The sequence below is a fragment of the Helicobacter rappini genome, assembly GCF_900198625.1.
GTDB classification, from domain to species: Bacteria; Campylobacterota; Campylobacteria; order Campylobacterales; family Helicobacteraceae; genus Helicobacter_A; species Helicobacter_A rappini.
Window position 1 is genome coordinate 17,251 of record NZ_FZPK01000018.1, and the last position, 87,694, is coordinate 104,944.

75 protein-coding genes and 1 other RNA gene are annotated in these 87,694 nt (G+C 35.4%); 45 read left to right on the forward strand and 31 right to left on the reverse strand.

Annotated features, from left to right (window positions below; genetic code table 11):
- From C6H17_RS04670 to C6H17_RS04710, 9 genes are all read right to left on the reverse strand, one after another.
- On the reverse strand, nucleotides 1-520 hold a 520-nt coding region (locus C6H17_RS04670; protein ID WP_199768859.1), incomplete at its 3' end, for a toxin-antitoxin system YwqK family antitoxin.
- A gap of 117 nt (nucleotides 521-637) precedes the next feature.
- On the reverse strand, nucleotides 638-1,651 hold the full coding sequence (locus C6H17_RS04675) for a toxin-antitoxin system YwqK family antitoxin (RefSeq protein ID WP_020995492.1): 1,014 nt from the start codon (nucleotides 1,649-1,651) through the stop codon (nucleotides 638-640).
- A gap of 115 nt (nucleotides 1,652-1,766) precedes the next feature.
- Nucleotides 1,767-2,279 carry a toxin-antitoxin system YwqK family antitoxin gene (locus C6H17_RS04680; RefSeq protein WP_020995491.1) on the reverse strand — a complete coding sequence of 171 codons (513 nt, stop codon included), beginning with the start codon at nucleotides 2,277-2,279 and terminating at the stop codon, nucleotides 1,767-1,769.
- Nucleotides 2,280-2,395: 116 nt separating this feature from the next.
- Nucleotides 2,396-3,274, reverse strand: a complete 879-nt coding sequence (locus C6H17_RS04685; protein WP_005217042.1) for a toxin-antitoxin system YwqK family antitoxin — start codon at nucleotides 3,272-3,274, stop codon at nucleotides 2,396-2,398.
- Between the two features lie 214 nt (nucleotides 3,275-3,488).
- Nucleotides 3,489-4,418 (reverse strand): tRNA (adenosine(37)-N6)-dimethylallyltransferase MiaA, encoded by a 930-nt coding sequence (gene miaA, locus C6H17_RS04690; protein ID WP_005217041.1) that lies wholly within the window; start codon nucleotides 4,416-4,418, stop codon nucleotides 3,489-3,491.
- A 50-nt stretch (nucleotides 4,419-4,468) separates the two neighbouring features.
- Nucleotides 4,469-4,843: a hypothetical protein gene (locus tag C6H17_RS04695; protein ID WP_005217040.1), complete on the reverse strand. Its 375-nt coding sequence runs from the start codon at nucleotides 4,841-4,843 to the stop codon at nucleotides 4,469-4,471.
- A 37-nt stretch (nucleotides 4,844-4,880) separates the two neighbouring features.
- The gene (locus tag C6H17_RS04700; RefSeq protein WP_005217039.1) at nucleotides 4,881-5,738 is read right to left on the reverse strand and encodes a sulfite exporter TauE/SafE family protein; all 858 of its coding nucleotides are present in this window, start codon (nucleotides 5,736-5,738) and stop codon (nucleotides 4,881-4,883) included.
- A 556-nt stretch (nucleotides 5,739-6,294) separates the two neighbouring features.
- Nucleotides 6,295-6,759: an acetolactate synthase small subunit gene (gene ilvN, locus C6H17_RS04705; RefSeq protein WP_004088408.1), complete on the reverse strand. Its 465-nt coding sequence runs from the start codon at nucleotides 6,757-6,759 to the stop codon at nucleotides 6,295-6,297.
- An 11-nt stretch (nucleotides 6,760-6,770) separates the two neighbouring features.
- Nucleotides 6,771-8,507: an acetolactate synthase large subunit gene (locus C6H17_RS04710; RefSeq protein ID WP_020995489.1), complete on the reverse strand. Its 1,737-nt coding sequence runs from the start codon at nucleotides 8,505-8,507 to the stop codon at nucleotides 6,771-6,773.
- Nucleotides 8,508-8,808: 301 nt separating this feature from the next.
- On the opposite strand from C6H17_RS04710, the gene C6H17_RS04715 reads away from it, so the two are divergent.
- Together C6H17_RS04715 and C6H17_RS04720 are read left to right on the forward strand one after the other, a co-directional pair.
- The gene (locus C6H17_RS04715; RefSeq protein WP_005217037.1) at nucleotides 8,809-10,311 is read left to right on the forward strand and encodes a TrkA C-terminal domain-containing protein; all 1,503 of its coding nucleotides are present in this window, start codon (nucleotides 8,809-8,811) and stop codon (nucleotides 10,309-10,311) included.
- A gap of 1 nt (nucleotide 10,312) precedes the next feature.
- Nucleotides 10,313-10,870 (forward strand): anthranilate synthase component II, encoded by a 558-nt coding sequence (locus C6H17_RS04720; RefSeq protein WP_020995488.1) that lies wholly within the window; start codon nucleotides 10,313-10,315, stop codon nucleotides 10,868-10,870.
- Between the two features lie 282 nt (nucleotides 10,871-11,152).
- Here C6H17_RS04720 and C6H17_RS04725 read toward each other — a convergent pair whose 3' ends face one another.
- The 4 genes from C6H17_RS04725 to C6H17_RS04740 all read right to left on the reverse strand — a co-directional run bounded on the left by C6H17_RS04725 (nucleotide 11,153) and on the right by C6H17_RS04740 (nucleotide 14,148).
- A complete protein-coding gene (locus tag C6H17_RS04725; RefSeq protein ID WP_005217034.1) occupies nucleotides 11,153-11,722 on the reverse strand; it encodes a hypothetical protein in 570 nt (189 codons plus the stop codon).
- Nucleotides 11,723-12,278: 556 nt separating this feature from the next.
- Nucleotides 12,279-12,863: a hypothetical protein gene (locus tag C6H17_RS04730; protein WP_004088416.1), complete on the reverse strand. Its 585-nt coding sequence runs from the start codon at nucleotides 12,861-12,863 to the stop codon at nucleotides 12,279-12,281.
- A 30-nt stretch (nucleotides 12,864-12,893) separates the two neighbouring features.
- The gene (locus C6H17_RS04735) at nucleotides 12,894-13,493 is read right to left on the reverse strand and encodes a hypothetical protein (RefSeq protein WP_004088417.1); all 600 of its coding nucleotides are present in this window, start codon (nucleotides 13,491-13,493) and stop codon (nucleotides 12,894-12,896) included.
- A gap of 91 nt (nucleotides 13,494-13,584) precedes the next feature.
- Nucleotides 13,585-14,148, reverse strand: coding sequence for a hypothetical protein (locus C6H17_RS04740; protein WP_004088419.1), 564 nt, complete (start codon nucleotides 14,146-14,148; stop codon nucleotides 13,585-13,587).
- A 433-nt stretch (nucleotides 14,149-14,581) separates the two neighbouring features.
- Here C6H17_RS04740 and hemB point away from each other — a divergent pair, with 433 nt between their 5' ends.
- From hemB to C6H17_RS04755, 5 genes are all read left to right on the forward strand, one after another.
- Nucleotides 14,582-15,562 (forward strand): porphobilinogen synthase, encoded by a 981-nt coding sequence (gene hemB / locus C6H17_RS04745; protein ID WP_005217032.1) that lies wholly within the window; start codon nucleotides 14,582-14,584, stop codon nucleotides 15,560-15,562.
- Between the two features lie 291 nt (nucleotides 15,563-15,853).
- Nucleotides 15,854-15,994, forward strand: a complete 141-nt coding sequence (locus C6H17_RS12140) for a hypothetical protein (RefSeq protein ID WP_155243498.1) — start codon at nucleotides 15,854-15,856, stop codon at nucleotides 15,992-15,994.
- The gene (locus tag C6H17_RS12455) at nucleotides 15,978-16,133 is read left to right on the forward strand and encodes a hypothetical protein (protein ID WP_020995487.1); all 156 of its coding nucleotides are present in this window, start codon (nucleotides 15,978-15,980) and stop codon (nucleotides 16,131-16,133) included. Before C6H17_RS12140 ends, C6H17_RS12455 begins: the two co-directional genes overlap by 17 nt.
- 192 nt (nucleotides 16,134-16,325) lie before the next feature.
- Nucleotides 16,326-17,687, forward strand: coding sequence for a class II 3-deoxy-7-phosphoheptulonate synthase (locus tag C6H17_RS04750; RefSeq protein WP_005217030.1), 1,362 nt, complete (start codon nucleotides 16,326-16,328; stop codon nucleotides 17,685-17,687).
- A 238-nt stretch (nucleotides 17,688-17,925) separates the two neighbouring features.
- A complete protein-coding gene (locus tag C6H17_RS04755) occupies nucleotides 17,926-19,185 on the forward strand; it encodes a DUF2972 domain-containing protein (RefSeq protein WP_158655004.1) in 1,260 nt (419 codons plus the stop codon).
- A gap of 313 nt (nucleotides 19,186-19,498) precedes the next feature.
- Here C6H17_RS04755 and coaBC read toward each other — a convergent pair whose 3' ends face one another.
- From coaBC to C6H17_RS04785, 6 genes are all read right to left on the reverse strand, one after another.
- A complete protein-coding gene (gene coaBC / locus C6H17_RS04760; protein ID WP_005217010.1) occupies nucleotides 19,499-20,758 on the reverse strand; it encodes a bifunctional phosphopantothenoylcysteine decarboxylase/phosphopantothenate--cysteine ligase CoaBC in 1,260 nt (419 codons plus the stop codon).
- Nucleotides 20,759-21,254: 496 nt separating this feature from the next.
- Nucleotides 21,255-22,727, reverse strand: coding sequence for a phospholipase D-like domain-containing protein (locus C6H17_RS12860; RefSeq protein WP_020995483.1), 1,473 nt, complete (start codon nucleotides 22,725-22,727; stop codon nucleotides 21,255-21,257).
- An 8-nt stretch (nucleotides 22,728-22,735) separates the two neighbouring features.
- Nucleotides 22,736-24,367, reverse strand: coding sequence for a DEAD/DEAH box helicase (locus C6H17_RS04770; RefSeq protein ID WP_005217007.1), 1,632 nt, complete (start codon nucleotides 24,365-24,367; stop codon nucleotides 22,736-22,738).
- Nucleotides 24,360-24,830: a hypothetical protein gene (locus C6H17_RS04775; RefSeq protein ID WP_005217005.1), complete on the reverse strand. Its 471-nt coding sequence runs from the start codon at nucleotides 24,828-24,830 to the stop codon at nucleotides 24,360-24,362. The genes C6H17_RS04770 and C6H17_RS04775 overlap by 8 nt, the downstream gene beginning before the upstream one ends.
- 76 nt (nucleotides 24,831-24,906) lie before the next feature.
- Complete coding sequence (locus C6H17_RS04780; protein WP_104731363.1) at nucleotides 24,907-25,116, reverse strand: hypothetical protein; 210 nt, start codon at nucleotides 25,114-25,116, stop codon at nucleotides 24,907-24,909.
- A 32-nt stretch (nucleotides 25,117-25,148) separates the two neighbouring features.
- Complete coding sequence (locus C6H17_RS04785; protein WP_020995482.1) at nucleotides 25,149-26,138, reverse strand: protein kinase domain-containing protein; 990 nt, start codon at nucleotides 26,136-26,138, stop codon at nucleotides 25,149-25,151.
- A 223-nt stretch (nucleotides 26,139-26,361) separates the two neighbouring features.
- On the opposite strand from C6H17_RS04785, the gene C6H17_RS04790 reads away from it, so the two are divergent.
- From C6H17_RS04790 to C6H17_RS04805, 4 genes are all read left to right on the forward strand, one after another.
- A complete protein-coding gene (locus C6H17_RS04790) occupies nucleotides 26,362-27,594 on the forward strand; it encodes an ABC transporter permease (protein ID WP_005216990.1) in 1,233 nt (410 codons plus the stop codon).
- 83 nt (nucleotides 27,595-27,677) lie between these two features.
- Nucleotides 27,678-29,108 carry a hypothetical protein gene (locus C6H17_RS04795; RefSeq protein WP_005216989.1) on the forward strand — a complete coding sequence of 477 codons (1,431 nt, stop codon included), beginning with the start codon at nucleotides 27,678-27,680 and terminating at the stop codon, nucleotides 29,106-29,108.
- Nucleotides 29,109-29,656: 548 nt separating this feature from the next.
- Complete coding sequence (locus tag C6H17_RS04800) at nucleotides 29,657-29,995, forward strand: TM2 domain-containing protein (RefSeq protein ID WP_005216988.1); 339 nt, start codon at nucleotides 29,657-29,659, stop codon at nucleotides 29,993-29,995.
- A 53-nt stretch (nucleotides 29,996-30,048) separates the two neighbouring features.
- Nucleotides 30,049-30,366, forward strand: coding sequence for a hypothetical protein (locus tag C6H17_RS04805; RefSeq protein ID WP_005216987.1), 318 nt, complete (start codon nucleotides 30,049-30,051; stop codon nucleotides 30,364-30,366).
- Between the two features lie 384 nt (nucleotides 30,367-30,750).
- On the opposite strand, the gene hypD is transcribed toward C6H17_RS04805, so the two are convergent.
- From hypD to C6H17_RS04825, 3 genes are all read right to left on the reverse strand, one after another.
- Nucleotides 30,751-31,857 carry a hydrogenase formation protein HypD gene (gene hypD, locus C6H17_RS04810; protein WP_005216986.1) on the reverse strand — a complete coding sequence of 369 codons (1,107 nt, stop codon included), beginning with the start codon at nucleotides 31,855-31,857 and terminating at the stop codon, nucleotides 30,751-30,753.
- A gap of 313 nt (nucleotides 31,858-32,170) precedes the next feature.
- Nucleotides 32,171-33,028, reverse strand: a complete 858-nt coding sequence (locus C6H17_RS04820; RefSeq protein ID WP_004088446.1) for an HDOD domain-containing protein — start codon at nucleotides 33,026-33,028, stop codon at nucleotides 32,171-32,173.
- A 325-nt stretch (nucleotides 33,029-33,353) separates the two neighbouring features.
- Entirely contained in the window at nucleotides 33,354-34,904 is a 1,551-nt protein-coding gene (locus C6H17_RS04825; protein ID WP_004088448.1) for a flagellin A, read from the reverse strand.
- A 395-nt stretch (nucleotides 34,905-35,299) separates the two neighbouring features.
- Between C6H17_RS04825 and C6H17_RS04830 the strand changes: the two genes are divergently transcribed.
- The 10 genes from C6H17_RS04830 to C6H17_RS04875 all read left to right on the forward strand — a co-directional run bounded on the left by C6H17_RS04830 (nucleotide 35,300) and on the right by C6H17_RS04875 (nucleotide 48,196).
- Nucleotides 35,300-36,142 carry a metal ABC transporter permease gene (locus tag C6H17_RS04830; protein ID WP_020995481.1) on the forward strand — a complete coding sequence of 281 codons (843 nt, stop codon included), beginning with the start codon at nucleotides 35,300-35,302 and terminating at the stop codon, nucleotides 36,140-36,142.
- A 2-nt stretch (nucleotides 36,143-36,144) separates the two neighbouring features.
- Nucleotides 36,145-36,390, forward strand: coding sequence for a hypothetical protein (locus C6H17_RS04835; RefSeq protein ID WP_004088451.1), 246 nt, complete (start codon nucleotides 36,145-36,147; stop codon nucleotides 36,388-36,390).
- Between the two features lie 155 nt (nucleotides 36,391-36,545).
- Entirely contained in the window at nucleotides 36,546-38,498 is a 1,953-nt protein-coding gene (locus C6H17_RS04840) for an acetate--CoA ligase family protein (protein ID WP_005216980.1), read from the forward strand.
- Between the two features lie 237 nt (nucleotides 38,499-38,735).
- On the forward strand, nucleotides 38,736-39,590 hold the full coding sequence (gene rsmI, locus C6H17_RS04845) for a 16S rRNA (cytidine(1402)-2'-O)-methyltransferase (protein ID WP_020995480.1): 855 nt from the start codon (nucleotides 38,736-38,738) through the stop codon (nucleotides 39,588-39,590).
- 107 nt (nucleotides 39,591-39,697) lie between these two features.
- On the forward strand, nucleotides 39,698-40,852 hold the full coding sequence (locus C6H17_RS04850) for a hypothetical protein (protein ID WP_005216977.1): 1,155 nt from the start codon (nucleotides 39,698-39,700) through the stop codon (nucleotides 40,850-40,852).
- Nucleotides 40,853-41,001: 149 nt separating this feature from the next.
- Nucleotides 41,002-41,991 (forward strand): UDP-3-O-(3-hydroxymyristoyl)glucosamine N-acyltransferase, encoded by a 990-nt coding sequence (gene lpxD / locus C6H17_RS04855; RefSeq protein ID WP_005216976.1) that lies wholly within the window; start codon nucleotides 41,002-41,004, stop codon nucleotides 41,989-41,991.
- 242 nt (nucleotides 41,992-42,233) lie between these two features.
- On the forward strand, nucleotides 42,234-44,555 hold the full coding sequence (locus C6H17_RS04860) for a metallophosphoesterase (protein ID WP_005216975.1): 2,322 nt from the start codon (nucleotides 42,234-42,236) through the stop codon (nucleotides 44,553-44,555).
- Nucleotides 44,556-44,576: 21 nt separating this feature from the next.
- Nucleotides 44,577-46,046, forward strand: a complete 1,470-nt coding sequence (locus tag C6H17_RS04865) for a chorismate-binding protein (RefSeq protein WP_005216974.1) — start codon at nucleotides 44,577-44,579, stop codon at nucleotides 46,044-46,046.
- Between the two features lie 150 nt (nucleotides 46,047-46,196).
- Entirely contained in the window at nucleotides 46,197-47,531 is a 1,335-nt protein-coding gene (gene miaB, locus C6H17_RS04870) for a tRNA (N6-isopentenyl adenosine(37)-C2)-methylthiotransferase MiaB (RefSeq protein ID WP_005216973.1), read from the forward strand.
- A gap of 8 nt (nucleotides 47,532-47,539) precedes the next feature.
- The gene (locus C6H17_RS04875; RefSeq protein ID WP_005216971.1) at nucleotides 47,540-48,196 is read left to right on the forward strand and encodes a lysophospholipid acyltransferase family protein; all 657 of its coding nucleotides are present in this window, start codon (nucleotides 47,540-47,542) and stop codon (nucleotides 48,194-48,196) included.
- Nucleotides 48,197-48,359: 163 nt separating this feature from the next.
- On the opposite strand, the gene C6H17_RS04880 is transcribed toward C6H17_RS04875, so the two are convergent.
- A complete protein-coding gene (locus tag C6H17_RS04880) occupies nucleotides 48,360-49,037 on the reverse strand; it encodes a suppressor of fused domain protein (protein WP_005216970.1) in 678 nt (225 codons plus the stop codon).
- 298 nt (nucleotides 49,038-49,335) lie between these two features.
- On the opposite strand from C6H17_RS04880, the gene C6H17_RS04885 reads away from it, so the two are divergent.
- The 12 genes from C6H17_RS04885 to rplQ all read left to right on the forward strand — a co-directional run bounded on the left by C6H17_RS04885 (nucleotide 49,336) and on the right by rplQ (nucleotide 60,257).
- Nucleotides 49,336-52,032 (forward strand): ATP-dependent Clp protease ATP-binding subunit, encoded by a 2,697-nt coding sequence (locus C6H17_RS04885; RefSeq protein WP_005216968.1) that lies wholly within the window; start codon nucleotides 49,336-49,338, stop codon nucleotides 52,030-52,032.
- 314 nt (nucleotides 52,033-52,346) lie between these two features.
- Complete coding sequence (gene tolB / locus C6H17_RS04890) at nucleotides 52,347-53,633, forward strand: Tol-Pal system protein TolB (RefSeq protein WP_005216965.1); 1,287 nt, start codon at nucleotides 52,347-52,349, stop codon at nucleotides 53,631-53,633.
- A gap of 58 nt (nucleotides 53,634-53,691) precedes the next feature.
- The gene (locus C6H17_RS04895) at nucleotides 53,692-54,393 is read left to right on the forward strand and encodes an OmpA family protein (RefSeq protein WP_020995479.1); all 702 of its coding nucleotides are present in this window, start codon (nucleotides 53,692-53,694) and stop codon (nucleotides 54,391-54,393) included.
- Between the two features lie 31 nt (nucleotides 54,394-54,424).
- On the forward strand, nucleotides 54,425-55,357 hold the full coding sequence (locus tag C6H17_RS04900) for a tetratricopeptide repeat protein (RefSeq protein ID WP_004088481.1): 933 nt from the start codon (nucleotides 54,425-54,427) through the stop codon (nucleotides 55,355-55,357).
- A gap of 10 nt (nucleotides 55,358-55,367) precedes the next feature.
- Nucleotides 55,368-55,910 carry an FKBP-type peptidyl-prolyl cis-trans isomerase gene (locus C6H17_RS04905; protein ID WP_005216961.1) on the forward strand — a complete coding sequence of 181 codons (543 nt, stop codon included), beginning with the start codon at nucleotides 55,368-55,370 and terminating at the stop codon, nucleotides 55,908-55,910.
- A gap of 69 nt (nucleotides 55,911-55,979) precedes the next feature.
- Nucleotides 55,980-57,140 carry an MFS transporter gene (locus C6H17_RS04910; protein ID WP_005216960.1) on the forward strand — a complete coding sequence of 387 codons (1,161 nt, stop codon included), beginning with the start codon at nucleotides 55,980-55,982 and terminating at the stop codon, nucleotides 57,138-57,140.
- 197 nt (nucleotides 57,141-57,337) lie between these two features.
- Nucleotides 57,338-57,451: a 50S ribosomal protein L36 gene (gene rpmJ, locus C6H17_RS04915; protein ID WP_005216958.1), complete on the forward strand. Its 114-nt coding sequence runs from the start codon at nucleotides 57,338-57,340 to the stop codon at nucleotides 57,449-57,451.
- A gap of 3 nt (nucleotides 57,452-57,454) precedes the next feature.
- The gene (gene rpsM, locus C6H17_RS04920) at nucleotides 57,455-57,817 is read left to right on the forward strand and encodes a 30S ribosomal protein S13 (protein WP_005216956.1); all 363 of its coding nucleotides are present in this window, start codon (nucleotides 57,455-57,457) and stop codon (nucleotides 57,815-57,817) included.
- Between the two features lie 10 nt (nucleotides 57,818-57,827).
- A complete protein-coding gene (gene rpsK / locus C6H17_RS04925; protein WP_004088492.1) occupies nucleotides 57,828-58,223 on the forward strand; it encodes a 30S ribosomal protein S11 in 396 nt (131 codons plus the stop codon).
- 11 nt (nucleotides 58,224-58,234) lie between these two features.
- Nucleotides 58,235-58,861 (forward strand): 30S ribosomal protein S4, encoded by a 627-nt coding sequence (rpsD, locus tag C6H17_RS04930; protein ID WP_004088493.1) that lies wholly within the window; start codon nucleotides 58,235-58,237, stop codon nucleotides 58,859-58,861.
- Nucleotides 58,862-58,879: 18 nt separating this feature from the next.
- Nucleotides 58,880-59,893 (forward strand): DNA-directed RNA polymerase subunit alpha, encoded by a 1,014-nt coding sequence (locus C6H17_RS04935; protein WP_005216953.1) that lies wholly within the window; start codon nucleotides 58,880-58,882, stop codon nucleotides 59,891-59,893.
- A gap of 10 nt (nucleotides 59,894-59,903) precedes the next feature.
- Nucleotides 59,904-60,257 (forward strand): 50S ribosomal protein L17, encoded by a 354-nt coding sequence (gene rplQ / locus C6H17_RS04940; RefSeq protein ID WP_004088500.1) that lies wholly within the window; start codon nucleotides 59,904-59,906, stop codon nucleotides 60,255-60,257.
- Between the two features lie 899 nt (nucleotides 60,258-61,156).
- Here the strand turns inward: rplQ and C6H17_RS04945 are convergent.
- Nucleotides 61,157-61,771 carry an outer membrane beta-barrel protein gene (locus C6H17_RS04945; protein ID WP_005216949.1) on the reverse strand — a complete coding sequence of 205 codons (615 nt, stop codon included), beginning with the start codon at nucleotides 61,769-61,771 and terminating at the stop codon, nucleotides 61,157-61,159.
- A 268-nt stretch (nucleotides 61,772-62,039) separates the two neighbouring features.
- On the opposite strand from C6H17_RS04945, the gene C6H17_RS04950 reads away from it, so the two are divergent.
- The 12 genes from C6H17_RS04950 to prfB all read left to right on the forward strand — a co-directional run bounded on the left by C6H17_RS04950 (nucleotide 62,040) and on the right by prfB (nucleotide 77,030).
- Nucleotides 62,040-62,681 carry an NAD(P)H-dependent oxidoreductase gene (locus tag C6H17_RS04950; RefSeq protein ID WP_005216946.1) on the forward strand — a complete coding sequence of 214 codons (642 nt, stop codon included), beginning with the start codon at nucleotides 62,040-62,042 and terminating at the stop codon, nucleotides 62,679-62,681.
- A 9-nt stretch (nucleotides 62,682-62,690) separates the two neighbouring features.
- Nucleotides 62,691-65,048 carry a ribonucleoside-diphosphate reductase subunit alpha gene (locus C6H17_RS04955; protein ID WP_005216944.1) on the forward strand — a complete coding sequence of 786 codons (2,358 nt, stop codon included), beginning with the start codon at nucleotides 62,691-62,693 and terminating at the stop codon, nucleotides 65,046-65,048.
- Nucleotides 65,030-67,354 (forward strand): RNB domain-containing ribonuclease, encoded by a 2,325-nt coding sequence (locus C6H17_RS04960; RefSeq protein WP_148374285.1) that lies wholly within the window; start codon nucleotides 65,030-65,032, stop codon nucleotides 67,352-67,354. The genes C6H17_RS04955 and C6H17_RS04960 overlap by 19 nt, the downstream gene beginning before the upstream one ends.
- A gap of 16 nt (nucleotides 67,355-67,370) precedes the next feature.
- Entirely contained in the window at nucleotides 67,371-67,955 is a 585-nt protein-coding gene (locus C6H17_RS04965) for a DUF502 domain-containing protein (protein ID WP_005216937.1), read from the forward strand.
- A gap of 20 nt (nucleotides 67,956-67,975) precedes the next feature.
- Nucleotides 67,976-68,485, forward strand: coding sequence for a hypothetical protein (locus C6H17_RS04970; protein WP_005216935.1), 510 nt, complete (start codon nucleotides 67,976-67,978; stop codon nucleotides 68,483-68,485).
- Between the two features lie 114 nt (nucleotides 68,486-68,599).
- Nucleotides 68,600-70,261, forward strand: coding sequence for an SLC13 family permease (locus C6H17_RS04975; protein WP_020995477.1), 1,662 nt, complete (start codon nucleotides 68,600-68,602; stop codon nucleotides 70,259-70,261).
- Between the two features lie 25 nt (nucleotides 70,262-70,286).
- Nucleotides 70,287-71,126 (forward strand): RluA family pseudouridine synthase, encoded by an 840-nt coding sequence (locus tag C6H17_RS04980; RefSeq protein ID WP_005216931.1) that lies wholly within the window; start codon nucleotides 70,287-70,289, stop codon nucleotides 71,124-71,126.
- A gap of 442 nt (nucleotides 71,127-71,568) precedes the next feature.
- Nucleotides 71,569-72,678, forward strand: a complete 1,110-nt coding sequence (gene ald, locus C6H17_RS04985; RefSeq protein ID WP_005216929.1) for an alanine dehydrogenase — start codon at nucleotides 71,569-71,571, stop codon at nucleotides 72,676-72,678.
- A 49-nt stretch (nucleotides 72,679-72,727) separates the two neighbouring features.
- Nucleotides 72,728-72,825: signal recognition particle sRNA small type (ffs, locus tag C6H17_RS04990), an RNA gene on the forward strand.
- 80 nt (nucleotides 72,826-72,905) lie between these two features.
- Nucleotides 72,906-73,676 carry an MnmC family methyltransferase gene (locus C6H17_RS04995; protein WP_005216928.1) on the forward strand — a complete coding sequence of 257 codons (771 nt, stop codon included), beginning with the start codon at nucleotides 72,906-72,908 and terminating at the stop codon, nucleotides 73,674-73,676.
- Nucleotides 73,677-73,692: 16 nt separating this feature from the next.
- Nucleotides 73,693-74,289 (forward strand): hypothetical protein, encoded by a 597-nt coding sequence (locus C6H17_RS05000; protein ID WP_005216926.1) that lies wholly within the window; start codon nucleotides 73,693-73,695, stop codon nucleotides 74,287-74,289.
- A 1,637-nt stretch (nucleotides 74,290-75,926) separates the two neighbouring features.
- Nucleotides 75,927-77,030, forward strand: a complete 1,104-nt coding sequence (gene prfB / locus C6H17_RS05010) for a peptide chain release factor 2 (RefSeq protein WP_005216922.1) — start codon at nucleotides 75,927-75,929, stop codon at nucleotides 77,028-77,030.
- A 799-nt stretch (nucleotides 77,031-77,829) separates the two neighbouring features.
- Here the strand turns inward: prfB and C6H17_RS05015 are convergent.
- From C6H17_RS05015 to C6H17_RS12460, 7 genes are all read right to left on the reverse strand, one after another.
- Nucleotides 77,830-79,422, reverse strand: a complete 1,593-nt coding sequence (locus C6H17_RS05015) for a phosphonoacetaldehyde reductase (protein ID WP_005216918.1) — start codon at nucleotides 79,420-79,422, stop codon at nucleotides 77,830-77,832.
- The gene (locus C6H17_RS05020) at nucleotides 79,412-81,367 is read right to left on the reverse strand and encodes a thiamine pyrophosphate-dependent enzyme (protein ID WP_020995475.1); all 1,956 of its coding nucleotides are present in this window, start codon (nucleotides 81,365-81,367) and stop codon (nucleotides 79,412-79,414) included. The genes C6H17_RS05015 and C6H17_RS05020 overlap by 11 nt, the downstream gene beginning before the upstream one ends.
- Nucleotides 81,368-81,380: 13 nt before the next feature.
- Entirely contained in the window at nucleotides 81,381-82,163 is a 783-nt protein-coding gene (locus C6H17_RS05025) for a TylF/MycF/NovP-related O-methyltransferase (RefSeq protein WP_005216913.1), read from the reverse strand.
- Nucleotides 82,066-82,419, reverse strand: a complete 354-nt coding sequence (locus C6H17_RS12865; protein WP_005216911.1) for a hypothetical protein — start codon at nucleotides 82,417-82,419, stop codon at nucleotides 82,066-82,068. The genes C6H17_RS05025 and C6H17_RS12865 overlap by 98 nt, the downstream gene beginning before the upstream one ends.
- 411 nt (nucleotides 82,420-82,830) lie before the next feature.
- Nucleotides 82,831-84,171, reverse strand: coding sequence for a phosphoenolpyruvate mutase (aepX, locus tag C6H17_RS05035; protein WP_020995474.1), 1,341 nt, complete (start codon nucleotides 84,169-84,171; stop codon nucleotides 82,831-82,833).
- Nucleotides 84,172-84,213: 42 nt separating this feature from the next.
- A complete protein-coding gene (locus tag C6H17_RS05040) occupies nucleotides 84,214-85,089 on the reverse strand; it encodes a class I SAM-dependent methyltransferase (RefSeq protein ID WP_104731364.1) in 876 nt (291 codons plus the stop codon).
- Between the two features lie 46 nt (nucleotides 85,090-85,135).
- On the reverse strand, nucleotides 85,136-87,694 hold a 2,559-nt coding region (locus C6H17_RS12460; RefSeq protein ID WP_199768860.1), incomplete at its 5' end, for a YidC/Oxa1 family membrane protein insertase.

The window sequence follows — 87,694 nt, forward strand, 5'->3', positions numbered from 1 at the left end:
CATTTTTATATGGTGTTTCAATCTTTAGCTTCCCATTCTCAAAATACACTTTTGCTATGCCTTCTGCTTTGTCATTTTTATATGGTGTTTCTATCCAAAGTTTCCCACTCTCATAATACCACTTTCCTATACCTTCTCTTTCACCATTTTTATATGGTATTTCTACCTGAAGATTCCCATTTTCATAATACTCTTTTTCTATGCATTCTCTTTTGTCATTTTTATATGGTGTTTCTGTCGCAAGATTCCCATTTTCATAATATTGTTTTGCTATACCTTCTCTTTTGTCATTCTTATATGGTATTTCACCTGCTAGATTCCCATTCCAACGATACCACTTTGTCATACCTTCTTTTTTACCATTTTTATATGGTGTTTCTCTCTCTAGCTTCCCATTTTCATAATACTCTTTTACTACACAACCGCTTATTTTGTCTGCTTCGGTTTTGCATTCTTTTAGTGTCTCTGCATGTAAAATAGAAAATGAGAGAAAACCTATAAGCACACTTTTTAAAAACATAACTGCCCTTTTAAATTGAAATAATAGATTCTGTATTTTACAAAAACTATTTTAGATTAAAACCATAAAGATTCTAAGATGAGAATCTAGGAAGTGTTAAGACTTTAAAATCATAAATTATTTAGAATCATTGCTAAGGCATATTTTTTGTAAATAGTTAATTGCTTTTTCAATGTCGTTCATATTAATCTCGTCTATTTCTTTGTCTGTTAAGACTTTATCATTAAAGCATTTGCCGCTTGTAATCCTGCCATTCTCGGCTTTAACTAAGGCTAGTAGTTTTCCATCTTCTGTGTAGTATTTTAAATCTCCATGTAGTTCATCGTTTTTATATGATACTTCAATTACAAGATTCCCATTGTCATAATACCGCCTTGCTATGCCCTCTATTTTGTCATTTTTAAATGGTATTTCTATATTAAGATTCCCATTCTCATAATATTGCTTTGCTATGCCTTCTATTTTGTCATTTTTAAATGGTATTTCTATATTAAGATTCCCATTCTCATAATATTGCTTTGCTATGCCTTCTATTTTGTCATTTTTATATGGTGTTTCTCTCCAAAGATTCCCATTCTTATAATACACTTTGGCTATGCCTTCTATTTTTCCATTTTTGTATGGTGTTTCTACTCCTAGATTCCCATTCTCATAATACGACTTTTCTATACCTTCTCTTTTGCCATTTTTATATGGTGTTTCACTTGCTAACTTCCCTTTCTCATAATACTCTTTTGCTATGCCATCTACTTTGCCATTTTTATATGGTATTTCTTCTTTTAGATTCCCATTTTGATAATACCACTTTTCTATACCTTCTGTTTCACCATTTTTATATGGTATTTCTTTCCAAAGATTCCCACTCTCATTATACCATTTTACTATACCTTCTCTTTTGCCATTTTTATATGGTATTTCACTCCAAAGATTCCCACTCTCATAATACCCTTTTGCTATGCCTTCTCTTTTGTCATTCTTATATGGTGTTTCAAACTCTAGATTCCCATTCTTATAATATTCTCTTTCTGCACAGCCACTCATTTTGTCTGTTTCATTTTTGCATTCTTTTAGTGTATCTGCATGTAAGATAGCAAGTGAAAGAAAACCTATAAACACACTTTTTAGTAACATAATTGTCCTTTTAAATAAGATAAAGATTCTGTATTTTACAAAAACTATTTTAGATTAAAGCCTAAAAGATTCTAAGATTAGAATCTAGTAAGTGTTAAGACTTTAAAATTATAAATTATTTAGAATCACTCTCTTCAAGGCATATTTCTTGTAGATATTTATATGCTTTTTCATAGCTAGCCTTGTTCATCTCTGCTAAATCTTTATTTGTTAGGGCTTTATCATTAAAGCATTTACCACTTATAAACTTATCATTCTCGGCTTTAATTAAGGCTAGTAGTTTTCCATCTTTTGTGTAGTATTTTACATCGCCATGTGTTTCGCCATTTTTATATGGTGTTTCCTTTATAAGATTCCCATTCTCATTATACCACTTTTCTATACCCTCGAATTTACCATTTTTATATGGTGTTTCAATCTCTAGATTCCCATTCTTATAATACCATTTTTCTATGCCTTCTATTTCACCATTTTTATATGGTATTTCATTCCAAAGTTTCATATTTGAATCATATTTTTTTTCTATGCAACCGCTTATTTTATCCGCTTCGGTTTTACATTCTTTTAGTATAGGTGTATCTACACTATGAAATGAGAGAAAACCTATAAACACGCTTTTTAGTAACATATTTGTCCTTTAAAATTAAGATAAAGATTCTGTATTTTACAAAAACTCTTTGAGATTAAAGCCATAAAGATTCTAAGATTAGAATCTAGGAAGTGTTAAGGGCTTTAAATTATAAGTTATTTAGAATCACTTTTAAGGCATATTTCTTGTAGATAGTTAATAACATCGTCAAAAAGGTAGGCGATTTCAAAATCTTTTAAATTTCTTAATTCTTTGTCTGTTAAGACTTTATTATTAAAGCATTTGCCGCTTATAAACTTATTCTCGGCTTTAACTAAGGCTAGTGGTTTTCCATTTTCTGTGTAGTATTTTACATCGCCATGTGTTTTACCATTTTTATATGGTATTTCTTCTTTTAGATTCCCATTTTCATAATACCACTTTAACATGCCTTCTTTTTCGCCATTTTTATATGGCATTTCAGATCTAAGATTCCCATTCTCATTATACCATTTTACTATGCCTTCTTTTTCGCCATTTTTATATGGTGTTTCACTCTTTAGATTCCCATTCTCATAATACCATTTTTCTATACCTTCTATTTTGCCATTTTTATATGGTCTTTCTACATTAAGATTCCCATTCTCATTATACAATCTTTCTACACCTTCTTTTTCATCATTTTTATATGGTGTTTTCCTTATAAGATTCCCACTCTCATTATACCACTTTTCTACACCTTCTTTTTTGCCATTTTTGTATGGAGTTTCTGTATCAAGATTCCCATTCTCATAATACCATTTTTCTATACCTTCTATTTTGCCATTTTTATATGGTCTTTCTACATTAAGATTCCCATTCTCATTATACCATTTTTCTATACCTTCTATTTTGCCATTTTTGTATGGTGTTTCCCAATAAATTTTCCCATTTGAATGATATTCTCTTTCTACACAACCGCTTATTTTATCCGCTTCGGTTTTGCATTCTTTTAGTGTATCTGCATGTAAGATAGAAAATGAAAACAAAGCTATAAACGCATTTTTTAAAAACATAACTGCCCCTTTTAAATTGAAATAATAGATTCTGTATTTTACAAAAACTCTTTTAGATTAAAGTCATAAAGATTCTAAGATGAGAATCTAGCCTTGTTGAAATCGCTATAAATTACGATAAAGACATTTTATCTTTTCAATGGCTTAATATAGATTCTAAGACTTGATATATAAATTTAAGTCCTTATAAAACAATTAAGTTTTCATACAAAAATCAATCAATAGGCTTTATCTTTTCTAACATAGTATCTGCTATTGCTTGGATATTAAAGGGATAGTGAATCTGTGTTATATTGCTAAATTGAGTGCGATTAAAAGTAGTTTGCCTTTTTGCAAGTTGCCTTGTATGCAGGGTGATTAGACTTTTTAACTCGCATTCTTTCATCTCATTTCGTAATAGCATAAGGCATTCTCTCAAACCTATGGATTTAAAGGGCTGGATTGTCTTGCCATAAGATTCTAAAAGACTTTTTGCTTCGTTTAGAATGCCGCTTTCAATCATATTTTGCGTTCGTATCTCTATGTTTTTATGTAATATATCTTTTGGCACGATAAGGCTATAAATGTCTATTGGTATAGGAAATGGCACTGGTGGATTTTGTATGAAAAATTGAGTTGGCGGCATATTTGTTTGAAAGAAAATCTCTAATGCCTTTGTGATTCTATAAGTATCATGGCTATTAATCTTTGCAGCATAGGTAGAATCAATGCTTTTTAGGAAGCTATATTGTGTGCTTAAGGGCTGATTAGTTAGGGCTAGAAACTCTGCCTTTTTCATATTGCTTTTAAATGTATCAAGTGGGCTTAAGCCTTGTATGATTGCCTTGAGATAAAAGCTACTGCCGCCGACTATTAAGAGATTTTTTCTCTCTTTTTTGCATTGCTCTATACTCTCGCATAAAAGCGATTGAAAGAGGCTTGCTGATACATGCTCTTTGGGGGATAGGACATTGATGGCAAAGTGCTTGACCAATGAGAGTTCATCGCTTGTAGGTTTGGCTGATGCGATGTCAATCTCTTTATAAATGCAGAGTGAATCTAGTGAAAATATATAGGCATTTAATAGTGGGGCAAGCTTTAAAGACAAGGCACTTTTACCACTGCAAGTAGCCCCCAAAATAGCAAATATTCTTGGATAATCCATAATAAACCTTTAGTAATATAGAAAACTATAAGATAAAATCGCTAATATTTCTATGCTTTAGAATCTTTAGCACATAAAATCGGGGCAAGGATTGTGATAATCTCTTGTAATAATTCCTTAGAATCAATATCAATTATATACCATTCCTTTGCACCCGGATATGGTTTTGCTTTTTGAGAGTGGGCTAAAAGAGATTCTAGAATCTTGTATTGCTTTACAAATACACACTCATCACAAAGCAGGAAAAGTGCTTTGGGCTTTTGCATAGTTTTAGAATCTTGTATATACACGCAGTATTCCCCAAACATTTTTCTCGCACTAAAAGTGTAAGATTTTGCTCCGCCCTTAGAATCTTCGCTTAAACTAGCCATATACTCGCATAAACGCTCCAGCACATAGTCTTTATACTCTTTTGAAGTCGCCATATTTGCCCCTTAATTTTGCTGTTTAGATTCTAAGCGATTATTGATCTTGTGTATATGCTTTACTCATATCATGGTGGTTATGTGTATTTTCATAATTTTTAGTTTCATCATTGTGATTTTCATGATGATGGTGTGAATGGCTATGAGAATCTATATTTGGCATTTGTGTGTCATTATGCTTTTCATGCGACATGCTGTCGTGGCTTTCATGGTGCATAGGATTATGCCCTTGCAGTAGTTGCACGCCTTTATAGACATTACTAAATGCAAAATAGCTCATAATGATAAATGCAACATACAAAAACACACGCCGCATTGTAGAATGGAAAAGTTGTTGGCTAAAAAAGCCCACAAGAAATAAGGGCAAAAAAGTCCCAAGAGAAAAGATAAACATACTAAGCATAGCATGCCATACACTTAGAGAATCTGCGGCTTTAATAGCAAACATATACACAAGATGGCAGGGCAGTAAGCCATTTAAGATTCCAATGATAAAGAAGCCCGCGATACTTTTTGAATGCAGGGCATTGTGAAAAGCCTTTTTATACCATGCGTAATTGCCACTAGGTGTTACATTCCCAAGCATTTTAGGATAGAAAGTAATAATAAGGGCGGTGATAAATAGCAAAATCCCAAGCACAATAAAAATAATCGCCTTTGCAGTTTGACTGAATCCAAAGCTTTTTCCAATAAACACAAAGCACAAGCCAATCAGCATATAACTACACATTCGCCCAAAGAAATAGAGTATATTTGCAAGGGCTTGTAGTATCTTTGAGCTATCAAATTGCCGCATATTTAGCCCCACGACAATCCCACCACACATGCCGACACAATGAGAAAGAGAGGCAAAAAAAGCCGCACTAAGCAATAAAAGATAATCATGAAAATTCATTTATTTCCTTTTGCAACATGGATTCTAAAGCTAGATTTAAAAGTTAGATTCTAAAAATTACTTGACATTATAGCAAAATTCCATTTTGCCTTTAGAAATAGCTTGTTTGTTGGGTTTAATCTAATAAGCACAACTCGGATAATCACAAAGGGTTAAGATATGGGGTAAGAAACGTATATGTAAATTTAACTCATAAGCAATGTGGTGAGACAACCTATCCAAAGTAAAGGAGTTGAAAACTGCTAAAGGTTAGAACTTACATACTAAAAGCCAAAGGTTCTTGTAAAAGGTGTAATATAGGTTGCCTCACTACATTGCTTTTAGAATCTTTTATGATAAATAAATTTGTATCACATAATACTAAATTTAAGCTTGAAACCTCGCCGTCGGCATTATATCAAAAAAAAAAAAACAAATCAAGGGAAAACTACAAATTGTAACATATTGTTTAATGTTTTCAGCAACTACAAATGTCATGTTTTTCTTAAAAATCAATATCACTTCAAAACTGAAACCTTTTTATAGCGTTACATATCAAAAACACAACAAACAAAATCTATCTCTCAATCGCAAGCACGCCGCTACGCACGATTTCTTTTGGCATGAAGTTATGCAGTGAAGTGATAATGTCTTTAATCATTTGTGTTTCACCACTTACGCTAAAGACAATGTTTTTTTCATTCCAGCTTACAATCTTGCCACCAGAAGCATTGATTAAGGCACTGATTGCACCGATTTTTTCATTATTTTCAAATTTAATTAAGGCAATTTCTTGTGTAACAATATCGCTATGCTCTACGACATTTAGCACGGGGATAAGCTTGTGTAGTTGCTTTATGATTTGTTCTAACACTTTTTCATCGCCACGCGTTGTGATGGTTATCCTTGAGAGATTATTATCTGTTAAAGGGGCAACGGTAAGACTATCAATGTTATAGCCTCTACCTGCAAATAATCCTGAAATGCGCGCTAAAACACTATGTTCATTCACAACGGTGATACAGATAATTCGCTTTTGCATATTTTTCCTTATTATTCTAATATCATTTTATAGAGTGGATTCCCACCCGGGACCATTGGCAATACAATCTCATCTTTATCAACGCATACATTAATGAGACTAACTTTTGGGCTTTCAATCGCTTCTTTTAAAGCTTTCCTAAAAGATTCTTTATCACTTGCTTCTAAGCCCAATGCTCCAAAACTCTCGGCTAATAGCTTAAAGTTTGGCTGCGTGAGTTTAACATGGGATAATCTCTTTTCATAGAAAAATTCCTGCCATTGCTTTACCATACCTAGATAGCCATTATTGAGTATGATATTTATGGTTTTAATATTAGATTCTATACAAGTCATAAGCTCTTGTATATTCATTAATATCCCGCCATCGCCGCTAAAGTTTATCGCATATTTTTGCTTACTCTCACTTTCTTTATTCTCTTTTTGCATTTCTTGCAGGGCGATTGAGACACCCATAGTCGCTGGCATACCAAAGCCCATAGTCCCTAATCCACCACTTGTGATAAATTGTCGCTTTGCGCTAAAGGGATAGAATTGTGCTGCCCACATTTGATGCTGTCCAACATCAGTGATAATAACCGCGTTTTCGCCTAGAATCTTTCCAGTCTCTTCTATAACCCATTGTGGTTTTAATAAGTCTGTATCGCAATCTTTATACGATAGCGGGTGAGAATTGCTCCATTTTTTAAGCTTTGTAAGCCATACACTTCTTGCTTCAAGCACTTCTTTTGTCGGTGCTTTATCTTGTAGTTCTTTAATGAGTTCTTGCAAAACTAGATTTAAATCACCTACAATAGGATAATTTACATTAATGATTTTTCCTATTGAGCTGGGGTCAATATCAATATGTGCTATCTTTGCAAACTTTGCAAATTCACTCACTTTTCCCGTTACTCTATCATCAAACCTTGCACCTAAACTAATGAGTAAATCGCATTCACTTGTAGCCATATTTGCCGCATAAGTGCCATGCATGCCAAGCATACCTAAGAAGTTAGAATCTCCCTGTGCTACGCCCCTTGCCATAAGCGTTTCCACACTTGGAATCTGTGTTATTTCAAGTAGCTTTTTTACTAAATCATAGCTATTTGCAATAACCGCACCACCGCCGATATAAAAGAGTGGATTATGAGATTCTAAGATAGCATTTGCGAGTTTTTTTATCTGCTTTGCATTGCCCTTTGTTGTTGGCTTGTAACTTGCTAGAGAAATGCTATTTGGATAGTGAAACTCCCCTATTTGTGCGCTAATATCCTTTGGTAAGTCAATGAGAACGGGTCCGGGTCTGCCACTTCTTGCGATATAAAAGGCTTCTTTTAAGATTCTTGGTAACTCTTCAATGCTTTTTACAAGATAGTTATGCTTCGTGCATGGGCGAGAGATCCCTACTGCATCAATCTCTTGAAACGCATCTGTGCCAATTTGAGTAAGAGGGACTTGTCCGCTAATAACAACTAGCGGGATAGAATCTGTAAAAGCGGTAGCAATGCCTGTAACCGCATTTGTAAAGCCCGGTCCAGAAGTAATGATTGCCACGCCAACCTTACCAGAAGCCCTAGCATATCCATCGGCTGCATGGACTGCTGCTTGTTCGTGCCTTGTTAAAATATGTCGAAAATAATCTTGCTTATAAATCTCATCATAGACATTAAGGACAGCCCCGCCCGGATAGCCAAAAATCACAGACACACCCTCTAAATGTAGTGCTTCAATAAGCATTCTTGAGCCATTCATTTGCTGCTTTGCCATATCATTCCTTTAAGTAATACCACATAATACTGCCTAAACAAAAAGCTATATTATATACAACTTTTTGCCAAGCTTGTCAAGTATTTTTTACTTATTTATTTGTTTTATATGCAAATGATAAAGTTTTTTGATGATTGTTTATACCACACAGCAAACACTCTCAAACTTGTTTTAGTTTGTTTTATGTTATAATTGCTAATCTTTATGGCTTAGAATCCGTATTCTATGGGTTTTGTATATATGCTTTGTTTTAGCGATTTTTATTTATGCTAAGATTGAGATTTTAAGAAAAGGCAGAATGATGAGATATGTGCTTATTGTAGCTGATGGAGATATTGCATTAAATTTTGTGCATAAAGTGCTAGATGATTACTCAAGCAATAACTTCTATATTGTTTTATATAGAGATTCTCGCTTTTTGCCAAAGAAATATCCAAATACTTTTAGATTCCATGAATGCGATTATACTTCCACTTTTCGTCTTGAATCTTGCCTAGATAACGATGATATTAGTGATATTTTCATTGTCCTGCAAGATGAAAAAGAGGGTGATGTCGTATATGAATATTTACGCAAAAACTACAAAAAAAGCCGCATTGTGCGTAGCATACATGCCCCTGAAATCTCTTATGAAACTACAAAAAAAAGTGATGGGAATCTAGTGATTGTAGCAGAGACAAATGCAGTGGCTTCAAGGCTATTGCTTCGTATGCCAAATGTGCCTGTTATCCCGCGTGGTTTTGGGTTAGAGCAAGGTGAGATTATGGAGATTGGCGTGCCAAGTGGAAGCATTTATGCACATAGGCAAATCGATACGATAGAGCAATCTGGTTGGTGCATTGTTGGAATCTATCGTCAAAATAGATTTATTCTTGCCACACATGATGCAGTGATTTTCCCCGGAGATATTTTACTTGTAGCAGGTGAGCCACAAAAAACACGCATGATATATAACCAAATCAAAGCGGATATAGGGCAGTTTCCAGCACCATTTGGACGCGATATATGTCTTATACTTGATATGCGTTTGCAGCCAAAAGAGACAATGCTACATGACTGCAAAGAAGCGATTTATCTACACAGACACTTAAAGAGCGCAAAACTTACTATTAAGGTTTTACACGCAACAGATTTTGAAACTATAAAAGCACTTGAAGAATTAAAAAGTGAAGATATCGCCGTAGTTATTGATTATGAGAACTTAGACTTTATACAAACTTTAGAAAATAAGATAAGTGAAAAAGTAGGCTTTATCATCGTAAGTCAAGAAATCTTTGCTAAAAGGGCGTATCGCAGGGCTTTATGGGAGAGTAGATTGCCTGTTTTAAAGATAGGTATGTATTCCTTGCGACCAGATAACTATGATCACACACTATCAAAACAGCAACTTTATACACAAAAGAAAATGCTATATCCACCAAATGTTACAGCAAGTTTGCTTGTGAGTTCAGGTGATGGATATAGAGATTCTAATATCGCAACGCTTATATTTGATATTAGCAAACAACTTTGCCTTGATGTAGCGGTGTATGATTTTGAGCCAGATGGACATTTTAATAATAAGATTGATGAAGAGTTTGAGAATCTTTCCAGAATCTTTGAGAGAAAATACACTATACAGCATAATAATATAGACAATCCTATCTTTCATATACAAGGTTTAAATAAGCCGATTTTACATTTCATTCCATTTCGCATGTCTATAACTAGATCAAGATTTGCAGCATATATACGAACGCAGTTTGAATCTATCGCATGTATGGATAATACAAATCCGCAACTTTTCATTCCTGTGAGTGAATAGAATGCGAGTGATTTTAATTGATAATTACGACTCTTTTACGCATAATGTCGTGTATTTATTGCGTGAGATTGGAGTAGAAGTTAGCATTTTACGCAATGATTCTTCCTTGCAAACTCTAAAAGATTCTAATTTTGATGCTTTAGTTATCGCACCCGGTCCTAGCCACCCTTTGCAATCTGGAATCTGCTTAGAAGCGATTAAATATTTTGCTCCATTTAAAAAGATTCTAGGCATTTGCTTGGGACATCAGTGTATCGCACATGTTTTTGGTGGCGAAGTGGTCTCTATGCAAACACCACAGCATGGTAAAATCTCGCATGTAACTTTCAGCAATCACCCGCTTTTTCATGGTATAAAAACACCGCTAAAAGTTGGTCGTTATCATTCATTGCATGTCAGCAAACTTGGTAAATGCAGGGCATTGGCATGGAGTGAAGATAATGTAGTCATGGCATTACAAGCAGAAAGCTATCAAACTTATGGGATACAATTCCACCCAGAATCTATTTTGCAAGACCAAGGCAAAAAGCTACTAGCAAATTTTTTTGAGTTGTGTTAATTGTGGCTAGATAGTGGTAGTGTGATTGTCAGGGTTTGCAATTGTTGTGTAAATAAGAAGTGGTGAAAAATACACACATTGCTAAAGCAAAATCACTTGCATAGAATCTCAATGAAATATTGATATGTTTAAATGCGTTGGATTGTATTAGACTCTAAAAATGGGGGGGGGGGGNNTAATAGTAAAAAATGGGGGGGGGGGGGGTAAAGGTAGAAAGGTTTTTGTAATTTTAAAATATGTTGTGTTATTGTTAGAATATGATGATTGAATGGAAATATAGTATTATTGCTTATTGCTGTATGGTTTATCGGCGATATTATAAGTTGTTGGGGTGCTTTGTAGATTCTGTGTTTGTAAGCTTTTTATGTGTTTGTGTTTAAGTTTTATTATGTCGCGAATATCTTCAAAAATAGCATGTAGCACTGGATCTGTTGCGTGATTAATGAAATTTCCCTCTGCATATTCGCACAAATCTGTGGAATCTATATAGTGAATTTGATATGCATCAAGCAGATTTTTTGGAACATAAGCTTTAACTTTTGTATAAGATTCTAAAGACAAAGTTTGTTTTAAAATTGTATTGTTTTGGATAGTTTTTAATAGTGTTTTTGCATGAAATTTATTAAATTCCATGCATGCAGGATAATTATTAAAAGTGAAAAGCAGCTCTTCTTTGTCTCGTCTTGAGGGCATGATAGCAATAATATACTGACGCATTTGTGGTATAATGAAGTTTTTCAACAAATGCAAATTATATGAGTTTTGCAAAAATAGTAGCGCGTTTGGGGCAATACACTTTTCTTTAACTTTATTTGCATTTTGTGTCAGCAATATATCTTTAAAGGTTTTCATAATGCGTATTATAACACATTTTTTTTCTGTATTTTTACTTTGTAGTGCAGTGTTTTTCTTGCATGCTTGTGGATATAAGAGCGATCCATTTTGGAATGAGGCTGAAAAGCAGGATCTATTGTTACCTTAATTGAAATTGGGTGCTTTTGGTCATCGAGAATTTGTCCATTTATCATGAAAACTATAGGGCTTGTTTGCACACTCTCTTATGAAAGTTTCTTAGCATTGCAATGTCATTTTTACTTTTTTCTCGATTATATATTACAAATGCTCTAAATATTACTACGACACAACAATTTTTAATCATCTGTGAATCTACACATAACAACATATAGAAAGCAGACTGCTGTTTATCAAAACAAAATTTAAATACAACAGATTAAAACAAAACAAATAAAATACAAAAAAACTAAAATAAAAAAGTAGTATATGAAAGATTTTAAGTGAAATAAAACACCTCAAAACAACATGTTACAAATCAAAGCCCTAGATTTTCGAGAAAATCTAGGATGGCAATGCGAATCAACAAGTCGTTAAAGAGGCAATAGCATGGGGATTATCTTGTGCCACACTCAAATACATTAGCATGGATTCTGTAAGTGAGAATTTTGCCATTTTGAGGAATTTTTTCCCAAGCTGTACAATCTTTCTCTTCGTATTTACCATCACTTACTCTCATTTCACAAGTCATAGCTTCTTTTGTCAATTTAAGTAAAATTCTGCTGTCTTCATTTACCAATTCAGAAGCGTGATTTCTTAAATCATTTGTTGCACCTTCTCTAATATCTTCGAAAGAAGGTGGAACTTTACCATCAGAGCTATCTTTACCTTCAACCTCACCAAGCAACTTACAAGTATAAGGAATGCTATACGCTACAGCAATCCCTCTTGCTTCCTCATTTAATCTCTTAGGCTCATACGCTGGAAGTTGAGGAACCTTAACATAAGGTGCAACTTTTGTTACAGTAATCTCTCTTGCAGCATTCACTGTAACTTCAACCTCTTTGCTATAATTCACCTTACCTTTTGAACCGCTGTAATTTCCACCTTTCTGCTTTGGTTGAGAAGAACAAGCAACCAAAAGAGAAACAGCACCTACTGCCAAACCTACTTTAGCAAAACTATTAACTAATTTCAACATTTTTCCACCTTATAAAAATAAAATCAAAGATTATCTTGCACCGCAATCAAAAACATTAGCATGGATTCTGTAGTATAGAATCTTACCATTACTTGGTATCTGTGTCCATGTTGTGCAGTCTTTTTCATCAAATTGATCGCCCTCATTGCGAAGTTCGCAAGTCATAGCCTCTTTAACTGGGGTAAGCACTATTCTATCTCTTGAATCTACAAGATCCATAGTGCCGTTTCTCAAGTCATTCAAAGCACCTTCCCTGATTTGCTCGAAAGAGGGAGCAGCTTTACCATCAGAGCTATCAATGCCTTCAGCCTCACCCAACAACTTACAATTCAAAGGAACGCCATTTACAACAGCTATACCTTTTGCATCATCAATAAGTGGTTTTGGCGTATATTGTGGCAATCTAGGCAACTTATAGTATGCATCACTTGAGCTTTTTGTAATCGTAAGCTCTCTAGCAACATCGATATTTTCGTTTCTTTCTTTCAACGACTTTGAATCTGTTGTTTGAGTAGAATAAGACTGTGCATCACTATCTGCCTCGACACTAACAACTTCATCTGCCAGAGCAACACAAGAAACAACACTTGTAGCAATCAAACCAGCTTTTAGCAAATCTTTAACCAACATATTAACCCTTTATATTTAAATTTTCAATTACTCTACCGAACATAGACTCCCACACTCACTGGGAATCTACGCAACCAAACACAAGCAATACTTACTTCTCGCCACACTCAAATACATTAGCATGGATTCTGTAAGATAGAATCTGCCCATTGTCCGGTAGTTTATTCCAAAGAGTGCAATCTTCTTCTTGATACTTATCTTTCTTTGTTCTCATCTGGCAAATCATAGCTTCTTTAGTAACAGAAAGCATTAATCTTTGACCACCTCTTACAAGATCAGCAGCCTGATTTCTCAAATCATTAGTTGCACCCTCTCTGATTTGCTCAAAAGTTGGTCCAGCTTTACCGCTTGCTTCATCTTTACCTTCAACCTCACCCAATACCTTACAATTGTAAGGAACACTATACGCAACAGCTATACCTCTTGCATTCTCATTAAGAGTTTTTGGCTCGTATGGAGGATGCTGAGGATCAATAGCATAACCTACTGCCTTATAAACAGCAAACTGACGAGCATTAGGCTCAAGTTCTTGAGAAGCATACTTAGCATTTTTGCTTTTCTTTGGCTCTCCAGAGCAAGCCGCCAACATTAAAACAGAACCTGCCACTAAACCAACTTTTACAGAATGGTTCAAGACTTGTTTGTAATTCAACATTTTTACACCTTTTTAGTAAAATTAAAAACATGATAAGCATGACTAGCACACAGCACAATGTTTTTTATCCCGTTATGCTATCAAAAAAAATAAAAAAAATCAAGTAAAAGCTATAAAAAATATGTAGAATAGCTGAAATTTACAACCGATTAACACAAAAATGCTTTAAACATAAAATAATTAATCTAAAGTCATCGGCTTTAATCTTAATGTTATCTAGGATTATCTTGGATAATAAAGTCAATTTCTCTCGTAATATTGCGGAAACAATAATAATGTAACAAAACTGCGCTAAAAAAATCTAAATCTCACATAAACATAAATTAAAACAAATTCCAAAACACAATCCCTCCCAACCCCTTTATTAAAAACATAAAATTATTATGTATAATGCAAAGATTTAGTGAAAATACAAGAAACAAAAGGATAAAAAGTGTTTCAAAGAAAAAGGCGATTGCGTTTAAATAGTGTTATGCGAAATCTTGTGCGTGAAAATGCCTTGAGTGTCAATGATTTTATCTATCCCCTATTTATAGTAGAAGGCAAAGGTATTAAAAATGAGATAGATTCTATGCCCGGTGTGTTTCAAATGAGTTTAGATAATATCCTAAAAGAATGTGAAACTTTACAGAATCTAGGCATTTATGCTATCTTATTATTTGGTGTGCCACCGCAGCATAAAAAAGATTCTAGCGGCTCTTACACATGGGATAAGCATGGCATTATCCCGCAAAGCGTCCAAGAGATAAAAAAGCATTTTCCACAAATGTATGTTATCGCTGATGTGTGCTTTTGTGAATATACAGAACATGGGCATTGTGGTATCTTAGATTCTAAAATACAATCTGTTGATAATGATGCTACTCTTTTGAATCTTGCTAAGCAAAGCGTGGTATTAGCGCAAAGTGGAGTGGATATGCTTGCCCCAAGTGCTATGATGGATGGGCAAATTCTAACCATGCGTAATGCCCTAGATTCTAATGATTTTGTGAATCTCCCCATTATGAGTTACTCTACAAAATTTGCTAGTGCATATTATGGTCCTTTTAGAGAAGTCGCACAAAGTAGCCCTAGCTTTGGCGATAGAAAGAGTTATCAAGAAGATAGTGCAAATGCTAGAGAAGCTATCCTTGAAAGTCTAAATGATGAGAGTGAAGGGGCTGATATACTCATGGTAAAACCTGCCTTAGCCTACCTTGATATAGTAAAATCAATACGAGAAAAAAGCCTACTGCCACTTGCTGTATATAATGTGAGTGGTGAATACGCTCTGCTTAAAGCTGGAGAAAAGCTTGGCATTATCGATTATGAAAAAGTTATGCTTGAAACCTTACTTAGCTTTAAAAGAGCAGGGGCTGATATTATCATCACCTATCATGCAAAAGAAGCAGCTAAGATTCTAAAAGGCAATTAAGCAAAATATAATGAAACTATATGATTTACAATATTAAAATATTGTATATTTTTACTAAAAAATATTACTTTTTAAAGAATATGCAAATAAAAATATTATAGAATCTTGCTTTGTAAAGTGAAGCGGAAAAAACGAAAGAAGCTTAAGAAAAATCTTAAGCTATTGAAAGAAGTTTTAAAAGTCGTATCACTTATAACAGGTATAGCCTACATGCTAAGACTATTATTAGGATACTAAAGAAAAAGCCCCTTAGGAGAGGGGCAAGGGAATTATAACATAAAGGGGCTTAATATGGATTTTCTATTTTGGTGTATGGGTGTATTTATATGTTGTCAGTTATTTTTTAATTGCTGTAACGACAGAGAAATCAAGGCATTAAAAGATAGAATCAACAAGCTAGAAAAAGGAGCTAACAATGTGGAAGCTACTTGAGAATATAGGCTTGGGTTTGTTTGTGAATGCCTTGTATTCTATAATGAATCTAAATTTTGAAACAGCACCTTTTATAGTGCTAGTGCTAAGTGTGATACTTATGAGTATGTCAATTTATAGTCAAAGGAAAAATAAATGAGTGCATGGGATATAACAGCGATTATAACCGCAATTATTACGGCTATGGCAGGGATAAAGTTAGTAATTGACTTGAGAAAGGAGAAATAAATGAGCAATAACATGATACAACAACGCAAAAATGCAGTTATGGTTTTGCTTGAGAATAAACAGATACAAGAGCGATTATGTGTTTTATGAAGAAAGGAATACAATGTCTATAACAACAACTACATGGAATAAAAGCAGTTGGAGAGATTTCCCAATCAAGCAGCACCCAATCTACACAGATAAGAGTGCTATAGAATCTGTAGAGAAAGAGCTATCAGGCTTACCACCATTAGTATTTGCTAAAGAAGCAGATAGTTTGAAAGAAAAGTTTGCAAAGGCTAGTCGCGGCGAAGCATTTGTATTGCAAGGGGGCGATTGTGCGGAGAGTTTCTCACAATTTAATGCAAATAATATTAGAGATATGTTTAAGATTATTTTGCAAATGAGTGTGATTCTAACCTTTGCTTCAGGCTGTCCAATAGTGAAAGTCGGTCGTCTAGCAGGGCAGTTTGCAAAGCCTAGAAGTAGCGATACAGAAACAATTAATGGCATAAGCTATCCTAGCTATCGTGGTGATTTAATCAATTCTCAAGAGCTTGATAAAAGAGAGCCAGATCCCACAAGGCTATTAAAGGGCTATCATCAAAGTGCTAGCACACTCAATCTTTTGCGTGCATTTTCACAAGGTGGATTTGCGAATTTAGAGCAAGTGCATTTATGGAATCTTAGCTTTGTTGAGAATAATAACTTTGGTAAAAAATACGCCGAATTAGCAAGCGATATAGCAAAATCCCTGCGTTTTATGAAAGCATGTGGCATTGATACAAATAACACTCGACAGCTTAAAGAAGTATCCTTTTACACTTCACATGAAGCCCTTGTATTGCATTATGAAGAGGCGCTAACAAGGCAAGATTCACTAAGTGGCAATTGGTATGACTGCTCTGCACACATGCTATGGATAGGGGAGAGGACACGCGATATTGACCACGCACATTTAGAGTTTTTGCGTGGTGTTAAAAATCCACTTGGGGTAAAAATAGGACCAAATGCTACAAAAGATGATATTCTAAAAATCTGCGATATTTTAAATCCACATAATGAAGCAGGACGACTGAATCTTATCGTGCGTATGGGAGCGGATAAAATCGGGGATAAATTCCCAAAATTGCTTAAAGAAGTATGCAGTGAGGGGCGTAATATCTTATGGAGTTGCGATCCAATGCATGGTAATACAAAAGTAGCAAGTAGCGGTTATAAAACCCGTGCATTTGAAGATATTGTGAGTGAGATTGAGCAGTTTTTTGCCATACATGCAGCACAAGGCAGCATTGCAGGTGGTGTGCATCTTGAGATGACTGGAGCTGATGTAACAGAATGTGTAGGTGGCATACAAGCTATTGCCGAAGACAAACTACATACAAACTACCACACACAATGCGATCCACGACTAAACGCCACACAAGCCCTAGAGCTAAGCTTTATGTTAGCACAAATACTTTCTCAACGCGGAGCTAAGATATGAGAAATACATCATGCAAAAACATAAGAATTGCGATAAAAAATTATGTAAATAAAGCACTGAATGTGAAATTAATCATTCCATTACACGCAGATTTGCGCAATGATTCAAGTGGGGGGGGGGGGGGCAAACCATCATTATTTTGCCACATTTGTGTGTCCCAAAGGTGCATGCTAAAAATTTTGCTTTAAAAATAAGCAGAAATATTATACGAAGATTCTGTAAAATTATTGCTTTTCGTTTGAGTTTTCATACATATAAAAAGCAAATTGCAGAATGGATTAATTCCGATGAATTTAGAGAATCTTATATAAATAAACATCACCCATACCCACCATTACTGAATCCAAAAACACTAGATTACAAACAGATTCCAGCTCAACTCGCATGGCAGCTAAATATTCCACTACAAGAAGATTATAGATTTATATTCCTATCTTTGCATGGTTGCGGTGGACATGCCATGCAAACATTTTTTCGACAATGTGATATAGCCATAAATACAAGGTTTAATACCGATAAAGATGACTATATGATACTCTATGATTATCTAAACAGCAACGACAAGCATAATTATATTGCGATATGGATACGCGGATATGATTTTGAAAACGATAAGTTCTACCATCTTCTTACAAAAAAAGTCCCAATTTTATGTGTCGTAAGAGATCCTATCTCGCTTTTAAAACCATTTATCAATCATTTGGGAAAAAATGGATACTCTGGAATTTCACCCATTACGCTGGATATGCCCTATCATGAAATTATACTGCCACCTGATTATATGTTTTTTCAATCAAGTAAAGATATGAGTGTAGCAAAGCTTAATGAAGTGTTATCTTATGTCGATAAGCGCGAGTATTTCTTAGCACAAAAAATACATCTTTTAGAAAAAAACATAGAATCTTTTCACTACATACCATTCAAAGATATTGGCATTGAGCATGGATTTGAGACATTTTGTGCTCTCGCAGAAAAGTTTGACTTCAAACCACCAAAAGATAAAACACCATTTCAAACAAAACTCAATGGAAGCAATAGTTGTTGGCTTTTTCCTGTTTGCGTAATATGTAGTAGAACACCGCATATTGAATTACACATTATTTTACACACTGACATGAGACTAAAAGATTCTCACTACAAAGATATTACAGCTATGATATTAGACAAAGAACCAACACTGGACTATAAAATCGCCATACTTATAAAGCAAGATGAATTGCAACTACTACAAAATGATAATACCCTTTTACAACACGCGTCTAACTACATAAAAGGCTATATGATATATCTGCAAGAATTAGAGAAGAGAGAAAAAGCAAGGCACATAAAAGAATATGATATGCTAGAATATTTTAAAAACAATAAAGAAGCATGTATGTATTTTCAAAGTATCTTAGAAAGAGAATACGCACATTTAAAAGAGCATCGCCCCGATATTATTGCAACATGGCAATACTATAACGAGTTTATGAAAATCTGTGAATGCCATAAAGAATGAAAGTGAAACTATATGGAGTTTATGCGACATAGGAATGCTAAACTATTTTGCATATCTGCCTTGTAAAAACACTGCAAACTTTAGAATCTAAAGATTACTTTCTTTTTAGCACAAAATTTCTATTTTAGAATTAGCGTATTAAGTTATAGGCATAAATAAAAAACATAAATTCTGTCAGACAGCCACACCTTAGAACTTTCTTTTAAATATGATTGCAAAATAGCAGCCATCAAAGTTTTTATTGTATATTACATACTCAATTGAGACAATTTGCAATCCTGCTTGACACCAAAATTTATCTATAAGCCTTATCTCAAACCCCAAGTGTTTGCAAATACGCACAAATCCCAAAGCTTACTTCAAGTTTTGTGCCTTGTATATATTTTTCAGAATCTTTTGTGATGAGATAGAGTTCATTGTGAGTAGCTCCAAAACTCATATTAGATTCACTGATAATATTAAGGCACATCATAGAGCATTGTTTTTTAATAAGTGCATTTTTTGCGTTAATCTTCGCATTTTCTTTGTCGCATTCTGCTTTAAAGCCAATCTTTATAAGATTATTCGCCTTTAGTGTCGCTAAAATATCTTTATTTTCATGCAACTCTAGAGTCATTGTATCGCCTAAATCTTTCTTTTTTAGCTTACCCTCTCTTTTATGTGGGATATAATCGCTTATTGCTGCTGCCATGAAGAGATAGATTTTCTCATTCTTTATAGAATCTATTGTATGTTTAAGTGCGTTTTCATAATCTTTTGAGCTTTTTACTTGTATGTGTTTAATGCTTGGCGGTAAGATTATGGGCGATTTCGAGCTAATGAAAATGACTTTCGCACCTAAATAATAGAGCGCTAAAGCAAGATTGCTTGCCTGCATACCGCTTGAATGATTGCTAATACATCGCACAGAATCAATCTCTTCAATACTGCCACCACCTGTAACAATGGCGTATTTATCCTGCCAGTATGGATTGTTAAAAATAGCTTTCTTTAAGGCAAAAAGCATAGTTTCAGTATCCGCCATCGCCCCATTGCCTATATCACCACATGCTAGCATACCTAAGGCTGGGTTAATAATCTCATAGCCGCTATTTTTTAGAATCTCTATGTTGTTCTGCGTAATGGGATTTTCTAGCATGAGAGTATTTGCACTTGGGGCGAGAAGCTTTGGGATATTTGGCAGGGCAAGGGCGGTTGATAGGTAGATATTGTCAGCAATGCCATTTGCGAGTTTATTGAGACTATTTGCAGTGAGTGGTGCAAAAAGGGCAATATCAGCCCATTTCGCATAGCCAATGTGATTTTGCGGTGGGTTGGAATCTTTTTGCATATTAGATTCTAAAGTGTTTGGATCCGTGTAAGGCATACTAGCCCAGCATTCATTACTATCATGAAGCAAGGGCGTATTGCTTAGCGTCTCAAAGCTTAGAGGCGTGATGAATTTCAATGCACTTTGCGTAGCGACAACGCGGACTAATGCCCCATCTTTACGCAAAGATCTAATTAGCATTAAAATCTTATAAATCGCAATAGAGCCACTCACAAATATGAGAATCTTTTTATCTTTTAACATATTTTTCCTTTATGTGCTTATGTGCGATTATACTTAATAATGGGGGAAAATGCAACTATGAGATTTTTGGGTGAAATATGCTGAGTATTTTGAGTTGTGTTTGATGTGTATAAACCTACTGCCCTCTAGGGTCATAACTCTGCTTTGTTGTTGAATTTGTGGCAAAAGCACATTTAAAGTCAAGTAAAACTAACAGGGATATATCAAGCAATTAGGGTATATATACATAAGATAAGCAATTTGTAAGAACTTTTGCCTGCAACAAGTATTAAGTATTTAATACTTGTTACTTTATTTTGCCCTTTTGTCTTTTCACCGCATTCCGCATAATCTCTATGTCCTTGAAGCCCATAAGTCCCAAGTTCAATCCATGTATTGCGATACCTTACAATAATATATTGTATTTTATTGTCTTTAAAATTGGATAATATATGAAATCTCTTTAATTAAGTATAAATAAACTTAGATATTGGTATTTCTTGCACATTTAGCTATACTATTTTTTAAACTTTACTATCTCTTTTTGTATAGAATCTTTATTTTTTACCACACTTGAAGTCTCGCCTCTTATATCGCCATCTTTATCAGCTAATCCCCCAAAACTTAGCCAGTTAAAACTCCCTATAATCATAAATTCATCATCACATATCAAAATTTTTGAGTGATTATCATCTGTGTTTGCTTTAAAGTTTGGATAAGATTTATCCCATTTGTCAAAAAGCATTTTAGATTCTGGATCAATAGGAGCTTTCTCAAATCTATTGCGTGGTTTTAGTCCATATTTGATAGAAACTTTTATGCCTTTTTGCAGTGCAGACTCTATGTGCTTTTCATATTCTTTTACTACATTGTGTCGCACCCAAGGGCTATGGATATAGACTGCTTGTTTTGCCATTTCAAGCGCGTAGAGTAAATAGTCTTTATGCTGTGTTGTCTCTATGGTTGCTCCCTCGCTTAGATCAAGCTCTAAATTGACTTGCTTTTGTATTACTTCTGCTGTGAGATTACTAAATTTCTCTATATTTTCTTTAAAAGCTTTATTTTCATTTGCTTTAAATTTACTTGTATCAATAAGTGTGGCAAAAAGCTTTGTGGCTGTTCTATCTATCTCATATTTTTCATTAATCACTAGGATTTTTTCTCCCTCTGCGGCATTTTTATAAAAAAGGCAAAAATAACTAGTAAAAAACTTTTTTGGTTCTTTTACCTCATCAATCGCTACAATGTCATATTCTGTTTTAGACACCTTGGATTCTGCATTTGCATTTTGACCTTTTTCTTCCCTATCATCTAGCTCATCGAGTGCCTCTCGTAAGACTTGCTTTAAAGTTAGATTATCTTTGAACTCATTATGCAGCTCTTGTGTCCTTGGGCGTTTTTGTGAATCTGGCTTTAACTCTATGGCTTCTTTATCTACCCTGTCTTCTAAATGTATATCCTTAGCTCTTTGTGCGACTGCTACAACATCGCCAAAGATTGCATCAATTTGCACATACGCACTTGCTTGCTCTATCACTCTTTCTTTGCGTTTTTGTAGCAGTTCTTTTCCATTTTTACTAAGCTTTAAAACACCGCTACGATTTTCCACATAGCCCTTAATCTCTAAATCACTCAAAATACTATGAAAAATCTCGCCATCAAGCTGTGTAATATCCTTTAGTGTGGCAATATTGCTTTTATCCTGCATTTTCTCTAGCTCACTAATGATATGTAAAATCTCTGCTAAAATTGGGTGAAGCTCTAGCATTTTTGCTACGCGATAATGTATCTGCGCTTTATAGTAGGGGTAATACACACGCCTTGCGTCATAGAATATAAAGTTTGTGTCTTCTTCATCTTCTTTTTTTACAGCAAGTTCGTTATCTAAAGATTCTTTATTATCAATATGGTATCTTGCGTATTTATGCGTGAGTAGCTCTAAGTCTCTATCTAGTTTTTGTGGATTATTTGTATTTCTTTTCTTTGCCATAGTTGCCCCTATTGTTTAGAATCTGTAAGTCCTATCACTTGATATTTTTCTGTGCTATCAAACTCTTTGATAATCGCACTAAATGGATTTTCCCCTTCACTTACACTAGCTGTGCGTAGATATTCTTTATCACCAATGATAAGTAAAAGTTTTTTGGCTCTGGAGAGTGAGACATTGAGCCGTTTTCTATCAGCGATAAAGCCTATTTCGCTTCCTTGTCTTTTTTTCTGTGTTTGTTGCGTATTTTTTGCTTTAGAGCTTCGCACACAATCATAGATAATCATATCTCTATCACTTCCTTGGAAGCTATCTACTGTGCCTATATCTATGCTAACATTTGCTTTTTTATACTCTTCTTGTATATTTTTTAGCTTCCTTTCTAGCAATTTACTTTGGTCTTTATAGGGTGTGATAATGCCTATATCTTTGATCGTTACACTTTCTAGAATCTGATCTTTTAAACTTTTTAATGTGTGATAGATAATACTTGCATTACAACGATTGATTTTCCCTGTGCCTTGTTGTGAGTCTTGCTTATCACTTCGTTTGCCTGTATCAAGCCACACTGCATTTGTTTTAAAAGCTCTTAAATTATGTGCTTTTGCAGCACTTATTTTAGGCTTTGTTTGTAAACTGCCTTTATAGAACGCGTTACTATATAAATCACAAATGCTTTTATGCGCCCTGTAATTATAGGTGAGTGTATGTTTGAAATTTTCCAAATATGCATAATCCTTGCTTTTAGATTCTATGCGTTCAAAAAATCGTTCAAAAAGCGAAGTAGTTACATCTTTTTTATCTGCCCTAAACTCATCACTGCCTTTTTTAGAATCTGCATTGAGCTTTTCTATCACATCGTCATCTACCACAGGGGCTAGCTGCTTATGATCGCCTACAAGGATAATGTGCTTTGCTTTAATGCAAGGCACAAGCAGCTCGCTTAATGTCGCCCTACCTGCTTCATCAACGATAGCTACATCAAATACCACATCTCTAAAGCTCTTCCACGATGAAATCCCTAATAATGTCCCAAAAAATAGACGGATATCTTTAGTAAAAAGTCTAAAGGTTTCATTATCTCTTTTGCCTTTTGTTTTTGTGGTATCCGCATTTGCCATTTTGCTACTTAGTGTTTCAAGCGTTTTTAAAAAGCCTTGTTGTAGCTCTTGCAGCCTAGATTCTATCATAGGGTTAGAATCTGTGATTGTGTTGTGCTTGATACGCTCTCTATTTTCTTTTAGAATCTTATCTAGCACTTTGTCTGGCGTATATTGCTTGGCGATTTCGCTCATTTTTCTTTCATCATTACCTATGCGAAATATTTTATCTTCCCCATTTGGATTAGCTTCACTCACACATATTTTTTCTAGCACATTATCCACAGCTTGGTTGCTTTGAGAGGTGATAAGGATTTTATAATGTTTATGGAATCTTTGATATTGTTTTACTATCTCAGTTATGGTAGTAGTTTTCCCTGTGCCGGGTGGTCCTTGTATGAGTAATATCTCACATTCACGCTCTAGGCTTAGAGCTTTTCTCACAGCTTCTTGCTGATTTTCATCTAAACTTCCATTAAAATAGTTATCTATCTCTCTTTGCTCATTTTCTTTTAGCTCTGTTGGGTCATTGATTTTACGCAAAAGATTTGGGATTTGCGTGTTGCCTTTTTTTTAGCTCTTCTAATGCTGTATTTTGCTTATTCCATATTATCTCTCTTACTTGATAATCACACGAGACAGCCCATTCTTTTGTTTTTAGCTCTTTTTCTTTAGATTCGGCAAATAAGACATCATATTCTTCTTTCAACTTAATGGTGATTTGTTTAGTTTTGGGCTCATACTTTTTGACTACACCCTTGAAACTATCATCTTGTCTTAAGGAATTAAGATTATCTTTCTCTTGGATTATCACATCTTCGTTAGGTTTAAATGGTGGTGTAAAGTTTTGGATAGATTCTTTAGAATCTTTAGGGCTAGATTCTATCTCATTTTCTTGCCTATCTTTAGGCTCAGTCAAGGTGAATATCAGCTCATCTGCTCCCCTTTTGATCTCTGTAAGCTTTGCACAATGTGTCTTTTTCTTAGAATCTATATCTTTTTTCATTGCTTCCAGCAGTCTCTCTTCACTTCTAATCGCTTTTACATCAATTCTTTTTTGCTCTATCTCTAGTTTATTAAGTTTAAAAGCGATAGTCTAGCTCGTTTTTAAGTTTTATAACGCTTGAAGTATCTTTGTCTTTTGCTTCCCATCCCTTTGTTGTAAAGACAAAATTATGTCGCAGTTCTAAGCCCTCAGTAGCGATTTTCTCTATCCATGTCGGTTCATTTTCACGCACCTGCCACACCCATAGGTAGCTATCCGTATTTTTTACTGCAGAGCAGATAAACACCAAATCATTGATAGCGATTTCTAGTTTAGATTCTAGCTCGCCGCTTTTTTTATTTTTTTCTTCAAATTGTCGTATATATGCGGTGTAGCCTGTAATTCTCTCTTGGTATGTTTCATTATAGAATCTGGCTCATCAACATCTAAATTATTATTTTCCGCATACATCTCAAGTGTTTTGTCTCTTCTGCATCGCAATTCATAGGTATTCTTTGGCACTGCTTTATCATAGAGTCTTAGAATCTCTCTGTGTAAATCACTTTCTTTGCGTGAATCACTTAGAGAAATTCTATCTTCTGGCTCAACACAACAGCACTTTTTCACAAGTAGCAATATCTCATTTTCAATATCTGTAAGCTCATAGTCTTCTAGCACTTCTTGCAATGTCTTTTCTAAATCTTTTGGTGAGCTATAGGAATTTAGATTATCACAATCTTCAAAGCTATCAAGCAAAAGCTTTAGCATACAAAGCCCAAAGGCATAAATATCACTTTTTATACTTGGAGTAGAATCTATAAACCCCATCTGCTCTGGCGCGTAGAATCTAAGCCCACCCACCTTTTGTGTAAAATCTTTGTAATAATAACTCTTACCAAAATCAAGCAAAAAGACTTGATAGTTTTCTTCATTGCTTGTATCAATTAAGATATTACTAGGATTGATATTGCCGTGATATAAGCCTTGTGTATCAATGTATTGCAAAGCTCCGCACAGCTGCAGATAGCACTCAAAGAGATGTTTATAATCTTCTTCATCATAATCAACCATAAAAGTATCACTAAGATTCTCTAAATCAAAGCGTTCTTTTATAAGATAAAAATGCCTAGCATCTTCTTCTACTTGAATGGTTGAGAGATTCTTATGGCTAAGATGATTAAGCCTACTTGCTATAAAAGAAAAGCTCTCATTATTTTCATCTCGTTTTATTTGCGTGATCTCAAACTCTTTATCCACATATTGTGCTTTATATTTGTCTTTATCTAGTGTTTCTATAATCTCGTATTTACCTAGAATCTTTTTTGTCAATGTAATACCCCAAATACAAATTTAAATATTATTCAAAACCGAAATTATATCATTTTTTACAGATGACACAGAGTATTAACCTTTCATTTCCGCAAGATTCTATCCAGTTATTTTTATTTATGTCTTATCGTTAAAACCCCCGCACTCACACTCAGTTATTTAGAAACCTAAAATGATTTTGTTATAATACTTAAAATTTTATGGCTTCACAAAAAGGGATTCTATGCAAAATACACGCCTTATAACATTTATATTGCGACATTATCTTAAGTTTGATAAAACGCAGCCTTTTATATCAATCACTGCGATTTTAGCTTTTCTTGGTGTGGGTGTGGGCGTTATGGTGCTTTTGGTAACGATGAGTATTATGAATGGCATGATAAAAGAGTTTGAACACAAGCTTTTTATAATGAATTATCCAATTACTATTTTTGCAACTTCTAATAGAGGGCTATCAAAAGAGCTTTTAGAGTATCTAGAAGAAAAGTTTCCAAAATTAAAATTTAGCCCATATATGCAAACACAAGCAGTAATCCGCATGAATGCAGAAATCTATCCACTCGTCGTGTATGCAATCGATCTAGAGAGAGAGAAAAATGTCAATAAGGTCTTATATGAAAGTCGCACAAAAGAGTTTAGCAATACCTTTAATCTCATTATGGGTGAGACATTTTACTACTCACTTGGGCTAAATAAAGATGAAAAAGTTACACTCATATTTACAGAGCTTGCCCCAACAGGCATAGCCCTTACCCCAAAGATGAAAAAATTTGGCATTGATGGCACTTTTACAAGTGGTCTGCGAAACTATGATAACTCTATCGTTTATACGACTTTTGAGGCATTACAAGCATTGCGTGGTGTGGGAAATGGGGCTTATGAGGGATTTCATATCTTTTCTAATGAGCCTATGAAAGATATAGAATCTATCCGCCTTGCTATAGAATCTTATATGAAAGAGAGTGGTAATATCGTGCATGCAGAAGCACAAGGCTGGTGGGAGCAAAATGGCAATTTCTTTGCGGCTATGGAGTTGGAGAAAAAGGCTTTGTTTTTAGTGCTTATGCTAATTATTCTTATGGCGAGTTTAAATATTATTAGCTCATTGCTTATGGTTGTGATGAATAGGCGAAAAGAGATTGCCCTGCTGATTAGTCTTGGGGCAAGTAAGAAGCATGTAAAGCAGATATTTTTCCGCTTAGGTGCGGTGATTGGCGGGAGTGGCATTGTATTTGGCGTAATTGGGGCATTTATTGTCATGTGGATTCTAAAAACTTTTGATATTATCTCAATCCCTGCTGATGTGTATGGTGTATCAAAACTGCCTATTGAGTTACTTTGGAGTGATTTATTATGGACTATCATTGGAGCATGTGTTATTGTGTGCTTATCGTCATATTATCCTGCTAAAAAAGCAAGCAAAATAGATGTATTGCAAGTCTTGCGTAATGAGTAGAATTTTAGATTATTGTGTTTGAAAATACATGTTTTTAGATATAATATAAAGTTTTATGTTTTGTCATAACTTAAGGAGCAATAATGCTAGAAGGGCAAATTATAAGTTTAGATCCTGCAAATAAAGAGGGTAAAGTAGAGCAAACACTCAATAAACGCGTTTATCCATTTACCTTTGATGTGTGGCAGGGCGAAGAAGAAGAGTTAGCAACAAACATTGAGGTTGAGTTTGTGGTAGAAAATCGCGTTGTCGTAAAAATGCAGTTAAAGATTTCATTAGAAGATGAAGAGGCAATACCTGTTACGAAATCTCCAGAAGATTGCATTAACGAATATTTTGCAAGAGAAAAGAATATCTTAAGTCATCATCATGATTTTATTGAGGGCAATAAAGAGCTTGACTTTATGCGTATGAAACGCTTTTTATTTACCGCCTATAATGATTTGTGTGATTTAGATTCTATGCTTGAAAACAAAGAGTTAAAAGCGGTTAAGCACGAAGTTGCATCACTATATAGAGACTTTGAAGAGTATAATAAAAAGACGCAATATCCACTGCCCTATGCTTTTGAGAGAATCTTTTTGGTGCGACAAGTCTCTTACACTCATTTAGAGCAATATATCGAAGATGTGAAAATAGGCATGGCAGGTGCAAAGGCAGAATCTGAACCACTTGGCAGAAGACTTGAAGAAGAAGAGCGGACTTTAAGGCTTATGCCTGATAAAAAAAGCAAGGAATACTTAGAGTTTGAAAAAGAAGTGAAAGTTTTACGCAGAAGATTTGTAGATTTGATAGATTATATCGCCAAACAAAAAGATATTATCGCAAGAGAGAGTGCGAGATTGCAAGTCTTTAAAGAAAAGCATTTTCAAACCTTTGCCGATGTATTTGCACCCATGACCGCTGAAATAAAGGGGCGTTTTATAAAGCTACTTAATACAAAAGGCTATGAGCTAGATAAGGCGATGTGGGCGCGTGCAAAGACAAATCAGTATGTAAAGAAATTTTTCCGCGATGCAGACATTCATGGTGGATATAACTCAAAGACTTACTTACGCTATTTTCTCAAAGGGCTTGATAAAAATAAGGTCGTATCTGCAAAGACAAAAGAGCTTTTTGGCTTACTTAAAGACTTAGAAAAGCTTAGCATGCAAAATGTCATGGTGATACAAGAAAACGACACAAAGTCATTTAAATCCCAACAGCTTATTGAACGCGTAGATTCTGGACTTAAGGTAACAGTTGAGCATAATCCTTTTGATGCACTTGCAAAGCTAGGGGCAAAACCACAAGATATAGTTGTGCTTGATTATAAAAACATGGGATTACTAGCCTTTGATTTCATACGAGAATATAAAGCAACGCCAAATGCGAAGAACCCTGTGTTTATCGTAGTTACACCCACACCACTTGAATATGATGTAATGGAGGAAGGCAGAGCAATCGGCGTAGAATATTATGTATTAGCAAATGACGCTGAAGGCTTCTCTGACGCTATACGAATGGTTATTTAATCATTAGTTCTCAAAGATGCGATTAATTCAAGATTCTGTGAAATTTGAGAATCTCGCATGTCTTATTTAAAGCAGAATTACAAACATAAAGCTATATTGTATCTGCATGCTGAATCTTGTAGGTTGTGGTATTTGGGATTTTGAGAATCATTAGCATTCAAGGATTATATTTATTATACTTTCTGTGAATTTACTTTTAATCATGATAGACTAAGATTCTATGGGCAACATGTAAAATGCAACAGATATATCTATATAGATTCTAGAAAAGATGTTTCATTTCTAGCTACATTGCAACACAAAGTAGAATCTGTATTTTTAAGATTTTATGTTGTCTATTTGGTATCAAGCTTTACACTCCATTGCTTGAGAATTTCTACACAGCATATTTACTTCATATTTTTGCATTCTTAGCAACTCTATTTCATAAAATTTTTCATATTTTTATTATGTTTTATAATAATTGTAAATAAATGTTTAATAATGCTTGACTCGTTTTTTTTTTTTTGTAAAATCAACTTTCAATTTAGTTTAAGTAAGGAGAAACAATGGATCAAGGTCAGCTTATGGCACTTACTGCTACATGGGCTAATCTCTTGCCTGAAGGCACACTTGTTGGTGTGCAAGAAAGGCTAAAGAAATTGCCTGAAGACAAGTTAAGTATGCTTACAACAATTCAATTAAAAAATCCGACTACAGGGCTAATACTAGGTCTCATAAGTGTAGATAGATTCTATAAAGGTGACATAGGTTTGGGTATAGCAAAGATATGCACTTTTTGCGGATTTGGTATTTGGTGGCTTGTCGATTTATTTCTTGTGCCAAAAGGCATTAAAGTAGATAATCTCAATAAGCTCAATATGATGCTTATGCAGCTTGGCGTGTAGCTTTTGTTAGGTTTTTTGTTTAATTTTAATTTTTTAGTTTGAAAGGATATAGTATGAAATTGTATAAAATTGCGAGTTTATGTGTAGCAGGATTTTTTATCGTTGGTTGTGGCAGTGGTATGCCGACTTGTAAAGGTGATGATACTACGAGAGTTTTGGAAAAGATTTTTAAACAACAATTTGGAGACAGTGTTAAAGTGAGTTTTGATGGCTTTGCAACAAATGAGACGAATGAAGCAAAAAAACAAGTTACATGTCAGGTTATGGCAAAAGTAACACATACAGCAACAGGTCGAAGCGAAGAAGATACGATACATTACACAGCAAGGCATACAGATGATGGACAGATATATGTTGAAATAACACATTAATTCAACTAAAAGACTTAAATTTCACAGCATAAGTCTCTCTTCTTCCCTTCCTTCTTGCATATCGCGGCAATATTTGCCGTGATATTATTCTTTCCATATAATAGATTTGGTCGTATTTAAATGCTATTACAAAGTTGTTGTATTGTGTTATGTGATTTGATACAAGTTTTCTATTTTGAAATCATTATGTATTGCCATATTGCTTGAATCTATTCGCAAAGATTCTATAAAACTTGATTATAACGATTCCTATTATAAAGTTTTTAGCGTAAAGATTCTAATCAAGGATTTTATTATATAAGCTTTGCTATCTAAATAGATTCTATCGTATAAGAATCTATTCAATAAAGACCTTTAATATACAAAGATTCTAATACATTAGAATCACTGCAACACACCATATTTATAATACGCCGCACAAGCACCCTCACTGCTTACCATGCAGCTTCCCATAGGCTTTGTTGGCGTGCAAGATTTACCAAAAACTTTGCAATCTTTTGGCATAGCAAGTCCTTTTAGAATCTCACCGCAAAGGCAATGCTTTGACTCTTTAACCTCTACCTCTTCGAGATTAAAATGAATCTCTGCGTCAAACTTTTGATATTCCTTTTTTAACCTTAAACTTGAGTTGGGGATAGCCCCTAGCCCCCTCCATACAAAGCTTGGGGCGACTTCAAAATAAGCATTTGTCATCTCTTGTGCCTTAAGATTTCCCTCCATGCTTACAGCACGAGAATATTGCATAAAGACTTCATGCTTTCCTGCGAGTTTTTGCTCTACAATATGCAAAATACTCTCAAGCATATCCACTGGCTCAAAACCGCTTACAACGATTGGAATCTTATAATCATTTGCGAGTGGCACATAGATTTTAGAACCGCTTATAACACTCACATGAGATGGGGCGATAAGGGCATTTACCTTTGCTCTTTTATCATCAAGGATAGCACGCACGGGTGGAGGCACTAAAACATGGTTAATATGCAAGAAGAGATTCTCTAATCCCATGTTGATAGCACGATTAAGTAACGCTGCAGTCATTGGCGTTGTCGTTTCAAAACCTATGGCAAAATACACGATTTTTTTGCTTGGATTCTCTTTTGCAATTGCTAGGCAATCAAATGGGGAATATACAAACCTTACATCAGCACCCCTTGCACGCGCATCAGCTAAAGAGCCAGAAGCCCCCGGCACTTTAATCATATCACCAAGTGTGAGTAAGATGACATCAGGCATCATGGCGAGTGTGTAGGCTTGTGAAATGCGTGATTTTGGCATGATACACACAGGGCAGCCCGGCCCATGTATGAAAGAAATGTTTGTAGAATCTAAAAGGCTTTTTAAGCCATATTTCATAAGTGTATGTGTATGTCCGCCACAAACTTCCATTATATAAAGCTTTTCTTGCAGGTTTTGTGAAATCTTATTAATTTTACTGCTTAATGCTTGTATATGTTTTGTATCTCTATAAGGATTAATAAAATCTTGCATAATAAACCTTGTAAATAGGAATAGAATTAGATTCTATATTAGATACTTCGGCTAACGCCTCAGTATGACAATTTGTTATGGATCTAGACTCTTGTCATATTGAGTACGCAAACACGAAATATCTTTTCTAGATTCTATATTAGAATCTTGTTTAGACTCTTTTATCATTTCCAAGTCTTTAGATGTTTCGCTACGCTCAACATGACAAATATTAGAATCTAGACTCTATAAATTGCACCCTAAACCCCGCAACCCACCCAAATCTGGTTAGGAATATAGAATCTTATGCGGTAAAACCGCTAAAAAGTGGGGATTAATACACGGCGACACTTAAATTGATTTTTGCTTCATGTGGTAGTTTACTTTTAAAATTATCAAGGTCAAATTTAATACCTTGTGATGCTGCCTCTTGTATTAAAGCGACTGCTTCATGCACATTATATGGGCTACCACCTTGATATGGCTCAAAGATTCTGTTTGCAATAGCAAGTGCATAAGAGTTTTTCTTCACATGATCGGAAGCTGCATGTGGTGCGGTAATATAGGCAAGACTTTCAATCAAATCTTCATCAAATTTCCAATGATTGAAAAGAAAACCCGAAAATGATAAATGATCTGTGCCAAAAAATTCATTTTCTACAAATGAAATATTTTGATAATTATTTTGTTTGATGAGTTCTAAAAACTCTTTATCCTTTTTTTGTTGTATAAGCATACTTGAAAATAGAATCATGCCAAGACGCAAAAGCATAACGCAGGGGACAAGCTCTTGTGCTAACTTCTTATCTTCATCGCCTAGCCATTCGGTAACAAAATTTGCCTCTTCGCTAGAATTGCGTAAAAATGTCTGTGTATCCAAACCATAAGGGGCGACATTAATCGTTAGCTTACCTTTTAATGAATTAGCAATAGCAATATTTTTTATATTTGTTACACCTAAAAGTGCAACTACTTGATTGATTGTAGAGATTTCGCGTGAGAATCCATAATAAGGGGAGTTTGCCAAACGCAATAAATCAGCAGTCAAAAAAGGGTCTTGTGAAATGATATTAACCACTTCTTGCACACGCACATCAGAGCCAGACTTGTCGATATAGTTACGCAATTTCACCACGGTTTCTGGCAATGGCGGCAAGTTTTCGATAGTCTTGCTTAGTAGTTCATTCATCATGATAAGTTCCTTATGATTCTAAAATCCCATAAACTTTTAGCCTAATATTATAGCATAATTTATTTATATCAAAGTGTTTAGACCTATTTTTTTAGAAAATTCATTTTTCCCAAATCGCATAGCATAAGCATTCGTATTTTAGGTGTTTTTAACAATCTTATGTTGTATAGCTTGTAGTATTTTTTGAGTAAATGATGGTTTTTAGCGGGATAAAAATGTTACTTCGTTTCCATATTTGTGGGTATAGCATTACCCTTTTAAAAAGGGTAACTTATAAGGAGACAAAGTAAAAGTTAAGCAGGCTTAAGCCAAGCCCTAATAGCTACTATTGAAGTAAGCGGATAACATGTTGTTGCACAGCGTTTGCTTGACTCATCGCATAGCTACCAGATTGAGCTAAGATATTAAGCTTATTAAAGTTTGCAGATTCTTGAGCGAAATCCACTTCTCTAATTTGACTTTCAGCCGCTTTAACATTTACTTGTGTTACAGAAATGTTATTCACGGTTGAAATCATTTGCCCTTGAACAGAACCTAAATCTGCACGGATTCTATCTAGAATCTTAGTCGCAGATTCAGCAATATCCATAACAACCATCGCACCTCTTAAAGTCATAACACCAGCACCAAGGGCTGCACCACCACTCGCAACAACAGAGTTAAAGTTTGCACCAGCTGCTGATTTAACATCTTTGTTAAACTCACCCATAGTATCACGCAAATTCACAACCGTTTTAGCAACTTGTTGGTTATCAAAGCCAATCGCCTTATAAAGTCCTTTTGCATCAGCAGCAGACATTACCACAATATCCCTTGCATCAAGTCGTGTCAAAGACAATCGTCCATAGTTTTCAGAACCCTTACCTTCAAGCTTTTGACCGCCATTCATAGAAGTAACTGAAAGTGGTGGGACTTTACCATCTTGCCCTTTTTCATTCGCACCCATAGAGATTTTAATACCACGACCATCAACACTTCGCAAGTTTAGTCGCCCTCTCTCATCTGTGTAGGCTTCAACACCTGTTTGGTTTGTTACCGCGTTGAATGCTTGCACCAAACGACCATCAGAGTCACCAGCTTTAATGTCATTAATATCACCAATTGTGATACCATTAATGATAACCTTTGACATTGTTCCTGATTTTACCATAGCATCAGAAGTTGAGATAACATTTGCTACCGCTCTAATACCTGTTTTATCAGAGTTTTTATTGATAACTTCAGCTAACACGCCAATACCTGTGCCAACGCTTGTAGAGATTTTAACAGATTGTAATGACACATCATTCACACCATCTACATTTTTAAATGTAAGCTTAACTGTGTTTGCTGCTGTGATTAACCCACCTGTCGCAACTCTTACTTGCCCGATTTTATCACTTGTTGTTGCACCAATTGAAGCCTTAATAGATTCATTTGAATAAGCACCAACCTGAAACTCTTTGTTTGTAAAAGCACCAGATAGCAACTTCTGACCATTGAAAGAAGTAGTATTTCCAATCATATCAAGACCTTGAATAAGTCTTGTAATATCTGATTGAATTGCTCTTCTTGATTCAGTAGTTTGTCCATCTTGTGCTGCTTGTGTAGCTTTCACTTTCACAGTGTCAAGAATTTTAAGCTGCTCGTCCATCGCTTTATCAGCAATTTGGATAATCCCCATAGCATCATTTGTGTTGCTAATCGCTTGTCCCAATGCACTTGCTTGACTTCGCAAACTATCTGCGATAATCATACCAGAAGCATCATCTGCTGCCTTGTTGATTCTCAAACCTGAACTTAACTTTTCCAAAGAATCTTTCAAACCTCTTTGGGTAACAACTGTATTAACATGTGCGTTTAACGCGTTTATGTTAGTATTTACTTGAAAAGCCATCTTATGCTCCTTAAATGTTAGATGTCTTTAGGTCTTTCTTGTCTTGTTGCAAACTAAATCGGCATTTTTTATTTTTTTGTTGAGTGTTTTTTAAAAATTGCATGTTTGACTTACGCATAATCCAGGATTTAGCCCATCAATAGCGAGTTTTATGGCATATAAAAAAGCATTTACTTGTTTGGTTCAAAATAATGCAGTTATGTTTTTAAAAGTGTGTTGATGAGTTTTATCCTTTCATGCTTGGACTTTAAACATTTGCTTAAGAAGTCTTCTGTGGGGGGGGGGGGGGTAAGTGTATAAGTCATTGTAGCCTCTAGATTCTAAAATAAATCTTTGCGGATAAAAATTCGCTTTAAAAGATTATAATACGCACATCTTACAAAATATAGGACATTATGCTAACAACTTTAGAATCTTTTCTGCAAGCCATTATGCAATATAGCTTTTTGCAAAACGCCTTACTTGCTATTGTGCTTATTAGCGTAATTGCTGGGATAATTGGCTCTTTGCTTGTGTCAAATCGCATTGTATTTGTTGGTGGCGGTGTCGCTCATTGTGCGTATGGTGGGATTGGCATTGCGTTATTTTGCGGTTTTTCTGTGTTGCTTGGGGCAAGTATCAGTGCGATTATTGTGGCATTTAGCCTTGCGTTTGTGCAGAAGAAATGGGATACACATATTGATACTTTTAATGCGATATTGTGGGCGCTTGGCATGTCTGTGGGCGTGGTGTTTATGAATCTTAGTCCAAACGCAAATGCCGATATGGAATCTTATCTCTTTGGCTCACTTATTAGTGTGGATATAGAATCTTTGTTGCTTATGGGCGTGTTTGATGTGATTTTGCTGCTTTTTGTTGGTATGTATTATAAAGAGATTCTAAGCGTGAGTTATGATTCTGTGTTTTGTCAGTTGCGTGGGCTTCATACAAATATCTTTACACAAAGCATTTTTGTATTTATTGCCATTGGGATCATTCTTAGTATGCAAATATCGGGTTTAATCCTTGTATTAGCCATGCTTTCTATCCCTGCGTATATGGGAAATATTTTTGCAAAAACGCTCAAAACTCAAATGCTTTTTGCTGGAATCTTTGCGTTATTGTTTATGGTTATTGGCTTATTTCTTGCTTATGCTTATAATATTATGCCCGGTGCAGCTATCACTTTTGTTGGCACGATTTGCATTATTTTGGTGCATTTATGTAGATGGTTTTTGGGATATTTACAAAAAGGATAGATATGGATTCTGATATAAAGGCATTGCTAGAGCAAGTAAAGAGTTTGCAAAATGAGCTAGACGCACAGAAAAAGACTACAAAAAATGCATTGAAACTTAGCATAGGCGTTGGCATACTCTGCTTTTTCTTTGTTGCGCTAAATCTTAGCATACTCTTCACTATTGCAGGTGGTGTGGCAGGAAATGAACGCAAAGTGCAATCATTACAAACACAAATAGAGAAAATGCAAAATATTGGCGAAAAATAATTTTTGATATATCACATTCATATTTACAAGCTCTGTATAACAAATTGAGTAAAAAAGAAAAACAAAATCATAAATTACATAAGAATATCATATAACACTGCTGCTTTATGTTTATTCTGCATTACAATTAGCTTTATTCTACAAAAGGAGCAGATATGCAAAATCATACATTAAGCGAAAGTGAGCTTTATAGCTTTTTAGGTAAATATGGGATAAAAACACCAGCATGTAAAAGCGTGGGTTTGAGTGAAAAAATCACATTTGATGCTTTCCCAGCTGTTATAAAGATACAATCGCCAAAGGTAGTGCATAAAAGCGATGTAGGTGGTGTGATACTCAACCTTACAAGTAACGATGAGCTAGAGAAAGCAAGGGAACAAATCATTGCAAATCTTAAAAAGCACAATATTGAGCTTGATAGTAATGATGGCTTTATCATCACGCAAATGGTATTTGGCGAGGAGCTTTATATTGGAAGTGTGGAAGATTCTACCTTTGGGAATGTTATCTTATTTGGCAAGGGTGGGATCTATCTTGAGCTTTATAAAGATGTGTGCTATATAGAATCTAATGCGAGAGAAGATGAGATTAAAAGGGCTTTAGCTACGACAAAAATAGCAAAGCTTTTTGATGGTTTTAGAGGCTTTGACTATAAGATTGAATGGGTGATTAATCTTGTTAAGAGTGTGCAAAAAATGTTGCAAGAAAATGAGATAAAAGAGCTTGATATAAATCCCTTAAAGCTTACAAAAGATGGCTTAGTTGCAGTCGATGCTAGAATCTTAAAAGGCAAACTAGAATATAGCGAAATACAAAGAGAAAAAAAGAGACCAGACTTCTTAAAGAATGAGCGAGTAGTGATTGTTGGGGCAAGCACGGAAAAGGGCAAAACGGGCTACACGATAGCTAAAAACGCACAAAGCTTTAAAGGTGAGTTACTTTATGTCAATGCAAAAGGTGGGGAGCTTTTTGGTAAGAAATTATATAAAAGTGTGAGTGAGATTGAGGGCGATATTGATACTGCTGTGATTGTGATTGGTGCGAAATTTGTTATCCCTACAATCCATGAGTTAGTCAAAAAAGGGCTAAAAAATCTCATTATTATTACCGCAGGATTCAAAGAAAGCGGACATGATGCAGAAGAAGAAGAGATTGGTAGACTAGCAGCAACGCATAACTTCAATGTCATTGGTCCAAATTGTCTTGGATTCTATGCGAATGAAGAGAAGCTAAATATCACCTTTGGAACAGGCATGGTGCATGATGGAAGTCATGCGTTTGTATCACAGAGTGGTGCGGTTTTAGCAAGTCTCATGGATAGGGCAGCAGAGCTTGGACTTGGATTCTCACATTTGATTAGTGTTGGGAATGCGGTGGATTTAAGAAGTGCTGAAATCATTCCTATGCTAAATAATGCGAAAAGTTGTGAAAGCATTGCATTGTATTTAGAGGGTGTGGCACGCGGTAAATCCTTGTGTGAGAGCATTAGAAATTGCAATAAGCCGATATATCTTTTCAAAGCCGCAAAGTCTGAAGCCGCAAAAAAAGCCGCATTTTCACACACAGGCAATCTTAGTGGCAATTATGCTATGTTTAATGGAATCATGCAAAGCTTGGGTGTAAAAGTTGTCAATACTCTAGATTCACTACTTTTTGCACCATTATTTAAAGATGTGAAAAATATTGCAGTAATCACAAATGCAGGAGGTCCGGGAACCGTTTTAACAGATGCAATAGCTGCAAGAAAAAAGGAATTATATGAGCTTAATGATGCACAAAAAAGTGAGCTAGATTCTGTCCTGCCACCAATGTGGTCGCATAATAATCCAATCGATGTAATAGGCGATGCCCTGCCTGATAGATATGAGAGTGCCTTAAAGATTGTAGATACTTTTCCAAATCTTGATTTAATCTATATGCTTATCACACCGCAAGATATGACTGATGCACTAGGCACGGTTAAGATTCTAAAGCAATATACATTCAAGCATAAAGTTGTGCCAATTTTACTTGGTGGCGAAAATGTAAAAGAAGCGAGGGAGTATTGCTTGAAAGAGGGAATTTTATACTTTACAAGTATCGCGCAAGCATGTGAATTTTTAGGATAGATTCTGTGCCGTATCATCTATTTTAACTTTAGGCGATATAGCTTTGTTGTCATTCTTTATAGAATCTTGTATGATTTTGCAAAAACACCAAATACAAGATTCTGAAATAGAATACATTGCAAAAAAGCCGCTATAAGTCTTACATTACATTACTACAAAAATAATCGCTAAATCTTAAAGTTTAATGATAATAATTAGAGTTTGCAAATTAAATATTTGTGTCTAAAAAGGATCGTTATGCTATTTTTTGTGCCTACGCCAATAGGGAATCTACTTGATATATCATTACATACGCTTATGGTTTTTAATAAATGCAAAGTCATCTTATGTGAAGACACACGCGTAACAAAGAAATTACTCACTCTATTATTACGCAATGATTTTATACAGCAAAATTATCCAAATATAAATCCACAAGAAAAGCACTTCATAAGCTTTCATAGTCATAATCAAGATGAGTTTTTAAGGAATGCTAATAAAGATTTTTTCACACAAGATATTGCCTTTTGCACAGATGCGGGTATGCCAAATATTAGCGATCCGGGGGCATTACTACTTCGGTATGTGCGAGAGAATAATATAGAATATGAAGTGGTGCTTGGCGGGGGTGCATTTAGTCATGCGTTTGTGTGTAGTGGATTAGAGGGGGCATTCTACTTTGGTGGCTTTTTAGCCCATAAGCAACAAGAGCGACAAAAGCATTTAAAATCCTTACTTGAATATCACAATACAATACATATAATCCTTTATGAAAGCCCCAAAAGACTTAGAGAATCTTTAAGTGATATAGCCTTATTTATGCCAGATTCTACACTTTTTGTATATAAAGAACTCACAAAGTTATATGAGAGAGAAATCATAGGCAGCCCACAAGAAATACTTGCTAAATTGCCAAATAATATTAAGGGGGAATACTGCATAATTATCCAAAAAGATTCTAAAAACTCTTTAAAAGATTCTAAAGAAAAGATTCTAAGGTTAAGTAAAGATGATATTTTAGCCCTTGATATACCACCAAAACAAAAAGCAAAGCTACTCGCACAAGTGAGTGAAAAAAGCATAAAAGAATGGTATGCAATATTAACACAATAGCAAACACAAGAGAAAAAGCAATGAAGTTTTGGCTTTTTATGATAAATTAAGTTGAATTTTTATACAATTTAAGATAGTATTCTACAATCTTGTAAAAAAGGAAAAGTATGTTGAAGTTTAAAGGTTTTAAAAGCGGTTTAAAAGGTAAAAATACTGATAGTCGCACTCTTGTAAATGGCGGTATGAAAGCTATGGTGTGTGCTTTTACACTGGGTGGGTTATTAGCTTCGTCTGCGTATGCTGGTGGTAAAGCTGATGATTATATGAGAGTGTCTATCTCAAGCATGTTCGATCATGCCAATAAGTTTGAGTGTGAAGGTGGCGATAGGACTGCGATATGTAAGACTGACCGCTATGAGATTGGTAATACAAATGGCTTTGTATTGCGTGATTATAGATACACGCTTGATTATAAAGATTCACGCGTGATTGAGAGAGTAAGCGGAAAGATTGAAGCACCTAGTAATTATGACTTAAAGCCATTTGTGCCAAAGTCTTTTCAATGCTCTGATTTCACTCAAATCCACAATGATAAAAAGCAAGTGAATGAACAGCTTGTTTGCACGATAGATAGCGACTCATATAAACTCAATATTCGCTTGAGAGCAAAAGCTGATTCATCTCTATTTGCTAATGTAGATTCTATGTCTTTATTGCAAAAAAGCACAGCGTTTTGGGATAAAATGTTAAGAGAAGTAGCAAACACAAAAGATAAAAAGCAACTAGCTGAAAGGATGGATAGTTTTAAAGATATATTAAGCAGTATTGATGTGAATCTTTATGGTGTAGATATTGCTATCACAAAGCCACAATTACCACAGAAAATCTATGAGCATATTTTTGCTGATATGATTGATGATTCTAGTGAAGCTTCAGATTATGCAAATAAAAGATATAATCAACTCGCACATACACTTTATAACTCTGGTGTAGGTTATATATATGGCAATGCGATGGGCTATGTGTGGGGCAATGACGCGATTGATGAACGCACAAAAGAAAGTCTCAACAAACTTTTTGTAACGCTAAGAGATTCTGCTATGCTTGATTCTAATATCAAAACCGTGTATATCACACTGACAAATCGCACAAATAAAGGCTTTAATCTAGGTCGTGCTTATGATAAAATTACACAAGATACAAATAGATTTTATAAATTAGATAAAGAACAAGCAGGGCAAACTCTCAATCTATTTAATGGCGATGTGTTTAATAGATATAGAATCGAAGTTGGAGCTGCCCGCTTTAAGCAACATAACTAAAAGTAGTTACCCATTACAAAGTAACCTATCTTTTGTAAATAGGGCATGGATTAAACGCCATGCTTTAGTGATCTTTATTAAACTTTTATAGATATTTAAAACTAAGCATAATCTCCACACGACAATATAGACATAATTAAGGGAATCTTATGACACTAAGTGAAGCAATTAATAAGGCTTTTGGTAGCAATGCGGTATTGAAAAATGAAATTACAAATGATTTTATACTAGAAGGGTTAGCCCCATTAGAATCTGCTACTAAAAATCAAGTAAGTTATATACAACAAGACCAATACATTCAGGGCTTACAAGATTCTAAGGCTGGAGCGGTGCTAATTAGAGAATCTATAAAAGACAAAGTGCCAAACCATATACAGCCTCTTATCGTTGATAACCCACATTTAGCATTTGCCCTGCTTTCACAGCTTTTTGCAAAAGGCGATTTTATAGCAAGACCGCATGCAGATTCTAAAATCGACACAAGTGCATCTATCGCAGCAAATGTCGTGCTAGGTAAAAATGTAACTATCGGGGCAAATACCATGATTATGCCCGGCGTTGTGATCGCTGATAATGTGAGTATTGGGGCAAATTGCAAGATTTATCCAAATGTTGTAATTTATCGTGAAAGTGTGATAGGTGATAGAGTGCTTATCCATGCTAATAGTGTCATTGGTAGCGATGGCTTTGGATACGCGCAAAATGCACTTGGCGAACACACAAAGATCGAGCATAATGGACGCACAATTATTGAAGATGATGTAGAAATCGGTGCAAATAATGTAATAGATCGAGCTGTTTTTGGTGAAACTCGCGTTAAAAAAGGTAGTAAAGTTGGACATAGTTGCGTTATCGCACATAATTCTATTGTGGGAGAACATTCATTGCTTGTAGCACAAGTAGGCTTGGCAGGATCTACTACAACAGGACGAAATGTTGTGCTAGGCGGGCAAGTTGGCACAGGCGGACATGTGCATATCGGGGACTTCGTGCAAGTTGCAGGCAGAGGAGCGGTATCCAAAAACTTACCACCCAAAAGCAAATGGGGCGGTCATCCTATTATGCAGCTTGATGAATGGATGAAGTTTTATGTAAGTCTTAGACGCATGCTAAAAGAGAATAATCGGGCTGAAAAGTAACATTAATTCCATATCCTTGCAGTTTAACATGAGATTGATTTGAACTTCGACCAGACAGACACTTTATATATGCTGTATTCTCTGCTACTTGGGGGTGGGTGCAGAATACATAAAATATAGATTTCTCATATTCATAAGCAAGATAAGACACTTGGTATAAGAATTCAGAATCTCCCCTTAAAAATTCGTTATAATTGCTTATTATTTTTTTGTTTCATGGTAAAGAAAAAGGATATAAAATAATGCGGTATTTACTTGTAACACGCGGTATGCCTTTATGTGGGAAAACTACATGGATACAGCAATATAATTTAGAATCTTATGTATTGAATCCAAAGCATTTTCAGCGACTCTTACACGCACCTATGCTTGATGATTCTGGCAAATTTACACAGCCAAAGCAAAATGATAAGCTTGCGTATCAAATGCTTTTTACAGCCTTGCAGTCAAGAATGGAACGGGGTGAGTTTATCATTATAGAAGATTTGCATATATTAAAATCATACTGGAGTAACTACAAAGAAATGGCAAAGCATTATGCCTATGAAGTGCTTATAGTAGATTTTAGTCATGTGTCTTTTGAGATGATTTGTGAGAGAAACAGCACACAAAAAGACCCTTATACAAAAGAAGAGTTACAAACTCTCTATGAAACTATGAATAATGAAGAGATTCCCATTAAATGTAAGATTATAGCCCCAGATGAGATTAAAGCAATGCTAGATACAGAGTCTTATAATCTCAATGGCTACAAGATAGTCCATCACATAGGCGATATACATGGCTCATATCATGTATTGAAGCAATATCTAAAAGATATGAAAAATGATGAGTTTTATATCTTTCTTGGGGATTATATTGACAGGGGATTCCAAAATTATGAAGTGCTAGAGTTTTTAATGCAGATTATGGATAGAAAAAATGTATGTTTGCTTGAGGGTAATCATGAGAAATGGCTATGGGAGTGGGCAAATAATAGAGAGGTTGAGTCAAAAGAGTTTCGCTTTAGCACGCAGATAGAGTTAGAGCAAAAAGGCTTAGATAAAAATGATGCAAAAAAGTTGTATCTCAAATTAAAGCCCTATCTTTTCTACAAATTCCATGATAAAAGGGTGATTTGCACACATGGTGGAATCTCAAATATGCCAAAGCATTTAGTCCTGCTTAGTGCAGCACAAAGCATACATGGCGTAGGCTCATATCTTAATGCAAGCAGCATTTCACAGGCATTTGCATACAATACACCAGAGAATTTCTATCAAGTATTTGGACATCGTAATAAAACGGGGCTGCCTATACAGCTAAATGATAAAAACTTTATTCTAGAATCTCAAGTTGAGTTTGGGGGCTATTTACGCATATTGCAGTTAAATCAGCATGGCTTCACAGATAAAAGCTTGAAAAATACCATTTTTATCCCAAAAGAAGAGAAAGAAGCACAAAGAAAGCTGCAAAAATTTTTCGATCATCTTTTACATAACAAGCGATTTATATTGAAAGAAAACAGGGATTTTATCGGTGTAGAATATCCCTCAATCAAGCGACCAAAGGATTTAGTCGAGCTTATACACGCATTTTACCCCTGCATTATTGATACAAAAAAGTGGCAGTTTGTAGCAAGAGGATCTCATCTAAGCCAAGATAAAAACCCTTATTTTCAAGCAAATAAAGAGAGTGTCTTAGAGCATGTAAGATTTCCTTTACATATCACACAAAAGCTTTTTAGTAAGCAGTTTATCATCTCTTTTTACAACAATAACTTTTATATGTTTAAAGATTCTATAATGGAATCTAAATTGCCAAAATTCTTACGAGATAAAGATAAACAAAAAAAGCTTATAGAATATTTTAGGAATAAATCACATTCCATGCTTTTTGCTCAAACAAATAGAAATGAGATTTATCTGCTTAATATATTCCCCAATCTCACTCAAGCGACAGCCATGCCACAAAGCGAGAGAGAGAAAATCGCAGAAATACTTCATATAAAATCGCAAAAACTTCTCTTTACAATCAATAATAAAGAAGAATTTAAAACCTTTATAAAAGCGATCAATAGCTTTAATATGCGTATCGCTTCAAGCAAAACACTTCAAGTAAATAAAATAGATTCTAATGTGATTGATAAAAATAATGATTCTACAAATACAGCACAAGATAGCACAAACGCTACTTCAATAAACACAGAATCTGACTCTTTAGAATCCATGCCTTTAGAGCTACATATCTTAGAATCTAGTGCTTTAAACATACGCCCTAATGTATCTTTTAGTGGCTTTTATGTGGTTGATACTGAAGGCAACTATTTTACAATACAGACTTTATATAAGCATGAAATGCAGGTTTGCTTGGAGCTTGTTAAAGTGTGGCGTATGCGTGATGAGATTGCCCCTTTATCATGGGTGAATAGCCCATTTCGCCTTGCTTTTATGCGATGGTTTAGTGTCTTTGCTACGCAAAATGATTGGAAAAATATGTCAATATCATGGATACAAAATGCGTTTATACACGATTTAGTTAGCAATGAAAATGCTACACAGATTCTATATGATTTTACGATTTAATAGCTTTAAATAGGTAGATTTATGTTTGTTTTTGGAGATTATATCTACACAGATTCTAAACGCATTTTGCAAGCTTTTAGCTATGATGAGGTTATAGCATGTTTGCGTATCATGCAAAATCATACAAAAAGAAAAAAGAAGGGCTATTTTGTCGGCTATTTAACTTATGAATGCGGATTACTTTTACAAGATTCCTATTATGGTATGAAAGATGGTAAAAATCTAGATTCTAAACAACTTGAGCGAAGTGCGGGATTTAAGGCACAAACAATAGAGAATCAGGCAATAGAGAATCTAGATTCTAAAACTTGTCATACTGAGACTTTAGTCGAAGTATCTAAAGTTTTAGAATCTAAAAAAGATTTTTCAACTTTTGCAGCAACTCACACTTGCAAGAATATAGATTCTAAAAAATCCGCACCCCAATGCCCTACACCCGCCCAAGTAAAAGGAAATACAGAATCTAATCCCAGCACAAATAAAACAAATAACATAAAAGAACCACTTCTCTACTTTGAGCTTTTTTTAAAACGAAAGAAATTTAAACCAATCCAAAAAAAATATCAAAAAAATAAACTCTTTAATATAGTAAAACCCCTTGATAAAAAGCGATATAAACTCGACTTTTCACGCATTAAAGAGAATATAGAACAAGGGCATACTTATCAAGTCAATTACACACAAGAGATTCTATTATCCCCGCTATTAAAAAAGGATTCTTTTACTTACTTTAAGATTCTATCCAGTCGGCAAAACACACCCTATAAAGCCTATATCTCAAATAAACATGTAGAGATTTTATCCTTATCCCCAGAACTCTTTTTTCATTATAAAAATCACACTATCACAACACAACCTATGAAAGGCACAATAAAGCGTGCATTTATAGAGAAAAACAAAATAAAAAACGAAGTAAAGCCAAATCTAAAACTCTACAAGCAATATAAAAAGATTCCAAAAATAAAGGGCATTGATAGGGTAAGGGATTTTTCTAACCTTAAAACACTGCATTATGATTCTAAAAATCGCAGCGAAAATGTTATGATTGTAGATCTATTGCGAAATGATTTAAGTCGCATAGGACTGCAAGGAAGTGTGCGTGTCAAAGAACTATTTGCTATCCGCACCTATCCTACGCTACATCAAATGGTATCAACAATACAAGCAAAACTGCCAAAACACTATGGAATCATTGAGATTTTAAAAGCACTATTTCCATGCGGGTCTATCACAGGTGCGCCAAAATACAAAACCACGCATATAATCAGCGAGTTAGAACAGCGAAAAAGGGGGGTGTATTGCGGTACTATTGGTGTGATTAGCAAAAAAGAGTGCATTATGAGTGTGCCTATCCGCACACTTTATAAGCCCAAACAAGAAACATATTATCACTATGGTGTCGGTAGTGGAGTTGTATGGGAATCTTTGGCAGAAGAAGAATTTAGTGAATTGCAGTTAAAATGTAGGTTTTTGAGCGACATTAATTTTTAATCATTAGATTCTAAAACATAAAATCTACTTCATGTTTAAAATCACAAACAAAACTCCCATTAAGCTTTTAATAACACAAAGATTCTATAATTCTCTCGAACTTTATAAACAATTCATATAAATCTAACATAACCATAAGGAAATAATCTCATGCAGACAAAGACTAGCAATCCAAAGCTTTATATAGAAACATTGGGCTGTGCGATGAATGTGCGTGATAGTGAGCATATTATTGCAGAGTTGCAAGATAAAGAGGGGTATAGCTTGACTGCGAATATACAAGAAGCAGATCTTATACTCATTAATACTTGCTCTGTTAGAGAGAAGCCAGAACAAAAGCTATTTAGTGAAATAGGGCAATTTGCAAAGCATAAAAAAGATGGGGCAAAGATTGGCGTGTGTGGCTGCACGGCAAGTGCTATGGGACATGAGATTATCAAAAAATCGCCACATGTAGATTTTGTCTTAGGGGCTAGAAATATCTCTAAAATCACAAGCGTTATACACAAGCCAAAAGCAGTAGAGATTGATACAAGCTATGATGATAGCACTTATGTATTTTCAGATTCTAAGCAGAGTGGATTTAAGGCATTGCTAAATATATCCATTGGTTGTGATAAAAAATGTGCGTATTGCATTGTGCCTTTTACGCGTGGTAAAGAGATCTCTATCCCCTTTGATTTACTTTATCAAGAAGCAAATAAATTAGTTAAAAATGGTGTCAAAGAGATTCTATTATTGGGACAAAATGTAAATAATTATGGTGTGAGATTTAGCACACCGCATGAAAAGATTGATTTCACTACGCTTTTAAGAGAATTAAGCAAAATAGATGGCTTAGAGCGTATCCGCTTTACAAGTCCGCATCCTTTGCATATGAATGATTCTTTTTTAGACGAGTTTGCCTCTAATCCAAAGATTTGTAAAAGCATACATATCCCCCTGCAAAGCGGCTCAAATAAGATTCTAAAATCAATGAAGCGAGGCTATACACAGGAATGGTATCTAGACCGCATTGCATACTTAAAAAAGCAAAGCCCAAATGTAGGCATTAGCACGGATATTATCGTGGGCTTTCCGGGTGAAAATGATGATGATTTTAAAGAGACAATGAGCGTTTTAGAATCTGTGCGTTTTGATACAATGTATAGCTTTATTTACTCGCCGCGTCCAAATACTCTGTCGCATTCATGGGGAGATAAGGATAGCGTGCCAAAGGAAGTAGCAAAAGAGAGATTAGCGATACTGCAGCAAAGACACAGAGAGATTTTGCAGGAAAATAGCCAAAAAGAGCTAGGAAAGATTCATAAAGTGCTAATAGATTCTAATAAAAAATCACTGAGTGAGACTTTTAGTGAGGGCAGAAGCGATACAAATAGATTGATTAGAATTGAGAATGAATTCATCGATATGGGTGCTATTGTGGATATAGAGATTACAAAAGTTGTAGGTAGCACGCTTTTTGGTAAAAGCATAGAAAAGTGAGTATTTGAATGTCTTTTTTTGATAGATTCCTTACGCGAGAGCGACAGCAGAAGCTAAAACGCAGATACATACATAAAGTTATGCTATTTATCTCAAAAACTATCAATATAACATGCCCTAAAAGATTTCATATCACTGATTATGTAAGGGATCATAACTTTATTGCGTGCTTATGGCATGGCAATTTCTTAATGATGCCCTATCTTTACGCAAAGGCTAGAGAGATTCCAAATATGTGTTTAATCACTGCCGCACATAATGATGGGGCAATGGTGGAGCAGTATTTTGAGCAGTTTGGATTAGAATCTATACGCGGTAGCACAGGCACACATAAAGGTGGCACAAAGGCTTTGATACAAGCAGTTAGAGCTTTAAAAGAAGGCAAAGATGTAGCCGTTACCCCAGATGGTCCAAAAGGTCCATATAAAAGCATTGCAAATGGGATCTTACTCATGGCTATGCGAAGTGGTGTTGGAATCTGTGGTTGTAAAGTAAAGCCTAGTGCATATTGGGAGCTAAAGACATGGGATAAATTCTGCATTCCAAAGCCTTTTAGCCGCATTGACTATTATATACATAAGCCTTTATTTTTACCACAAGATATGGAGATTGATGAAGCAAAAAAGATATTGCAAGAATATATGAATGAGGTAGATGCTCTATGATAATGCAAGTTTTCAAATTGTTTTGCAGTGCAGCAATAAGATTCTATAAAAAATCCTAGTTTTTAGCCATAGATAAAAATCACTTTTAGAATTTAGTTAATCATTTTTATGATCTGTAAGCCGCAATCCCATTCTCCATAACAAATGGAGTTATTGCATAATCTCACACATAACTTTTTTGTCTATTCATATCAGTTGCAAGGTATGGATTATCATCTTGCATTTTGTAGATTAACTCTTGTATGCTTTTTTTATTATCATCTGCATTATCATATTGCATAATCCATTCTAGCTCTTTTTGTGTAATGCCTACGAGTTGTAGAAACTGGAGTTTGCCATGCTCTGTTGTAACGCCTTGTATCTCTGTATCATGCGTTACAATCATGGCGGTAATCAAGGATTTATCATCACGGCTAAGGGACTTGCCATCACCTGCGATAAATTGCAGATTCTCTAAATAGCTTTCTTGCGTGTTTGTAAAAAAAGCAAGATTTGCAAGCGTATTTAGCACCCATAGGCACTCTTCGGGCTTATTTGCCACAAGTTTAAAAGTCATCTCATAGCCCCAGCCACTCCATTCACCACCAAAAGATTCTTCATTTGCGTATAACTCACTCATACCATAGGTAACAATATGCTGATATTCATTCATAGAAGTGTAAATGCTGTAACCATCAAGGTATTGATCGCCACCAAGATTCGCACGGGAGGCAAGATTTGTAGCATAATGACGCGGTTTTTGGTCGCCATAAATTGCGCTAAAACAAGATTCAATAGCTTCCCAACCGGGTGAATAATCTGGATTTTTCTCTATTTGTTGTTTATATTCTTCTAAAGTCATGGCAAGTCCCCTAAACTCAAAGTGATTTATAACTACAATCATATAATATTTAAGCTGAAATTTTGTTGATTTTTATTTACTCATGTATTTTTCATACACTAGATTCCATGCGTTTTGAATAGTATAGAAACAAATATCTTTTTAAAAGGTTTAGTAGTATATATTTATATAACTTTATATCAATTAACTAAAGTTTTATTATATAAATACTATAAAATTTTAAAAAATTTAGCACTTGTTTATAAATATTGCTAAATTTATGCTATGATTTCAGCACATTTTATATAAGGAGTTTCTTATGAGTATTTTTGATAAATTGACAAACCAAATGAGAGAGATATTAAACAATGCGGCTCAATTTGCCATTACGCATAAAAATAATGAAACACAGCCCATTCACACATTGCTTGCCATGCTTGCAGATTCTAATATGCTTTTATATCAAGCATTGCAAAAAAATAATGAAAATATTAATGCCTTAATACAGAATCTCACACTTGAGATTGATAAATTGCCTAAAGTAAGCAATGCAAATACGCAAAATATGTCGCTTAGTAAATCATTGCAAGAAGCCTTGCAAAATGCCCTAAGCTTTGCTACAACACAAGGTGATAGCTTCATCGGTGTAGGTAGCTTTGTGAGAGCAAATCTTGATTCACATTTCAAAGATTTGCTAAAAAATATTGATAAATTAGAGTTAATCAATACGCTAAAAAATATGCGAAAAGGTATGAAAATAGATTCTCAAAGTAGTGATGACACTCTTGAAACGCTAGATAAATATGGCATAAATCTTAGCAAACTTGCCGCACAAAATAAGCTAAATCCAGTTATTGGCAGGAATGAAGAGATTGAGCGAATGATGCAAATCTTAATTAGAAAAACAAAAAATAATCCTATCTTGCTAGGAGAACCGGGCGTTGGTAAAACCGCAGTTGTAGAAGGACTAGCCATAAAAATAGCAAAAAAAGAAGTGCCACTATCCTTGCAAAATAAGCAGGTTATAGCCCTTGATATGACTGCATTAATGGCGGGGGCAAAGTATCGTGGCGATTTTGAAGAGAGATTGAAAGCGGTTGTTGATGAAGTGAAAAATAATGATGAGATTATATTATTCATAGATGAGATTCACACTATTGTTGGAGCGGGTGCGAGTGAAGGTGGCATGGATGCAGCAAATATTTTAAAACCCGCATTAGCAAGAGGAGAGCTAAGAACAATCGGGGCTACAACACTGAAAGAATATAGAAAATATTTTGAAAAAGATGCAGCCCTTGCAAGGAGATTCCAACCTGTAAATATTAATGAACCAAGTCAAAATGAAGCCTTGCAAATCATGCGTGGCATTAAAGAAAGCCTAGAGGCACACCATAATGTAAGCATTACCGATGGGGCATTAGTCGAGAGTGTGAAGCTATCAAGTCGCTATATCACAAATCGCTATTTGCCTGACAAAGCTATCGATTTAATCGATGAGGCAGCAGCGGAACTCAAAATGCAAATAGAATCTGAACCAAAAGCCATTGCAAAAGCAAAAAGAGATATTGAAGCATTAGAAGTTGAAAAGGTTGCCCTAAACCTTGACAAAAACGAACAGCACAATACGCGTTTGCAAGAGATAGAAAAAGAACTCATAGATTCTAAAGAAAAACTAAGCGGATTGCAAAGTGCCTTTGAAAATGAAAAGGCGATATTTAGCGATATTGCAAAAGTGAAAAATGACATAGAATCTTTGCGTAGAGAAAGCGAGATAGCACGCCGCAGTGGCGACTATGCAAGGGCTGGAGAGATAGAACATGGAAAGATTCCAAACGCACAAGCTGAATTAAAGAATCTTGAAGCAAAATGGCAGGATTTGCAAAAGAGTGGCTCACTCTTAAAACATGCTGTAACAAAAGAGAGTATCGCAGAGATTGTATCGCGTTGGACTCAAATCCCAGTAGGTAAAATGTTAGAATCTGAAAAACATAGAATCTTGCATATTGAAGAGAATTTAAAAGCAAGTGTGATAGGGCAAAACAAGGCAATTGAGAGCATTGCCCGTGCGATTAAACGCAATAAAGCAGGGCTTAATGATGCAAATCGTCCTATTGCTAGTTTCTTGTTTTTAGGGTCTAGTGGTGTTGGTAAAACACAGAGTGCAAAGGCATTAGCAAAGTTTTTGTTTGATAGTGAAAAAGAACTTGTGCGACTTGATATGAGTGAGTATATGCAAGAGATTGATGCGACAAAATTGACTGGAGCAGCCCCCGGCTATGTGGGCTATGAAGAGGGCGGAATCTTGACTGAAGCCATTAAAAGAAAGCCTTATAGTGTCGTGCTTTTTGATGAGGTGGAAAAGGCGCATCCAAAAGTCTTTAATGTGCTTTTACAAGTGCTAGATGATGGAAGATTGAGTGATAATAAGGGCGTTGTTGTGGATTTTAAAAACACAATTATTATCCTAACGAGTAATATAGGCAGTGAATTTATTTGCGAAGATTCTAAAGAAGTGGCAATGAAAAGAGATGATATTGCGGCTTTACAAAAAGCAATAAAAGAGGGCAATATAGAATCTAGAGAGAAATTAGAGAGAGAAAAAGAGATTCTAAACAGCTTAGTAGAAGCGCAAAGGGCTTCTCAAATGGAGAAAATCGAGCAAGAGTTAAAGAAATTTTTTAGACCAGAATTTCTAAATCGACTTGATGATAAGATTATTTTCAATGCTTTAAGTAGAGATGATATTAGAAATATTATTGATATTTTAACACAGCAAGTCGCCCTAAAACTTAAGGATAGAAATATCACACTTGTTTTAACAGATTCTATGAAAGATTATCTAGCAGATTCTGGCTTTGATCCCGTATTTGGAGCAAGACCGCTAAAAAGGGCAGTGCAAAGAGAGATTGAAGACAGACTTGCAGATTTAATCCTTAATGAAGAGTTAAGCGAACAAAGCAAGGTGATATTTGACATTGTGGAGAATAGCGTAAAAACGCAGGTGGTATCAATGTAGTGTAAAAAATCTTTGGTATGCCCTACCCTTTGGGGTGGGCTTACTGCAAAAACTATCCATACATTAAAAGAGAATCTTATTTTTTTCCTATCTATAGCAATAATAATTATAATATAACAAGTAAATTAACACGACATGAAAATAAACATGTTGTTTTGTAATAGCTAATCATATATTTACATGTATGCCCATAGCTATAAACAATTTTGCAATACAATGAGTAGTGTTTGTGGATTAAGCAGCGTTTTATTTTATGTTTTAACAATAAATTGCTATCATTCTACACGAACAATAAATTTAGCTAAGGAAGTGTAATGTATCGCTTTAGGTGTTTTTATGCAATATTTGCGTTTTGTGCAATGTTTGCCATGCATTCTGTGGGCTTATACGCGGAAGATAAAACAATTGTTGTAACAAGACAAACAGACAATATCCCAAATATTCAAGTTGTAAGTAGTGATGGTGCTGATAATACCATGGCAATATACAAAATGTTGGTGCAAGACTTAAAGACACTTGGGCATTTTAATGTATATTATGATGATACCTTGAAGACTGATATTTTGCAAAATAATCTTGCACTGCAGGATTATAAAAATAAAAATATGAATTTTATCGCACAAGTTTCACAAAAGAAAAAAGGTGGTAGTCTCATAGCCACCCTTAGCCTATATGAATATGCAAGTGGTAAGACCATCACAACAGAATATAGAGAAGATGAGATAGAACGCTATCCATTTATCGCCCATGCTATGGCGAGCTATCTTAATGATTATATCAAAGCACCAAATGCTGATTGGCTAAATCGTTATGTCGTTTTTTCAAATTATGTTGGTTCTGGTCGTAGCAATATTCTTATTGCAGACTATACCTTTACCTACCAAAAAACTATCATCAGTAATGGTCTCAACATGTTTCCAAAATGGGCAGATAGTAAGCAAGAAGAATTCTACTACACACTCGTAACGCATGAGGCGACCATATATAAATATAATATGTATAGTGGAAAAAACGAGAAAGTCATCTCAAGTCAAGGCATGGCGGTAGTGTCTGATGTGTCAAAGCATGGCGATAAGTTACTATTATCACTTGCTCCAGTTGGATTAAGCGATATTTTTTTATATGAAATAAAGAGTAAAAAGCTAACACAACTCACAAGGTATTCAGGCATTGATGTCAATGCACATTTTACCAATAATGAAAAAAGTTTTGTATTTGTATCTGATAGACTTGGGTATCCAAATATTTTCATGCAAGATCTTATGCCAAACGCCAATGTTACACAAATTGTATTTAAGGGACGCAACAATAGCACACTATCAACTTTTGGGCAATACATAGTGTATTCTAGTAGAGAAAGTGATGAAGAAACAGGGCTAAATGTATTTAATCTCTATTTAGTTTCAGCCCATAGCGACTATGTTCGTCGTTTGAGTAAAATAGGTACAAATAGAATCCCAGCGTTCTCTCATGATGGAGATTCTATCATGTTTTTACGCCAACAAAAAAATGAACAAGCAATTGGCATTATCCGATTATCAATTAACAAAAGTTTCCTTTTTCCACTAAAAAATGTAAAAATTCAAGCGTTTGATTGGTAATTTTTTTGTTTTTTTGATAGAATAGCAAAACATTTTTTTTGAGATTTAAGGAGATATCATGAAGTATTTGAAGCTTTCAAGTGTTTTACTTGCACTTTTTTTTGCGGTTGGCTGTGGTAGTAAAAGTGTAGAAAAGGATGGCAACACCACGCAGAAAACTACAGAGGTGCAACAAGAAGTTGATGGTCAAGAACCTGAAGAGGCAGTGGCAAATCCGGGCGGTGCAGGTTTGCCTGAAGGTGGTTTTATGCCTGATGGTGCTGTGAGTGGGGGAGATGGTTATGATGGCGGTGGTGATTCTGATTCAAGCGATCCGTATGCAGATAACAATGCTGGTGAAAATGGTATGTCTGGAAACTCCAATGGCGATACTGAAGAAGAGTATGCCGGAAATAATGAGGGCACAGCATATGGCGATGCTATCAAAGTAGATTCTCTCACTACAATTTATTTCGACTTTGATAGATATGACATTAGATCTGATATGAAAGACTATGTAAGGGCAAATGCTGATTTCATAAAAGAAAAAAATATTAAAGCGGTTGTATTGCAAGGCAATACCGATGAGTTTGGTGGCGATGAATATAACACAGCGTTGGGACTAAAGAGAGCCATATCAGTGCGTGATGCGCTTGTATTACAGGGGCTACCAAGAAATATGTTCTCAACAATCTCTTATGGTATGCACAAGCCAGTATGTAGAGAAAAAACTGCTGAGTGCTATGCGAAAAATAGACGCACAGATATAGTTGAGAAGTAATAAAAGTAACAACTTGGCTAGGGTTTTTGCAATGAGATTTAAGAAGTCTTTGTTAGCATTTGCTTCATTATCTGTATTACTCTATGCCGAACCTTCGGCATTTGAGTTGCAAAGTGGTGCTACAAAGAAGGATATGCGAGACCTTAAAGATATTGCGGATTTTACTCGTTCTGTTATTGGCGATTTTCAAAATAAAATTGTGAATCTGGAGCAAGCGGTTGATGGATTAAAAACCGTTTATGAAGGTATGAGTGCGACTTCAAGACAAGATAGCATTACAATTAAGAATCAGATAGATAAAATCCAAAATATTCAAGATATTGTAGATTCTTATCAAATGTCGCAAAAATCTCAAGCAGAGCTTGTTAAAAATTTGAAAGCCCAAGTTGAAGCAAATACAAAAAATATTGAGCAGATTAATCAAAAAATTGATAAATTGTCAGAAGCTTTTTTGCAAGCAAATGATGAGATTATAAAACAAATCCAAGTATTGAGCGAACAAGCCTTAGCATTGCAAAATAATATACAAGGTATCCAAAATCAGCCAGTCATAGATTCTATGCAAACAAGCAACAATATGCCAAAACAAGCGTATAATTTTTCACCTGATAATAGCAAGAATCTGAGTGAAGCAAAGAATCTCTTGCGTAAAAAACGCAATGAAGAAGCGAAGGCTTATTTTGAATATCTTATCGATCAGAAATTTGCAGTAGCAGAATCAAGTTATTATATCGGTGAGATATACTATGCAAGAAAAGAGTATAACGAGGCATTGCCTTATTACAAGACAAGTGCTAGTCTTGATAGTAAGGCGAGTTACATGCCGATTTTGCTATGGCATACCGCATGGTCATTTAAATATCTAAATGATTCAGATAATTATAGAAAATTTTTGCAAACCTTGGTTGCCTTGTTCCCCGAAAGCGAACAAGGTCGTAAAGCCCAAGATATTTTATCAAAATAGGAGATACATTATGATAGAAAATAACAATGTTGTGTCAATTAATTATGAAGTGCTTGATTCTCAAACGAAGCAGACAATTGATAGTAGCAAGGATAACAAACCGCTTGAATTTATTGTCGGGCAATCTCAAGTCATTGAGGGTTTAGAGCAACACATAAAAAACGCAAAAGTAGGTGATAAGCTAGAATTTAGCGTTGAGCCTGAACTTGCTTATGGTGTGCGTAATCCAGAACTTATGCAAGAAGTTGGCAGAGAACAATTTGGAGATATTGAGTTAGAAAAAGGTATGACTTTATTTGGTCAGGCTGAAAATGGTATGCCTGTGCAAGTCATTGTTGCGGATTTTAACGATACTTCTGTGCTTATTGATTATAACCATCCATTAGCAGGAAAGACTTTAGATTTTAGGGTTGAAGTGCTAAATGTAAGAGAGGCTACTGATGATGAGATTATAGCAAGTATGGGGGGTGGCTGTGGTTGCTCTAGCGGTGGCGGTCATGGACATGGTGGAGGTGGCTGCTGTGGCGGAGGTGGTTGCGGTTGTAGTCATTAAGCACATGACATAAAGCATGACGCATAGAAACCGCTTATTTAAATTACGCAAATAATAAAAGGCAATAAGATGTCTCGTAAAAAGATTTATTTTATTAATCTTTTGCCAATTATACTTATCAGCATAAATTTGCGTGCTCCCATTACTTCAGCTGGTCCGATTGCAAATTTACTTCAAGACTACTACGGACTTAGCTCAGCACAAGTTGGATTATTAACTTCACTACCATTACTAGCATTTGGAATAGTTTCATTTTTGGTTGCGGTATTTCAGCCTGTAAGGGCAATGTGTTTTGGACTTTTGTGTATAATTCTTGGTGAAATATTGCGTTGTGTTGGGGGCAACACAGCCTTATTTGTCGGCACGGCAATCATGGGTTCTGGTATCGCTATAGCAAATGTTTTATTGCCGAGCTTTGTAAAGGCAAAGTTTCCCAGAGAGATTCCAAAGATTATGGGGATTTATAGCTTAGTATTAAATATTTCCGCTGCATTAGGGATAATCGCTATATTCCCATTGACACATGTTTTACCACTACCTTTAGCATTTAGTTGCTGGGTCATATTAGCCATTCTTGCGCTTATAAGCTATCTACCGCAAATCAAAAATCGCAGAATCTTTCGCCCAAAGCAAAGCCATACAAAGATAAACTCACTATTTGCAAATATAAATGCATGGAAAATCACTCTATTCATGGGCTTACAAAGTGCGATGGCATACAGCTTTTTTGCATGGTATCCAAGTTTGCTGATTGACTTTGGCTTTGAAAAGGATTTTATTTCTCGCATTATGACTCTCACACAATGCGTTATTATTCCACTCTCATTTATCATTCCATTGTGGTTGCATTCTCTGCGTCAAAAAATGCGAAATGTTTTTATTGTTGTCATTTGTATGCTTTATGCGGTAAGCTATTTTTTACTACTTATTTCACATGAAGTATGGTCGGTTATACTCGCTTCTGTTTTGATTGGTATTCCACTAGGTGGTGTTTTTAGCGTCGCTTTACTTTTTATTTCAAGCAAAAGTGCAAATGTATTCATAGCAACCAAACTCTCAGCCATGTCGCAAGGTATAGGCTACCTTATGGCTTCTCTTTGTCCATGGATTATTGGAAAACTCCATGATACATATCATAGCTTTACTTATGCAATTTTTATGCTTATTATTTTAAGTTTATTATTAAATGTCGTTGGATATTACGCACAAAGAGTTGTGGTTGTAGAATGAAACAATAGCATTTGTTAATTGTGCTAATTTGCAGCATTCATTTTTTATGTATTTGAGTTGTTGAGATTATGCAAGAAAAATATTTTAAGTTTTGATATTTGAAACTCATGATATTTTTTCATATTTACCATTATTAGATATAATCATCGGCTTAATCCAAAAAATTGGGTTAAATCCGTATTTTTTAGGAGTCCGTTATGAAAGTTCGACCATCGGTCAAAAAAATGTGCGATAAATGCAAAGTCATTAAACGCAAGGGTGTGGTTCGCGTGATTTGTGCGAATCCAAAACATAAACAAAGACAAGGATAAAAAATGGCTAGAATTGCTGGTGTAGATTTGCCAAAAAAGAAAAGAGTAGAATATGCACTCACATATATCTATGGTATTGGGCTTAAAAGCTCAAGAGATATTTTGAATGCTGTAAGCATTTCTTTTGATAAGCGAGTTCATGATCTCAGCGAAGATGATATTTCAAAAATCTCCAAAAAGATTCAAGAAAGTTATATGGTTGAGGGTGATTTACGCAAAAAAGTAACAATGGATATTAAGGCTCTTATGGATTTAGGTAGTTATCGTGGTTTAAGACACAGAAAAGGCTTACCTGTGCGTGGGCAAACAACAAAAAATAATGCTCGCACAAGAAAAGGTAAGAAGAAAACCGTTGGTAGCAAATAAGGAGTAGCGTATGGCAAAGAAACAAACAAATGTTAAAAAAAGAGTGGTAAAAAAGAATATTGCTCGCGGGATTGTGTGCATCGCTGCTTCATTTAACAATACAAATGTAACAGTTACTGATGAAATGGGTAATGTTTTGTGTTGGGCTACTGCCGGTGGATTAGGCTTTAAAGGCAGTAAAAAATCTACGCCTTATGCCGCACAACAAGCTGTAGAATCTGCTTTATCTAAAGCAAAAGAACATGGCATTAAAGAAGTGGGCATTAAGGTGCAAGGTCCGGGTAGTGGTCGTGAAACTGCTGTAAAAAGTGTTGGTGCGATTGAAGGTATTAAAGTGTTATGGATAAAGGATGTAACACCATTGCCACATAATGGTTGTCGTCCGCCTAAAAGAAGAAGAGTATAAGGGAGTGTTGCATGGCAAGATATAGAGGACCTGTAGAAAAGATTGAAAGACGACTAGGCGTTTCTCTTGCACTAAAAGGTGAGAGAAGACTAGCTGGTAAAAGTGCGCGTGAAAAAAGGGATTATGGTCCCGGACAGCATGGCATGAGAAGAGGTAAAATATCTGATTATGGTTTGCAATTACGCGAAAAGCAAAAAGCAAAATTTATGTATGGCATTAGTGAAAAGCAATTCCGCTCTATTTTTAAAGAAGCGAACAGACAAGAAGGAAACACAGGTGAGAATCTCATTCGATTGCTTGAGTTACGCCTTGATAATGTTGTGTATAGAATGGGCTTTGCGACTACAAGAAGATTTGCAAGACAGCTTGTAACACATGGGCATATCTTAGTTGATGGCAAACGAGTAGATATTCCATCATTCCAAATCAAGCAGGGACAAAAAGTTGAAGTAAGAGAAAAAAGTAAAAACAATGTGCAGATTGTGCGTTCTCTTGATCTTACTGACCAAATTGGTATTGTGCCTTGGGTTGATATTGATAAGGATAAAAAGTTTGGTATTTTTACACGCAATCCAGAAAGAAGCGAAGTTGAGATTCCAATAGAGGAGCGTTTAATCGTTGAGCTATACTCAAAATAATACATAAGGTGGTTTAGTATGAAAAGTATAAAGGTAAGACCATATATTCCAGAAAAACTTGAGATAGAAGAAATTGCGCCAAATCACATTCGATTACACGCATATCCGTTTGAACCCCATTATGCTGTTACGATAGCTCATCCTGTCCGCAGATTGCTACTATCAAGCTCTGTGGGATATGCGCCGATAGGTATAAAGATTGAGGGTGTGCGACATGAGTTTGATACTGTGCGTGGAGTTGCTGAAGATGTAGCACCATTCATTGTGAATATTAAAAACTTGAAATTCAAAGTAAATGAAGATATGCAGCAACACGAAAAATTTGAGTTGCATTATGAGTTTAATGGTCCAATGGAGTTGCGTGGTGAGCATTTAAGCAATGAAAATATCACGGTATTAAGCACAGATTCACATTTAGCAAATATTAATAGTGATGCAAAGCTTAAATTCTCTATTTTAATACATAAAGGTTTAGGATTTGTAGCAAGTGAGACTATCCGTGAAGAAATAGGTAGCGAGTATATACCACTTGATGCTGACTTTACGCCGGTAAAAAGGGCTGTGTATGACATTGAGAATGTTTTACATGAAAGTAACCCTAACTTTGAAAAGATTGTATTTGAAGTAGAAACAAATGGGCAAATTGAGCCTATGGAAGCTTTCAAAGAAGCAGTTGCTATTATGCACTCTCAAATGAGTGTGTTTGGTGCAGAACTTAGTGATGTGCCAACAAGCAATGGTCGTTTAAATGATGATAGCCCGGAACTGAAGGTGTTGTTATCAAGCGTTGAGATACTCAACTTAGAGCATCGACCAAGCAATTGTTTGCAAAAGTCAAATATCAAATACATAGGTGAGTTGGTATTGATGAATGAGAGTGATTTAAAGAATATTAAAAATTTAGGCAAACGCTCATTTGATGAGATTACAGCAAAGCTAAATGAAGTTGGCTATGCGGTTGGTGCGGATTTACCACATGAGTTAGCTACGACTTTAAGTAAGCGTTTGGCAAAATTAAAAGGACAAAATTAAAAGGAATAATATGCGACATAAACATGGTTATAGGAAATTAGGCAGGACTTCTTCTCATAGAAAGGCATTGTTAAAGAATCTAAGTATCGCCCTTATTGAGCATGGTAGAATAGAAACAGGTGTATTTAAAGCAAAAGAATTACAAAGCTATATTGAAAAGCTTGTTACTGCGTCAAAGAATGCGGACTTTAATACACATAGATATGTATTTGCTGAATTGCAAAATAAGAAGGCAACTAAAAAATTGATTACAGAAATAGCTCCTAAGTTTTCTGCAAGAAATGGTGGCTATACTCGTATTCAAAGAAGTGGCATTAGAAGAGGTGATGCTTCTACATTGGCGATCATTGAATTTGTTGAGTAAAAACTCGTGCTTATTGCATGTAAGCAACAGGCAATGTATTAGCTAATCTGGTGTGTTGGATAGCAATATTTAACACACATTCTTTCTCTGTCTCCCATTAAAGCAGAAATCTCAAAATACGAATTTACATTATCTCTAAGCTTATCCATTTGGCATTTCATTGCTTGTATAGGATCTAGAGACTACATTATTTGTGTCTTTCTTTAAAAAAGTTAATAACCTTTCTCTTGTGCCTTTAGGATATTAACAAAGCCCACTTGGCATCATGAGGAAACCCCTGCTTGTTTTATACTTCTTGCCTATTAAACTCTCTAGAATCATTCTTTAACAACTTATTCGTCAATTAAGTGCATAATCACTTGGTGTGTTAATTTTGATATAACAGATATAGGCGAACAACATGATTTAATGCACTTATTTGCAAATAAGGCTTTACAAAAAAAGACAGAAATCTTACAAAAGCCATAAGAGAATAAAATGAGATTCTACCATTCAATCATAATATCACATATTAAAATCTCCATGAAATAAAAAGCTATAATCGCTTTATCTATTGGACTCTTTATAAGTTTTATTAAATGACTTTGATAACTATAAATGTAAAACAAGAGTTTGCAAAAGAATCCAACTCGTTCTGTATGGCCCCTAAGACTTTAGAATCCAAACAGACTTCAAATCGAACATATACTAAAATAATTCTACATAATGTCGAAGTGCAAAAAGCGTTATAAAATTGAGATTTAAATCTGTTTAAAGATACGAAGCAAAAAGAAGTAAGATAGCCTATAAAGATAAGCTATCCAAAGTCAAAAGTTATCTAACTTTGAAAATACATTTAATACAAAACGGGATAAAAGCCTTTAGGTTATCCCCCATTACACCTTAGAGTATAACTAAGATTAGAATTTATATGAATAAGATGAGCCTACATAGATTGCTGCACCAACGCTTGTTGTCTTGCCATCCATGTTGAATGCTGCACCTACTTTTGCACCGATATCAAACTCATGGTGAGCTTTCACAGTCGTTCTTGAGCCGATATTGATACCAGCAGTTGTGCCAACGGTTGTATTACCCCTTGTCATACCAGCAGGCACATAGATAGGCGTATTAATAAGTGCACCACCAAAGAAACCAAAATACATACCAGTTGTAAAATCATCATCGCTTACAAAGTCAAATAGCATGTCGCCGTTTAAATCAGCCATAACGCTAAGATTTACATTCATGCTTGCATTAGTAGCTGGTGCATTTGCTGGAATAGCTATTAAACCAAACGCACCGATACCAGAAAGATAGAATCTAGCCCCAATTCTATCGTAGAAAAATGCCTGATAACCACCTTTTAAACCAACTGCAACTGAAGAGTTTAAAGATACGCCACCACTCATTTGCCCAGTAATCATACCACCAAGATTTAAACCTAAAAACGCACCATTGTTTTCCTCTGCTGCATTCAATGCGCTAAAGCTAAGTGTGCTAGCAAGCACCGCTGAAACTAAGTATTTTTTCATAAGTAAGTCCTTTTCCTTTAAAAGTTTGTAATCGCATTCTACAAAAAAAAAAAAAAGGATTTTCAAGGTTTTTTTGTGATTTTGTGTAAAAAATATTAAAAAATGTTACTATAAGTATCAAATTAAGATAAAATGAGATAGAACTTAGTGCCATATTATATAAACATTAGGATATTTGGCTACAACCTATAAAATTTATTTTTAAAACTTTATAAAGGATTTTTTAGATACAATACGCCTTTTTTACTTCCACACAAAAGGTTTAACTATGAATAACGATGCTTTTTTACAGGCGATGCAGTCGCGTTTTGCTTGTAAGATTTTTGATAAGACAAAAAAGATTCCAAATGATGAGTTTCAAGCGATTTTAGAATCTGGTAGGCTTGCACCGAGTTCTTTTGGGCTAGAGCCTACACGCATGATACTTGTAGAATCTAATGAGATGAGAGAGAGAGTAAAAGAGGCTTGCTGGGGACAGAATCAAATCGTTGATGCGTCTTGTGTCATCATTTATACTTCATTAAAAGCTGATATGTTGCCACATACAAATTATATTATCAATAAATTTTCACGCCGACTAAAAACACAAGAAGAAATCAAGCATTATGCAAATGAGAGATATGGACAAAGAAAGCTAGAGACATTAGGCTATACAGCAGACATTGAGAAGCTAGGGCTATGGAGCGCTCATCAAGCCTATATTATGGCGACTACGATGATGAATCATGCGGCATTTCTTGGGATTGATTCGTGTATGATTGAGGGCTTTGATAAGAAGGCTTTAGAATTTGTTTTAGAAATGGATAGCTTTAAAGAGCAAGTAAGCCTGCTTTTATGTCTTGGATACCGCAATATGCCACAAAGCAAACGACTTCGCATGTCTTTAGATGAGATTGTAAGAAGTATATAAGGGGAAGCTATGCAGACAAAATGTGTAATAAAAAGAAATGGCTCAATGGAAGAGCTTGACATTACAAAGATTCAAAAGCATACTTCAAGTGCAGTAGAGGGGCTAAGCGGGACAAGTCAAAGTGAGCTTGAAGTTGATGCAAAGCTGCAATTTTATGATGGCATAACAACAGAGAGAATACAAGATACACTTATAAAAACTGCGGTGGATAAAATCGATGTGGCTAGTCCTAATTGGACCTTTGTTGCGGCTAGGCTTTTTTTATATGATTTGTATCATCGTGTGAGTCGTTTTACTGGATATAGGCATTTGCGTGAGTATTTTGAGGTTGGAGAGAGAGAGGGCAAACTCTTAAAGGGATTGAAAGAAAAGTTTGATTTAGACTTATTAGATTCTAAGATTGTAGCCGATAGAGATTTGCAGTTTAATTATCTAGGTATTAAGACGCTTTATGATAGATACTTGCTAAAAGATTCTAATGGAAAGCCAATTGAGTTACCCCAACACATGTTTATGGCAATAGCTATGTTTTTGGCACAGAATGAAAAGGATTGCAATGAATGGGCGATAAAATTTTATGATGCTTTATCAAACTTTGAGGTTATGTGTGCTACGCCGACACTCTCAAATGCAAGGACTACAAGACATCAATTAAGCTCATGCTATATTGGTAGCACGCCTGATAATATTGAGGGAATCTTTGATTCATACAAAGAGATGGCATTGCTTAGTAAATATGGCGGTGGTATTGGCTGGGATTTCTCACAAGTAAGGACTATTGGTAGCTTCATTGATGGGCATAAAAATGCAGCAGGTGGGATTATCCCATTCTTAAAAATCACAAATGATATTGCTATTGCAGTAGATCAGCTTGGCACAAGAAAGGGTGCGATAGCAACCTATATTGAGATATGGCATAATGATGTAACAGAGTTTATCGAGCTGCGTAAAAATAGCGGTGAAGAGAGAAGAAGAACGCATGATTTATTCCCTGCTTTATGGATTTGTGATTTATTTATGGAGAGAGTATTGCAAGATTCGCAGTGGAGCTTCTTTGATCCATATACTTGCAGGGAGCTTACTAATCTTTATGGAGATGAGTTTAAAAAGCGATATGAAGAGTTAGAGAAAATGCCTAATATGGTCGTATCAAGTATGCCTGCAAAAGATTTATGGAAAAAGATTCTAAATAGCTATTTTGAGACAGGGCTTCCATTTTTATGCTTTAAAGATAGTGCAAATAGGGCAAATCCAAACGCACATAGTGGCATTATCCGCAGTAGTAATCTTTGCACAGAGATTTTTCAAAATACAGAGCCAAGTCATTATAGGGTTGAAGTAGAGTTTGATGATGGAGAGAGAATCTATTTTGAAGAGAGTGAAGAAGTAGTTGTAGATAGCGGTGTAACAAAAAGGGCAAATAAGCTAACAAGTATAGATTCACTCAAAGGCAAAAAGATATTTAACACACAAAGAGTGCAGACAGGCGGGCAAACTGCTGTGTGTAATCTAGCTAGTATTAATCTTAGCAAGATTCACACGCATGAAGATATTGAGCGGATTGTGCCTATTGCGGTTCGCATGCTTGATAATGTGATTGACTTAAACTTCTATCCAAGTCGCAAGGTGAAAGTAACAAATATGGCAAATCGTGCGATAGGTTTGGGCGTTATGGGGGAGGCTGAACTTCTTGCAAGTAAGCTTGTCTTATGGGGGAGTGAAGCACATTTTAGCCTTATTGATAGCATTATGGAGGCAATTAGCTACAATGCGATTAAAGCAAGTGCAATGTTAGCAAAAGAAAGGGGGGCATATCCTACTTATGAAGGCTCAAATTGGAGTAAGGGGATTTTCCCTATTGATAAGGCAAACGAGAAGGCAAAAGCCATTGTAGAGAGAATCTTTCACTATGATTGGGAATCTTTAAGGGATTTAGTGAAGAGTGAGGGCATTAGAAATGGCTATTTAATGGCTATCGCACCTACAAGTTCTATTAGCATACTCGTTGGGACGACACAGACTATTGAGCCTATTTATAAACAAATATGGCATGAAGAGAATCTAAGCGGAATGATAAAAAGCGTTGTGCCTAATCTCACACTAGAAACAATAAACTTCTATCCATCAGCCTATTCTATTAATCAACATGACCTTGTGCGTGCAGCAGCCGTGCGTCAAAAGTGGATAGACCAAGGGCAAAGCTTAAATATCTTTATACGACTTGATTCTGTAAGTGGAAAGCAGCTGCATGAAATCTATATGCTTGCATGGAGTTTAGGACTAAAATCTACTTATTACTTACGCTCTCAAAGCAAAGAAGCCGATGATGTCGTTGATAGAAGCATGGAGTGCGTAAATTGTCAATAAAAAATGGCACAAAATATGCAGAGAAACTCGCACTTTTTCATGCTTTAAGCAAAACGCCTATTAAGACAGGTAGCCCTATACAATCATTTTTAAATGAATGTAAAAATAAACTTATATCTACAAAAGGTGAATATTATTTTCTACCAAAAAATGTAAAATTTATGGTAGTTACAAAACTAGAGAAAATCCCACATACAGACACTTCCTATAAACTCATGCTAACAGAAGCCTTTTTTAGCATATCTTATAAGAGACTTCAAGCCCAAAAAGATTCTATAAGAAAAGATTCTATACGAACAAATCCTTATATCTATTATGTTACACTCACTTCAAAAAAGCCATTGCAAATACATGATTTACTGCTTATTAGAATAAAAAAAGATTCTAAAAAATATCAAGAGATTCCAAAGCATGACTATAAAAAAGTCATGCAGTTAGAATTACACTATAAACATGGGCTAAACATGATAATAAATAAGAATCTATATTATGCAAATAATCAACACACAAGCCACATAAAACAAGATTCTAAAAAACATAAAACAACAGAATCTAATGCAGTAACAAGACATATTTGCATGATTACAGAACGCAAAAAAAGAATAGTAGCACAAGCCCTTAATACCCGCATGATACTACCTGTAAAAGCCACACAAAAAGCCCTAAAGGCCCTGCCAAAATTTACACTCATAGCAGTCAATGAAAATCATGAGATAACAGAAGTTTTAGGGAATCTCACACAAGGCAGTTTAGATAGAGAAATAGCCCTCTATATCAACGACTACACACCAAAAGACTTTAGCCAAAAAGCATTGAATGAAGCAGAAAATATGGCAAAAAGCTTTATGAATACAGAATCTATACCATTGCCTAAAAATCATATAAAAAAGCAACTAGATAATACATGTCGCTATGATTTGACACATTTGCCCTTTTGCACGATTGACCCTGTGAATGCAAAAGATCATGATGACGCGATTTATTATGATTCTAAACATAGCATTTTATATGTAGCAATCGCTGATGTAAGCAGCTATGTCTCTCTAGATAGCACTTTAGATAAAGAAGCAAGGGATAGGGCTTTTAGTCTGTATTTTCCAAATAAAGTCTTTCCCATGTTGCCACCACAGCTTAGTTCTCATGCTTGTTCCTTAAAGCAAGATGAAAAGAGATTGGCATTAGTTTGGGCTTTAAAACTACATAAAAGAAATGTAAAAGTCCTGCATTCTCAAATCTTTAAAGCAGTGATTTGCTCTCATGCTTCACTCAATTATAAGCAAGTCAGCCATTTTTTAGAATCTAGACTAGATTCTAAATCTTGCAAAAATACAGAATCTAAACCCATAAATAATCAAGCCATTGAAGAGTCTTTACTTGCTTTTTCAAAACTTGCAGTTTTATTATACAAAAAGCGTATGCAAAATGGGATCGATTTAGCGTTAAGGGATTTTTCCTTACAAGTAGATGATGATGAAAAACTAGATTCTATAACAATAGATTCTAAAGATATTTCTCACACTATTGTAGAAGAAGCAATGCTACTTGCAAATCAAGCAAGTGCAATGTATCTACACAGCATAAAACATGGAATCTATCGTAATCATGCAGAGCCAAATAAAAGGGACTTTTATAAGCTTTTAAACATTTTAGCAGATATGAATATAGGCAATAAAAGCATAATGTCTAAAAACAAGACTTCTAAAAATAAAACTTTAAATAAAGCTAATAAAAAGCAAAATAATATGCTGACTACCTTACAATCTTTACAAAAAGAGGCGATAAAAAAGCATAAAAGGCATATTGCTGATTTTTGCATTGTAAGGCATTTTGCTAAAGCAAATTATATGAGTAATAGTATCGGGCATTTTGGATTAGGATTCCCATTTTATACGCATTTTACTTCGCCTATTCGCCGTTATAGTGATCTTTTAGTCCATCGCTTAATCACAGCACATTTACAAAATAACACAAAAATATTACAATATATTATGCGTGAAACAAAGACTATATTAGCCCATATCAACAAGAGAGAAGTGCAATTTGATTCTATAGAATCGTATTATAAACGCTTAAAAATGCTTCGCTACGCACAAGACTTAGTGCCTTTTAATGATGAAGCCTTAGTCTTTATGGTGAGAAAGAGTGTCGCCTATGGTTTTCCTTTGCATAAAGTTGGCTATTGTAGCGTTGAGATTGATTGTAAAGATTGTGTTATAAACACACATGAAGTTATACAGATTCAAATAATTGGTGTCGATTTTAATACTTTAAGCCTCAAAGCAGAACCTATAATACAAAAAAAATAATACATAAAGGGAATATATGAGCGCAATATTTAGAATCTTGGGTAAAGGCATAATGGTGATTTTGCCATTTGCTGTTGTAGTGTGGCTACTTTTCTTTTTATTTGGGATTTTAGAGGGTATATGGATTCTCATACTTGATATGGTGCATTTTATTGTTAAAAAGATAGCAAATGAGAATCTTGATACAACACTTCCTAGCATTGTTGTAAGCATTGGCTTAATCTTAGTCATGTTTGCGATTATCCTTTATATTGGATATAAGTTTGAGAAGCGTCAAAATGCCATTTTTGTGAAGCTTGGGGAGTGGGTGCTATCTAAGATTCCTGTTATGGGAAGTGTGTATTATACGATTAAAGATCTAGTCAGCATGATAGGTGGCAGCTCAAAGGATAAATATTTGGGGGTTGCTTATGTAACGATTGGTGAAGGGGAGATTCTAGGATTTATCACAAAAGAAGAGGGGGAGTATTTTTGGGTATTTTGTCCGCTTACACCACCTACTTCTGGGCTTTTATTAAGGATTCATAAAGATAAGCTGAAAAAGTCGTCAATGAGTGTGAGTGATGGTTTGAAAAAGGTCGTATCTTTTGGTATGAAATAGATTCTTAAATAGAGAATAATATGTCTATTAAAAAGAAAAATAAAAAAGAAAAGAATGAAGAACAAGGCGGTATCCCACTCTATACACCCCTAAAGCATAGCCTTGAAAAAAGTGGCATGGATAGTGCAACCGCAGGGCAGACTTCATGGCTTTTTGTCAGTCTTTTTATTGCCTTAATTATGAGTGGGCTATATGTCTTTATTGTTTCTGTTTTTAACTTGGGCTTTCCAGAATCTTTAGCAAATAATCCATTTTTTGAAAATGGCTTTTTATTTGTCGCTGTGATTTTGCATTTTTGTGTTGTTATGTTGCGTTTAAAATACTTGCTTGTCAATACGCTTTTTATTATTGCTGCTTATATTGTGCTTTATGTGGTGCATTTGCGTGATATTTATATGCTTTTATCGCTAGGCTTTGTGCTTTTTATTAGCTATTTATTGATACCGATTTATTCATGGCGTATTAAAATGCTTGATGGTATTTTGTATTTTATTTATGCTATCACGGCTTTGCTTTTGACTTATGGTTAGTTTAGAATCTAGCCTTAAAACCTTACTCATTAATAACATGTAAATGATATCTAGGACTTTTGTAATCGATACTTTTTTGTTATAATTTTGCTTTTAGTCTTATAAAGGGGTTTTATGCAAAATACAAGCACAAGGGATAGAGAGAAGCTAGATTCTAATATTTGTCATACTAAGCCTTTAGACGAAGTATCCCATATGGAATCTAAAGAAGATATTTCGCCTACGGCTCAATATGACAAAAAGCTAGATTCTAAAACTTTAGAATCTACAAATAACACAGAAACTTCATCACAACAAAGCAACCAAACACATAACACAGATTCTATAAATCCACAACAAATAACAGAAGACACAAATAATGCAAACGCAACACAAAAAGAAGAAAAACAACAAGAAAAGATTCTAGGCGTCCTGCTTGGCGTTGGTTTAGCTCTTATTATAGGTGCGATTGTGTTTTGCTTTGCATATTTCTATTTACATGCAACCTTGAAAGTTTCAACGCTTATAGGCATTATGGGCTTACTTGTAACACTTTGGACGAATAAGGCATTGCCTATGGGCGTTGTATCCTTGCTTCCTATCATTTTATTCCCAAGCTTTGGCATACTTGATACAAAAAGTGCCACTGCAAACTATGCTAATCCTATCATTTATCTCTTTTTAGGTGGCTTTATGATAGCAACCGCAACAGAGAAGATAGGGCTACACAGAGTAATAGCAAAGTGGTTTTTAGCAAGATTCCCAAAGAATACAAAGGGCGTTATATCCGCCTTAGGTGTGGCTTCTGTGGCACTTGGGACGGCGTTATCAAACTCCACTGTTGCCCTATTATTACTCCCTGTTGCTATGTCAATTACAGATAATAAGATTTTACGCACAAGGTTTTTACTCGCAGTAGCTTTTGGGGCAAGTATTAGCGGCATTACGACGCCCATTGGCAGTCCGCCCAATCTCATTTATCTTGGCTTTTTAGAATCTCAAGGTTTAAGCGGCATTAGCTTTACAACTTGGATTTTTATGATGGCACCCCTTACATTTTTAATGCTATTTATGATGATAAAGATTCTATCCTATGGTGTGAGTGAAGAGCCCCTTAATCTTAGCCTATTTGATTCTATCCATGTGAATGGTACGCATAAAAGACTTTTAGTTTTTATTGCTGCTTTACTTGTGATATTGCTTTTAAACTCGCCGATACGACCATTTTATAATGGGCTTGGCTTTAATGAAAATGTCATTTTACTTGCCTTTGGTTTAATGATGTTTATCCCTAAAATTGGCTTTTTAGATTGGGATGATACAAAGTCTATACCTTATGAGATTATATTCTTATTTGGTGCTGGATTCTGTATTGCTACTGCGTTTTCACAAGCAGAGCTTGGCGGGGCATTTACCTCATTTTTTGCGCGTTTTGATGGTCTGCCTTTCATTGCTTTTATCTTTTTTGCTTGTGTGTTTTCTATTATAGCGACTGGATTTTTATCAACTACGGCTTTAATCGCCATACTTTTGCCTATTATAGAAGTCGCCACACAGCCATTTTTAAGTGATACTTCTCGTGTGCTGCTTATGCTTGTGGTAACTATTTGTGCAAGTTTTTCATTTATGATTCCTATTAGCACACCGCCTAATGCGATAGTCTTTGCACAAGGGGGAATTAAGGCATGGGATATGATACGCTTTGGCTTTTTACTCAGTCTTGTTGGCATTGTGTGTGTTACGCTATTTTCTGTGTGGTATTGGTGGAGCTTCCTTGAAGTAAAACCGCTTGGCTAAAACTAGATTCTAAATAAGGAGAACTATGGAGCGTAAAAAAGCACCTAAAAACAAAACTCATGCTAAAAGAGATGCAACAACTAAAACACAAAAAATACTCACAAAAAAGCCCATACGAACAGAGCAAGGCGAAAAGGCTTATAAACTACTTGCCCTGCAACGCAATATATCTACAAATAAAGCAAAAGATTTAATTGATTCAGGTAGGGTAAGCATTAAGGGTAAAAGGCTGCTTATTGCAAGGACTTTATTGCCGCTTAATACAAAGTTTGAAGTGCTTACCACGCCTTGTGTTGTGATATTTGAAGATGATGATATACTAGCCCTTGATAAAAGTGTGGGGATTGAAAGCTATAGTTTGCTTAAAACCTATCCGCATTATAAGCTTATAAATCGCCTTGATAAAGACACAAGCGGCGTGATTTTACTTGCAAAAAATGAAAAAATGCGACAAAAAGCAATCCAAGCTTTCAAGCAAAAAGAAGTAGAAAAAATGTATTTTGCTTTAATTGAGGGCAAAGTGTATGAAGAAATAAATATTGAAAAAAAGATTAGCACACAAAAAGATTCTAAAGCAAAAAGTTATGTAGATAATGAAGGCTTATATGCACAAAGCATAGTTACACCCTTGCAAACTTTTACGCATACCACGCTTGTATCCGTGCAGATTCCAACAGGTAGAACCCATCAAATACGAATCCATCTAAAAAGCATTAAACACCCAATCATAGGCGATATTATCTATAATAAAACAAGCTTAATAAAAGCAAAGCGATTAATGCTGCATTGTCAAAAGACTTCACTTCTAGGCTATACATTTGAAAGCAAAGTAGATATACACGAAGCCTTTGGGGTGAGTGAATAGGTTTTGTATCCTTTATGTTGTGTGGTTGGAAATATGAATAAATATTATACAAATATCAAGTAAGTTATATTGAGTTTCTTTTATACATAATAATAAATTCAGGATTAAGGGCTTATTATCCCATGTTCCATTGTATCTTGCAAAGCACACTTTTTATTGAGAATCTAAATGACTTTGCAAAAATCTTTGTCGTGTAGATTCTAAAGGTAAATTTTGCAATTACAAATTATGTTTCAAAATGATATAAAAATACATATCCGCAAGACTATATTTTTTACATAATGTAACATATAATTATTTATTCATTCAATTTATAGTCCATATTGTATTTATTTATTATGATGACTTATATTCTCTAAAGTAACCCTATATATTGACAAAGTGTATAGTTGCAAAATGTTGCTATAGGGATACAACATATATACTTTTTTAAGGAGACATTATGGTTATTGGCTGTCCAAAGGAAATTAAAGTGCATGAATATCGCGTTGGTTTAACGCCATCAAATGTGCATGAATATAAAGAATCTGGACATAAAGTCCTTATCGAGCATGATGCTGGAAGTGCGATTGGCTTTAGTGATGAGGAATACCACAGGGCTGGTGCTACAATCGTTGATAAAGAAACATTATTTAAACAAAGCGATATGATTGTAAAGGTAAAAGAGCCTATTGAGAGTGAATATAACTATTTCAAAGAAGGGCAGATTCTTTTTACTTATTTGCATTTAGCGGCTGATAGAAAACTAACAGATATGCTACTTGAAAAAAAGATTAATGCAGTGGCGTATGAGACGATTAAAGTGCGTAATGTATTGCCTTGTTTAGCCCCTATGAGCTCTATTGCTGGGCGACTTGCCGTTATAGAATCTGCGAAATACATTCAAAAAACCTTTGGTGGCAATGGAGTGCTTCTTAGTGGGATTCCGGGGACTCCAAAGGGTAAAATCACAATTATTGGTGCTGGTGTAGTAGGATTAAATGCAGCACAACTTGCAGTGGGAATTGGTGCAGATGTAAGCATACTTGATATTGATACGGCTAGACTTGCGTATGTGGATCAAATGTTTAATATGCGGATTCACACGCTTTTTAGCTCTCGTGCTAATTTACTTGCTAGTATCGCAGATTCTGATGCGGTGATTGGTGCGGTATTAATACCGGGTGCAAAAGCACCAAAACTTGTAAAAAAAGATGATTTGCAATGTATGAAAACAGGAGCAATCCTTACAGATGTAGCAATCGATCAAGGCGGTTGCTTTGAGACTTCAAAACCTACAACTCATAATGATCCCGTGTTTGATGTTGATGGAATCTTGCATTATTGTGTGGCAAATATGCCCGGGGCTGTGGCAAAAACGGCAACTTTGGCTTTAACAGATTCTACACTTAACTTTGGCTTAAGCATAGCAAAGCTAGGTGTAAAAGAAGCAGCATTAAAAGATAGCGGAATCTTAGAAGGGCTTAATACCTATAATGGTAAATGCACTTATAAAGGTGTGAGTGATGCCTTTGGTATCGCATATACTGATGCAAAAGATGCATTGTGCTAATTTTAAGCATGTTTTAAAATAAAATGAGATATAATGGCGATCGCCTTTCTGGTTAGCCCTATGCAATAGGCATTGTGAGCAACGCTTCAGGATGGGAACATAGCAGAGCACTTGCAATGTTTGTGTGCCATTGGTCCCTGGCTGGAAGGGTTTTTTTACCCCGTATTCAAACTTCTAGTTAAGACTTTAAATTGAAACTTTATATTAAAATTCTCGGATTCTAACTTATGGCAATTTATAATAATATAATTCAGGGCGTAGATAAAAGCTTTAGTGTCTATAACGCCACTTATAAGCAAAGCTATCATTCAAAAAGTCTTGGGGCTTATACTGAGACGCTATTAAAGCATATTTATCCTGCTTTATTCTTTCAGCAATATGGTAGTTTTTGTGATGAAAACACAAGAAAATCCTTTTTAACACAAGTGGATTCCATACAAAAATACTATAAAATCAACACAGATTTAACTCCACTGCAACACATTCTAAAAACCCTTACAGAATCTATACAAACACAGAATCTCACTCGCCCATTACGCATACTAGATATTTGCTTTGGACTTGGTTATAATGCCATGCTTAGTTTAAAATACTTTCAAACATGCGAGATTTACTCACCAGAAAAAGACTATTTCTTACAAGAACTTTATAATTTTCCATACCATAATATCGCACAAAGCAAAACAATCTTACATACACTTCACACGCATTCACTCTATCAAAATAACACACAAACACTTTATTATTTACATGGCGATGCCCTTAAGATTCTATCAAGCTTTAGCGCTGGCTTTTTTGATATTGTATTTCAAGATGCTTTTAGTCAAGCCCATAATAAAGAGCTGTGGGATGCAAAATATTTTCAAACACTCTATAACATTACAAAAACCCCATGTATTATCACAACTTATGCAAAGGCAAAAGTCGTGCTTGAAGCAGCACAAAAAGCAGGATTTAAGACACTAAAATATGTATGGGGTAGCGTGTTTTATAAATAGATTCTAAAGGATATGTATGAAAAGTTTGATATTATTTTTATGTGTAATGTTAAGCAACTTAAATGCACAAGAATTAATGAGACAAGAGTTAAGCACAAAACAAGCACAAGAGATAATCAAAGAGTTTGAGCCATTTTTTAAGGAAGCTATGGCACAGAAATTAGAATCCTTTAAGTTAAAAAAAGATTCTATAACAGGGCTTTCATATATTGATTTTTGTGAATATCCACCAGATAGAAGCCTTGTCTTTGGGGCATTGGAGAATGGACGATTTAAGGGGGAAAAGATTGCTGACCTGCCATTTACATGCGATGAGAGTAGTGGGGCTAGAAAATATTTTATCTACAATAAAGATATAGAGCAAAGCCTTATTGCCTTAAAAAAGTTAAAATTTTTAGACTTTATTGCTAAAAATTTGCCACTAAAAAATGAGATTATACAAAGCGATAAAGGTAATATAACAACACTTTGGCAAAAAGATAACACAAAAAATAAAGACTTTAAGCGACTATGGATTCTATATAGAAATGAAACATTAGGACAATCATGCACGATTATTTTTACACAAAAAGGTGCATATACAGAAGTAATACTGCAATATCTAAATTATTGATAAATAGATTTTTATCTTCAAATAACTTGCCATTTTTAAATATCCAAAGCATATTAAAAAGTCTCTTGCTGTAAGAATTACATCTTCTAGCACACCATTATTATCAATATCAATCTGCCTTTATAACTTTTAGCAAATCCTACATATGGCGAGTTCTTATCAATCGCTTTTGCAATTTCTTTTTTTAATCTCTCCATTTTCTGTGCAATAATATTCAAAAAAAAGACATCTTTATTGTTTCGCCCAAAAACACAAAAGCCTATACCAAATTGATTACAATCTTTATTATTTTGAACGCCTTGAGAGAAGTTGTTAATGATAGACTCCATATAGTCTTTCTCTGCTGTTATATAGATTTCTTCGTTATCTTTTATGTTAGATAAAGCTTATTTCGTTATAGACTTGCTCATTTACAACTGCAGTTTTAGAGCTTAGCACTGTGATATGGTCTTCTTTAGGTAAGTGTGCTAGGCTAGGGTTAGCATATAAGTTTAACATCATTGAAAATTACTGTAACTTTTCATCATAACTACCACCCAAAATATTCTTATGTAAAGTAAAAATCTCTATTTTGCAAACCTAAATATTCTGTGTTTGACAAGATTTCTATTATCGCAAGTGCAACACATAAGCTACTGTATTTTTAGTGGAGGCAAGGATTATGAATAATAAACTTCACAATAACAAGCTCTCATCATTTCCAATAGTATATAATCTAAGAGAAAATGTAGTAGCGTGAAATCCGCATAGGGATTCTGATTATTATCCGTGTAGAGTGTGTGGATGGGGGGGGGGGGGCAAAAAACCTCAAGAAAACCAATAAAAATATTGAAAAACCCAAAATACCAAAGAATACGCTTAACATACCTAAGAATAATATTTGCATATATTTATGTTTTGTGCAGTATTCTTGTATTAGAAATACAGAATCTAAAATTTTATAAGAAATTTTTTTGCTTGATAAAACTTCTCATGGGGACAATGTAAATACAGCAAAACTTAGCAACAAATCACAATGCCTAACTATTTTGTAATGCCAAGAAGCATATCTGTAAAATCCTATTTTTTAAAGTCCAATGCATTACTTTTATAAAGCAATCTGTATAAAAGTAATGGGGCAGATGTATGCATAAAATCTCTACACATTCATCAGCAATAATATCAGTGGGGATACGCACCCTGCACAACTCCGTAAGATTTATTCATCATCTGCTTCTTATAAATAAATTTTTAGACAATTGCAACTTATATTATTTGTAAATACTTTTTTGTTTCGAATCGTTTCATGAGAATTATATCCCATTTTAGAATCTAGCTCCTTAATGCGAGGATTAACATTGTCCATACCAAAAGGATTAAAGCAGATATAGAAATTTGCGATTATATGAGGACACTTTCTTGGGCAAATCGTTGCAGTCTTGCAAATACCAAGATTTTTACTTGCTTATGTTACAAAGCGGTTATGAATTTTAGGCGTAACTATAAGATTAAAAGTTTATATTAAGAGTCTATTCTTGATTTTATGGCAATTTAGCAACCCACAAAGGATTAAGATTGCTATATGCTTGTTTCACGCTAGACATTCTTTTGTTATAATAATAAATTTTTTATAATTCCAAGCATGATAAAGGCACACAATGGATTCTTATGAATATGGCGAGTTGTTAAAAACTTTGCAAAATAAAGCACAAAATATCGCAAAGATTCTAAACCCAGATTCCCTGCAAAAGCGACTAGATGAGATTAACGCATTAGAATCTCATCAAGAGTTTTGGAATGACGCAAAAAAGGCGGGGGAAATCACAAAGGAAAAGCGAAAATGTGAGCGGATTTTAAGCACTTATACAGAGATGAAAGCCGAGCTAGATGATGCAAGAGAGCTATTTGAGATAGCAGAGAGTGAAGGGGATTCTAGCACTTTGGAGCTGTTGTTTGAAAATGTAGAATCTTTGCAGAGCCATATACAAAAGGTAGAAATTGAGGTTATGCTAAGTGGGGAGTTTGACTCAACAAACGCCATTATTACCATTCAGCCCGGAGCCGGTGGGACGGAGTCCCAAGACTGGGCAAGTATGCTGTATCGTATGTATTTGCGTTGGAGTGAGCGGAGAGGCTTTAAGGTGGAGCTACTAGACTATCAAGATGGTGAAGAAGCGGGCATTAAGGGGGCGGCGTTTATCATCAAAGGTGAGAATGCCTATGGCTATGCTAAAAGCGAAAATGGCGTGCATAGGCTGGTTAGAATCTCGCCCTTTGATGCTAATGCCAAGCGACATACAAGCTTTGCTAGCGTGCAGGTAAGCCCGGAGTTGAGTGAAGATATAGACATTGAGATTTTGGATAAGGACATTCGCATTGATACCTATCGTGCCAGTGGTGCGGGCGGACAGCACGTGAATAAGACAGAATCTGCTATCCGCATAACGCACTTTCCAACAGGCATAGTCGTGCAGTGTCAAAATGATCGCAGTCAGCATAAAAATAAGGCAACGGCTATGAAAATGCTGCAGAGCAAACTCTATGAGCTAGAGCGACTAAAACAAAGTGAGGGCGTGGCAAATGCCGAAAAAAGCGAGATAGGCTGGGGACACCAAATCCGTAGCTATGTCCTAGCCCCATATCAGCAGGTAAAGGACTTGCGGAGCAATTACGCTACAAGTGATACTGATGGTGTGCTAGATGGTGATATTGATGATTTAATAGAATCTGTGCTTGTTTTGGGGGAGAGTAAAGGTGAGTGAGATTCTAAGAGAAGATTCTAAAAATACCATATAATAAAGGGAGACAGAATACAAGGAACACAAGAGAATCCAATTGCAGCAAATATGGTTAGGATAATAAGATGACAAATACTAGACACTAAATAGGAACAATAATACAACAATAATGAATCTTGATATTCTCGCAGAAGAACGCCCCTCCCCAAAAACAGAAGTTTTACACATCATAATCGCAAAGAGTTTGCACAATAAAAAGATTTATGCTTTTATGAATCTTCTCAAGATTTTGCCTATTGTTAAAAAAATATTTTATGTTTAACTATGAGATTCTAGGCGTATCGTGCAATGGATTAAAAAATCTATGTAAGCATTGTTTTTCTTTGCCGTTTAATGTTGCTTTGCTTGGTTGTTATTGGTTCTTATTGATTTATTGTCTATCCACTCATTAAAAATATCATTAAAAGTTTTATTTGTATTATCTGCTTTATCTTGATTATTTATAGATTTAGTCTATCTTTTGTTTTTCACCTTAATCCTATCTTGATTTTGTAAGTATCAAAAATAGTCCTTAAAGCTCAATTCTTTTTTCTTTATGCACCCTAGCCTTGCAAATGGTTGCTATATATGTAGCTTTTTATAGCTGTGGATTTCCTATGTAATGTCTTACTGTAATATGCAATATTAAAGCTACATATGTATGCACTTTTCTCTTGCTTTATCCAAGCTTGCATATGGATATTTACCTATTACAAGCGCAAGAACTTGGATTAAACACTGCGTTAATATTTGCATCGCTTCATTCCGCTAGTCAGTAAAATCATTACCAAAGCAAACTAAGCATTCTTTTCTTTGCCTTTGCCACATCAAGCAGTCCATTTTTTGCCCTAGCATTCAGTGAGTTAAAAATATCTTCTATCATTGTAGAATCTAGTCCATAATCACGCGGATTGCTTGAGATATGAAGTGTTTTAAAAAGATTTTTAATCCTTTGTTTATAAGGGCGTAGAATAGAATCTGCTTTTTCATCACTTATACAATCTAGCAAAATCGGCAGAGTAAAGCTACACGCCAAGCCGTGTGGCACACCAAAACGCATTGTGATAGGATAGCTTATGGCGTGAGCTAGGGCGGTTTGTGTGTTTGAAAAGCTAAGGGCAGATTGGATACAAGCAAGGGCTAAGTTTTTCCGCAAGATTCTAATCTGCGTTGTCTCTTTAGTGTTTTTCAGGGAGATTTGCTTTTTGCTTGTGCGACAGCCCTTATGGCTAGTCTCCGCGCAAAAAGCTTCACAACCCTGAAAACGAAGTTTCTTTAGAAAATCACTTAAAGATACTTCCGCAGGTGTGCTGTGTGTGCTTGAGTCTGATTTCCGTGCTTGGGCACTACCCTTAAGGTAGCTTCTCGCACTCAAATCTACACAACCCTTGAAATTATCTAAAAATCCTTCTGCAGATGTGGCGGTGCTGTTTATAACTTCTAAAATCTGCTTAGAACCCAAAGTTAGCATTTCATATAATAGCGGCAGATTCTCTAAAATTAGCTCAATAGCCGCCTTTGCATATTGCGTAGAAATGGGATTTGCATTTTTATTCCAAATGGATTCTATGGCGTGAGATAGGCTATCAAGCGTAGTGTGAATGCTAAGATTTAAAGGCAGGGATAGCAAAAGAGTAATATCATAAAACGCTATTTGTGGATATAAGCATTTATGCGATAAAGAGTATTTGACATTTGCCCCTTTATCCCAAATAGTCGCCCATTGTGTCAGCTCACTGCCTGTTCCAGCCGTGCTAGGACAAGCAAAAAGTGGCATTGCCTTTGCCTCGCCCACAATCTCCAAACCCCCATTATTTACTACAATCTCATTTTGCAGGGCAAAAAACTTTGCACTATCAAGCACACTCCCACCACCAAGGGCAATAACCACATCATAACGCCCTTGAATCTTTGCCTTTGCACTTTGTAAGGATTCTAGCTGCGGATTTGGATTTACAGAATCATAGATGATAATGTTGCTAAAAATCTTTGCGATATTTTGGGCTAAGTTTGCTCGTTTAGATTCGGCAGGATTGGAATCTAAAATTTGAGATACTAGCTCACGCTCAGCATAACAATAAATAGAGTCTTGGCATTCTAAGGATTGAGATGAAGCTTGTGGGTTGTAAGAAAAATCGCAAGGGAGTTTATTAGACATATGCAGTTGCGAAGCAACAAATCCACACTTGCAAAATGACCGCAGCGATTTTTCGCTACTCCCGCAAGATTCGCTCAATACTGAATGCCTATTAAAGCTTTTAGAAGTTACTAGCAACACCCTCTTTGAACTCAACTCATTTTCCGCTAGATTCTGTAAGGATTCTAAAATATCCACATCAAAGTGGATTTGCACAGGATTATAATAACTAAAACTCATCGCTACACTCCTGCATATACTCGCTTAGTCTTTGAGCCACTTCTTGCGGTGTAACCTTTGGTCGCCCTAAGTTTTCTTTAGAGCCTTTTTGGATTTTAAGGTAGATAAACCACGCACCTTTTTTAGAATCTAAATTGCTAGGATTTGCATTCTTGGATTTTGTGTTGTTAGAATCTGCTTGAGATTCTATAATACTAGAATCCACAATTCTAGTATTTTGCAAGTATGGACTAGTGCTTCGCACGAGTGCGGTGGTGCTAGTGGGGCTTTTTGTGGATTTTAGGGGGGAGCTAGACATAGAGTCTGCGTTCGCAATCGTATCGCTCACCCTAAAATCCACAAAATCGCTGCTATGACTACCCAAAGACGAATTGCTATAAGTTAAAAACGCTTTTACATAGCTTTCAAATTCTTCTAAACTCTCCGCTATATACACATTCACATACCCACACGACTTAGCAATGACTACAAAATCTACAAAAGGCGAGAGATTAAACTGCCCACCTGTGCTATCGTGGCTTTCATTATCTAGTAAAATATGGCAAAAATTATCCCTATCCCTTGTGTAATACGCATTTGTGCTTAATGCACCAAGCCGCATAAGCAGGGCAGAATCACCATCTATGGCAATGACTTTTTGCCTAGTTTTTAATGCAATGCCAAGTGAGAGAGAACTCACACAGCCCATAGAGCCGACCATATAGAGCTGATTTGGACTATCCTCTATTTCATATAGTTCCCTGCCACATTTACCTGTGGTAGCAAGCAACAAAGCTTTAGAATCTTTTGCTAGAGTATGCAGGACACTCAAGGCTTCTAGCCGCGTAGGCATTTTGTTTGCGGGTTGGGTGGGTTTAGAATCTGGTTTAGATTCTGTGTTGCTGGAATCTTTAGTTTCTAATGTTGTAGTGTTGATTTTAGGATTTGTTTGAGATTCTAGGCTTTTAGAATCCGCAATTCTAGTATCTTGGCTAAGATTTGAATGTTGTGCAAAACGAGGCGAAAGGAGTTTGCTAGATGCAAATGACCGAGCCGAGTTGCCGCACTCATTCAAAGATTGGCTAAGAGACGAATTGCCAACATTGCTTAGAGCGATTTTAGAAAAAGTTTTATCTCTTACAATAAAGAAAAAACTCTCCCCTCTCCCCAACCACTCCAAAGCCTCTTGCACCTGCATTTTAGCCCTATCCATATCTGAATCTAAAAAGGCATACTTCATCTCGCAAGTCTCTAGCAATGTATCCGTGATAACGCCTAGCAGCTCGTGCTGTGGCTCATCTGTGTTTTTACCGCTAGAATCCCTTTCACCACGCAAGGACACAAAGCCTAGAATTGGAATCTTAAAAGTATAGTTAAGGCTTGTGAGAGGGCTTAGGGCATTAGAGAGACCGCTATTTTGCATTAGCACCACGCCATAATTACACGGCGTTGGCTTTTTAGTGCTTTTGCTTGAGTTTGATTTTCGTGCTTCGGCACTACCCACAAGGTAGCTTCTCACACTCAAATCTGCACAACAAGCAAAATCATCAAAAAATCCTTCCGCCTGAGAGTCTTTATTGTTGGAATTAACTTGAGATTCTAGGCTTGTGGATTTTTCGCTACGCTCAAAATGAAAAGGGGTAGAATCCATAATTCCAGTATTTGTGGTGGTGCTTTGTAAGTTTTGTGTGAATTTGGGGGCAGGAGTTACCTTATGGGTAATGACTGCCTCCAAAGACGCACAATCTTGCGAATGATTACTCAAAGACGAATTGCTATGAATTAGTCGGCACAAGCTTATCCCACTTGCAATCGCCACCGCATCGCCCTCATTATTACTCATAATGAAACGCTCACTATTAATCGCATAATTAATAAGCGGTGCAAGATATGAGCAAGGCACACCGACAAAATCCCTTAATCCCACACTCTGCAAATAATCACCAAATTCCTGCGTGTCTAACATAGTTTTCCTTTCTCTAAGTTTTAATTAAGGCAATACTTAAATTATCGCCTATGGGAAGTGTGTAAATCTCATCGCTAGATTCTGCGATAAACTCCATAACCGCCTCCCTCACGCCAACATAGCCTTGCGAAAAATATTCGTGGCAGAGTATCACCCCGCCCTTTACCATTTTGGGATAAAAATATCTAAGCCCTGCTAAAATTGGCTCATACAAATCACAATCAAGATTCACAAAGCAAAATCTTTCATTCTCCAGTCCCACAGCACTTTGCGGAAACCAACCCTTTTTGATTACACATCGCTCTTTATAGGGCATTTTACTTAGCACCAGCTCCACACTTGTATTGGCAAAATGCTTTGCCCCAAGTGAATGAGCCATAGCAGAATCTTTGCTTACATCGCTGTGAGTGAAGCCCTCAAATGTGTCAAACAAATACAAAGTTTTATCCCTAAAACTTTCATTTATATACCTTGCAAAATCCCCTCTATACACACCAAGCTCCGCTACACTGCCCTCTAAATGTTGTGAGATTTTTGCAAAATCCTGCAAAAATGCGATTCGTGCCTTGACACTTAGCTCAATGTAGCCTACATCAATTTTTGCCTTTGAAATACCCATAGATTCTAACTGCTCACTAATCTCATAAAGCCCTGTAAAAGTGCCTACAATTACCTTGTCAAAGTCTAGCTCTAGAATCTTAGAAGAGGGATATATACTTATACCCCCCCCCCCCGTGATTATGGGGCGTTGGCTTTTCTGTGCTTTTGCTTGAGTTTGATTTTCGTGCTTCGGCACTACCGCTTAGGTAGCTTCTCGCACTCAAATCTGCACAACAAGCAAAATCATCAAAAAATCCTTCCGCCTGAGAGTCTCTAATATCAAAATCTCGGTTTGTAATTTCTGCATTTTGATTTTCTAAACAGATTTTCTGCCCTGCCTTTTGTGGATCATTATCAATAAATGCAATAATCTCTGTGTTCTTATCTTGCATAAGATTTGCTCCAATGAGCCTACCGCAGTTTCCTGCACCAAAAATGATAACTTTTTGCATATTTGCTCCTTAAAAGTAATTTGTGTTCTATCTACCAAACAATAGACAGAATCCAAATTACAAAATTTATAGAATCTGCCACTTAGATTCCGTATTACATAAAGTTTTATTTTGAGTGATTTTTAAAAATCCGCAAACACAAATTTCACATTCTAGCAGTTGCGGTATGGCTTTGTGGGCTTTGTATGCTTTTTGAAGTAGGAGTTACCTTAATGTGTAATGACTACTTCAAAAAGCATACAATCGCACGAATTGCATACCCAAATGCGAATGCTACGCACATTTTGCAGCAGTATCTTTGAGATAAAATCGTGGTTTTCAAGCTTTTTGTGAGCGGAGCTTACTAAGCGTAAGTGAGCGAACAAAAAGCGTAGAATCCACGATTTTAGCCAAAGAGACAAACGCAAAACATTATATTGTCCCCGGAATAAGTGAGAGAATCTCCTTCACACTCATACAAGAAGATTCCATCTCCTTACTTCTATCAAACTCTAAAATCCCTTGTGCGACCTTTTGCATCGCTACAAATGAAGCCCTAAGCAAGTGGTTTGCATAAATAATAATATTTGCCCCAGCTTCACCTAGCTCTTTTGCAGTGATTTCATTAAAGCTTGTAGGCACGACTACCACAGGCGTTTTAGAATCTTTCTCTCTAAATGCTTTAAGAAAAGCTAATACTTCATCAGGGCTTTTTTGGCGTGAATGTATCATTATGCCATCTGCCCCAGCGTTAATGTAGGCAAAAGCCCGCTTCAGTGCGTCTTCTTGCCCTTTGTCTAGTATCAAAGATTCAATGCGCGCGATAATCATAAAGTCTTGTGTAATCTGTGCGTTTTTCCCCGCTCTAATCTTGTCGCAAAAGACTTCAATGTCTTCTTGGGTTTGTTCTACATCATTGCCTAAAAGTGAGTTTTTCTTTAAGCCCGTTTTATCTTCAATGATAACAGCAGACACACCTGTGCGTTCCAAACTTCTCACAGAAAAGACAAAATGCTCTATCTTGCCGCCTGTGTCGGCATCATAAATCAAAGGCTTTGAGGTTACTTCAAAGATTTCATTAATGGTATTTAAGCGACTTGTTAGCTCTACGGCTTCAATGTCTGGCTTACCCCTGCTTGTGCTATCTGTAAGGCTAGAACTCCAAAAGCCATCAAACTCTAGTTTTTTTCCATTAGATTCTACACAAGCATTCTGTGCGATAAGGGCAGATATGGCGGAGTGGGTTTCACAGATTCTAAGTGGGGTTTTTGCATTCACAAGGCGGCGTAAGAGCGAAAGTCTAGCATTTGTGCTGATACCAATCGCCCTTGCATCAAGGTTTAATTGTGTGGAGCTTATGCCCTCTGTGTAGCTAGGCTCTATAAGCTCACCGCAATTTAGCTCCTGCAAGGTATCAATGACATTTTGACGCGTTTTACTCTGCGTGCCACTTTTCCAATCATCGCCGTGAATGACATAGCGGGGCTTCAAAGCGCGGATATTGCCTTCATAACTGAGTGTATCTTGCGGGATAACTCTATCAATCTCTTTTAAATGACTGATAACTTCATAGCGTTGGGCATAGTTCATATAGGGCAGTCGCTTATATGAGGCTATTGCCTTATCGGTCAAAAGCCCTAGCACAACTTCGCCCTTTCTGCCCTCACTAGATTCTAAGCTATCGGCTAACTCTCTTGCGATTTTTAGGATATTGATATGCCCGGGGTGGATTAAATCTGCCGCCATAGCGACATAGACTATTGGAGGTTTCATTGTCTGCTCCTTGAGTAGATTTTACAAAGAACAGAAACAACACTAAAACTTAAAGCGCTCCTTTCTTGCGATAATGCGGATAAAGTAGTCATCTTCACCATTAAATGGTGCAAAGCCTTTGTTTTCCATTGCGTAAAGAGTTTTAAAACAATACACAATAAGCATATTACCCCCCCCCCCCATAGTTATTGTATGGGTATCTGCTTGAGTGTTACTTGTATCATCTGCTTTTTGATTTATTGTTTCTTGCATTGCGTTATTTGAACTAAAACGCAAAGTTTCAATCTCTTGTAATGTTTGAGTGAAATTTAAGAATCTGCGGTAGTGATTATCATAAATAAATGCGTTTGTCTCACCTTCTACCGCCTTACCCTTGCCACAAAGGCTATTTTTCTCGCCTCTCACTTCAATGGCTAAGATTCCGCCATCTTTACAATATTTAAGGCAATCTGCCAAGGTTTTATCTTGTTGAGCTTTGCTGATAGAATGCAGGGTAAAACGAGAGTAGATACAATCAAATTGTTGTTGAAAACTAAAGGAATCTAATTGTGTGAAATCGCCACATAGAAAGTGGGGATTGTTTTGTGAATCTGATCTTTGCTCCGCTTCTTGTGTGGATTCTGTGTGGTTTTGTTTAGAATCTTGCTGCGTTTCTACATAATCATTTAAAAATGCAATCTCTTCTTGCACTTGATCTATGGCGGTTGTATCTATGCCATTATTTGCAAAATAGAGACTATCTCGCCCATTACCACAACCTAGCTCAAGAAGAGATGGGGTATTAGATTTTGTGCGTTTATTAGTATCACAATTTATGGATTCTAGCAAATAGCTTTTATACACAAATTTTGCAAAAAGTGATGGCTCTACACCGATTTTATGCCTACTATAAAAATCACGCCAATATGTTTTGTCCATATTTTATCCTTTCTGGGTATTTTACCATCTTCTTATTAGACAATTGTTAATGCTTTATCCCATCAATCTTAAAAGTGCCATTTTTAACTTCTTCTGTGATATCTTGCCAGTTGCTTTCATTATAGATATTGCCTTCGACTCGAAAATAATGACTTATTAACCACTCGTCTTTTTTGTGCTGTCCAAAAATTGGACTTGTTACAATAGCTACTCTCTTTTTTCCATCGCGTTTTAGTATATTCTTTGGCACATTAGGACAACCATTAGGAAGATTTTCGCAAAAAATGCTTGAAATATCGTAATTTGCCATAAGTCTAGAATCTATTTTTAATTCTCCGCTTGCATTAAAGTTTTTAAAGAGAAAAAGAGCATCTGGTCGTCCATCTTTTACCGCTATGCTACTAGGAATGCCTATACTATCGAACCCACCATGATCACTTACTACAAAAATTTGCGTGTTGTCATAAATATCATTGTCTTTAAGCCATTGTATAAATGTGCTAAGATAGTTCAGAGCACATGCTTCAGAATCATAATGCTTGAAATAAAGTCTTGTTTCTGCCTTATTTCTGTAGGGCATTTCCACTTTATGCGGATAATCATGCCATGCAGTCTTCTTGATAAGATTGTTTTCTATGCTTTGAAACATGCAATTTTTTCCATCATAATACATGCCATAAGGAACATGTGTTATTGAAGAATGTAAATATTTAAAAGTTGGTTTTTTAGATTCCGTATTGTGCAAATGAGTAAAGGCATAGAATGATGAAGTGTAAGGCAATGAAGTTTTTACATTATAATCGACTATTCTATGACGCAACCACTCCCCACCTTTATATATTTTAGAACGCAATGTTTCTGGACTAAAACGAAATGTCCCATAACTTAATAAGCGTTTATATATCGCTGCATTACCTTCATTTGCAAGTTTGAAAGCAATTGTGTCTTCCGGGTGGTGTGTAAGATAATAGTCGATATAGGCATATCCATTTTGTGTTACAAAAATATTTTGATTATAAGCCTGTATGTATTTGGCTGCTTTGGCCGATTCCTCCATAAAATACCCCACATCATAGCCATTCTTTACAAAAGTATCACCTATAACACCAAAGGCTTCAGTGATACTATCAGCAAGATTATCTTTTCTGGCATTCATATTATATACAGCATAATGCTCCCCGCCGATAAGCGTAGCAATACTATGGATAGTAGAGTTTGTCGTAGATATAGCATTATCAAATAGCACAAAGCCATCAAGCTGTGTTTTAAACTCTGGGAACTGTTCTAAGAGTGGGTGCATATGTGATCCACTAAACATATCAAGCACCATAACTATGATATTCTTTTCAGTCTTAGAGTAAGAGAATAATTCTTTTTCATAGGGTTGCAGATTGCTGTCTTCTGCAACAAGGCTTTTTGGGACTATATAGGTTTTATTTGCTTCCATAATATTAAAGAAAGATATAACACTTAACACACAAAGGGTAATGAGACTAACACTAAAAATAGTCTTAAGCCATTTAAAACAAAAATATACGATCGCTACACTTGCTATAAAAGCACACAAGGCATATAAAAGATTATTTGGATTATTAAACTCTGGTTTTTGCAAGACAAAGTGATCCATTGCTCCATAATCACCTACAAAAATAAATGTATTGATTACCCCGATAAGAAATAATATGCTTACAACATATACACCAAACTTAAAAAGTCGTGTTTTATAAAAAAAGCTTGTAATATAGATAACCATAAAGCTAGAACAAAGGAATGCACCAAATAAAACTGCTAGTGTTTGATATGTTTGCTTTACATCAAATTGAGAGACATCACTACTATACAAAGCATAAGGGCTAAATACACATATCATAAAACAGATATTAAGAATGGCTAGAATGCTAATATTGCGATAGGTTGCATAGGTTTTAAAATCTAGGGCGGTGTGTGGGGTGAAAATGTTAAATAATAGAGTTTTAAGTTTTCCTTGTGGTTGTGTAGCTTTGCCTGACAATTTAGTGTTTTTAGATGAGTTGGCGTTGTTAGAATCTCGTTTTTTGGATACTTCGCTTTGCTCAGTATGACAAGACAAAGAATCCGCAATTCTAGTGTTAGAGTCTCGGCATTCTAAGGATTGAGATGAGAAATTAGGGTTGTGCAAGTCTTGCGAATGAGGCGTATTGGACATACGCCGCAGTGAGTAAGGCGAAGCACTCCCTGATTTATCGCTCAATACTGAATGCCTTTTATTTCTACATTGCTTAAATATCTCTTTAAACAACGCAAACGCCATATTACAAGTCCAATATAATACTAACGCACTCGGCATACTATAAAGTAGCACCAAGAACAATAAAGCAATCAAACTCCCTTGCACTCTCGCACCTAACTCTTTTGAGCTATAAAAGACATTAATTAAAGTAAAAGCTGTCATCAGTAAAGGCAGTATATGAATACTTAAGCCAAATAACATAATAGAATCTGGCTTGCTTAAATCATCTATCCATAGAAAGCGGACACTTTGTAGATATTCAGCTTTGTTAATAATCTCATACATTGCAAAAAAGAATGGAATCTGCAAAGCCAATCCGCCAAGACTACGCAGAGC

What these genes read in the sequence shown, in the direction of transcription:
- C6H17_RS04675 (WP_020995492.1), bottom strand. Translation starts at nt 1,651, where the DNA reads ATGTTACTAAAAAGTGTGTTTATAGGTTTTCTTTCACTTGCTATCTTA.
- C6H17_RS04680 (WP_020995491.1), bottom strand. Translation starts at nt 2,279, where the DNA reads ATGTTACTAAAAAGCGTGTTTATAGGTTTTCTCTCATTTCATAGTGTA.
- C6H17_RS04685 (WP_005217042.1), bottom strand. Translation starts at nt 3,274, where the DNA reads ATGTTTTTAAAAAATGCGTTTATAGCTTTGTTTTCATTTTCTATCTTA.
- miaA (WP_005217041.1), bottom strand. Translation starts at nt 4,418, where the DNA reads ATGGATTATCCAAGAATATTTGCTATTTTGGGGGCTACTTGCAGTGGT.
- C6H17_RS04695 (WP_005217040.1), bottom strand. Translation starts at nt 4,843, where the DNA reads ATGGCGACTTCAAAAGAGTATAAAGACTATGTGCTGGAGCGTTTATGC.
- C6H17_RS04700 (WP_005217039.1), bottom strand. Translation starts at nt 5,738, where the DNA reads ATGAATTTTCATGATTATCTTTTATTGCTTAGTGCGGCTTTTTTTGCC.
- ilvN (WP_004088408.1), bottom strand. Translation starts at nt 6,759, where the DNA reads ATGCAAAAGCGAATTATCTGTATCACCGTTGTGAATGAACATAGTGTT.
- C6H17_RS04710 (WP_020995489.1), bottom strand. Translation starts at nt 8,507, where the DNA reads ATGGCAAAGCAGCAAATGAATGGCTCAAGAATGCTTATTGAAGCACTA.
- C6H17_RS04715 (WP_005217037.1), top strand. Translation starts at nt 8,809, where the DNA reads ATGAGATATGTGCTTATTGTAGCTGATGGAGATATTGCATTAAATTTT.
- C6H17_RS04720 (WP_020995488.1), top strand. Translation starts at nt 10,313, where the DNA reads ATGCGAGTGATTTTAATTGATAATTACGACTCTTTTACGCATAATGTC.
- C6H17_RS04725 (WP_005217034.1), bottom strand. Translation starts at nt 11,722, where the DNA reads ATGAAAACCTTTAAAGATATATTGCTGACACAAAATGCAAATAAAGTT.
- C6H17_RS04730 (WP_004088416.1), bottom strand. Translation starts at nt 12,863, where the DNA reads ATGTTGAAATTAGTTAATAGTTTTGCTAAAGTAGGTTTGGCAGTAGGT.
- C6H17_RS04735 (WP_004088417.1), bottom strand. Translation starts at nt 13,493, where the DNA reads ATGTTGGTTAAAGATTTGCTAAAAGCTGGTTTGATTGCTACAAGTGTT.
- C6H17_RS04740 (WP_004088419.1), bottom strand. Translation starts at nt 14,148, where the DNA reads ATGTTGAATTACAAACAAGTCTTGAACCATTCTGTAAAAGTTGGTTTA.
- C6H17_RS12140 (WP_155243498.1), top strand. Translation starts at nt 15,854, where the DNA reads ATGGATTTTCTATTTTGGTGTATGGGTGTATTTATATGTTGTCAGTTA.
- C6H17_RS12455 (WP_020995487.1), top strand. Translation starts at nt 15,978, where the DNA reads ATGTGGAAGCTACTTGAGAATATAGGCTTGGGTTTGTTTGTGAATGCC.
- C6H17_RS04750 (WP_005217030.1), top strand. Translation starts at nt 16,326, where the DNA reads ATGTCTATAACAACAACTACATGGAATAAAAGCAGTTGGAGAGATTTC.
- coaBC (WP_005217010.1), bottom strand. Translation starts at nt 20,758, where the DNA reads ATGTTAAAAGATAAAAAGATTCTCATATTTGTGAGTGGCTCTATTGCG.
- C6H17_RS12860 (WP_020995483.1), bottom strand. Translation starts at nt 22,727, where the DNA reads ATGGCAAAGAAAAGAAATACAAATAATCCACAAAAACTAGATAGAGAC.
- C6H17_RS04775 (WP_005217005.1), bottom strand. Translation starts at nt 24,830, where the DNA reads ATGAAAAAAGATATAGATTCTAAGAAAAAGACACATTGTGCAAAGCTT.
- C6H17_RS04790 (WP_005216990.1), top strand. Translation starts at nt 26,362, where the DNA reads ATGCAAAATACACGCCTTATAACATTTATATTGCGACATTATCTTAAG.
- C6H17_RS04795 (WP_005216989.1), top strand. Translation starts at nt 27,678, where the DNA reads ATGCTAGAAGGGCAAATTATAAGTTTAGATCCTGCAAATAAAGAGGGT.
- C6H17_RS04800 (WP_005216988.1), top strand. Translation starts at nt 29,657, where the DNA reads ATGGATCAAGGTCAGCTTATGGCACTTACTGCTACATGGGCTAATCTC.
- C6H17_RS04805 (WP_005216987.1), top strand. Translation starts at nt 30,049, where the DNA reads ATGAAATTGTATAAAATTGCGAGTTTATGTGTAGCAGGATTTTTTATC.
- hypD (WP_005216986.1), bottom strand. Translation starts at nt 31,857, where the DNA reads ATGCAAGATTTTATTAATCCTTATAGAGATACAAAACATATACAAGCA.
- C6H17_RS04820 (WP_004088446.1), bottom strand. Translation starts at nt 33,028, where the DNA reads ATGATGAATGAACTACTAAGCAAGACTATCGAAAACTTGCCGCCATTG.
- C6H17_RS04825 (WP_004088448.1), bottom strand. Translation starts at nt 34,904, where the DNA reads ATGGCTTTTCAAGTAAATACTAACATAAACGCGTTAAACGCACATGTT.
- C6H17_RS04830 (WP_020995481.1), top strand. Translation starts at nt 35,300, where the DNA reads ATGCTAACAACTTTAGAATCTTTTCTGCAAGCCATTATGCAATATAGC.
- C6H17_RS04835 (WP_004088451.1), top strand. Translation starts at nt 36,145, where the DNA reads ATGGATTCTGATATAAAGGCATTGCTAGAGCAAGTAAAGAGTTTGCAA.
- C6H17_RS04840 (WP_005216980.1), top strand. Translation starts at nt 36,546, where the DNA reads ATGCAAAATCATACATTAAGCGAAAGTGAGCTTTATAGCTTTTTAGGT.
- rsmI (WP_020995480.1), top strand. Translation starts at nt 38,736, where the DNA reads ATGCTATTTTTTGTGCCTACGCCAATAGGGAATCTACTTGATATATCA.
- C6H17_RS04850 (WP_005216977.1), top strand. Translation starts at nt 39,698, where the DNA reads ATGTTGAAGTTTAAAGGTTTTAAAAGCGGTTTAAAAGGTAAAAATACT.
- lpxD (WP_005216976.1), top strand. Translation starts at nt 41,002, where the DNA reads ATGACACTAAGTGAAGCAATTAATAAGGCTTTTGGTAGCAATGCGGTA.
- C6H17_RS04860 (WP_005216975.1), top strand. Translation starts at nt 42,234, where the DNA reads ATGCGGTATTTACTTGTAACACGCGGTATGCCTTTATGTGGGAAAACT.
- C6H17_RS04865 (WP_005216974.1), top strand. Translation starts at nt 44,577, where the DNA reads ATGTTTGTTTTTGGAGATTATATCTACACAGATTCTAAACGCATTTTG.
- miaB (WP_005216973.1), top strand. Translation starts at nt 46,197, where the DNA reads ATGCAGACAAAGACTAGCAATCCAAAGCTTTATATAGAAACATTGGGC.
- C6H17_RS04875 (WP_005216971.1), top strand. Translation starts at nt 47,540, where the DNA reads ATGTCTTTTTTTGATAGATTCCTTACGCGAGAGCGACAGCAGAAGCTA.
- C6H17_RS04880 (WP_005216970.1), bottom strand. Translation starts at nt 49,037, where the DNA reads ATGACTTTAGAAGAATATAAACAACAAATAGAGAAAAATCCAGATTAT.
- C6H17_RS04885 (WP_005216968.1), top strand. Translation starts at nt 49,336, where the DNA reads ATGAGTATTTTTGATAAATTGACAAACCAAATGAGAGAGATATTAAAC.
- tolB (WP_005216965.1), top strand. Translation starts at nt 52,347, where the DNA reads ATGTATCGCTTTAGGTGTTTTTATGCAATATTTGCGTTTTGTGCAATG.
- C6H17_RS04895 (WP_020995479.1), top strand. Translation starts at nt 53,692, where the DNA reads ATGAAGTATTTGAAGCTTTCAAGTGTTTTACTTGCACTTTTTTTTGCG.
- C6H17_RS04900 (WP_004088481.1), top strand. Translation starts at nt 54,425, where the DNA reads ATGAGATTTAAGAAGTCTTTGTTAGCATTTGCTTCATTATCTGTATTA.
- C6H17_RS04905 (WP_005216961.1), top strand. Translation starts at nt 55,368, where the DNA reads ATGATAGAAAATAACAATGTTGTGTCAATTAATTATGAAGTGCTTGAT.
- C6H17_RS04910 (WP_005216960.1), top strand. Translation starts at nt 55,980, where the DNA reads ATGTCTCGTAAAAAGATTTATTTTATTAATCTTTTGCCAATTATACTT.
- rpmJ (WP_005216958.1), top strand. Translation starts at nt 57,338, where the DNA reads ATGAAAGTTCGACCATCGGTCAAAAAAATGTGCGATAAATGCAAAGTC.
- rpsM (WP_005216956.1), top strand. Translation starts at nt 57,455, where the DNA reads ATGGCTAGAATTGCTGGTGTAGATTTGCCAAAAAAGAAAAGAGTAGAA.
- rpsK (WP_004088492.1), top strand. Translation starts at nt 57,828, where the DNA reads ATGGCAAAGAAACAAACAAATGTTAAAAAAAGAGTGGTAAAAAAGAAT.
- rpsD (WP_004088493.1), top strand. Translation starts at nt 58,235, where the DNA reads ATGGCAAGATATAGAGGACCTGTAGAAAAGATTGAAAGACGACTAGGC.
- C6H17_RS04935 (WP_005216953.1), top strand. Translation starts at nt 58,880, where the DNA reads ATGAAAAGTATAAAGGTAAGACCATATATTCCAGAAAAACTTGAGATA.
- rplQ (WP_004088500.1), top strand. Translation starts at nt 59,904, where the DNA reads ATGCGACATAAACATGGTTATAGGAAATTAGGCAGGACTTCTTCTCAT.
- C6H17_RS04945 (WP_005216949.1), bottom strand. Translation starts at nt 61,771, where the DNA reads ATGAAAAAATACTTAGTTTCAGCGGTGCTTGCTAGCACACTTAGCTTT.
- C6H17_RS04950 (WP_005216946.1), top strand. Translation starts at nt 62,040, where the DNA reads ATGAATAACGATGCTTTTTTACAGGCGATGCAGTCGCGTTTTGCTTGT.
- C6H17_RS04955 (WP_005216944.1), top strand. Translation starts at nt 62,691, where the DNA reads ATGCAGACAAAATGTGTAATAAAAAGAAATGGCTCAATGGAAGAGCTT.
- C6H17_RS04965 (WP_005216937.1), top strand. Translation starts at nt 67,371, where the DNA reads ATGAGCGCAATATTTAGAATCTTGGGTAAAGGCATAATGGTGATTTTG.
- C6H17_RS04970 (WP_005216935.1), top strand. Translation starts at nt 67,976, where the DNA reads ATGTCTATTAAAAAGAAAAATAAAAAAGAAAAGAATGAAGAACAAGGC.
- C6H17_RS04975 (WP_020995477.1), top strand. Translation starts at nt 68,600, where the DNA reads ATGCAAAATACAAGCACAAGGGATAGAGAGAAGCTAGATTCTAATATT.
- C6H17_RS04980 (WP_005216931.1), top strand. Translation starts at nt 70,287, where the DNA reads ATGGAGCGTAAAAAAGCACCTAAAAACAAAACTCATGCTAAAAGAGAT.
- ald (WP_005216929.1), top strand. Translation starts at nt 71,569, where the DNA reads ATGGTTATTGGCTGTCCAAAGGAAATTAAAGTGCATGAATATCGCGTT.
- C6H17_RS04995 (WP_005216928.1), top strand. Translation starts at nt 72,906, where the DNA reads ATGGCAATTTATAATAATATAATTCAGGGCGTAGATAAAAGCTTTAGT.
- C6H17_RS05000 (WP_005216926.1), top strand. Translation starts at nt 73,693, where the DNA reads ATGAAAAGTTTGATATTATTTTTATGTGTAATGTTAAGCAACTTAAAT.
- prfB (WP_005216922.1), top strand. Translation starts at nt 75,927, where the DNA reads ATGGATTCTTATGAATATGGCGAGTTGTTAAAAACTTTGCAAAATAAA.
- C6H17_RS05015 (WP_005216918.1), bottom strand. Translation starts at nt 79,422, where the DNA reads ATGAGTTTTAGTTATTATAATCCTGTGCAAATCCACTTTGATGTGGAT.
- C6H17_RS05020 (WP_020995475.1), bottom strand. Translation starts at nt 81,367, where the DNA reads ATGTTAGACACGCAGGAATTTGGTGATTATTTGCAGAGTGTGGGATTA.
- C6H17_RS12865 (WP_005216911.1), bottom strand. Translation starts at nt 82,419, where the DNA reads ATGCAAAAAGTTATCATTTTTGGTGCAGGAAACTGCGGTAGGCTCATT.
- aepX (WP_020995474.1), bottom strand. Translation starts at nt 84,171, where the DNA reads ATGAAACCTCCAATAGTCTATGTCGCTATGGCGGCAGATTTAATCCAC.
- C6H17_RS05040 (WP_104731364.1), bottom strand. Translation starts at nt 85,089, where the DNA reads ATGGACAAAACATATTGGCGTGATTTTTATAGTAGGCATAAAATCGGT.